The following is a 113,536-nucleotide window of genomic DNA, read 5'->3' as shown; positions in this document are numbered from 1 at the left end:
CGTGACTGGTCCGGAAGAGCTGGTCAGAAGCGGGATAGCGGTGGGAGGCAATGGGAGTTGCGGCGCAAAGCGGGCCATGCTCGGAGCGGGCGGAGCGGAAGGCGCCTGACGGGTAAAAGCCCCGTGCAGGCGCCTTCTTTCACGCCTCTAGAAGAACCCGAGCTTCTTCGGTGAGTAGGAGACGAGGAGATTCTTCGTCTGCTGGTGGTACAGCAGCTTTACCCCGACTGACCAGGGAAAACGGTGCTTTGTAAGCCTTTCGCGCGGGGGCTGGTCCGGGAATGGTCCGGATCTTGGTGACCACGGCAGCGGCGGCAGGGGCCAGTTGCATGGTGGGAAGTCGTGGGAGCGATCGGGAGCAGGTAGGGCAGTCCCATGGGTCGTCCGTGCTGAGGGCTACGGCCGGTGTTCGTCGCAGAGCCATCCGACGGGATAGAAGCGAGCGGGTGCCCCGCATGGTTGTACTCCAGCCCTGCACTTGCCCCGGTAAGCGATCGGCGGCGCCCCCGGCACCGTATGCCTTGGGCTCGGGGCGGATGCCGGTGAGCGGGGTGTCGGGATGCAGGAGAGCGGCACGGTGTCGTGGTCGGCCCGCAGGGAGTAGCGGCATAAACACGATGACCAGCGTCGACAACACCTCTTCGGGCTCGACCCGCACCGACACCGGCCGTGACCATGCCCTTCGGCTGCGCGGAGTGACCTGGCGCGTGTGGCGCCAGCACCGCGCCACTCACTGGACGCTCCTGATCGCCGGAGCGGTCATGACCGCGGCCTTCATCGGCGTTCACCTGGTGGTGGTCTCCCATGAAGGCCTCGACGTTCACCCTGCACTGGTCCGAAGGTGAGGGCTTCGACAACAGCGGACCTGTCCTCGTGGCGCTCACCCTGTTCACTCTCATCGGTGGCGCGGCGATCGGCATGATGCTTCGCCGGACATTGCTGTCCATGGTCGTCACCCTGGGCTTCGCCATCGCTGTACAAGTGGTCTGGGCACGCTTCCGGTTGTCCCTGGGGAGCGTTCTCACGGCCACCAGCCACGATGGGGCCGATGGCGCCCGCCCGCGCGTACCCGACAGCGCCTACATTGCAGACTCGTCCTACCTCACAGCGTCCGGCGACCTCTTGGCTGGGGCAGCTGCAGTGAGGCGACGGAGAAGGCAACCGAGGCTTGCCTGACGAAGGAGGGCGTCATTGGGTGGTCCACGGACCACATCCCGATGTCCCAGTTCTCCGCCATGCAGTGGCTCGGTGCCTCGATCCTCCTGCCCCCTGACCGCCGCCATCGCGGCATGCATCATCCTCCGGGGCCGTAGGCGCCTCGTCTGAGCGTCCGGACTCGGCATCCCCGCGCGCGGCAGTTGCCCACGGGGCTCGACGCCCCAGGGTGGTTCGAGTGGACGCTCTCCGCGGCCCGGCCCGGTGGGCGGCGGGGCGCCGCCCACCGGGCAGTGCTGGTTCATCGGGTGGTGTAGCCACCGTTGAGGAAGATGGTCTGGCCGTTGGCCCACCAGCCGTCGGTGAGCAGATGCGTCACCCAGGGTACGATGTCCTCGATCTTGGTGAGGTCACCGTTCATCGCGGACGACTTGTGGTAGGCGATGGAGTCGTCGTCCTCGGCGGGGTAAAAGAACGAGGTGTCCATCGGTCCCGGGGCGAGGTTGTTGACCGCGATGTTGCGGCCGAACAGCTCCTTCGACAGGGCGCGGGTGAAGTGCTCGACCGGGGCTTTGCTCCCCGCGTAGGTGGAGTACAGGCCGGTGTATGCGGCCAGCAGCGAGGTGACAATGGTGATGATCTTCCCGCCGTCCTCGATGCGGCGGGCGGCCTCGCGCATCACGAAGAACGCGGCCTTGGAGTTGACCGCGAACATCCGGTCGTACTCCTCCTCCGTGATTTCGGTGAGCGGCTTCTTCAGCACCATGCCGGCGGTGTTGATGCTGTAGTCGAGCTTCCCGAACCGGTTCACGACGTCGTCGAAGACCCGCTCCACCTCGGAGACCTGGGTCAGGTCGCCCTGGATCGCGAACGCCTCGCCCTCGCCGGCGTTGATCTCCTCCACGACGGCCTCGGCCTTGGCCCGGGAGGAGTCGCTGTTGTAGTGCACCGCGACCCGGGCGCCCTGCGCTCCGAGGCTGGTGCTGATCAGCCCGCCGAGGTTACGGGACGCGCCGCCGACGAAGGCGACCTTGCCGTTGAGTGTCTTGTCCGGGGTGGTGACCATGACTGCCTCCTGCGATGTGCTCGGGTGGGACGGCATGACCCCGGCGAACACCGCGGGCCAAGCCATACTCACCAGACTCACCGCAGAGGCGCATGTGGATCTTGAACGATCCGATCAGAGGTGGAACAAACCGCTCACGACTTCCCGCCGGCCGTCAGCGTCCGCCGCTACCGTCCCGCAGCAGCCGTGGAGTTGCACCGACATAGCGTCGCATCATCCGTGTCAGATGGCTCTGGTCCGCGAATCCTGCCTCCGTCGCGATCTCCGCAATCGGTCTGCTGGTACGGGTGAGCTCCCCTCGTGCGTACTCCAGACGCTGCTGCATCACGTACTGGTGCGGGGATTCGCCGGTCGATGCTTTGAAGACTCGGGTGAAGTGGGATTCGCTGACCTGGGCCACGGTGGCCAGTTCCGCCAGCGTGACCCGCTGCGAGAGGTTCGCGTGGATGTAGTCCATGACTTCGGCCAACCGGCGCGGCGGCAGCCCGCCCTCTCGGCCAGGCAGCGTCCGGCCTTCGGCGGCCACCCGCAGTATCACCGCGGCGGCCGCCTGGACCAGTGACTGCGCGTACAGGGAGTCCGCAGGGCCGGGGCCGGAGTACTCCGACACCAGACGCTCCAACAGCATCTTCAGCAGCGGATCGGTGAAGTGGAACCGCGGAACCAGCTCTACCTGGCCGGCGGCGCCGCTCTCGGCCGTCAGCTGCTCCAGCCATGCCGGATCAATCCCCAGAAGCAGCAGCTCCACGTCGTCCTGCCAGCGAGGCCGCGACGCCCATCCGGCGGGATTGACCAGCGCCTCCCCGGCATGAAACCGCTCCTGGCGCGGTGTCCCGTCCGCTGACCAGCGCAGATTCGCCGACCGCCCCGTGTGCACCACCAGCACATGCACCGGAGGGCCCACGGACAGGGCGACGTCCGATCTGCCCGCGGCGCGCTCGATCGACCGCTCGGCCACCGCATGGCCGAGATCGGACCCGCTGCCGTCCAGACACCGCAGATGAGGCTTGATGCGTGAAACACCCACCACACCAGTATTCACCCTCATCACAACACCAGCCTGCTACCTGCCGGGAGCGCCACGGCTGGAACGCGCACGGCCCCGGCCCCTGCAGGGTGTACGGCCCGGTCGGGTGGGTCGGGCCGGCTGTCTGCGCGTGGGGCGCGACGACGGCCGAGCGGGTTCGCATCACATCCGCTCCGGGCGGCCCGGCACATGCGTGCCGTCCAGGGCCAGGTAAGCGACCTCGTACCCCTACGATCGCCGGCGACGCATAGGAACTACCCCGGCTTGCTGCCGAGTGAATTCGGTGGCCTGAACGCTGAGGGCCTGAGGGCAGGGACCGACACCGGCCGATTCACCATCGGGCACTGCGCCGGAGCGGATCGGGGCAACGGCGATGGGGCCCCACCTGCTACATCGATGACGACGGTTACCGCGGCGGCTTCACGCGGCGGGTCCTCGCACCGACCCGCCGCCGGCGCCCGCCCTCAAATGCGGCCGAAGGATCAGAACATCAGGACGAAACGCGGTGGCAGAGGCTGCGCGCCTGCCTGGTGAAGAGTCGGGGGGGGAGGGCGCGGCCGCGGCAATGCGACGCCCGGTGACGGGGCTCAGTAGCAGCATGCGCCGGCGCGGTCATGGCCGCCAGGGCCACAACGAACGGGGCTGCGATGCTCATCGTGCGGCGCGTTTTGGCAGTCATTGTTCCTCTTCACTGATTGAGGGTTCGCCCGGAAGGTCACGGGCACGCTCACGTTTTCGCAGATCAACGCCGCTGCCACATGGGTACCCCCAGAGCGGTGTGAGCGGGCTTCGTAGTCGCGGACCGACACGCATGGACCGGCGACGGCGGTTCTGAGGTCACTCGACGGCGCTCGGCTCACGGAACTCACACAAGGCCACGGCAGTTTCGACCCCGTTGGGGTGCAGCAGACAGCGCATACGGGAGGTGTCGGCGTAAGCGCCGTCAAAGGGGTGCGCGAGGAGACGCGACAGCGCAGTGGCGTGCTTGGCCATCGAGCTCTTGCCCGGCATGAAGATCGACAGCTCGTCACGGGACCCGAACGTCTCCACCTCGATGTCGGCAGGCAGAGACGCCAACGTCTCTTCATCCGCCGTGACGGGGACTTTGACCAGCCAATGCGGTCCCTCGCCGGCGTTGACTCGGCTCTTCTGCTCCGGCGTCTCGGTGGCCAGGGCCCGCCACGGCGTCCCGGCTACCACGCCTCCGTACGCCTCCACGGTCCTCACCACGTGCTGAACAGCGGCAGCGGCAGCGACCGCGGCGTCGGCCGCATTCCAGTCGTACCGGTTGCGCCCGGCGGGCGGGCGCGGCACCAGCTTCGACGCCACGGTCATCTCGTTCACGTGGCGCAGGACCGCTTCGGGAGGCGACGCGAGCAACTCGCGTGCGTCCCTGATGGCCTCGTCTTGGATTCGGCGCTGCCGACGCACCTCCGTCACGTGCTGCCGCAGGAGGATCAGTGCCTCGTCAGGTTGGTCGAGAGCGCGTCGGACGAGCGTCACGCTCATACCGGTGCCGCGCAGTACGGCGACCAGCATGGCCCGTTCGACCTGCCCGAACGTGTAGGAGCGGTAGCCGGTCCACTCGTCGACATCGGCCGGAACGAGCAGGCCTTCGGCGTGGTAGTACCGAAGTGTCTGCGGCGGCAGGTCACACATCTCACTGAACTCACTGATCGACAACATGCTGCCATCCTCGGCCTTGCAGCGACCGCAAGGTCCAGTCCCGAGCCCGTGCCACGTGGAAGCGGCACGGGCCTGTCAGCCCGCGCTACGTCGAGGCCCCACGGCGAACGGTCCTGCCGTGCAGCAGCGGGGGTACGGCTCAGCTTCCCGCCCGGCGCGTGACCGGCCGCTTGCCGTCTCGCGTCAGGTGAGGCGTCGGCCGCTGGTCACTTGGCGAGGAACGCGAGCAGGGCGTCGGTGACTTCCCGAGCATGGGTCCACAGCAGGCCGTGGGGTGCGCCGTCGATGACGACGTAGTCGGCCTGCGGGAGTGCCTGGTGGAAGCGCTCCCCGGTGGCCTCGATGGGCAGGATGCGGTCGGCGGTGCCGTGCAGGATCAGTGCCGGAACGTCGATCTTGGACACGTCGGCACGGAAGTCGGTGGACCAGGTGGCCACGCAGGCCAGGGAGGCGTACGAGGAGGCACCGGCGGCCACGTTCCAGCTGTTGCGGACGGCTTCCTCGCTGATGCGCGTGCCGAGGTTCTCGTCCAGGTTGTAGAAGTTCTCGTAGAAATCCGTGAAGTAGGCGTAGCGGTCGGCGGTGACGGCACCTTCGATGTCCTTGAAGATGGTGCCGTCGACGCCGCCGGGGTTGTCGTCGGTCTTGAGGAGGAAGGGCTCCAGCGAGGCGAGGAAGGCGGCCTTGGCGATCCGGTCGGAGCCGTAGGTGCCCAGGTAACGGCCGACTTCACCGGTGCCCATGGAGAAGCCCACCAGAACGGCGTCGTTGACGCCGAGGGTCTCCAGGACCACGTTCAGGTCGGCGGCGAAGGTGTCGTAGTCGTAGCCGGTGGTGGGCTGGCTGGAGCGGCCGAAACCGCGCCGGTCGTACGTGATCACGCGATAGCCGGCCGACAGGAGTGCGGCGGACTGCTTCTCCCAGGAGTGGCCGTCGAGCGGGTAGCCGTGGATCAGCACGACCGGCTGCCCCGCGCCGTGGTCCTCGTAGTACAGCTCGATGCTGGTGGAGTTTTCCTGGTCGACGGTGATGAACGCCATGGTGGTTGCTGCCTTCCGGTGTGAATACGTCTGAGGGTGAAGTGCACGGTCGGGCACGGCTGTGCGGGTGCGGTGAGGTGTGACGGGCGACAGGGCGGGCCCGTCGGTCATCGGACCGTGCGGGCTGCTTGCTCGACGATGCGGGTGACGGCGTCGGGGCGGGACACGGATACCGCGTGTGACGCGTCGACGGTCGTCGTGCGGGCCTTGGCACGGGCCGACATGTAGCGCTGGGTGGCCACGGGGATGTTGCGGTCTCCCGTGGTGACCAGCGACCAGGAGGGGATCGTCTTCCAGGCGGCCTCGGTGGACTTCTCCTCCAGTGCGGCGGCGGCGATCGGCCGCTGTCCGGTTGCCATGAGCCTGGCCTTGGCCGCCGGCACGTCCGCGGCGAACTGGCTGCGGAACTTCTCGGGCTTGATGTACACGTCCGCGCCTTGACCGCCGCCGGGCAGGGAGTAGTTGACGGACTCGACGGCCTGGCCGAGGGTGCTCCCGGGGAACTTGTTGGTCAGCCCGATCGAACTCTCGCCCGTGTCGGGGAGGAACGCCGCGATGTAGACCAGAGCCTTCACCTTGTCCTCCATGCCCGCGGCGGCCTGGCTGATGACGGTGCCGCCGTAGGAGTGGCCGACCAGGACCACGGGCCCGTCGACGTGTTCGAGGACGCTGCGCAGGTAGGCGGCATCGCTCGCCGGACCGCGCAGCGGGTTGGCGGCCGACACCACCGGATAGCCGGCGCGCTGCAGCCGGGCGACGACACCGTCCCAGCTCGCGGCGTCGGCGAACGCTCCGTGCTCCAACACGATCGTCGGACGTTCCGCGTGGTGGGGCGTCGCGCCTGCGGTGCCGGGCAGGGTGACGGCGGCGACGGACAGACCTACGGCCGCGGTGACACCGAGCAGTGCGGTTCTGCGGCTCGGGCGGACGTGGCGGGTGATGCGCATGCGTGAAATCCCTCTTGGTTGGTTGATGGCCCTCGACGGGCGGGCCAGGCGAAACAGGCCGACATGTTCGAGGAGCAAGGCCCCGAGCCGCCTGGCGTGTGACTGAGTTGACGTACGTCCGCACCATGTGTCCGGCCCGGACCGGGGCATTGCTCTCGTCCGGTCACCGGGAGTGGGGCGTCCTTCGTCTCGTATGACGACTCGTATTACGACGGGACGGCCGGGCCGGTTCACTCGGAAATGAGCTGCTCGTTCCCGGGCAGTGGAATGGCTGTGCGGGTCACGGCGATCAGCGGCTTCCCGCCGTGATCGATTCCGTGGCCGAAGGGATGCCGCGGAGCTCACGCTGCGAGGCGATTGCCGCGTCGCACCGGCTGCCGCGCTCCGGCCGCGGGCGCGGGTACACCTCAACCGGCGGACTCCAAGACTTCGTAGACACGTCTGAGGTAGCTGTACGTGCGCTCCGAGCCGAGGATGCCGTCGCCCACCCGGTTCATCACGTACGAGAACGTGACGCGCCGGTCGAGGTCCATCACGACGATCGAACCGCCCCGACCGACCCAGAAGCAGATCCTTCCGGTGGGTATGTGCGGCATCGTCCTCGGATCGGCGAGCGCGTAGCCCATGCCCCAGCGGACGGGGACGCCCAGGAACAGGTCGACTCCATCGGCCTGGACGTCGAACACCTTGTCCACCGTCTCCGCGGAGAGAAGCCGTAGGCCGTTGACCCGGCCGCGCCGTGAGATGACGGAGAGCGCTCGGGCCATGCCTCGTGCGTTGCCGTGACCGTTGACGGCTCCGAGTTCGGCGGAGCGCCACCGCGGGGTGTCGACGTGCTCGTCACGCGCGGGGCTTCCGAACAGCGTCTTGGTGAAGATCCCGTCGGGATCGAGGCCGGTGGGTATACCGGAGAGCTGCGAGGGCGCCACCAGATCGGCGATGCGCGGCCAGTCGGCTTCGCGCGCACCGAGCTGGACATCGGCTCGCGCCGGCTCGGCGATCTCGGTGTCGACGAATTCCCTCAGGGTACGGCCACTGACCCGCCGGACGAGTTCCCCCACCAACTGTCCTTGGGTCTGCACGTGGTATCCCGAAGCGGAGCCCGGTTCCCACCAGGGTGCCTGCGCGGCCAGCCGGGCACTCGCCGTGGGCCAGTCGTACAGGTCCTCCACGGAGAAGGGCTGCTCCCAGCCGGAAAGTCCCGAGGTGTGGGCCAGGACGTGCCGCACCTCGATGTGCTCCTTTCCCCGGGCGGCGAACTCGGGCCAGTAGTGCGCGACCGGGCGGCGCAGATCCAGTGCGCCCCGGTCGACGAGGATGAGGGCCGCGAGACTGGTGAGGGTCTTCGTGGTCGACCACATGCTCACCAACGTGTCCCGTTGCCATGGAACGGTCCGCGCTTCGTCCGCGTGGCCACCCCACAGATCGACTTCCATGACCCCGTCCACATCGACGGCGATCGATGCCCCCAACTCCTCGCCGGCTTCGAGATGTGCTGTCAGCGCCGCTCGTACCGGTTCGAACCGGTCGGTGCTCGTTCCCTCGACGATCATGTTCTTCTCCGCTCTGGACGACAACCGTTCGCTCACTCAACGGGCTGTACGTCGCAGCGGTTCACGCGTCGCCGCAGGTCATGACGCATGGCGTCTGTTCATGTGCCGCGCCCGAGAGGGCCGGTGACGGAGCCGTCCGCCGACGTGCCGATGCGCTCGCCTTCTCCGCGGAGGTGCTGGTTGACGAGCCCTGCCGCCGGATGACGTCCTGCTATTCTCCTGTCCGATATGCGGGAAGCGGACAACGGGGTCCTCATCGCTCCTGTGCCCTGAGCCGCCGCCACACCCTTCCTGTGGTGCCCGGTGGAGCCGAGGCCGGTTTTCGTCACCGCACGAACACGTTGTCCGTGTGCCGGATCCTGGTCAGGTGTGCGTCCCAGGGGTGACGCCGCCGGTGGAGATTCTGTTGGGTACGGTGACAGCTGTGGTTCAAGGTCTCGACTTCGGACTGCTGGGTCCGCTGGAGGTGCGGCGGGCCGGGGCGGTACTCGACCCGGGTCGGCGCAGGCAGCGACTCCTGCTGATTCGTCTGCTGCTCGCCGACGGCCGGGCGGTCTCTCCGCAGACTCTGTTCGAGGAACTGTGGCCGCAGCAGCCGGGGCGGGCACCGAGCGCGGCCATGGGTTCCCTGCACGCCCACATCAGCAAGGTACGCGCGACGCTGGAACCCCAGCGTCTGCGCCGCCAGGGGGCGTTCGAGGTGTTGGTCACCGAACCCTTGGGCTATGCCCTGCGTGTGCCGCCCGAGAACCGTGACACCGTACGCTTCGAGCGGTCCGCCGCCCAAGCACACCGGTACTTGGACCAAGGCCGACCCGATCGTGTCGTGGAGGAGGCCCAGAAGGCCCTGGGCATGTGGCGCGGCACGGCGTTCGCCGACGCGGCGCACCACCTGTTCGCCGTCCAGGAGACAGCACGTCTGGAGGAGCTGCGGCAGACCACTCGCGAGATCCACACCACTGGCCTGCTCCTGCAAGGCCGGATCACCGAAGCCCTCAACGCGGCAGAGGAGATAACCGCGCAGCACCCACTGGGCGAAACCGGCTGGGCCCTACTGCTGCGAGCGCTGTACCTCGCCGGCCGGCACCCCGAAGCCCTGCAGCGCTACACCGACGTGCGCCGGCATCTGGCCGACGAGCTCGGCCTCGAACCAGGTCCGGCCCTACGCGCTCTGCACCAGGGCATCCTCCACCACGACCTCCCGCCTCTGCACCCGGCCGACCTGACGAATGACACGGTGATCCAGCACGACCGCCGTCCGAGAGGCACCACCACGACCGGGGCACCGGACGGGGGCGAGGCGACCTCGTCGACCGGCCCGGCCGTCGACCGACCCGACGACACGGAAGCCGAGTCCGACACACGTGGCACCCCGGTCGCGGACGGCGGGAGAGCAGCGTCCCTTTCTCCGTCCTTGGCACGCCCGGCGCAACTGCCGCGCGACCTGCTGGCGTTCGCGGGACGGGCGACCGAAGGCGCGTGGCTGTCCACAGCCATCGGTGCGACGGGCCACCCCGGACCCACCACTGCCCCCGCCGTGGTCATCAGCGGCGCTCCCGGTGTCGGCAAGACCACCTTCACGATGCACCACGCGCACCGCATCGCCTCCTCGTTCCCCGACGGGCAGCTCTTCGTCGACCTGTGCGGATTCCACCCGCACGCACCCGCCGTCGAACCCGGTAGCGCCCTGCACGGTTTCCTCACCGCCCTGGGCGTCCCCGCCCCGCGCATCCCCGAAGACACCGCCGGCCGGAGCACACTCTTCCGCAGTCTCCTCGCCGACCGGCGGGTCCTCCTCGTCCTGGACAACGCCCGCGACGAGCAGCAGGTGCGCCCACTCCTTCCCGCAGGAGCGGGCTGCCTCACCCTGATCACCAGCCGTAACCAGCTTCTCGGCCTCGTCACCGCCGACGGCGCCAAGCCCCTCCGGCTCGCGCTGCCCACACCGACCGAGGCGCACGAGGCCCTCGAACGACGTCTGGGACCCGAACGACTCGCCGCCGAGCCCGCCGCCGCAGCCGACATCATCCAGCTGTGCGGACGGCTTCCCCTGGCCATGGCCGTGGTCGCGGCCCGCGCCGAACTCGACCCCGCGCTCCCCCTCCACGCCGTGGTCGACGACCTGCGACACACCCACGGCGGACTCGAGGCATTCACCGGCTCCGACACCACCACAGACGTGCGCACCGTCTTCTCCTGGTCCTACCAGTCACTCGATGAGCACGCCGCCCGGCTCTTCCGCCTGCTGGCCCTGCATCCCGGCCCCCACATCACCGCCCCCGCCGCGGCCAGCCTCGCCGGCCTTCCCCTCGCCCGGACCCGCCGCGCACTCGCCGAACTGCTCGGCTCCTGCCTCGTGGAACAACCGCTGCCCGGTCGCTACAGCCTGCACGACCTCCTCCGCGGCTACGCCACCGAGCTCGCTCACGCCCACGAGACCGGCCAGGGTCGTCATCACGCCACTCTCCGGATCCTGGACCACTACATGTTCACCGCCTGCGAGGCAAACCGGTTCCTCAAACAGGACACATCGCACGACCTCGAACTCGGCACACCCCGCTCGGGCGTCACTCCGGAGGAACTCACCACCGTCGAGCAGGCGACCCGATGGCTCACCGCCGAACACCACGTGCTGACGGGCCTGCTCCACACCGCCGTCAGCCAGCAGCTCGACCCTCACATCACGGGGCTCGCCTGGTCGCTCAAGGAATACCTCAACCGTCAGGAGTTCTGGCCAGAAGCCATCGCCGCGCTGACCCCCGCCCTCGAAGTGGCCCGGCGTCGGAACGACCTCCTCGAAGAGGGCCGCTGCCTACGGCATCTGGGCGGGATCCACGGCTACCTCGGCCATCAGGAGCAGGCCCTGCAGCAGCTGCAACACGCGACAGCGATCTTCGCAGAGCTCGACGACATCGGTGAACAGGCACGAGCCCACTACGTAACGGCCTGTGCGCTGTTCCTGTTCGGGCGGACGGGGGAAGCCGTGGCGGCCTCCGAGCGGGGGCTGGAACTCTCCCGGATGACAGGCGAAGAGTTGTGGTTGGCCGAGTGCCTCCTCGAGCTCGCCTGGTTCCATTCCAACCTCGGGAACCTCGAGAAGAGCCTCGTGTACAGCGAGGAAGGCATCGCCTTGTTCCACCGCCTCGACGCGCCCTGGCAGCTCGCCCAGGGGTGGGACATCCTGGGCCACAACCTTCGCCTGCTCGGCCGCTACGAGGAATCGGTGACCACTTACCAGCGGGCGTCGAGGGCGTTCGGTGAACTGGGAGACCACAGGAACGCCCTCGGCACCCTGATGCGGCTCGGCGACACCCGGCTGGCCATGGGCGACCGGGAAGGGGCACGGGCGGACTGGGTCAACGCCCTCCAAGACGCTGAAGCGCGGGCGATGACACACAGCGCTCAGCAGGTCCGTGACCGGCTCGCCGCCCTCGACATGAATGAGGACCCCGCGCCCACCGTGCCCGAGAGGGCGGTCGGGAAGCACAAGCTTCCTGTTCCGAGGAGTAAGGGTCCTGCATGATGCTCCCGTCAGCACCCGTCGTACTGGTTTCCCCCGCTCGCGCGTGTACTTGAGACCTGTCAGGCCTCCCAGCCTGGATCACAGGACCCGTTGACGACCGTGCGACCGGGGCCGCGCCATGGTCACACCCCTAGGATCCCCTGCTTCTCCAGCGCTCTGCGCAACGCCCGTACGGCGTAGAAGGCGCGGCTCTTGACGGTGCCCGCCGGTATGCCGAGGTGCTCGGCCGCTTGGGCAACGCTGCATTCCAGGTAGTACATGAGGCAGATGACGGTTCGCTGCTGCTCGTTCAGCTCCCCCAGGGCCTGCGCCACCACATGGGAATCGATCGTGGATGCCGTGTTGTCGCTGGAGACGTCCAACTCCTCGACGGACATGTGCTCCAACGGCCGCACCTGACGCGCCCGGTGATGGTCGATCGCGAGATTCCTGGTCACGGTGAACAACCACGGTCTGAGGCTGTCGCCGCGGCTGCCCAGGAAGCGGGCGTGTTTCCAGGCTCGGGCCGCGGTCTCCTGGAAGACGTCCTCCCCCTTGTGCCAATCGCCGTCCAGCAGTCGCGCGGCATACCGGACGAGCAGCAGGCCGTACTGGTCGTAGATGTCTCTGATGAAGGCGTCACAGTCAGCGTCGGAGGTGAGGTTCCGATTATGCGACCAGGTCGGAGCGGAGGCAGTGGTCCGCGTTTCCGTGATTCCGTTCATGCGTGGTGCTCGATCCTGTCCAAGTGTTCCGTGGCGTGCTCAGCCGCATGCGCGGACGAACGGCTCACACACTCGCCGGAAGCCCTTCGCGGGACCTTGTCGCTTTCTTGCCGTTCCGTAGGGGCCGAAGTACTGTCCCGACTGCCGGAACGAGGGAGGTGACCCGTTCTCGGACCGCTCGTACATCTCGGCGGCTGTGATCGGCGAGCTCGGCATGCCTCAACTGCACTTCCTTATCGCGACCGCCGTCCGAAGCAAGGCACTCGAGTGGTGAACGGGAGTGCCCTTTCTCCCGTTGCGTTGATGGGACGTGCATGCGTCCCTGCGATGCCGCCGTGCGCTGTCTCCCTCGGCGGCACCGCACCACCATGGAAGGAACAACTCACCAGTGAAGCGCTTCATCACACGCCTCGCAGTAGTAGCGGCAGCCGGAGCCATAGCCGTGGTTCTGCCTGCTTCGTCGGCGTCCGCCATCAACCGCGTCGGTTGCTCTGAAATGGGTTACCTGACGCTTCACAACGCAGGCGGCTCCCTCTGCTTCGCCAACGCGGGGGCGGTAAGCGTGGCGATCTACGGCGTCGACCAGATCTGGACCGGCAACAACAAGGTCACGTTGGAGTACGTGCCGAGGCTGGGCGCGCCGGCGACCAGCGGAACCGTGGAGAAGTGGAGTTACGGGAAGATCACCGGCGAGCCCCTCCACAAGATCACGAAGATCAGGATCTGGTAGCACCCTTCCGCGATCGGCGCGCCCGTCGCACGACGCCGGTGGCATGTCCGTAGGCGGTGCCCACGGGTGTGCCCGGCCGGGCGACGATCCGCGCGAGGGCGACAAGGGCGCGCTTGTGCGGCGGTAGTCCGCAGCGGCGGTCACCCTCACGCCGACAAGCATCGTGACCCGGTCGACCAGCTCATACGGCAGGGCAAGTGCGGCAGGACAGGACCCACCAGGGCTCTCGAGCCGGCAGGTTGAGACTTCGAACACCTCACCCAACGGCACGGGAGCCCTGCCCGCTGCATACGCTTCTCATGGGTCGCTGCAAAAGGGCAGGTCCCGACGCGGCTAGAGGGCGTCCGCCTGTCGCGACAGCGGATCAGGACCCACCGGGGGCTCCGAGAGGCTCGCCCCGCTCGACACGATCGCGAGCGAGGCATACGCCCGGTGACCGCTAACTCGGCCGACCCCCGGCACCGGCCGACGCATCAGCCGCACCCTCCACACAGTCCTTGCCCTCTTGGCCGATGACTACGCAGTCGGAAAGACTCAATGGGTGTACGTAGTGACCAGCGGCTTCGTCTCGTCGACGACGTAGGTGGACAGCATCATGGTCGTCACCTTCCCAATGTTGCGGGCATTGTGGATGGTGTCAGAGGGGATGAAGAAGGGGTCACCCGTGCGAAGCCGCAGGGTGGTCCCGTCGTCGAACTCCATGGACACATCGCCGCGGACGATGTATCCGACTTCCACTCCCGGGTGACTGTGGCGGCCCGATTCCCTGCGCCGCGGTATCTCGACGAGGGTCTGCACGGTCGTCCAGCCCTTGGCGGGCGAGGGGTTCTCCTGGAGCAAGGTGCGCGTCACGCCGTCGGTCGGGGCGTGAACGGACGAGTGATGACCACGGAATGGCGTGGAAGCTGCCTCAGCGGTCGAGGCAGAAGCGACGGCACCGAGCGCGCCGGCTGCCGCCACGCCACTGGTCCGCAGAAGAGAGCGACGATCCAACATGATGAACTCCCCGATCGACAGGCGGAATTGCCTTTCTGCCCTGTGAACGCCCGCGACAGCGTGACGGTTCAGGCCCACCTTGTTCTTTCTGGTCCGAGAACCGTCGCGCTGCGCTGACGTACGCCCTGCCATATCGGAGAAAGTGGGGTGCGGCGGTTGCTCAGCAGCGCGGGCGCGGACTCCATCTGGAGGCGTTCTTCGGCTGTATGTACTACGCGGTCGTGCGGCCGGGGGAGGTCATTCACCTCCGCCTCGAACAGTGCCATCTACCCGAGACCGGGTGGGGGATGCTCAGCCTGTCGGGCGGCGTCATCACCGCGGGCAAGGAGTGCACGACGGCGCGGTGCACGAGGTGCACTCGCTCAAGCGTCGCGCGGCTACCGCGACCCGGCCGGTGCCTATCCCTCCGAAGTTCGTGCGCGTCCTACGTGCGCACATCAAACGGTTCGGCGTGGCGCCGGACGGTCGGGTGTTCCGGAACCAGGCCGGCAACTACGAGGACGCTTCCGCGTATGGCATTACGTGGGCGCGGGCACGGAAGCATGTCCTGACCCGCACGGAACTCGCCTCCGGTCTGGCCAAGCGGCCCTACGATATCCGGCACGCCGGGATCTCGTTCTGGTTGTACTCCGGGGTGGACCCGGCCGAATGCGCTCGCCGCGCGGGCCAGAGCATCGAGGTCCTCTTCCGGCATTACGCCAAGTTCCTGGATGGCGTGAGGGAGCAGGCCAACCGGCTGATTGAGCAGTCCATGCAGGAGTGGGACCGCGTCAGCCAGGGCGCGACGCTCGAGGGGTAAGCCGGGATGTGGACCGGAAATAGACCGGAAGGGCTGGTCAGGGGCGGGATGACGGCGGGAGGAATTGGGAGTTATGGCGCAAATCGATCCCCGCTATGAATGGGTCGAGCGGAAGGCGCCTGACCGGCAAAACCCCAGGTCAGGTGCCTTCTCTCGAGCCCCTAGAAGAAGCCGAGCTTCTTCGCCGAGTACGACACCAGGAGATTCTTCGTCTGCTGGTAGTGCTCCAGCATCATCTTGTGCGTCTCCCGCCCGATGCCCGACTGCTTGTAGCCGCCGAAGGCCGCGTGCGCCGGATAGGCGTGGTAGCAGTTCGTCCAGACGCGGCCCGCCTGGATGGCCCGGCCCGCCCGGTACGCCTTGTTGATGTCCCGCGTCCACACACCGGCACCGAGCCCGTAGAGCGTGTCGTTCGCGATCTTGATGGCGTCGTCGAAGTCGTTGAACGACGCGACCGAGACGACCGGGCCGAAGATCTCCTCCTGGAAGATCCGCATCCGGTTGTCGCCTTCGAAGATCGTCGGTTGGACGTAGTAACCGCCCGCCAGATCGCCGTCGTACTCGATGCGCTGCCCGCCCGTCAGGACCTTGGCGCCCTCCTGCTGGCCGATGTCCAGGTAGGAGAGGATCTTCTCCAGTTGGTCGTTGGAGGCCTGCGCGCCGATCATGGTGTCGGTGTCCAGCGGATGCCCGGCCTTGATCTGCTCGGTGCGGGCGATCGCGGCCTCGAGGAACTCGCCGTAGTGCCCGCGCTGCACCAGCGCCCGCGACGGACACGTGCAGACCTCGCCCTGGTTGAGGGCGAACATCGTGAAGCCCTCAAGCGCCTTGTCCCGGAAGTCGTCGTCCGCGGACCACACGTCGTCGAAGAAGATGTTCGGTGACTTCCCGCCCAGCTCCAACGTCACCGGCTTGATGTTCTCGGAGGCGTACTGCATGATCAACCGCCCCGTCGTGGTCTCCCCGGTGAAGGCGACCTTGGAGACGCGCGGACTGGACGCCAACGGCTTGCCCGCCTCGACGCCGAATCCGTTGACGATGTTCACGACACCCGGCGGCAGCAGGTCGCGGACCAGGCTCATCCAATAGTGGATGGAGGCCGGCGTCTGCTCGGCGGGCTTGAGGACGACCGCGTTGCCGGCCGCGAGCGCCGGCGCGAGCTTCCAGGTCGCCATGAGGATCGGGAAGTTCCACGGGATGATCTGCGCGACGACGCCGAGCGGCTCATGGAAGTGGTACGCGATGGTGTCCGCGTCCACTTCGCTGAGCGACCCCTCCTGTGCGCGGATGACCCCCGCGAAGTAGCGGAAGTGATCGATGGCGAGCGGGATGTCGGCCGCCAGTGTCTCGCGGATCGGTTTGCCGTTCTCCCAGCTCTCGGCGACCGCGAGTTGTTCGAGGTTGGCCTCCATCCGGTCGGCGATCTTCCGCAGCACGTCCGCGCGCTCGGTGACGGACGCCCGCCCCCACGCGGGGGCCGCCGCGTGCGCCGCGTCGAGGGCGCGCTCGACGTCCTCGGCGGTGCCCCGGGCGATCTCGGTGAAGGGCCGCCCGTTGACCGGGCTGGGGTTCTCGAAGTACTGGCCACGGGCGGGAGCCACGTACTCGCCGCCGATGAAGTGGTCGTAGCGCGACTCGTAGGAGACGATGGCGCCCTCGGTGCCGGGCGCTGCGTAACGGGTCATCTTGGCTGGCCTCCCGGGGAAGACTGCCCGCCGTTGGGCAGCTCTCGCCCGGAGGCTAGAACCACGGACGTTGCATCCACGTTGCGTTCCCCTTCGCGCTTTCCTTCGGGTCCTCCTTCTGGGCTGCTGGGGGCGAGGGCTGATCCTTCCCGAGGGCAGCCGCGGCTGATGCCTTCCCCCCTCGGGGCCGGTGAGCGGTCCCCGGCCATCCGAGGGCCCGTGGGCGGTGCCTGGCCACCCCCGGCCCCGAACACACCCCCCTCGGTGAGTGATCAGTACGACTGCACGGCGCCCCGCCCGGTCACGGCCAGCTCCGCATCCAGCTCGCGCAGGCGGCCCAGAGTGCCGGGCGTCGGGCGCAGTGCGGCCAGCGCCCGCCACGCCACCAGGTCCTCCTCGCCCCAGGGCGCGTGTACCCAGTCCGCCAGCAGCTCGGGGTCGTTGTGGCCGACCAGCGCCACCCGCAGCTGGTCGGCGAGCCGGCGCCGCAGCCGGACCAGAGCGGGCGCCCGCGACTGCGGCAGCAACGGCCCGGTATACGCGGCGGCGGCCGCCGCCACAGCGCCCACCGCCAGGCGACGCTCGACCGTGTCGACGTCACACTCCACGGGCTCCGCCAGACGGTACGGACGCGACCGCAACAGCTCCGCCCCGAGCGCCCGCCGCAACCGAGCCATCTCCGCGCGCAACGTCACCTGCGGAACCGACTCGTCCTCGTACAGCGCGTACAGCAACTCGTCCCCGCTCAGCCCCTCCGGATGACGGGCGAGCAGCACCACGATCTCGCTGTGCCTGCGACTGAGCCGCACCTTTCGCCCACCCGCCACTAGCAGCGCCTCGTCCCGGCCCAGCACCGAGAGCTCGACGCCACCCCGGGCTCTCGCAGAAGGAGCCAGCAACGCCAGTTGGGACTCGGCGGCCCTCGCGACCGCCTGCACGAAGGCGAGACTGTGCGGATGCGCCAGGCCGTTCCCACCGGTGATGTCGACCGCCCCGAGCAACCGCCCGGTCCGCGGATCGTGCACCGGAGCCGCCGCGCACGTCCAGGGCTGCACCCGCCGCATGAAGTGCTCGGTGGCGAAGACCTGCACGGGCCGGTCCAGGGCGACCGCCGTTCCCGGCGCGTTGGTCCCCACGGCGGACTCGGCCCACCGCGCCCCCGGCACGAAGTTCATCCGGTCCGCACGCCGCCGCGCCACCGCGTGGCCCTCGACCCACAGCAACCTGCCCTGCCCGTCGCATACGGCCAGAAGGTGCTCCCCGTCCATCGCGAAGGTACCCATCAGCTCACGGAACAACGGCATCACCCTCGCCAGCGGATGCTCCGCACGATAGGCGCCGAGGTCGCCGTCGGTCAGCTCCACCGCCGCGCCGCTCCCCTCAGGGCTGACCCGCGCCCTGGCCGACCTGCGCCACGACTCGGCCACCACCGACCGCACCGGCCGGACGACCGTGCCCGCCGCGGTGAACCTCTCATGCGCCTGCCGCACCACCCGCACGCGCTCGGCGGGATCGGCACCCGGCTCCAGGGCCACCCATGGATCGGTCAACTCGGCCTCCCGCTCCCTGCCGGGCCCCGGTGAACTTCTCGTCCCTTAGGCAAAGTTGACGAGGCGTATGTAGCGCGACCAGTCCCAGTACGGCCCCGGGTCCGTGTGGTCCGATCCCGGCACCTGATAGTGGCCGATGATGTGCTCGCGGTCCTTGGGAATGCCGTACTTCGAGCAGATGGCGGCGGTCAGCGCGGCGGACTGCTCGTACATCGCGTTGGTGAAGTACTGCGGCTTGTCGATCCATCCCTCGTGCTCGACTCCGATACTGCGCGTGTTGTACGTCCAATTGCCCGCGTGCCAAGCGACATTGCGGTCACGGACACACTGGGCGATGTGACCGTCGCCGGAACGGACCACATAGTGGGCGGACACCTTCTTCGTGGGATTCTGGAAGATGGCGAGCGTGTCGGCGTACGTCTCCTGGGTGACGTGGAGGACCACGTAGTCGATGGGGTAGGTGCTCGGGCGGCTGGCAGCGGTGTAGTTGGACGTACTGGCCGGCACCCACTCGGCCAAGGGGTAGTCGACCGACAGAGCCTGGGCGCTCGCGCGTGCGGTGGGCACGAGCGTCGCGGGCACGGCGGCCGCGGCGGCGCCTTGCAGCAGTCGGCGCCTGCTGGGGAAGCGTCTTGTCCGATCCATGACTGACCTGCCTCTCATTGAGGAACGGCTGGACTGACGCGAATTCCCCGGGCTGTGGGGGGGGCACCGTCACCTCAGTCGGCCGATCGCGGCCTCGCGTGAATTACGTTACGGCGCCCGCTGGTTGAGACGGAAGGGCAGAGCTCGCATCTGTGTACGGCAGCGCATTTGTGGAAATCTCGGCCACCCGTATGGGGGACAAGAGGATCATTCTGCGGTGGCCGCGGTGGCCGCGGTGGCCGCGGTGGCCGCGGTGACGGGAGTGGCCGGGGTGGCGCCTGGAGCCCCTGAGGTCAGGGAGGTTCCTGCGGCCAGGGCGGCTCTCGCAGTCAGGACGGATCTCGCTGCCAAGGCGGCTCCCACGGCCAGGACGGCCACGGCTGCCGCGCCCCCCCGGCCACGGCAGCCGCCCCGGCCCGGGCCCCGGCGACGGCAAGCCCACCGGTCAGCAGCATCACTCCCCTTGCCGCACCGCCTTCGTCAGCGGCGCCGCATCGGAGAGCACTCGAGAGATCCGCGCCAACGTCGCCTCATCCCGCTCGACGGGATCGAGTACGGGCCCGTGGGCCGTGCCCCAGCGCCGGGTGATCGCCCCGGGGTCCTCGCCGGTGAGGACCCCGGCTGCTTGCGCGGCGGCGCCAAGGGCCACAAGCTCCTGCGCTCGGGGCACTTGCACGGGGCGGCCGGAGAGGCGACGGACCGTGTTCTGCCAAGCCGCACCGCGCGCCCCGCCACCGATGAGCAGGAGCGGCGACGAACGGTCGGCGTCCTCATCCAGGACGAGGTCGAGGGCGCCCAGCAGTGAGTGCACGGCCCCGTCGTACGCCGCCTGCAACAACTGCCCGGGCGTCGTGTCGTGCCGCAGGCCGTGCACCATCCCAGAGGCGTGGGGGAGGTCCGGCGTCCGCTCACCGTCCAGGTAGGGCAGCAGAGTGACGGTGCCGCCCGGTTCCACCGCCTCGCGGTCCAGGCGCAGCAATGCCGCCACCCGGTCGACGGCCAGCGTGCAGTTGAGGGTGCAGGCCAGCGGGAGCCACGCTCCGCGCGCGTCCGCGAACCCCGCCACCGTGCCGGTCGGGTCCGAGGGGCGGTGTTCCGAGACCGCGTACACCGTGCCCGACGTGCCCAGGCTCAGCACCGGCGTGCCGGGACGCAGGCCGAGGCCCAGCGCGGCCGCCGCGTTGTCACCGGTACCGGGAGCGACCAGCGTCCCCTTGGAGAACGGCAGCGCACTGTCGCCACGTACGGTGCCGACGATCTCGCCGGGACGCGCGACCCGGGGCAGCAGCGCCGGATCGAGGCCCACCATGCCGAGAATCTCCTCGTCGTACGTCTCCGGAGCCGACGCCCACCACCCGGTCCCCGAGACGTCGCCGCGGTCCGTGGTGGCGAGTCCGGTAAGGCGTTCCGTGAGGTAGTCGTGGGGCAGGCGCACGGCGGACGTGGCGCGTGCGGCCGCCGGCTCGTGCTCGGTGAGCCAGGCCCACTTCGTCACGGTGAAGGAAGGCCCAGGAACACTCCCGACCCGATCGGCCCACTCCTTGGCGCCACCGAACCGCTCCAAGAGGGTTCGTGCCTGTGCGGCGGAGCGCACGTCGTTCCACAGGAGCGCGGGGCGCACCGGTGTACCGTCCTTGCCGAGCGTGACCAGCCCGTGCTGCTGGCCCGCGACCGACACCGCGGCGGCCTCCCGGGCGACGGGCCCGCACTGCCCCAGCGCCGCGCACAGCGCCTCCCACCACTCCCGGGGATCGCTCTCACGCCCCTCGCCCGAGCTGACCCGGTGCGGTGCCTGGCCGCTCGCCACGACCTGGCCGGTGGCCGCGTCGACGACCAGCACCTTCGTGGACTGCGTCGAACTGTCCACGCCGACGACAAGAGGTCCCTGAGCTGAGGGCGCTGATGACATGACGTCTCCGTTCCTGTGGCTCTCCGGGGCCTGCCCCGAAGATTCTTCCCACCGACCTTCCCAGCGGGGCCCCCGGATACTAATTTGTAAAGTGACATGACGAAATAGTCGAGGGAGCCACACATGAACTACCGGCCCACTCCAGAGGACAAGTTCAGCTTCGGCCTGTGGACTGTCGGCTGGCAGGGGCGTGACCCGTTCGGGGACGCCACCCGGTCAGCACTCGACCCGGCCGACACGGTGCGCCATCTGGCCGAACTGGGCGCCTACGGAGTGACATTCCACGACGACGACCTGATCCCGTTCGCCTCGACCGACGCGGAACGCGAAGGCCACATCAAGCGCTTTCGGCAGGCCCTCGACGCGACCGGCCTGGTCGTACCGATGGCGACCACGAACCTCTTCACTCACCCCGTCTTCAAGGACGGGGCGTTCACCGCCAACGACCGTGACGTACGCCGATACGCCCTGCGCAAGACGATGCGCAACATCGACCTCGCGGTCGAGTTGGGTGCGCGCACCTACGTCGCGTGGGGCGGCCGGGAGGGAGCCGAGTCAGGGGCCGCGAAGGATGTCCGCGACGCGCTGGACCGGATGAAGGAGGCCTTCGACCTGCTCGCCGAGTACGCCACCTCACAGGGGTACGACATCAAGTTCGCGATCGAGCCGAAACCGAACGAGCCGCGCGGCGACATCCTGCTGCCGACGGTGGGACACGCCCTCGCCTTCATCGAGCGCCTGGAGCGGCCCGAACTGTTCGGCGTCAACCCCGAAGTGGGCCACGAGCAGATGGCGGGACTCAACTTCCCGCACTCCATCGCCCAAGCGCTGTGGGCGGGCAAGCTCTTCCACATCGACCTCAATGGCCAGACCGGCATCAAGTACGACCAGGACCTGCGGTTCGGCGCCGGGGACCTGCGCAGCGCCTTCTGGCTGGTGGACGTCCTGGAGAGGGGTGGTTACGAGGGGCCGCGGCACTTCGATTTCAAGCCGCCCCGTACGGAGGACCCCGAGGGAGTGTGGGCCTCGGCCGCCGGCTGCATGCGCAACTACCTGATCCTGCGGGAGCGGGCCGCCGCCTTCCGCGCCGATCCCGAGGTACGCGAGGCCTTGAGGGCGTCGCGCCTGGATGAGCTGGCGCTCCCCACGGCGGACGACGGGCTCGCCGGACTGCTCGCGGACCAAGGCGCCTACGAGACCTTCGACGTGGAGGCGGCCGCCGCGCGCGGGATGGCCTTCGAGCACCTCGACCAGCTGGCCATGGACCACCTCCTGGGCGTGCGGGGCTGGGGCCAGGACGTGTGAGGCCGAGAGTCCGGATGTGCGGGGGCCTTGCGGCCACCGCACATCCGGGCGTTGCCTCGGGATCCTTGGGCTCAGTACGGGTGCGACAGTCCTACGTACGTCACCGACGTCTCCACGCCACTGTCCGCCGGCCGCCCTTCCTACGTACTCGTCTCGCTCGCCACGGCCAGAGCGGTCGCCGGATCGTGGGCCGCCGGCCCCGCCGGGACCCAGCGGCCGCGTTCCTCGCGGTAGGGCCACCAACGACCGTCGGGCCCATGGCGCAGTTGAGCGTTAAAGCCCACCACGGTCCACCGGTTGCGGGCGGCCTGCAACCGCGGGCGCTCGCCCTCGTCCCACGCGGCTTCCAGCGCGGCACGCGCGCGTGCCAGCGCATCCCCTTCGGGCGTCCACTCCTGTTCGAGTATGTGCAGCGCGGCGCGACCCCCGTACCGCCAGGCCCGGACCGCGAGCGCGAGACCGTCCGGCCCGCGCTCCGACACCTCCGCCAACCGCGCCTCGACCGTCGGCCCCGGAGCAGCCGCGGCCAGGCGCACGGCGTCCTCGCTCACCGACAACTCCTCCTCGACAGGGTGCTCCTCGTGACCGGGTACGAGCGCGTCGGTCAGCATCCGGCACGCCTCGGCGGCCGCCTGTGCCGCAAGGAACTCGACCGCGGCCACGTCGAGGCCCGAAGCGGGCTCCGTCTCCGTGTCGAGCGCCGGCGGCGATCCCGGCCCGGAGGGCGCCGCGGGCAGCTCGGGAAGCGGTGGCAGGATGGCGCCGTCCGCGTACGCCTCCGCGGCGCTGACGCCCTCTGGAGCGGCATCCTGGGGCTCCTCAGGGTGCTCCGGGGCATCGGTGCGCCCGGCGCTGCGCACGTGGAGCGCGTCCAGGAGTTCGCGTTCCCCGCGGCCCCGCATCAGCAGCAGCACGAAGGGATCCTGGTCGAGCAGCCGCGCGACCTGGTAGCAGAGCGCGGCCGTGTGCCCGCAGTGGTCCCACGCCTCGCAGTCGCACTCCGCCTCCAGGTCCCCGATGCCGGGCAGGAGTTCGACACCGGCGGCCGAGGAGTCCTCCACCAGGTGCGGCGGCATGTCACGGTCCAGGAGTGCCGCGATGTGCCCGGCCTGCTCGACGGCCATCCCCAGGAAGCGGTCCCACTCCTCCGCGCCCAACTCCTGGAGCAGCACGTCGGAGCGGTGCGGTGTGCCGTCGCGGTCCTGTACGACCGCGGTGATCCGGCCCGGCCGCACCGAGACCGCACCCACCGCGCCCGCGCGTGCCAACCGGCGTCCCGCTTTCAACTGGCCCAAGTCGAGGGCGGTGTCCTCGAGCGCCTTCAGCCAGGCCTGGCCCCACCATGTTTGTGCGAAGCCCTGCCCGCGCGCGGGCGGCATGGCTTCGAACGTGCGCTCGTCCGCCGCTCCAGGATCACGAGCACCCGTCGCCGCTCCGGCGCGCCCATCCCCGTACGCGTACTCCTCGTCATGGATGTCGCTCATCGGGTCCCCCCTCGCAGCTCGACCAGATCGGACAGTTCGGCGTCGGTCAGCTCGGTCAGAGCGGCCTCTCCGGAGCCGAGTACGGCGTCCGCCAACTCCCGCTTGCGCAGCAGCATGTCGGCGATGCGGTCCTCGATGGTGCCCTCCGCGATCAACCGGTGCACCTGCACCGGCTGTGTCTGCCCGATGCGGTACGCACGGTCGGTGGCCTGCGCCTCGACGGCGGGGTTCCACCAGCGGTCGTAATGCACGACATGTTCGGCACGGGTGAGGTTCAGCCCGGTGCCCGCCGCCTTCAGGGAGAGCAGGAAGACGGGAACCTCTCCGTCCTGGAAGCGCTGCACCATCGCCTCACGCGTCCCGACCGGCGTGCCGCCGTGGAGGAACTGCGAAGAGATGCCACGGTCGGCCAGATGCCGCTCGATCAGCCGCGCCATCTGGACGTACTGCGTGAAGACGAGCACGCTCGCGCCCTCGGCGAGGATCGTGTCCAGCAACTCGTCGAGCAGCTCCAGCTTGCCGGAACGGCCCGAAATCCTGGGCTCGTCCTCCTTGAGGTACTGCGCGGGGTGGTTGCAGATCTGCTTGAGGCCCGTGAGGAGCTTGACGATCAGACCCCGGCGTGCGAACCCGTCGGCCCCGGAGATCTCGGCGAGTGTCTCCCGCACGACGGCTTCGTAGAGGCCCGCTTGCTCCGCGCTGAGCGAGACCGCGCGATCGGTCTCCGTCTTCGGCGGGAGTTCCGGCGCGATTCCCGGGTCCGACTTGCGCCGTCGGAGCAGGAACGGACGCACCAGCTGTCCGAGCCGCTCCGCGGCCCCAGGGTCCGCGCCGCTCTCGACGGCTTGGGCGTAACGCGTCCGGAAGGTCGCGAGTTTTCCGAGCAACCCCGGAGTCGTCCAGTCGAGGATGGCCCACAGCTCGGAGAGGTTGTTCTCCACCGGGGTGCCGGTGAGCGCCACGCGCGCGCGTGCCTGGATGGCGCGCAGTTGCCTGGCCGTCGCCGAGTACGGATTCTTGACGTGCTGGGCCTCGTCGGCGACGACCATGCCCCAGGCCGTCCCGCCCAGCCGGTCCGTGTCCAGCCGCATCGTGCCGTACGTGGTCAGGACGAACTCGCCGTGCGCGAGTCCTTCCAGGTCCCGCTGGGCGCCGTGGAACCGTCGCACCGGCGTGCCGGGCGCGAACCTCTCGATCTCGCGCTGCCAGTTGCCCATGAGGGACGTCGGACAGACCACCAGCGTGGGGCCCGCCGTGTCCTCGTGGGTCTGGCGGTGCAGATGCAGCGAGATCAGCGTGATCGTCTTGCCGAGGCCCATGTCGTCGGCGAGGCAGCCGCCGAGACCGAGGGACGTCATGCGCGCGAGCCAGTTCAGGCCGCGCAGCTGATAGTCGCGAAGCTCCGCGGCGAGGGCCTCGGGCCGGCCGACGGGCTCCATGCCCTCGGGGTCCGCGAGCCGCTCGCGCAGCGTGGCGAGCCACCCCGTCGGCTCCACGTCGACGCGCCGGCCGTCGACCTCGGTGGTGCCGGTGAGTGCGGCGCCGAGGGCATCGATCGGTGTGACCTTGCGGTCCTGCCGGTCGCGGGCGCGGCGCGCCTCCTCGGGGTCGATGAGTACCCACTGGTCGCGCAGACGGACCACCGGGCGGTTCGCCTCGGCGAGGCGGTCGAGTTCGTCACGCGTGAGTTGCCGGTCGCCCAGGGCGAAGCGCCAGTTGAACGCCAGCAGTGCGTCCGTGGAAAGGAACGAGGGGGTGTCCGCGGACGGCTTGAACGGGCTCTTCTCGCCGCCGTCCTGATCACCGTCCGGCGGACCGATGACGGCGCGCGCGGTGAGACTGCGGGCCAGCTCTCGCGGCCAGTGCACATCGACGCCCGCGGCCGCGAGCATCCGAGCGCCCCCGCCCAGAAGGTCGGTCACCTCTTCGTCGGCGAGTTCGATCGCGTCGGGCACGGTGGCCGACAGCAGTGGAGCGAGTGGGGGCCACGCGCGCGTGGCGCGCCGCAGCGCGAGGAGCGTGTCCATGCGTGCTCGCGGTCCGAAGGCCTGCCCCGTGGCTCCGGCACCGGCCCACACCTCGGCGGCGTCCGCGACGAGCCCGGGATCGCTGACGCTGTGCAGTTGCAGCACGGCGCGGAACGGCAGACGGGTGCCGTCCTCGGTGACCGAGACGAGCCCGGGGATCTCCACCCGCAGGGAGATCCGCACACCGGCGTCATGGCCCGCCGCCACATCGGCGGCCCAGGCCCGCTGTTCGGGTACGTGTTGCGGCTCCCTGGCGGCGAACACGGGTCCGCCGGCGGCCGACGGCGCGGCGGGGGAGCGTGGCAGAGTGTCGGCGACCGCGTCGAGGAACCGGCGCAGCAGGCTCTCGGGCTCAGGCAGCCGCAGCGGTACGGCGGAGTCCAGCGGCAGGGCGTGAGCGGCCGGCGGCATCGCCGCGGCGAGCTCGCGCAGCCGCTGCAGATCCGCGGTCCCCAGCGGACCGGCACGCCAGGAGTCGTGGTCGCCGGGAGTCAGGCCGGGCAACAACAGTCCACGAGCAGCGAGTTGCAGTGCGAGGACGCCTGCCGCCCCCCAGAAGGCAGCCGTCGGGTGCGATCCCGATGCGGCACGCGCGCGCGTGAGGACCGGCAGCGCGGCACGCACGGAAAGCAGGACCGCGGGCACCGTGCTGAGTTCGATGTCCTCGTCCCCGGGGACGGCGACATCCACTTCCTCGAAGGCGCCCCCGACGACCGAAGGCGGTTCCGTGCCATCAGGGCGCCAGAAGGCCATGCGGCCCCCGCGGGCGGGGTCGCCGGGCACGAAGAGCACGGAACAGTGCGACAGTTCGGAGACCTCGGAGAGGGGAATGGCAGGGATCCTGTGCACAGCGATGGGGCATTCCTCAAATTTGACTACTGAGACCGGAGCGGCCGAGAGTACAGGACTCGAGCCGCCCTCGGCCCGCATCGAATGGTGTTCCCCGTCACATCTCCTCTCAGGGGGGTGGGGCCAACCCCCCTGACCCATGGTGCTGGCCCCCCGGCGAACGTGGGTGGTGGCGCCATAGTTGCGGAAGGCCCCCGATCCGTACGTTTCAGAGGTCAGCCCCTGTCGTCTCGGATACCGGAGACCCGCCCATGCCCCAAGCCGCAGCAGCACTCGCGGAACGCCCCACGGTCGGCGTCGGCGAGCAACCCGCCGGAAGCGAATTCGCCCCCCTTCTGCGCACTGTCAAGGAGCAGGGCCTTCTGAGCCGACGTGTCGGCTGGTACACGCGTACCATCACGGCCAACACCCTGGCGCTGCTGGCCGTGGGTGCCGGGATGTTCGTCATCGGAGCCTCGTGGTGGGTGCTGCTGCTTGCGCCCGTGCTGTCCGTCCTCTGCGCCCGCACGGCATTCATCGGCCATGACGCGGGGCATTCACAGATAACCGGCAACCGATCCGTCAGCCGTGCCCTCGGTCTCGTGCACGGCAATCTACTGCTCGGGATGAGCTCCGCCTGGTGGAACGACAAGCACAACAGGCATCACGCCAACCCCAACCATGTCGACAAGGACCCCGACGTCGCGGCGGACGTCCTCGTCTGGACCACCAGACAGGCACGTCTGCGTGTCGGATTCCGCCGCTGGCTCACGCGCAACCAGGCCTGGCTCTTCTTCCCGCTGACGCTCCTCCAGGGCGTCGCCATGAAGATCTACGGCTTCCAGGACCTTCGGCGCCAGCCCCCGCGCGAGCGTGCCGTGGAAGGAATGCTTCTCGTCGCCCACCTGGCCGGCTACGTGACCCTGCTGCTCGTCACCATGCCTCTGGGGCACGCGCTCGCCTTCGCCGCCATCCACCAGGCACTGTTCGGCCTGCACCTCGGGCTCGCCTTCGCACCCAATCACAAGGGCATGGAGATGCCCGACCCGGACGGGGAGCGCTGGGGCCACCTGCGCCGCCAGGTCCTCACCTCGCGCAACGTCCGCGGTGGTCTGCTCACCGACTGGTTCCTCGGCGGACTCAACTACCAGATCGAGCACCACCTGTTTCCCAGCATGCCCCGCCCTCATCTGCGACTCGCCCAGCCTGTGGTGCGCGCATACTGCGCCGCGGCCGGCATGTCCTACGCGGAGGCCGGCTTCGTCGACTCCTACCGTCAGGTGCTGCGCCACATGTACGAAGTCGGCGAGCCCCTGCGGGTCGAATAGGGCGACCGGGCGTGGTGTCGGCAGCCAGTAGGGGGGGACTCAGGGGTCTCTCAGGGTCGCGATCAGGAACCGCGGTGCCACCGGCGCCGTTCTTCCAGACAGAGAGCGGCACCAGCCGCGAAGGAGGCGACGGACATGTCGAGGAACGCGAAGATTGCCGCAGGTGGTGTCGCGGCCGGGCTCATCATGCTGTTCTGGCTGCCCTGGTGGGCCGCACTCCTGATCGTGCTCGGAGTCCCCGTGGCCGCCTATCTGGCACTCGACCCGGGGCAGCGGCGCAGGCTGCGCCGTGCCAGACGCAGGGAGCTCGGCCGCTGAGACCGGACCGCCGAGTCCACCGCGGAACCAGCCCGATGACCGGGTGCGGACGCTCCTCACGTCGGGCCGTCGACGGTGTTCAGGTGGGACGGACCGCCATCTCGTCGAGGGCCTCCAGGAGCGCGGGAAGCGCCGGCCCACGACCCACCGGCAGCACCTCGCCGGGCTCCTCGTCCAGCAGGACGAACGCGATGTCGTCGGTTCTGGCGACCAGCGACCAGCCGGGGCCGTCGGCGCGCAACGTGCGGGCGTCCCCCGAGGCGAAGGACGAGCGCACCCGGCCCAAGGGCGGCGGAGTCTCCAGATAGGCGCGGGCCTCGGTGAGGACACGTCGGACACCAGTCATCGGCGCCTCGCGGGTTTCCGCCGATGTGACGTCCGGGGCCCCGTCCGATGTGAAGCCGACACCTTCCGCAATACCGGCATCGTCCGGGAAGTCGGCATCATCGACCTGCTCCCGCCACTTCGCCCACTGCAGGGCTATCTCGTCGGCGCCGAGCCTCCGCTGAGCCGGACCCCAGCCGTCGGCTCGCGGCGGAGCGAGCGGCTGTCGTCCCTCGCACCCGGAGTCGGGCTCAGGGTCGTGCGGGGCGGGCACTCCGGGCGCCGCGACAGCGACCGCGAGAGGCCACCCGGGCAGCGCGGCCACGACGGTGCGCTCCTCGGGGGACAGGTCGTACTCCATCCCGCAGTCCCAGGAGGCGATCGCCACGGCGACAAGAGAAACGTCGTCGACGACCACCGTCCACCGCGCCCCGTCACCGTCCTGGCCGAGCACCAGCCCGTAACCGGCGGCGAGCGGCGCCAGGCCGAGCGACGCACAGGCCTCCGGATAGTCGTCGCCCAGCACGCTGGGGAACTTCGCGGGCGTCAGGAGCACCGCCGTCAGTACGTACAGCGCGTCGTCATCGGCGACGACAGCGTCGTCCGTCCCAGGCATGCCGGCCTCCCCTCGCTTGGTCCGTCGGCGCACCCTAACCAGTCGCCCCGGAAACCGTCGAGGGGTGGACGGTCAGGAGAATCACCGGACGCCTGTCCCGTTACGTCTCATGGGGCGCGGGCGACGACTCAGGACGCGGCAGACCCAACAGCGTACGAGCCACCTCTCGGGGGGACTCGTCGCGTTCCCTCGCGAGGGCGATGACCGCCCGGCACGCGAGTTCGCTGACGCCGAAAGACAGTGCCTCTGGAGAGACCCACCCCGTGGCCTCGTCCATCTCGTCCTGATCGTCCTCGGCGCAGGCCGCCACGTACACGGCGGCCGCTTCGAAGAGATTGTGCGGGCGTCGGCGCTTGCTCGGCGCCGGCGCGCGTTCCCCGACGCCCCGCTTGCCGGCGGGCAAGTACTTGCGGAACCTGGCAAACATATGGACGACCTTCCCCCGGAACGGCTGCCCCCGGAATGACTTCCTCGTTGATCTCTGCGGTGTCCCTCACCAACGTAGAGTGAGTACTCCGGTCGCAGAAGGGGGACCACGCGGTGAAGCGTTTCGAGCGGCTCAGGCAGATCAGGCGCCTCGACCCGGAGCGGGACTACCTCGAGATCTACCGGCTCACCGCGACCCTCGAGTTCCCGTGGGACTACACGCGTGCACTCGAACTGGCCCTGTACCGCACCTATGCGGTGCCCAGTGTCGGCCGACTGCTCGCGGAGACAGCCGAACTGACGGACCGTACACAGAAGAGGTACGACGACACGGCGCTGCTCCTCGACGCCGTAGTGGAGCACGGATTCGGCAGTGACGAGGGCCGCACGGCGATCCGCCGCATCAACCAGATGCACCGCAGCTACGACATCAGCAACGATGACATGCGCTACGTACTGTGCACGTTCGTGGTCATGCCCAAGCGGTGGATCGACTCCTACGGCTGGCGGAAACTCTCGCGCCATGAGACGGCTGCCGCCGCCGTGTACTACCGCACCCTCGGGCAGCACATGGGGATCAAGGAAATCCCGGCCTCGTACGAGGAGTTCGAACGCTGCCTCGACGACTACGAAGAGGCCCACTTCGGCTGGGACCAAGGGGCGCGTGAGGTGTCCGACGCGACCCTCGACCTGATGGCGTCCTGGTACCCCCGCCCCTTGGCGCCCGTGTTGCGCTCCGCGACCCTCGCCCTACTGGACGAGCCCCTGTTGGGCGCGTTCCGCTACGAACAGCCGAGTGCGGTCGTTCGCTCACTGGTCAGGGGCGGCGTGCGACTGCGTGGACGCGCCGTGCGGCTGATGCCACCGCGGAGCACGCCGCGCTACGCCCGACAGAACCGGGAGATCAAGGGCTACCCCGAGGGGTACGAGGTCTCCGAGCTCGGGTCGTTCCCCGTGCCGGGCCTCCGCGGATGTCCGGTCCCGCATCAGGGCAGGTCAGCGGCCGCCCCCGCCGAGTGACGCCAAGGTTTCGCGCAGCCAGGTGAGTTCCGCCATGCTGGTCGCGCGAGCGATCTGCAGAATGCCGCGCCGGAAGGGGTCGTCGAGTTCCTCCGCGCGCAGCGGCCGATCTCCGTCATAGAAGAAGCTCGCCGGCTCCTCCAGAAACGCCAACCGCCTGCGCAGCACCGCGGCTTGGGCCGCCTCGTCGTCCAGATGGCGCAGGAAGGCGAGAAGCGTGAACCAGCGGTTCTCGTCGGTGATGTCCCCTCGCGCCGGGTCCGCGAGCCGGTTGCGCAGCTCCTGCCTGCCGTCCGGCGTGAGAGTGAGGACATGTCGCGGCGCCGCGACGGCACCTGGTTGCGTCTCGCGGGCGAGGAGGCCCGCCTTCTCCAGCCGTTTGATGGCGGGGTACAGAGTGCTCTCCGCGACGGGCCGCACGTGCCCGGTCAGCGCGTTGATTCGCTTGCGCAGCTCATAGCCGTGCAGGGCGGAGTCATGGAGAAAACCGAGGATGGCCAGTTCGAGCATGGCCAGCATTCTGCCGCACCCCGGCTCCACCCGGTGTACATCACATACGCAATACATCGGCAACGATGTATTGTCGGTGGCTCGTGACGGAAGAGCGCCGTCAGGGATGACGGAAGGGCGAAGGGCGGCCATGGCCATGCGTGAGGTGCGATTCGACGCACAGGGCAGCAGTCTGCGATGGACGGAGGTCGACGGGGCCGAACCGGCACGGGTGTACGTCCACGGTCTCGGTTCGGCGTCGACCGTCTATCACGCCCACATCGCCGCCAGACCCGAACTGGCAGGCCGACGCTCGTTGTTCGTGGACCTCCCCGGTCACGGCATCAGTGACCGGCCCGCCGACTTCGGCTACACGCTCGACGACCACGCGGAAGCGTTGGCCATGGTTCTTGACGAGGCTCGGGTCGCGGAGGCGGAGATCATCGCGCACAGCATGGGCGGCGCCGTCGCCATCGTGCTCGCACATCGGCGCCCCGAACTGGTGTCGCGCCTGGTCCTCACCGAGGCCAATCTGGACCCCGACCCGCCGTTGACGGCGGCCAGCAGCGGCATCGCCACGTACACGGAGGAGGACTTCGTCAACGGCGGCGGCTACACGCGCGTGCTGGAGGAGGTGGGACCCACCTGGGCGGCCACCATGCGGCTCACCGACCCTCGGGCCCTGCACCGAAGCGCGGTCGGTCTCACGGCCGGGACGAGGCCCACGATGCGCCGCATGCTGATGGCGCTGCCCATGGACCGCGTCTACGTGCAGGGCGCGGCGTCCGGGGACCTCCCCGGACGGGACGCACTGACGGCGTCCGGAGTACGGCTGGTGACCGCTCCCGGAGCGGGGCACAACGTCATGTTCGACAACGCCGACGCGTTCGCCGCCGTGGTCGCCGGCCGTTCCTGACTGCCGTCCTCGATACGCCGAACATCCGCACCAGACCGGAAGGCGGGGCCTGACGCGGGCCCGAACGCCGGGCGCGCTCAGCCCTCTCGTACGGCCAGGGCGAGGAAGCGGGCATCCTCGTCGACGTACGACGTCATGCGCCAGCCGGAACCGGCGAGGAGCGGGCCGAGTCGGGCTTCCGCCCGCAGATCGTCCGGGGTGATCTGCCGCCCCTGCCGGGCCGCGAGCGCGGCCCGGCCGATGGGATGGAAGAGGGCGAGCAGACCCCCGGGGCGCACCACGCGCCGCAACTCCCGCAGATCCTCCGCCGGACGCGGCAGGTGTGAGATCAGCCCGGCACCGAAGACGGCGTCGAATGACCCGGTGCGCAGCGGCAGGCGCTCCACGTCGGCGAGCAGGAGCTGCCCGGCGCGGTCCCTGCCCGCCCGCCTCGCGGCCTCCAGCATGGCGGGCGTCAGATCAGCGCCGAGGACGACCCCCGTGGGGCCCACGGCCTCCCTCAGAGGCGGGAGGGCGCGTCCGGTGCCGCAGCCCGCGTCGAGTACCCGCGCCCCCGGACGAAGGCCCAATTCGGCGACAGCGGCCCGGTAGGCGGGGCCATCATCGGGGAAGCGGGCGTCCCAATCGGCGGCGCGGGCCGTGAAGAAGTCCTGGACCTGTGTCGGGTCATCGCTCATGCGAGCCATGATCCCTCAAGGAACCGTGCACACGTGGGGTGCACCGTTTCGAGCATGACGCGATGGTCAGGGCCATCGGATGCATGCCGCCCGGCTGCTTCACTCGGTGCGCTGCCTTCGATGGCGCGCCGACTCAGTCGGAGACGTCGGCGTATGCGAGCACCTTGTCGATTGTCACGCGCACCAGGAGTTCGCCGGGGACGCCGTTGCGCTTGCCGAACTCCTCGGCGCGCTCCTCACCCATGTACCGCGCGCCGAGCCGAGTGGCCCAATGCCGCACCTGGTCGATGTCCTCGATCAATTCGGCGTGGCCCTGCAGAACGACGAACGCGAACGGCGGCCGGTCGTCGTCCACGCACAGGGCCACGCGCCCATCGCGCGCGAGGTTTCGTCCCTTGACCGTTTCCTTGCCGGTGTTGAACACCAGGTCATCACCGTCGAGCAGAAACCAGATCGGTGCGATGTGCGGGCTGCCGTCCGCTCTGACGGTCGAGAGCTTGCCGGTTCGGGTGCCGTGCGAGACGAAGTCCCGCCACTGTTCATCGGTCATCTTCTGTGCCATGTCCCCATCATGCTTGCCGGGGCGCCGGTCGTGGGGAAGGCTGGCAGGTCAGATCCTCCGGCCAGGGGGAGCGGACACGGGGAGACGGGACCATGGGGCAGAGCACGGGGCTTGGCTGGCTGCTGGACGACCTGACGCGACGGATGGAACATGTGCGGCATGCGCTGGTGCTGTCCAACGACGGGCTGGTGACAGGTGCGAGTTCGGACCTGAAGCGCGAGGACGCGGAGCACTTGGCCGCGGTCTCCTCGGGACTCCACAGCCTCGCCAAAGGGTCGGGGCGCCACTTCCGTGCCGGCAATGTCCGCCAGACCATGATCGAGTTCGATGACGCGGTCCTCTTCGTGACCGCGGCGGGCGACGGCAGCTGCCTGTGCGTCCTCAGCTCCGCCGAGGCGGACATCGGCCAGGTCGCCTACGAGATGACGCTCCTCGTGAACCGCGTCGGGGAGCACCTGGGCGTGGGGGCCCGCCACCCGGAGCGCACGCCGAGCGCGGACCTCTGATGGGTGTCGTGGGCCTCTGACCAGGCCTGACACTGCCACGACCCAGGCCTGACGCCGTCACGACAAGAGTTATCCACAGGCTCAGCGAAGGTCGTGGTGATCGGGCTACGGTTTTTCCCGAGAGCAATCACGTCTCACGGGGGAGCAGCACGATGACAGGTGACACCATCACGCAGCCGACCACGGCTTCGGCCGCTCGGCCGTCGTTCACGTTGAGCGGCGCCGCGAGGGAGCTGGGTCTCAAGCGCGGGGAGTTCGACCTCGCGGTCATGCTGGGAGGCATTCGTACCTTGGGGGACGGGGCCGGCGGTCAGCGCCGGGTCACCCGCGAGGAGATCGCCCGGGTACGGGGCGGGGAAGGCTTTCCCGAGGCGCTGCGCGAGAGCGTCAGAGCCGTGGGCACCACCGAGGGCGCGGACATGATGGACATCAGCCCGGCCCGCTTCACCCGGCTCGCCCGCGTCGGCGCTCTGACGCCGGTCAAGTTCTACCTGAACAGGTACCGAGCGGTCGTCTGGCTCTACCTCGCCCAGGAGTTACGGCAGTTCGCCGAGGCCGAAGCCAACGCCGACCTCCTCACGGGGCGTCTGCCAGGACCGTTGCGCGCCCAGCTCGAAGAGGGGAAGGACCTCAGGGCGCGCAACTGGCGCGGCAGGTACGCGGACTTCCTGCTGCGGCAGTCCGAGGACCCGTGGGAGCGCGTCGCCGCCATGGCCTCCCTGCTCGATCCGGCGCAGACCGCGGAGATCATCAGCGATCCGTACGAACGCGCCTACCTCAACCGGCTCAAACCCGCACCGCGCTCCCAGGGAGCAGCGGATTCACCCGTGGCGCGCATCGTAGAGAGGATCACGACTGCGGATGACCCGGACGAGATCCGTTGGCTGCGCTCCAGCCTGCTGATCGGCCTCATGCAGGCCCGCACACTCCGCCCGGCGCCCCGGCCCGCACCACGGCCCGCGGATGAACCGCGGGCGTCCACCGAAGAACGCGAGCCGCCGACGGATGCCGTGGTCGACATGCCGGTCCAGGAGAGCCGGGGCCTGCTGACATGGTTGCGTCGCAGACGTACCTAGGCTCGCGGCGCGACGTCACCCGCGTCGACGGGGTCGTGCCGTCGCGTCAGACCGTGGCATCCAGGTCTTTGGCGTACTCCTCGATGGCGGGTCGATAGCCCGCGATGTCCGGGTCGTCGCTCGTGGCGGCGAGCAACCGCAGGAGCATTTCCATCGCATCGTGTGTGCGGCCGGTGTTGTACAGCGCCATCGCCAGGAACGTCTTGAGGGCACCGTCATCGGGGAACTCCGCCGCCGCAGCGCTCAGGGTGGTGACGGCTTCCTCGTAGCGGCCGAGGATCCGGTAGGTGCTGCCAAGCCCCAGAAGGGCCCCGCGCCGATCGACTTCGGTGAGGCCCGCACCGGCGAGCGCGCGCTCGTAATACGGGACTGCCTCGGCCTCCAGACCGAGCGTGTCGTGAACCCAAGCGGTCTGGTACGCCACTTCGACGTCCTGAGGAAACCGCGAGGAGAGGGCCACGAGCCGATCGCGGGCCTCCTCCTTTCGACCTGCCTCGCGCAAACCGACGGCCTCGGCAAGCAGCCGATCCCGTTCCCCGCCCTCGACCACATTCCCACCCGAGCCGCTCATGTCCCCGCCGTCCCCTCACTGCCTTGCCCACTGAAGTTGCGCTGTCTGACGTGATCACCCTGAAGCGTTGCATGGAACGGAGACACACATGCCCGGCCATTGCCGCCCGAACTCCGCCCGCCGGTCGTCAACCGGCCAGTTCCTCCTCGAGCCACGTGCGGCCACGGGTGCGCGCGGCCAGTCGTACACCGCCCAGCCGTTGGGCGAGGCGCTCGGCCTCGGCCCGCACCGCACTCCGCGCGTCCGATCCGACGTCTTCGAGGAACCCGCACACGATCTCGCCCTGGCCGTCCTGGGCCCAGCCGCCCACGATGCGGCCGTTCCACCACAGGGAGGGGCCGATGTTTCCGTTCCTGTCGAACAGGCGCGGGCCGTGGTCGCCGAGAAACCAACTGCGGTTCTTCCAGCCCATCGGCGTCGAATCCAGCGCCGGCAGCAGCGCCGCCCAGGGCTCCGGCGCGGGCGTCTCCGCCACGTCGTCCGGCAGGAGAAGGCCGCTCTGTCCGTCCAAGTCGACCTCGACGGGGCGCAGTTCCGACAGGGCCCGCTTCGTCTGGGTCTTCGTCCACCCCGCCCACCAGCACAGGTCGTCCGCCGTGGCCGGGCCGAACACCCGCAGCCAGCGCCGGGCGAGCTCGGTCTCCGCGTCCTGGGTGCTCCAGTCGGTGAGTCCACCGGGGAGCCAGTCCGTCAAAGGCGCCCAGCGGTACTGGTGCGAGGTCCACGTGCCGCGGGGACGGCCACGCACGACATGCCCCTCGGCGGCGAGCAGCAGGAGGAGCCTGCTGGCCAGCTTCTGCCGGCCCTCGTAGCTCTTGCCCCGCGACATCACCAACTCCGTGCCCAGCCGAGGGTCGTCACTCGCCAGCTCGGACGCGGTCGCCTCGCCCCGCTCCTTGAGGGCCCGCAGCGCCGCCTCCTCGGCGGCCGCCAGCCACGCGGCGACTCCCGCCGTGTCGGCGGCGACCCCGGCCTCCGCCAGCATCCTCAGCACCAGGCGACGCTCCCGGGCGGCGACAGCCCGCGAACACGCGGCCTGCAGAACGGGAGCGACATCGAGGGAGGTCACGAAGACCGTGCGGCGCATTCCCAGCAACCGGATCAACGAGCGGTCCTCGTAGAGCGCCCGCTCGACGTCCGTCAGCCGACCGTCCCGCATACGGGCCCAGGCGCCCACGTACACCGAAGACGGATCGGTCCCGTGCAGCGCCAGCAGCGACCGCGCCACCTCAACCGGATCGTCCGCCCTGGTACCGGCCGTCAGCCGGTGGCGCACCGCCAGACGCGCCCGGCGCTCGGCCACATCGATCCGCCGCAACATCCCTCCCGAATCTGTCCCCGGTTCTGTCCCCGGTCGCTCACGCACCCGCCGTCGGACTGTCCATGTGGCGCTCTCCGTAAGGGCGGAACAGCCCTTCCTGGACGACCGACACCAAGAGACGGCCCTCGGTGTCGTAGATGCGGCCCCGGGCGAGACCGCGTCCCCCGGTCGCGATGGGGGACTCCTGGTCGTACAGGAACCAGTCGTCCGCGCGGAACGGCCGGTGGAACCACATGGCGTGGTCGAGCGACGCCATGTCGAATCCGCGCGGGCCCCACAGCGGCTCCACCGGGATGCGCACGGCGTCGAGGAGTGTCATGTCGCTCGCGTAGGTGAGCGCGCAGGTGTGCACGAGCGGGTCGTCGCCCAGCGGGCCGACGGCGCGCATCCACACCGCGCTGCGCGGCTCGGCGTCCTTGATCTCCTCGGCCGTCCAGCGCAGACGATCGACATAGCGGATGTCGAAGGGCTGACGACGGGCCATGCGCTCCAGCTGCTCGGGGAGCGCGCCCAGGTGCTCCTTGATCTCCTCCACGACCGTCGGAAGGGACTCCGGGTCGGGAGCGACGATGCGTGGCGGCAGCTGGTGTTCGAAGGCGCCCTGTTCGGGCTGATGGAAGGAGGCGGTGAGGTTGAAAATGGTGCGGCCCTGCTGGACCGCGGTGACGCGGCGCGTGGTGAAGGAGCGACCGTCCCTGACCCGCTCGACCTGGTACACGATGGGCACGCCCGGGCGGCCCGGACGCAGGAAGTACGCGTGCAGCGAGTGCACCGGCCGGTCGCCCTCAGTGGTGCGGCCGGCCGCCACCAGCGCCTGTCCGGCGACCTGCCCGCCGAACACCCGCTGCAGGGACTCCTCGGGACTGCGGCCCCGGAAGATGTTGACCTCGATCTGCTCCAGGTCCAGCAGATCGACCAGCCGATCGGCGGGATTGTTCATGGCAGTTCCTCGACTCCTGTCCGGGACGCGCGGATCCTCGGGGCGGTCAGAGCTGGCCGACATCCGTGACCCGGACGACGGCACGGCCCTCCTCGTCGGAGGCCGCGAGATCGACCTCCGCGCTGATGCCCCAGTCATGGTCGCCGTTCGGGTCGGCGAACGTCTGCCGGACGCGCCACAGACCGTGGTCCGGATCCTCCTCGATGAGCAGGAGCTTCGGGCCACGGGCGTCGGGGCCGGTACCGAGATCCTCGTACTCGTCCCAGTACTTGTCCATGGCCTCGCCCCAGGCGTCGGCGTCCCAGCCGGACTCGCCGTCCATCTCGCCGAGCTCCTCGACATGGTCGAGAGCGGCCAGCTCGACCCTGCGGAACAGAGCGTTGCGCACCAGGACGCGGAAGGCGCGGGCGTTGGCCGTGACCGGCTTGACCTGGTCGGCCTTCTCCTGGGCCTCCTCGGCCGTCATGACCTCGGGGTTCGCCAGCTGCTCCCACTCGTCGAGGAGGCTCGAGTCGACCTGTCGGACCATCTCGCCCAGCCAGGCGATCAGATCCTCCAGGTCCTCGGACTTCAGGTCGTCCGGGATGGTGTGCTCCAGGGCCTTGTACGCGCCGGCGAGGTAACGCAGCACGATGCCCTCGGTGCGGGCCAGCTCGTAGAAGGACGTGAACTCGGTGAACGTCAGCGCCCGCTCGTACATGTCGCGGACGACGGACTTCGGGGAGAGCGGGTGGTCACCGACCCACGGGTGGCTCGTGCGGTACGTGTTGTACGCGTGGAAGAGCAGTTCCTCCAGGGGCTTCGGGTAGGTGATGTCCTGGAGCCGCTCCATCCGGTCCTCGTACTCGACGCCGTCCGCCTTCATCAGCGCCACGGCCTCGCCGCGCGCCTTGTTCTGCTGGGCGGCGAGGATCTGGCGCGGGTCGTCGAGTGTGGACTCGACGACCGACACCATGTCGAGCGCGTACGAGGGCGACTCGGGGTCGAGGATGTCGAAAGCGGCGAGGGCGAACGTGGACAGCGGCTGGTTGAGCGCGAAGTCCTGCTGAAGGTCGACCGTCAGGCGCACGACCCGGCCCGTGGCGTCCGGCTCGTCGAGCTTCTCGACGACACCGCCGGCGAGGAGCGAGCGGTAGATCGCGATGGCCCGGCGGATGTGCCGCAGCTGCTGCTTGCGCGGCTCGTGGTTGTCCTCGAGGAGGTGACGCATCGCCTTGAAGGCGTTGCCGGGGCGGGCGATCACGGACAGCAGCATCGTGTGCGTGACCCGGAAGCGGGAGGTCAACGGCTCGGGCTCGGACGCGATCAGTTTCTCGAAGGTGTTCTCGGTCCAGCCCACGAAACCCTCGGGAGCCTTCTTGCGGACCACCTTGCGACGCTTCTTCGCATCGTCACCCGCCTTCGCGAGCGCCTTCTCGTTCTCGATGACGTGCTCAGGCGCCTGCGCGACGACGAGGCCCGCGGTGTCGAAGCCCGCGCGCCCGGCCCGACCGGCGATCTGGTGGAACTCCCGCGCGCGCAGGGTACGGACCCGACTGCCGTCGTACTTGGTGAGCGCGGTGAACAGCACGGTGCGGATCGGGACATTGACGCCGACACCGAGGGTGTCGGTGCCGCAGATGACCTTGAGGAGTCCGGCCTGGGCCAGCTTCTCGACCAGGCGGCGGTACTTGGGCAGCATGCCCGCGTGGTGCACGCCGATGCCGTGGCGGACGTACCGCGAGAGGTTGCGGCCGAACTTGGTGGTGAAGCGGAAATTGCCGATCAGATCGGCGATCTTGTCCTTCTCCTCGCGCGTGCACATGTTGATGCTCATCAGCGACTGCGCACGCTCGACGGCCTGGGCCTGCGTGAAGTGCACGATGTAGACGGGCGCCTGTTTCGTCTCGAGCAGCTCGGTGAGCGTCTCGGTGATCGGCGTCAGACGGTACTCGTACGACAGCGGCACGGGGCGCGTCGCGGAGCGCACCACCGAGGTGGGCCGGCCCGTGCGGCGCGTCAGGTCCTTCTCGAACATGGAGACGTCGCCGAGCGTCGCCGACATGAGGATGAACTGGGCCTGGGGCAGTTCGAGCAGCGGGATCTGCCAGGCCCAGCCCCGGTCCGGCTCGGCGTAGAAGTGGAACTCGTCCATCACCACCTGGCCGATGTCGGCGTCCTTGCCGTCACGCAGCGCGATCGAGGCGAGGACCTCGGCGGTGCAGCAGATGACGGGGGCGTCGGAGTTGACCGACGCGTCGCCCGTGAGCATGCCGACGTTCTCGGTGCCGAAGAGTTTGCACAGGTCGAAGAACTTCTCCGACACCAGCGCCTTGATGGGCGCCGTGTAGAAGGTGACCTTGTCCTGGGCGAGAGCCGTGAAGTGGGCACCCGCGGCCACCAGGCTCTTGCCCGAACCGGTCGGAGTGGACAAGATCACGTTGGCCCCGGAGACCACCTCGATCAGCGCCTCCTCCTGAGCCGGGTAGAGGGTGATCCCCTGGTCCTCGGCCCACGAGGAGAAGGCTTCGAAGAGGGCATCGGGGTCGGCATCCGGCGGCAGCTGATCAATAAGGGTCACACCCCCATCTTGCCTTCCTTCCCTCCCGATGCGGGAACCGGACGTCCCCATGAAGATCACGGCCGCTACGCTGTGTCGCCAACGGGGCGTCAGAAGACTGGAAATGGGGCGGGCAGCAGCAATGATGGGACCGGCACACTCACTGTCGGGGGCCGCGGCCTGGCTCGGCGTCGGCGCGGCCGCCGCGGCCGCGGGGCACACGATGCCCTGGCCGGTCCTGCTCGCAGGGGCCCTGATCTGTGCCGGGGCGGCGCTCGCACCCGACCTGGACCACAAGTCCGCGACCATATCGCGTGCCTTCGGACCCCTCTCACGCGGCGTGTGCGAGATCGTCGACAAGCTCTCGTACGCCGTCTACAAGGCGACACGCAAGCAGGGGGACCCGCGTCGCTCGGGCGGGCACCGCACACTGACGCACACCTGGCTGTGGGCGGTACTGATAGGGGCGGGCGCCTCGGCCCTGGCGATCTTCGGTGGACGCTGGGCGGTTCTCGGGCTTCTCTTCGTCCACATGGTGCTCGCCATCGAAGGCCTGCTGTGGCGGGCGGCGCGCGGGTCGAGCAGCGACGTGCTGGTGTGGCTGTTGGCCGCGACGAGCGCCTGGATCCTCGCCGGGGTCCTCGACAAGCCCGGCAATGGTTCGGACTGGCTGTTCACCGCGCCCGGCCAGGAGTATCTGTGGCTGGGACTGCCGATCGTGCTGGGCGCGCTGGTGCACGACCTGGGGGACGCGCTGACGATCTCCGGGTGCCCGATCCTGTGGCCCATCCCCATCGGACGCAAGCGCTGGTACCCCGTCGGGCCGCCGAAGGCGTTGCGCTTCCGGGCCGGCAGCTGGATCGAGCTGAAGGTCCTGATGCCGGTGTTCATGCTGCTCGGAGGCGTGGGCGGCGCGGCCGCACTCAACTTCATCTGACCGCCGGCGCCCCTTGGACCGCTGGCCCGTCCGGGACCGCCGGCCTCTCGTGGACGGCCGACCCCGGCTCAGGTGTCGGCCCGAGATCTCGGGGCCGGCAGGTGCTCGCCGTGCCAGGAGCGCCAGAGCGCGGCGTAGGAGCCGCCGCTCGTCACCAGATCCTCGTGGGTGCCGAGCTCTGTCACCCGGCCGTCCTCCATGACAGCGACACGGTCCGCGTCATGGGCCGTCTGGAGACGGTGGGCGATGGCGATGACCGTTCTCCCGCGCAGGACAGCGGCCAGCGCCCGTTCGGTGTGGCGTGCGGTCGTCGGGTCCAGGAGTGCGGTGGCCTCGTCGAGGATCAGCGTGTGCGGGTCGGCGAGCACGACTCGGGCCAGTGCCAGCTGCTGGGCCTGCGCACCGGTCAGCCGATGTGCGCCGGAACCCAGCTCGCTGTCCAGGCCGCCCGGCAGCTCCGCCGCCCACTCGGCGCCAACCGCCTTCAGGACGGCGAGCAGCTCGTCGTCCGTGGCGGACTCCGCCGCGATCACCAGATTGTCCCGGAGTGTGCCCAGGAACACGTGGTACTCCTGAGTGACGAGGACGACCTGACGGCGCAGCCGCTCGGGGGACAGTTCGATGACCGGGACCCCACCGACGGTCACCGTCCCCCTGGCCGGCGCGTCGACCCCCGCGAGGAGTCGGCTCAGGGTGGTCTTCCCCGCGCCGGAAGGGCCCACGATCGCCAGGCGTTCGCCGGGCCGTACGGACAGATCCACACCGCGCAGGACCTCGGCGCCGTCGCCATAGGCGAAATGCACACCGCAGACATCGATGCGGTCGTCTTCAGGGGCGCGGTCGGCGGACGCGGGCGGGGCGGCCGGGCCGGGAGGTTCCGTCGGTTCGACCGCCAGGCCTTCGACACGGGCGAAGGAGGCTCCGCTGCTCTGCAGCTCCTCGACCCGTTGCAGGATCGTGTCCAGCGGCTGGGAGAGCTGACGCAGATAGAGCGCCGAGGCGATCACCGTGCCCAGGCTCACCGCGCCGTGCCCGTGCATCGTGCCGCCGACGAGGAGCACGGCGGCCACCGGGACCACGTACGAGATGTCGATGGAGGGGAACAGGACACTGCGCAGGAACAGGGTGCGCTCCCGGGAGACGACGCACCGTTCGATCTCCTTCTCGCTGTCCGCGATGCGACGCTCCCGCAGACCGAAGGCCTCGATGGTGCGCGCCCCGGACGCGGTGGCGGCGAGCACCTCGGCGAGCGCGGAGTGGGCCTCGCCCTGGTCGAGGTAGGCGGCGCGGGCCCGCCGCAGGTACCAGCGGGTGGCGAACCAGATGCCGATGAGGCCGAGCACTCCACAGGCACCGAGCAACGGATCGAGCAGAAACACCGCACCGAGGATGAACAGCGCCTGCAAGGCTGCCACGAACACGTCGGGCCCGGTGTCGCGCAGCGTCTGCCCGGCGGTCGCGACGTCGGAGGTGCCGCGCGCCGTGAGATCTCCCGCGCCGGCACGCTCCACGACCGAGGCGGGCAGCGCGAGCGCCCGGTCGACGAACTGTTCGCGGATGCGGGCCAGGGTGCGCTCGCCGAAGCGGTGTCCGAGGTGGCGGGCGTGGCGCGCCAGGAGGAGTTGCGCCAGGGCGGCGACGAGGATGCCGAGGGCGAGGCGGTCCACGGCCTCGACGCTTTCGCCGTCCTTGACCGTGTTGACGATACGGCCGAGGAGCCAGGGGCCGACCAGGCCCGCGGCAGCGGCGAGCGCATTAAAAACGATCATGGCGGTGAAGGTCCGGGCGTCCCGCCGTATCAACGCCCACGCGGCGCGGCGGACCTGGCGGGGGCCGGCGACGGGCAGGTGCCCCGGTATGGCTTCCGGGCCGCCATCGATCTGGCTGGTCGTCATCGGAGGGCCTCGTGACTCGGTTCGGAGGATGCGGGTGGTGCTGGGGTGCCGTCGTGCTCCTTGTCGCCGTCCGCTGCTTCCGGCTCTGTGCACGCACTCGAAGTAGCGGAGCCTCGCGAGACCAGGCTCCGGTAGTCCGGGTGCGTGGCCAGCAGGTCGGTGTGGCGGCCGACGGCGGCCACGCGGCCCCCGACCAGGTGGTAGACGATGTCCGCCTGGTCGAGGAGGAGAGGAGAGGTGCCGGCCACCAGGGTCGTGCGGCCGCTGCGGGCGGCGCGCAGTCGGGCCGCCATCCTGGCCTCGGTGTGGGCGTCGACCGCCGAGGTGGGTTCGACCGCCAGCAGGATCTCGGGGTCGGCGAGCAGGGCGCGTGCCAGGCGGATGCGCTGGCGCTGGCCTCCGGAAAGATTGTGACCCTGGGCGTCGAGGCGGGCGTCGAGCCCGCCGGGCAGGCCGACGACGATGTCGCGGGCCACGGCCTCGTCGATCACACGGGCGAGGGCCTGGTCGTCCGGGTGCAGGCGGCCGGATATCGCCGCGCGCAGCGTACCGGCGAAGAGGTCTGCTTCGTTGTCGGCGACGAGGATCCGGGCGCGGACCTGGTCGAGGGGGACGGCGTCGAGGCGGACCTCGCCCCAGGTGGCCGCGGAAGGAGCGAACCGGCCGAGCCGGTCGACGACAGCCACGGCGTCCGACGGCTGGGCGCTGACGAGCGCGGTGAGGACGCCGGGTGCGACTTCCACGCCGGACAGCGGATCGCGCAGCACAGCCGACGGCCCGGGCGCCTCGGCGGAGCCGTCACACTCGCCGGGGGAGCCCGCCTCCATGGGCGCCTCATGCTCGCGAGGCCCATGACTGCTCCCTCCACTCTCTTCCGGCTCCCGCCCCTCTTCGGCGGTGAAGTCCTCCGGATCCAGGTTGAGGAAGCGCACGACCCGGCGGGCCGAGACCAGGCCCCGGCCGATGTCGTAACCGCTCTCGATGAAGGACGACACCGGCACCACGAGCACGGCGACGTATCCGTAGACGGCCACCAGTTCCCCGACCGTGATGGTTCCCTTGGCGGCCATGCGGGCGGCGAGCCACGTCACGGTGGCGAGGAACACCGTGGGCAGTCCGAGCGCGAAGGCCTGGATCCAGCTCATCGACGAGCCCACGCGGTAGCCGTCGTGGAGCAGCTTTCGCGAACCGTCACGGTAGCGAGCCGCGAAGACTCCCTTGCCGCCGAGGCCGTTGAGTACGCGCAGGCCGCCGACCAGGTCGCCGAGGACGGCGGCAAGGGCGCCCTGTCGTTCCCGGTAGGCGGTCTCCGCGCCTTGCAGGCGGCCGAGGAAGGGGCCGACCAGCAGGGCGAGCACGGGCACCCCCACCAGCACCACCACCGCGAGCAGGGCGGAGACGGACAGCAGCAGCACGGCCACCACCACGTAGGCGGCGATCGCGCCCACGCCGGGGCCCGTCACGGTGAGGGTCTGGCCGATGACGCCCACGTCGGAGTGCCCGATCGTGACGACCTCACCGGCCGAGACGCGGCGGGGCAGCGCGGCGCCGAGGCGGGTCGCGTGGTCCACCACCACGCGCACGGTGCGGAAGTAGGCGTCCAGCCGGACCCGGGTCATGGTGCGGTGCCGCATGATCGACAGCCAAGCGTCGAGCACCCCGATGCCGAACAGGGCGGCCGTCCAGCCGAGCAACGCCCCCTGGTCGCCGGGCCGCAGTCCGTCATCGATGGCGCGCGACAGGACGTACGGAGGCAGCGTCAGGCCCATCATCCAGGCGGTGCCGAGCACAGCCCCGCCGGCGACGCGCCGCCACTGCATGGCGGTGACCCACCAGAGATAACGGGCGGGCCCGCGCCGATCGGGGACACCGGGGTCCGTGGAGGGATCCGAGCAGGGTGCGGCCATCCGCGTACCCTAACCACGCCTACAAGGGCGAGCGCAGAGACAGGTGATGAGTGGGCGTCACTGTCGGTTCTGTGCGCAGTCGCTGGAATAGGGGGCAGGCCCCCGCCTGCCAGTGCACCACGGGTGCACGAGCTGCGTCCGAAGTCCGATGAGTCAGCAAGGCGCGCGACCGGCCGGTGCCCCGCGACGGACAGCGCGACGGTGCGGAGTCCGTCGATGCCGGTGGGGGACTGGGGCGTTCTCCCGCGCTTATCTCGTAGGCATCTTCGGATTCTGCGCGCCTTGTGCCGATGACACGACGACGATGAGACCGCAAGCGTTGCCCGGTCGGTGGCGATCGTCAGCGAAAGCGCGAACAACCACACATGGAGGAGTGCGAATGAGCCAGAAAAAGGGCGGAAAGCCGGACCCGGTTGCGCATACGGAGCAGCCTGAAGCAATCCTTCCGGAACAACTGTTCGTCGCTCACACCAAGAAGCAGCTCCATCCCAAGGCGGCCCGGGCGGTGGCTGCGGGACTGATCTGCGTGATGGGGGAGATCTTGGATGGCGCTTATCTCCTCCGGCTGAAGGCGGACGCCGACGAGGCGGGTGGCAAGGAGATCCAGCCTCGCCAGGTGGATGACGCGATCCGATCGGACGAGGAGTTACGCCGCTTGTTGTCCGCTTGGCTGCTCGAGAGGGCACCGGCTGCCCGGACGGAGCCGCGGCCTGTGCGGCAGCCCGTGGCGAGCACTCCGGGCGCCGCCCTTGAGGGGGCCATCGACCGAATGATGAGCGCGCTCAGCCCGGACGAATCCGTCACTGTCAGCGCCTCGGCCAAGAGTGTCCTCGCCGGCCTACTAGCCCTTCTCATCGAACAACTGATGGATGCCGCCGATGTGATCTCCACAAGGACCAACAGCAACGTCATCCACGCGGAAGATGTCCGCGCGGCTGTCCAGGTGATGCTGACGGGCGAACTGCGTCGGCTCGCCGACCGGGAGATCAGCAGGGCGATCGCTTGACCGCATCCGGGCCGACGAGGCACGTGCCCAGCCCGACTCCGGGTCCGAGTCTGCCTGAGCGTTTCTGCCCTGCGGAGCGCATGTGGCCGACCGCGCTTCGCCCGTCGGCGGGGCCGGTGTTGATGGCGCAGGCGAGGCGGATCATCCCCGCGTGTCGGAGCGCCGGCCAGCTGTCTTGAGGTCGAAGGCGCGCTCTCTGGCACAAAGCTGATCAATGATCTACTCCTCGTGACGGGGCGGAAGGGGGCCTCCCGCTGAGTGCCCCCACGACGGAATGTGGTGGTGTCGGTGGGGCGGGGTTTACGGGTCGCGGTGCTGGGTGGAGGCGTGGCTGGGTTGACGGCGGCGATGGAGCTGGCGGAACGCGGCTTCGAGGTGACGGTGGTGGAACCCGCCGGCTGGGGTGGCAAGGCCCGCAGCGCATGGGTGCCGGGGACGGGCCGGGGCGGGCGGTTGGACCTGCCCAGTGAGCACGGGTTCCGGTTCTTCCCCGGGTTCTACCGGAGCCTTCCGGACACTCTGCGCCGTATCCCTGTCGACGGCAGCACGGAGGGGGTGGCGGGGAATCTGCGGGAGGCGACACAGATGCTCTCCGCGCGCTCGGGCCGGGTGGGTGAGCGGGTCACGGATGTGTCCGCGGCTGCGAGTACGCGCACTCCGATGGAGTTCCTGCGTGCTGTCGGGTTGGAGGCGGGTGGCAGGGGGCTGACGAGCGAGGAGCTGCTGTTCTTCGCGAACCGGATGCTCGTCTACATGACGAGCAGTGACGAGCGGCGGCTGGGCCAGTGGGAGTCGACCTCGTGGTGGGACTTCGCCGCGGCCGACGGCGCCTCCGAGGAGTACATCAAGGCGTGCGTGGTGGGGGCGACCCGCACGGTGGTCGCGGCACGGGCCGAGGTCTGCAGTGCGCATACGGTTGGTGGGTTCCTGGAGGCCTTCAGTTTCGGCTTCCTCGGCCGGGGCGAGGAACCGCAGCCGGCGGACCGGGTGCTCAACGGCCCCACCAGCACAGCCTGGATCGACCCGTGGATCCGGCATCTGGCGTCCCTGGGGGTGCGGCTGGAGCTCGGCTGGGGTGTCGAGCGGGTGGCCCTGAGCGGTCGTCGTGTCACCGGGGCCCGACTGCGCGATCCGGCCGGTCGGCGGCGGGAGCTGGAGGCTGACTGGTATGTCTGCGCGCTACCGGTCCATCGCATAGGCGCGCTGCTGGACCGCGGACTGGCGGAGGCCGACGCCGAGCTCAAGAACGTGACGGGACTGCACACGGACTGGATGGTCGGCATGCAGTTCTACCTGACCCGGCCGGTGCCGGTCACCCACGGTCATGTCCTGTTCCTGGACTCGCCCTGGGCACTCACCTCGATCAGCCAGGCCCAGTTCTGGGACGGCGACTTCCCGTCCACCTACGGTGACGGGACGGTGGCCGACTGCCTGTCGGTGGACATCTCCTCCTGGGACACCCCGGGCATCCTGTACGGCAAACCGGCCCGCGAGTGCAGCCGGACGCAGATCGCGGCCGAGGTCTGGGCGCAGCTGTGCGACGGGCTCAACGGAGGTGGTCGAACCCGCCTGCACGAGGGGTTGCTGCACTCCTGGGAGCTGGATCCGGCGGTGCGGAACCTGGACGAGCCGGGGCCGGCCGTCAACGACGAGCCGCTGCTGATCAACACCACCGGTTCCTGGGAGGCGCGCCCGCGGGCGGTGACGGCGGCGGCGAATCTGTTCATGGCCGGGGACTACGTGCGCTCCCCGGTGAACCTGGCGACGATGGAAGGCGCGAACCAAGCGGCCCGCCTCGCCGTGAACGCCCTGCTGGAGGCTGCCGGTGACACCAGGGTCCCCGCGGCCGTGCACGCCCTGCACCAGCCGGGGGAACTGCGCAGGCTCAAGGAGGTGGACGCCGAGCTGTTCGAGCAGGGCCGCGCTCACCTCATGGACGGGCCGCCTCCGTGGAAGGTCAGCGCACGCGTCTGATCACGACCGTGCACAGCGCCTCAAGGTCTTCGAGAGCCGAGGGCACGGTGGTGAGGCGGTGCAGCCGGTCGCGTGCGGCCGTCGCGTGCTGGGCGGCGCGGTCGCTGGTCCAGCGCCGGCCGCCCGCCTCCTCGACCAGGCGGGCGATGCCGGCCGTGTCGCCCCCGGGCCGCGAGTAGAGGCGGGCGAGTTCGTCGCCGGCCGGGGTCGCGGACGTCAGCGCGGCCACCACGGGCACCGACATCTTGCGCTTCTTCAGATCGTTGAAGACGGGCTTTCCGGTCACCGCCGGGTCGCCCCAGATGCCGAGCAGGTCGTCCACGAGCTGGAAGGCCATGCCGAGGTCGTGTCCGGCCTTCGCCCACTGGGCGCAGACGGCCGGGTCGGCGCCTCCGTAAAGGGCACCCAGCCGGCAAGCGCAGGCGAACAGCGAGGCGGTCTTGCCCGAGACCATCTCCAGACACTCCGTCAAGGTCACCTGAGTCCGTCGTTCGAAGACCAGGTCCAGGCTTTCGCCGACCGCCAGTTGGATCAGCACGTCCACCAGAGCGGCCGACGCCTCACGAGGCACCGGCCCGTCCGGCCCGTCGGCTTGCGACAGGACGTCGAACGCGGTCAGCATCATCGCGTCCGCGGACCGGACGGCGGACGACGGGCCGAAAACCTGCCACGCGGCCGCACGGTGGCGCCGCACCGTGTCACCGTCCAGAACATCGTCGTGGAGAAGCGACAGGTTGTGCACCATCTCCACCGCCGCGGCCGCCGGCACCGCCCGCCGGTCCACGCCTCCCACCGCACGCGCACACGCCAGAGTCAGGGCAGCACGAACGTACTTACCGCCCTGACGTACGCCCTCCCCCGACCAGCCGAACTGATAGGCGGCCACCTCAGCCGCGGGCCCCGGCAGCGACCCCACCCACCGCCGCAGCTGCTCCTCACAAGCCTCGCCCGCGCTCCGCAGCACCTCATCGACCGTGCCCACCGTCAAACCCCCATCGTCAGCTCCACACGAAACCATGCTGCCCCGGTTGTCGGCGGGCAGGATTCCTCCAGGGCTCCATGATGGTGGGTCCGACAGGCGCTGGAGCTCTTGTTTGATTTGAGCCCACCCCCGCCGGGACCGCTGCGGCTATCCGTGCCAGGACCGCCACAGCGCCGCGTACGCCCCGTCGGCGGACACCAGTTGGTCGTGGCTGCCGAGTTCGCTGATACGGCCGTTCTCGACCACCGCGATGACGTCCGCGTCGTGCGCGGTGTGCAGGCGGTGGGCGATCGCCACGACGGTGCGGCCGTCCAGGACACGGGCGAGCGAGCGTTCCAGGTGCCGTGCGGCACGCGGGTCGAGCAGCGATGTCGCTTCGTCCAGGACCAGGGTGTGCGGGTCGGCGAGGACGAGCCGGGCCAGCGCGATCTGCTGGGCCTGTGCGGGTGTCAGCGCGAACCCGCCGGAGCCGACCTCGGTGTCCAGGCCGGCGTCGAGCCCCCGTGCCCAGTCGGCCGCGTCGACGGCGCCGAGCGCGGCCCACAGTTCGGCGTCCCGCGCACCGGCCCGGGCGAGCAGGAGGTTGTCGCGGAGAGAGCCGACGAAGACGTGGTGCTCCTGGTTGACCAGCGCCACATGGGAACGGACTTCCTCGGCCAGCATGTCCGACAACGCGGCGCCGCCCAGCGTCACTTGTCCGGTGCGCGGGCCGTAGATGCCGGCGAGGAGCCGGCCCAGCGTGGACTTGCCCGCGCCCGAAGGGCCGACGAGGGCGACGCGCGAGCCGGGCTCGACGGCCAGGGACACCTCGCGCAGCACGTCCACGCCCTCGCGGTAGCCGAAGTGCACGTCGTCCGCGAGGACGTCACGGCCATGGGGAACCAGCGACGCGTCGCCCGCGTCCGGCTCGATGTCGCGCACGCCGACGAGCCGGGCCAGGGACACCTGCGCCACCTGCAGCTCGTCGTACCAGCGCAGGATGATTCCCAGGGGGTCGACGAGCATCTGGGAGATCAGCACACCCGCGGTGAGCTGGCCCACGCCGATCCAGCCCTGGAGGACGAAGACTCCACCGATCATCAGCGTCGAACAGAGCACGGTGGTGTGGGTAAAGTTGATCACCGGGAAGAGGACCGAGCGCAGGTAGAGGGTGTAGCGCTCCCAGGCGGTCCACTCCTTGATGCGGCGTTCGGACAGCTCGATGCGGCGCTCGCCGAGCCGGTGGGCCTCGATGGTGCGGCCTGCGTCGACGGTCTCCGCGAGGGCGGCGGCCACGGCGGCGTATCCGGCGGCCTCCGACCGGTAGGCGGCGCCCGCCCGCTTGAAGTACCAGCGGCAGCCCACGACGAGGAGGGGAACGGCGACGAGGACCGCGGGGGCCAGTGGCGGCGCGGTCACGACCAGGCCGCCGAGCAGCAGCGCCACCCACACCACGCCGATCGCGAGCTGCGGAACGGCCTCGCGCATGGCGTTGGCCAGGCGGTCGATGTCCGTGGTGATCCGGGAGAGCAGATCGCCCGTCCCCGCGCGCTCCAGGACACCCGGCGGCAGCCCGACGGACCGCACGAGGAAGTCCTCCCGCAGATCGGCCAACATCCGCTCGCCGAGCATCGCCCCGCGCAGCCGCACCTCCCGTACGAAGTAGGCCTGCACGGCGAGGGCGAGCGCGAACAGGCCGATGGTGCGCTCCAGATGGAGGTCGCGGGCACCGTCAGAGACCTTCTCGACGAGGTCGCCGAGAAGGTACGGGCCGGCCATCGAGGCGACCACGGCGAGTGTGTTCACCGCGATGAGCAGCAGGAAGGCCCGGCGGTGGCGTCGGAACAGGTCGCGGACGTAAGCGCGGACGGTCGCGGGCGCGCCGATGGGCAGCGTGTCCGCGGTCGTGGGGGCCGCCGGGTCGTACTCCGGTGGCGCCAGGCCGATCATGCCGTCTCCTCGATGTCGAATGCCGTGAGGGCGTCCGCGCGGGCGCGCTCGTCGTCGGTCTCGCGGGTCACGACCGCGCGGTATCGCGGTTCGCCGTGCACCAGTTCGCGGTGCGAGCCCACGGCCGTGACCTCGCCGTCGGCCAGGAAGACCACCCGCTCGGCGCGGTCCAGGAGCAGGGGCGAGGAGGTGAGCACCACGGTGGTGCGTCCGGATCGCAGCCGGCGGATGCCGTCGCCGACCCGCGCCTCCGTGTGCGAGTCGACGGCGGACGTCGGCTCGTCGAGTACCAGGACCTCGGGGTCGGTGACCAGCGAGCGGGCCAGGGCGAGGCGCTGGCGCTGGCCTCCGGAGAGGGAGCGGCCGCGCTCCGTGAGGTGGGCGGCCATCGGGTCGTCGTCCACCGAAGTCTGTGCGAGGGCGGTCAGTACGTCCGCGCACTGGGCGGCCGCGAGCGCTTCCTCGGGGGTGACGGCCCCCGAGGCGGGCACGTCGAGGAGGTCATGGAGCGTCCCGGAGAGCAGGACGGGATCCTTGTCCTGGACCAGGACGGCGGTACGGGCGGCGGACAGCGGCAGGCCGTCGAGCGGTGCGTCCCCGAGGCGTACGGACGGCAGGCCCGAGGCCTCCTCGAAGGCCGGGTGGCCGCCGAGACGTTCGGCGATTCTGCCCGCCTCGTCCGGGTCGCCGCAGACCACGGCGGTGAACCGGCCGGCCGGGGCGAGGAGCCCGGTCACGGGGTCGTACAGGTCACCGGCGGGCCGGGCGCCGCCCGGCCACGGGCGTGCGGCGCGCCCTCCACCCACGACGTCACCGGCTGCCTCGGCAGGCGGCGGCTCGGCCGGGCCGACGGGCCTGCCCGGGGCGTGTTCCCGGTCCTGTCCCGAGGTCCGGCCCGAGGCCTGCTCCGGCATCCGCGCCGCACCGGAACCGGCCGTGGGCTCAGCCGTGCGTTCCAGGGCCAGCACCCGTGCCGCCCGCTTCGCGGAGGGGCGGGAGAAGGAGTACGCCATGGCGATCTCCTCGAAGTGCCGCAGCGGGTAGTTGAGCAGCATCACCGCGCTGTAGACGGTGACCAGTTCGCCGACGGTGATCCGGCCCTCGCGGGCCAGATGCACGCCGTGCCAGACGACCGCGATGAGCAGCAGCCCCGGCATCAGGACCTGGGTGGCCGAGATCACCGCCCACATGCGGGCGCTGCGCACCGCGGCCGTTCGGACCTCCTGCGAGGCGCGGCGGTAGCGGTCGAGGAAGAGTTCCTCGCCGCCGATGCCGCGCAGGACCCGCAGACCGGCGACGGTGTCCGACGCCAGTTCGGTGGCCCGTCCGGCCTTCTCGCGCTGGAAGTCGGCCCGCCGGGTGGCGCGCGGCAGCAGAGGGAGCACGGCGAGCGCGAGCACCGGCATCCCGGCGGTGACGACGACGCCGAGCGCGGGCTGGTAGACGAGGAGGCCGACGCAGACCAGGACGACCGTCAGGGCGGCCGCGGCGAACCGCGACAGGGTTTCCACGAACCAGCCGATCTTCTCGACGTCTCCGGTGGAGACCGCGACGACCTCACCGGCCGCGACGCGCCGGGTGAGGGCGGAGCCGAGCCGGGCGGTCTTACGGGCCAGGAGCTGCTGCACACGGGCCGCGGCCGTGACCCAGTTGGTCACCGCGGTGCGGTGCAGCATCGTGTCGCCCAGCGCGATCCCCACGCCGAGGAGACCGATCAGCATGCCCGCGAGGGCGAGCCGTGCCCCGGACCGGTCGAGTACGGCCTCGACGGCGAGGCCGACCATGTAGGGCAGGCCCGCGATGGAGGTGAAGTGCAGCAGGCCCCAGGCGAGGGACTTCAGCTGCCCCCCGAGTTGGTTGCGGCCCAGCCACCACAGGAAGCGTGGCCCTGACCGGACATCAGGGAGGCCGGGGTCGGAATACGGAAGATCGCGAATCTGCATGACGTCCCAGGACTCGGAGCGGCTGCCGTCGGCTCGGGTGGGCCGCGAGGCGACGAGATCTCGCACGTGAGACCACGGTCGGGCTCGGGCCAGGGGAAGCGGGCGGCGGTGACGAGCTGTGAAAGGTTCGCCTCGGACGGTGGTCCGAGGCAAACGGTTTTCCGGCCGGGGGTAAAGAATCGGCTCCGAACTTCGCGTCGGCTCCGAGGCCGGGCGGGGGAACCGGACGCCGGATGCGACCATGGGCGGATGCGTATAGCCGGTGCGGTGCGAGCGGTGGTCGCGGCAGCGGCCTGCGGTGTCCTTCTGACGTCCTGTGGGAGCGACGGCTCGTCACAGACGAAGACGAAGGACGACACCAGAGCCGGGGGAGCGGACGGGGCGGGGGGCGCCGACCGGCGCGCCACCGGCCTGAAGAGCATCCCCGCGGTCGGCGACCGCCTGCAGGCGCGGATTCCCGCGGACTCCCGGCAGGTGCTCGCCGTGTACGGCGACGGTGAGGACTCGGCGAAGTCGACCGTCGTCCTCTACACGAAGGCCGCGAAAGCCGCAGCGCCCTCGCAGGCCGAGCGCGGGGAGAAGGACGCCACCTGGTCGAAGGTCCGCAGTTGGTCCGCCCACAACGGCAAGAAGGGCTGGACCACCGACCACCGCGAGAACGACAAGCGCAGCCCCGTCGGAGTGTTCACGCTCAGCGACGCGGGCGGTGTCCTCGCCGACCCGGGGTCCAAGTTCCCGTACACGAAGTCGTCCTCCATGCAGGCGCCGCACTACTGGCCCAAGACGCACTGGCACGATTTCGACTACGTCATCGCCATCGACTACAACCGCGCCAAGGGCACCCCGCCGAACGACCCGACGCGCCCGCAGGGGCAGGCGAAGGGCGGCAGCATCTGGCTGCACATGGACCACGGCAGCGGCACATCGGGCTGTGTGAGCCTGTCCAAGTCGGCCATGGAGTACCTGCTGCGCACCCTGGACCCGAAGCAGCACCCGGTCGTGGTGATGGGGGACAAGGCGAACCTCAAGGCGTGAACGCGGCCATGGAGGCCGCGGGGACGCAGGTGTGAGCACGGATACCGGTGGGGCCGAGGCCCCATTGCGGTGCACGACGACTGCCCCATAGAACACCTCCATGAGAAGACGCGTCATGTCCATGCTCGCGGGGCTCACTCTCGCCGCGAGCGCACTCCTCGGCACGGGCCAGGCCACGGCCACGGCCGTCACCACACCCCCCGCCGAGTTCGGCACCGACTGGCACGACCCGCTCACCGCCGCGCCCCCGGTCCCCAAGCCGCGCACGAAGTCCTGTGCGGTGACGGTCGCCGAGGCGCGGTTCAAGGACTTCACGCCCTTCCAGGGGCGCTACACGCCTCCCGAGGAGTGCGGTGACCGCTGGGAGAAGGTGGTGCTGCGTCTGGACGGCAAGGTCAAGGGGCGGCAGTACGACCGGCTCGGTTATCTGCGCATCGGGGGCGTGGAAGTGTTCCGCACCTCCACTCCGGAGCCGTCCCCCGAGGGCATCGCCTGGTCCGTCGAGAAGGACGTCACCCGCTACAGCGAGACGCTGGGGCACGACCAGCCGGTCGAGATGCTCATCGGGAACGTCGTCGACGACACCTACACCGGAATCATCGACGTCAAGGTCACACTGACGTTCTACGCGAAGAAGAAGGCGGCCGGGGTGAAGGCCGAGGCGGGGAACGCGCCGCCCGACCGCGTCCTCCCCCTGGGGGACGCCGTGAGGGACGGCGCCGCCCTCACCACCCCGCGCAACAGCGAACGCATCGTCGCCGAGGTCTACGCGACCGGCTCCGGAGGCGGCTGCGAGGAGTACTGGTACCTGACGGTGCCCGACACCGCGCCCTACTCCTGCACAGCGGACGACGGCCCCTACCGCGAGGTCCAGATCAAGGTCGACGGACGACTGGCCGGGGTCGCCGCGCCGTTCCCGACCGTGTGGACCGGCGGCTGGTCCAACCCGTTCCTCTGGTACGTGATCCCGGGCCCCCGCGCCTTCGACATCAAGCCCGTCGAGTACGACCTGACGCCGTTCGCCGGGCTCCTCAACGACGGCCGCCCGCACGACGTGAAGGTCTCCGTCGTCGGCGTACCGAAGGCGCGGACCGGCTGGAGCACCCCGGCGAACGTGCTCGTCTGGCAGGACGAGAAGCGCGAGCACGTCACCGGCGCCCTGACCCGCCACCGGGACGGCGCCCCCACGAACACGTCCACGTACACACCCGGTTCCGGGGAGGTCGCGCACCGGCTCGACACCAAGGGCGGCCACCGGCTGAGCGTCTCCGGGTACGTGAACACCTCGCACGGCCGCGTCGCCACGACCGTGACCCGCACCCTCGCCACCACCTCCGCGCACCGCTGGACCGACGGCGAGTCGATGGACGCGCTCCAGGCCACCTGGACCGACCGCGAGACGGTCACGACGGGCGGCGGGGCGGTGCGCACCGACCGCACGTACACCATGGACGGCACCACGACGCTCGGTACGGGAGACCGGCTGCGCACCGCGATCTCGCTCGGTGACCGTGCCGAGAAGGTCGTGACGCGCGGCCACCGGCCTGTGGGTGGGTCGGTGACCGACGACCGGTACGAGGGCGACGCGTCGTACCTCACTCAGGTGCCCCGCGAGCAGCGGCACGCCGTGGGCACCTCCCGCGAGCGCTATCGGCAGTACGGCGACACGGGCTGCCACGACCGTACGTTGGCCACCGTGCAGGGCGTACTGACGGAGGACCGACTGCGCTGCTGAGGTGGCCCACGACCCACGCCCGCGGCCCACGCTCACGGCCAACGGCCCATGGCGCACGCCCCGACGGCCCAGGGGGTCACGCCGAAGCCGGCAAGTACGCCTACGCGTCAGGCTTCGGCTTCGGCGAGTCCACCCCCGGACGCTCTCTCTCCCACAGCCCACGAGTGAAGTCGGGGATCGCCTGCGGCGCGCCCTTCGCCTTGATCGACAGGTGGCTCAGCGGCACGGGTGCCGTCCACGTCGCGGCGTCGTACACGTCGAAGTCCGGGACGAGGCCGAGCCGCATGGTCTGCATCAGCCGGAAGACCATGATGTAGTCCATGCCGCCGTGGCCGCCCGGCGGGTCGGCGTGCTCCTTCCACAACCAGTGGTCGAAATCGGCGTACTCGGAGAAGTCGGCCCACTTGTCGTCCGTGTGGTCCGGTTCGAGGTAGATGCGGGCGGGGTAGTCCTCGAAGACGCCCTTCGTGCCGCCCAGGCTGTTCACGCGGCTGTAGGGGTGCGGTGTCGAGACGTCGTGCTCCAGGCGGATCACCCGCCCCTTCGCCGTCTGGACGAGACTGATGGTGCGGTCGCTCTCGATGTACGTCTCCTTCCAGCTCGGGTCGCCCGCCGGCATGTGCGCCTCGCGGTACTCGGCGAGGCCGAGCGCGGGAGTGCCGAAGCTGGATATGTGGGTCACACGGTCGCCCCGGTTGACGTCCATGTAGTTGGCGACCGGGCCGAAGCCGTGGTTGGGGTAGAGGTCACCGCGCAGCCGGGTGTGCCACAGGCGGCGCCACGGCCCCTCGTAGTAGTCGGGGTCGAACATCAGGCCGCGCAGGTCGTGGTTGTAGGCGCCCGCGCCGTGCAGCAGCCGGCCGAACTTGCCCGCGTGCGCCATCCGCAGGACCCGCATCTCGTTCTTGCCGTAGCAGCAGTTCTCCAGCTGCATGCAGTGTCTGCGGGTGCGCTCCGAGAGGTCCACCAGCTCCCACAGCTCGTCCAGACGCATGGCGAGGGGACACTCCACGCCCACGTGCTTGCCGCCCAGCATCGCCGACTTGCAGATGGCGAAGTGGGAGTCCCAGGGCGTCGCCGCGTACACGAAGTCGATGTCCCCGCGCCGGCACAGGTTCTCGTAGTCGTGCTCGCCCTTGGTGTACGTCGCCGGGGCCGGCTGACCGGCGGCGGTGACCTTCTGCGCGGCGGCCGCCGCCTTCTCCTTGACCGGGTCGCAGAGGGCGACGACGCGGACACCGGGAATCGCGAGGAACAGGTCGATCATGGAGCCGCCGCGGTTGCCGAGCCCGACGATGCCGACCCGTACCGTGGAGCGCCGCTGGAACGGCACGCCGATCATCGTCCTGCCTTTGCGGGCCGGCGCCTGCCCCGCGTCCTCGGCAGCGGCGCCGGCGGGGGCGGCGGCCGGAGTACCGGCATGTGCCGTGCCGCCCGCGAGGGCGCCGACACCGAGCCCGGCCCCGGCGAGCCCCGCCGTGCGCAGCACCGCGCGGCGCGAGCGGCCGTCTCCGGGTGTGCTCGTGCCCGCCGCGCTCTCCTCGGGAGGGACGCCGTCAGGGGTCGGTGTCGCGTTCTCGTCGTGCATCGGACCTCCGTAGCCGTATGTCGGGTGGTCTCCGCCACTGGGGCGGAAGCCACCCTGAGGGGGCCGCGACGGGGACGCAAGAGACGGAAGTGGTCGAGGAGTTGGACTTCTCCGCAGGGAGATCCGGACCGCACGGCGCCAGAGCTGAGGCCCGGATCGCACGGCACCAGGGGTGAGGTCCGGGAGCGAGGCCCCGCAGACGCACAGTCACACGCGGGGGAGCGGGCGCGTCGCACGCTCCAGCTCCAGAAGTACGGAGTGGTACCCGCGACCCGTGGCATGGTCCATGCCGACCTCGCACATGCGGTTCGCCGAGAGGTGGGCGTCGAAGGGACGGGCGGTGACCTCGGTGGCCTCCTTGCGGGTGGCCGACTCCGTGAGTTCCCGGTGGAGCATGCCCCGGTCGCCCGCGAACGCGCAGCACCCGGCGTCGTCGGGCACGACCACCTCGTCCGCGCAGGCCTCCGCGACGGCGCGCAGCTGCGGCTCGTCCCCGAGGTGGTGCGTGGAGCACGTGGGGTGCAGGACCGCGGAGGCGATCGTGCGGTGCACGGTCAGGTGGGGGAGCAGCTCGTCGGCGGCCCAGACGACGGAGTCGACGACGGTCAGTTCCCGGTGCAGGGCGCGGTTGTCGGCCGTCAGGTACGGCACCACCTCCTGTGCGATGCCGAGCGTGCACGACGAGGCGTCGACGACCAGCGGCAGCCGGCCGCCCGCGGTCCAGCCCCAGGCCGCCTCGACGACGCGATTGGCCATGACCCTGTTGCCGGCGTCGTACCCCTTGGAGTGCCAGATCGTCGCGCAGCACGTCCCCGCGACGTCCCCGGGAATCCAGACGGGCCTGCCCGCGCGCGCGGAGACCGCCACGACCGCCTCGGGCAGCGAACGGTCGCCCGGGCCGCCGAAGACGCGGTTCACGCACGCCGGGTAGTAGACGGCCGCGGCGCCCGTGCGCGCGGTGCGAGGCAGGGTGCGCGGTGCGGCGCCGGGCATCCCCGGCAGCCACTCCGGGACGAGGTCGGGGCGTACGGCCTTGCGGGCGGTGCGGGTCACGGCGGTGAGCAGGCGGTCGTTGATCCGGTCCGCGGCGGCCACCGCGAGCCGCGCGGCCGCCTCGACGCCCTTGAAGTGGCGCGCGGCGAACGCGGCCGCCCGCTCCTCGCGCCGTGAGTGCCGCGCGTGCCGGAAGTCCTTCATCAGGGCGCCCGTGTCGATGCCGACGGGGCAGGCCAGTTTGCAGGTCGAGTCGCCCGCGCAGGTGTCCACGGCGTCGTATCCGTACGCCTCCACCAGGCCGTCCTCGACCGGGGAGCCCGGCGCCTGGCGCATCATCTCGCGGCGCAGGACGATGCGTTGACGCGGCGTGGTGGTCAGGTCCCCGCTGGGGCAGGTGGGTTCGCAGAAGCCGCACTCGATGCAGGGGTCGGCGAGGGCCTCCACCTTGGGGATGGTCTTCAGGCCCCGCAGATGGGCCTTGGGGTCACGGTCGAGCACCACGCGCGGGGCGAGTACGCCGTCCGGGTCGATGACCTGCTTGGTGCGCCACATCAACTCCGTCGCCTTCGGGCCCCATTCGAGCTCCAGGAAGGGGGCGATGTTGCGGCCCGTGGCGTGCTCGGCCTTCAGGGAGCCGTCGAAACGCTCCACGGTCAGTCGGCAGAACGCGTCCATGAAGGCGGCGTAGCGCCGCACGTCGGAGGGCAGCGCCGCGTCGAAGGCGAGCAGGAAGTGGAGGTTGCCGTGCGCGGCGTGGCCCGCGACGGCGGCGTCGAAGCCGTGGCGCGTCTGGAGGTCCAGGAGTGCCTCGCAGGCCTCGGCGAGCCGGCCCGGTGGCACCGCGAAGTCCTCGGTGATCAGCGTGGTCCCCGCGGGGCGGGCGCCGCCGACGGCGGTGACGAACGCCTTGCGCGTCGTCCAGTAGCCGCCGATCGTCCGCGCGTCGCGCGTGAAGGTGTTCGTCACGGACGGGACCGGCGCGATCAGTTCGAGCCGCCGCACCACCTCGGCGGCCGCCGCCTCGTACGCCTCCCGGGTCGCTTCGTCCGGCGCCCGGAACTCCACCAGGAGCGCGGCCGCCGACTTCGGGACCCGGGCCCAGTCGGCCGGCACCCCGCGCACGCTGACCGAGGCACGCAGCGTATTGCCGTCCATCAGCTCGACGGCGAGCGCGCCCGCCGCGTTGAACAGCGGCACCGCCGCCGCGGCCGCCGGCAGCGAGGGGAAGAAGAGCAGCGCGGCGCTGAGGTGCCGCTCCAGCGGCAGCGTGTCGAAGACGACCTCCGAGATGAAGCCGAAGGTGCCCTGCGAGCCGACCATCAGACCGCGCAGGATCTCCACGGGCGTCGCACCGTCGAGAAAGGCGTCCAGGCGGTAGCCGTTGGTGTTCTTGATCTGGTGCTTGGCGCGGACGCGGGCCACCAGCTCCGGGTCCGCCTCGATCTCGCGTTTGATCGCGAGCAGCCCCTCGCACAGGGCGGGCTCGGCGTGCGCCAGCCGCTCGTCGGCGTCCGGCTCGCCCGTGTCCACGACCGTGCCCGAGGGCAGGACGAAGGTGAGCGAGGCCACCGTGCGGTAGGAGTTGCGGGTGGTGCCCGCGGTCATGCCCGAGGCGTTGTTCGCGACGACGCCGCCGATGGTGCAGGCGATGGCGCTCGCCGGGTCGGGGCCGAGCACCCGGCCGAAGCGGGCGAGGGCGGCGTTGGCGCGGACGACCGTGGTTCCGGGGCCGATGCGGGCCCGCTCGCCCGAGCCGAGCACCTCGACGCCCGCCCAGTGCTTGCGCACGTCGACCAGGATGTCCTCGCCCTGGGCCTGGCCGTTGAGCGAGGTGCCCGCGGCGCGGAAGACGACCTCGCGGCCCTTGCCGTGCGCGTAGGACAGGACGGCCGATACGTCGTCGATGTCCTCGGGGACGACCACGACCCGCGGCACGAAGCGGTAGGGGCTCGCGTCGGAGGCGTACCGCACCAGGTCGGAGACCTTGGTGAGGACCTTGTCCGCGCCGAGCAGCGCGGTCAGTTCGCGGCGCAGCGGCTCCGGGGTGCCGGCGGCCCCGTAATCCGGCACCCGGTCCGGTGACGGGCCCGCGGCGCGCGCCGGGGGGCGCAGGGCGTCCGGCTCGGGCTCCAGCAGCGGCATGGGCTCTCCCTCGACGGCGGCGGCGTGCCGGTGACGACCCCTTCCCGCGGGTCAGCAACGGCCTTCCGGTCCTTCCAGCGCGCCAGCAACGGCCTTCCGGTCCTTCCGGCGCGTCAGCAACGGCCTTCCGGGTCGTCCAGCAGCGCGGTCAGCAGTCCGCCGAGGACCTCGCGCTGTTCGGCGGTCAGTGGGGCCAGGATCTCCTCCGCGGCGGCCCGGCGCGCGGCGCGCAGCTCTTTGAGGGCACTGTGCCCCGCATCGGTCAGTTCGATCCGGATGACCCGGCGATTGCTCGGATCCGGCACGCGCCGCACCAGGGCGCCCCACTCCAAGGTGCCCGACTCCAGGGCGTCCACCAGGCTCGTCACCGCGCGGGGCACCACTTCCAGGCGCTGCGCGAGGTCGGCCATGCGCGGCGGCGCCTCGTAGTGCGCGAGGGTGCGCAGCAGCCGGGACTGAGCCGGGGTGATGCCGACCGGCCCCAGGTGGTGCTTCTGGATGCGGTGCAGCCTGCGGGTGAGCCGCAGCAGCTGTTCGGCGAGGGGGCCGTCGGTGTCCGGGGCGCTCATGACGGGAAGTCCGGGGTACGCATGGCGGGAACATTATCAGGGCCTAGTGCATTGTGAGTATAGGTAACAGTGAGCTATGCTCCCCCAAGAGCACCGTCCGACCTCCCGTAGGAGCCCATGCGTCACGACGAACCCACCTGGACGCCGCCGCCCCAGGCCCCCGGCCAGGAGCCGCCGCGGCAGCTGCGCCGCATCCTCCGCCTCTTCCGCCCCTACCGGGGCCGTCTCGCGATCGTGGGCCTGCTGGTCTGCGCCGCCTCCCTCGTCTCGGTCGCCACCCCCTTCCTCCTGAGGGAGATCCTCGACACCGCGATCCCGCAGGGGCGCACCGGCCTGCTGAGCCTGCTGGCGCTCGGCATGATCCTGAGCGCGGTGGTCACGAGCGTCTTCGGGGTCCTGCAGACCCTGATCAGCACCTCCGTGGGGCAGCGGGTCATGCACGACCTGCGCACGGCCGTCTACGGCCGGCTGCAGAGCATGTCCCTGGCCTTCTTCACCCGCACCCGCACGGGCGAGGTCCAGTCGCGCATCGCCAACGACATCGGCGGTATGCAGGCGACCGTCACCTCCACCGCGACCTCCCTGGTCTCGAACCTCACGAGTGTGATCGCGACCGTCGTCGCCATGCTCGCCCTGGACTGGCGGCTGACCGTCGTCTCGCTGCTGCTGCTCCCGGTGTTCGTGTGGATCAGCCGCCGCGTCGGCCGCGAGCGCAAGAAGATCGCCACCCAGCGCCAGAAGCAGATGGCGGTGATGGCCGCGACCGTCACCGAGTCGCTCTCCGTGAGCGGCATCGTCCTCGGCCGCACGATGGGCCGCGCCGACTCGCTCACCCGGTCCTTCGCGGAGGAGTCCGAGCGGCTGGTCGACCTGGAGATCCGGTCGAACATGGCGGGGCGCTGGCGCATGGCCGTCATCTCGATCGTCATGGCCGCCATGCCCGCCGTCATCTACTGGAGCGCGGGCCTGGCCTTCCAGCTGGGCGGCCCGACCGTCTCGATCGGCACGCTCGTCGCCTTCGTGTCGCTCCAGCAGGGCCTGTTCCGGCCGACCGTCAGCCTGCTCTCCACCGGCGTGCAGATCCAGACCTCGCTGGCGCTCTTCCAGCGCATCTTCGAGTACCTGGACCTGACCGTCGACATCACCGAGCCGCCCCGGCCGGTCCGCCTCGACGCGATCAGGGGCGAGGTCCGCTTCGAGGACGTCGAGTTCCGCTACGACGAGAAGTCCGCGCCCACGCTCCAGGGCATCGACATCGCGATACCCGCGGGCGGCAGCCTGGCCGTCGTCGGGGCCACCGGCTCGGGCAAGTCGACCCTGAGCCACCTCGTCCCCCGGCTGTACGACGTCACGGGCGGCCGCGTCACCCTCGACGGCGTCGACGTGCGCGATCTGGACTTCGACACCCTCGCGCGGGCCGTCGGCGTGGTCTCCCAGGAGACCTACCTCTTCCATGCCTCGGTCGCCGACAACCTCCGCTTCGCCAAGCCCGACGCCACCGACGAGGAGCTGGTCGCCGCGGCCCGGGCCGCCCAGATCCACGACCACATCGCCTCCCTGCCCGACGGGTACGACACGGTCGTGGGCGAGCGCGGACACCGCTTCTCCGGAGGCGAGAAGCAGCGCCTGGCCATCGCGCGCACCATCCTGCGCGACCCGCCGGTCCTCATCCTCGACGAGGCGACCAGCGCCCTGGACACCCGCACCGAGCGGGCCGTGCAGGAGGCCATCGACGCCCTGTCGGCCGACCGCACCACCCTCACCATCGCCCACCGGCTCTCCACCGTCCGGGGCGCCGACCAGATCGTGGTCCTGGAGGCGGGGCGCACCGCCGAGCGCGGCACGCACGAGGAGCTCCTGGCCCGCGACGGGCGGTACGCCGCCCTGGTCCGCAGGGACGCCCAACTGGAGCCGACAACCTAGATATATGTCGGGAATAAGACTATTTACGGGTTAATGTGCCCCCATGCAGACCAAGACTCCGCGACGGGGCACGATTCGACTGACGCGGCGGGGCCGGATCGCCCTGATCGCGACCGGAGCCGTCGTGGCGGCCACCGCCGTGGCGGTGCCGCTGCTGCTCCCCGACGACGACGCGCACCCCCAGACCCTGACCATCCCCGAGGGCTGGCGATCCACCCAGGTGTACGCGGCCGTGGACAAGGCCCTGAAGGTGCCGCCCGGCACCACGAAGAAGGCCGTGCCCAAGGCCGGTCTGAAGCTGCCCCGCGACGCGGGCGGCAACCCCGAGGGCTATCTCTTCCCGGCGACGTACCCGATCGACTCGCGGTCGACCCCGGCGTCCGTCCTGTCGTACATGGTGAACACGGCCAACAAGAAGTTCGGCGGCGGCCAGGTCACGGCGGGCGCCGAGCGCAACACGGTGAACGTCTACCAGACCGTCACCATCGCCAGCATGATCGAGGCGGAGGCGGGCTCGAAGCAGGACATGGGCAAGGTGGCCCGGGTCATCTACAACCGCCTGGACCGGGGCATGCCGCTCCAGATGGACTCCACCATCAACTACGCCCTCAACCGCTCCACGCTGGCCACCAGCGACCGCGACACGAAGGTCGACAGCCCCTACAACACCTACGCCCGCATGGGGCTGCCGCCCACGCCCATCGGCAATCCCGGTGAGGCGGCGATGCGGGCGGCGGTCAGCCCGGCCGCGGGGGACTGGCTGTACTTCGTGACGGTCAAGCCGGGGGACACGCGCTTCACGGCGGACTTCGAGGAGCACCAGAAGAACGTCGTGGAGTTCAACAAGCAGAACTCCTGAGGGGCGAGCGGTGCGGGCGGCGGCGCATGCGCCCCGGCCTGGCGAGGAGCGGGTCGAGTGGGCCAAGTGGCAGTACGCCGAGGTCCGTTCGGGTGGAGAGCGGGTGCTGGGCCGTTAGGCGACCCGGCCGCCGCGGCAGATGACTTGGCGACAGTACCGGCATATTCCTGGAGGAATATACTCATGCGTGTTCGCTCGACCATCCTCGCCGCCGCTCTCACCGTGTCCGCCCTGGCCGTCGGGGCCGGCGCGGCCGTCGCCGACGAGGACCACGACCGCTACACCCCGCGCCACGAGTCGGGCTACGACCACGAGGGCTACCACCGCTCGTACGACAGCGTCGGCGGCCCGCTCGGCATCGTCTGGGCCGAGGCGTCGGGCTACGACCACGAGGGCTCCGGCCACGCGCCCGGCCACGGGCGCTGACACAGCCGAAGGCGGCGCGGTGGCAAGAGGGGCTCGGCCCCTCTTGCCACCGCGCCCTGCTGTGCCCCGGGCGGGCGCCCGGCGGGGCGCGGGTTCACACCGCCGCCGGCGCTCCCGCCAGCAGCCGCTGGATGTCGCGTACGGCGGCGCGTCCGGCGCGGTTCGCGCCGATCGTGCTGGCCGAGGGGCCGTACCCCACCAGGTGGACGCGGGGGTCGGCGGCCGCCCTGGTGCCCTCCATGCGGATGCCGCCGCCGGCCTCGCGCAGCCGCAGCGGCGCCAGGTGGTCGATCGCGGCGCGGAAGCCCGTGGCCCAGAGGATCACATCCGCCTCGACGTGGCGCCCGTCGTCCCACGCGACGCCGGTCGGCGTGATCCGGTCGAACATCGGCAGCCGGTCGAGGACCCCCTCGGCCCGGGCCCGCCGGATCGCGTCGTTCACCGGCAGGCCCGTCACCGACACGACACTGCGCGGCGCCAGCCCCCGACGGACGCGCTCCTCCACCATGGCCACCGCCGAGCGGCCCCGGTCCGCGTCGAACGGCCCCTCGCGGAACACCGGCGGGCGCCGGGTGACCCAGGTGGTCCCGGCCGCGTACGGGGCGATCTCCATCAAATGCTGCGTTCCGGACGCACCGCCGCCCACGACGACCACCCGCTGCCCGGCGAAGGCCTCGGGCCCCGGGTAGAGCGCCGTGTGCAGCTGCCGGCCGAGAAAGGTGTCCTGGCCCGGGTAGCGCGGCCAGAACGGCCGGTCCCAGGTGCCGGTCGCGTTGATCAGCGCACGGGCCGACCAGGCACCCGCCGAGGTTTCCACGAGCAGCCGCCCGTTCTCGCCCTCGCGCACCCGGCGCACGTCCACGGGGCGCCGCACCCGCAGGTCGAAACGGTTCTCGTACGCCGCGAAATACGCCCCCACCACCTCCGACGAGGGCCGCTCGGGGTCGGCGCCGGTCAGTTCCATGCCGGGAAGCGCGTGCATGCCGTGCACCTTCCCGTACGTCAGGGAAGGCCAGCGGAACTGCCAGGCGCCGCCCGGCCGGGGCGCGTGATCGAGGACCACGAAGTCCCGGCCGGGCTCGAAGCCGACCCGCCGCAGGTGGTAGGCGCCGGACAGGCCCGCCTGCCCCGCGCCCACGACGACCACGTCCACGTCCTGCGCCACCGCTCCGGCGACCGCTTCTCGTACCCCGATGTCGTTCACGTTTCTACTAACTTCTCCGGGGTCCGGGATCTTCCCCGCTACCGGGGCGCGCCCGATGTTCGCAGGACAGGGGCCCCGGCGGACGGGATGTCCGGCACCGCCCGGTGCAGCAGGCCGCGCTGAGCCAGGTCGGGGATGACGCCCTCCCCGAACCAGTACGCCTCCTCCAGATGCGGATAGCCGGACAGCACGAAGTGCTCGACGCCGAGCGCGTGGTACTCCTCGATCCGGTCCGCGACATCCGCGTGGCTGCCGACCAGGGCGGTGCCCGCGCCCCCGCGGACGAGCCCCACCCCGGCCCAGAGGTTCGGCGCGATCTCCAACTGGTCGCGGGAGCCGCCGTGCAGCGCGAGCATCCGCTGCTGGCCCACCGACTCGCTGCGTCCGAGCGCCTCCTGGGCCGCGGCGATCGTCTGCGGGTCGAGGTCGTCCAGCAGCCGGTCCGCGACCGCCCAGGCCTCGGCGGCCGAGTCGCGGGAGATGGTGTGCAGGCGGATGCCGAAGCGGACCGTGCGCCCCTCCCGCTCGGCGAGGTCCCGGATCCAGTCGATCTTCTGCTTGACCTGCCCCGGCGGCTCGCCCCACGTCAGGTACACGTCCGTGTGCCGCGCCGCGACCGGGCCGGCCGCCGCCGACGATCCCCCGAAGAAGATCTCCGGCAGCGGATCGGGCGGCAGCGCGGTCAGCCCGCCCTCGACCTGGTAGTGCTCGCCGGTGAAGTCGAAGGGCGTGCCGCTCCACACCCCTCGTACGACCGAGAGGAACTCATCGGTACGGGCGTAGCGGCGATCGTGGTCCAAGTGGTCGCCGAACCTCCGCTGTTCGGTCGAGTCGCCGCCCGTGACCACATTGAGCAGCAGGCGGCCGCGCGTGATGCGCTGATACGTCGCCGCCATCTGCGCCGCGAGCACGGGGGAGAGGACTCCCGGGCGGAAGGCGACGAGGAACTTGAGCCGCCGTGTGTGCTGGGCGAGCGCCACCGTCGTCAGCCAGGCGTCCTCGCACCACGTGCCGGTCGGCGTGAGCACCGCCTCAAAACCCAGCTGCTCGGCCGCCTTGGCGATCTGCGCCAGATACTCGATGTCCGGGGCCCGCACGCCGCTCACCGGTGTGACACGGGAGCGCGTGATGCCGCCGTCGGTGTACGCGTGCCGGTCCACGAGGGTGCGGCCGTCGCCGCCGGTCGGCAGGAACCAGTGGAGATGGACGTTCACGGTCAGGACTCCTCGCGGTAGGTGCGCGGCTCGCTGGTGGAGGGCGGCAGATCGCCGTTGAACCGGGTGTCGACGAAGTCGCCGAAATCGACGCGGCGCGGGATGAGCTCGAGCCCGGCGAAGGTGTCGGCGATCTCCTGCTCGGACGACACGACGTTCTTGTCGACGGCCACCGGGATCCGGGTGCCGTTGGTCCGCTTGACGGCGTCCAACGCGACGTCGTAGGGCAGGCCGGTGTCCTTCGCCCAGACCTTCGCCCACGCCCGGGGATGCCTGTACACCCACTCCTGTGCGGTGCGCAGGCGCCGCAGATAGTCGGCGACGGCAGCGGACTTCTTCTTGTCCCGCAACGCGCCGGGCGCCGCCACCTGGAAGCCGAGGCCGTTCACGACGCCGTCCCCGTCGGTCAGGACACGGCCCTTCTTCCCCCGCAGCACCTGCGAGGTGTACGGGTCCCAGACGGCCCAGGCGTCCACCTTGCCGCTCGTGAACGCCGCCAGCGCGTCGGCCGGCTGGAGGTACTTGACCTCGACGTCCTTCAGGCCGAGGCCCGCCTTCTCCAGGGAGGCGATCAACTGGTAGTGCGCCGACGAGCCCTGGGCCACGGCGACGGACCTCCCCTTCAGGTCGCGCGGCGCCTTCAGGGGCGAGCCGTTCGGCACGAGGATCGCCTCGCCCGCCGCGGTGCCGCGCGTCGCCGCGACCACGGAGATCTTCGAGCCCGCGCCCGCCGCGAACACCGGCGGTGTGTTGCCCACCCCGCCGACGTCGACCGCCCCGGCGTTCACGGCCTCCAGGAGGGGCGGTCCCGAGGTGAAGGTCGACCAGCGGATCTTGTACGGCAGGCCGTCGAGCTGCCCGGCCGCGCGCAACACGGCCTCCGAGCCGCCCTTCTGGTCACCGACATTCAGGGTCAGCGACCCCTGGCCGTCGACGCGTCCGCCGGAGCCGCCCACCGAGGTGCCGGCGGCGGAGGTGCCGGAGCAGGCGGTGAGCAGCATGGCCACAGGGAGCAGGAGAGCGGCCGGGGCGTGGTGGGGCCGTCGCATGGTCTTGTTTCCGGGCATGGTGGTGGTTCCGATCGTCGGATGTGGCACAGGGGTCGTCGGATGGGGCACAGGGGCGGTTCAGGTGGTGGCGGTCCCGGCGGGCGTCTCGACGCCGAGCCGCTGGAGCAACTCCTCGCGCAGCGCGGTGAAGCGAGGGTCGGAGATCCCGCGCGGCCGCTCCAGGCCGATCCGGGTCTCGTACGCGATCGCGCCCGCGTCCATCACGAGGACCCGGTCGGCGAGGAGCACCGCCTCCTCGACGTCGTGCGTGACGAGCAGCACCGCGCAACCGCGCCGCTGCCACAGCTCGGCGACGAGCCGCTGCGCCCTGACGCGGGTGAGGGCGTCGAGCGCGCCGAACGGCTCGTCGAGCAGCAGCAGATCGGGCTCGCGCACCAGCGCGCGGGCCAGTGAGGCACGCTGGGCCTCGCCCCCGGACAGCGTCCTGGGCCAGGCGTTCGCCCGCTGTTCCAGGCCCACCTCGGCCAACGCCCGCTCGGCGACGGCCCGTTCGGGCCTGCCCGGCAGGCCGAGCAGCACATTGCGCCACACCCGCTTCCAGGGCATCAGCCGTGGCGCCTGGAAGGCGACGGCCTTGCGGCGCGGCACCAGCACGGTGCCCGTGATGTCGCGGTCGAGGCCGGCGAGGACGCGCAGCAGCGTCGACTTGCCGCAGCCGCTGCGTCCCAGCAGCGCCACGAACTCGCCGGGGCGGACGTCGAGGCGCAGGTCGTCGAGGACGGCACGGCCGTCGAAGGTGCGGGTGAGCCCCTCCACGCGCACGGCCGGTGCCGTGTCCGCCGCGGGGGTCACCGGCCGGTGAACGTCGGTCGCCATTGCAGCAGCAGCCTTTCGAGGGTGCGGACGAGGAGATCGGCGAGGAGGCCGAGGAAGGCGTAGACGATCAGGCACACCACGATCACGTCGGTGCGCAGGAAGTCACGGGCCTGGACCATGAGGAAGCCGAGGCCGGAGTCGGCGTTGACCTGCTCGGCGAAGACGAGCGCCAGCCAGGCGATGCCCAACGAGTAGCGCAGGCCCGTCAGGGCGCCGGGCAGCGCGCCCGGCAGGACGACGTGCCGCACGAGCCCCCACCGCGACAGGCCGAGCGACTCCCCGGCCTCGATCAGCCGCGTGTCGACGCCCCGGATGCCCGCGTACACGTTGAGGTAGAGCGGGAAGGAGACGCCGAGCGCGATGATGGCGATCTTCGGTGTCTCGCCGATGCCGAACCAGATGATGAACAGCGGGATGAGCCCGACGAACGGCACGGTGCGCAGCATCTGCACCCCCGCGTCCACGAGGTCCTCCCCGACGCGGAAGAGTCCGGAGAGCAGCGCGAGGGCCGCGCCGGTGACGGTGCCCAGCAGCAGTCCGACGGCGACCCGCCGCAGCGAGACCCCCATGGCGGAGGTCAGCGAGCCGTCCGAGACCAGCTCGGCGGCGACCCGGGCGACGGTCCCGGGCGAGGCCAGCACGTCCTCGGCCAACACGCCGGTGGCGCTGAGCAGTTGCCAGACGGCGAGGAGAAGGACCGGCCCCGAGGTGCGGCGGAGCCAGCGGGGGACGAGGGCGCGACGGCTGGAGGAGGGGACGAGGCGTTCGAGTGCCGGAGCGGGGTCCGGTCCGGGTCCAGGTGGCGATGTCTTGGATATGACGGAAATGTCGGCTGAGGCGTGCGGTGACGCATGACTGATGCTCACAGGCGCTCCATGGCGGGGCAGGGGGAGCCGGCGGCGGTGGCGGGTCTCAGCGCGCTTCAGATCGGCGTACGCGCGTCAGACGTACGGCGCGTACGGCCGCTCGCCCCGCTCGGTGACCGCGAGGAGCACGGCGGACCGGACGAGGGGGAGCGGGCAGAAGTGAAGAGGCGAAGGGGTGGGCCGACCGGCCGGGACAACGGTGAAGAACAGGAGGGCGAAGCCGTGAAAAGGCGTCAGCGGCCGCGGCGACACGCGGAGGAGGCCACCCGCAGCAGGTCGATGTGACCGCGCGTGATGAGCAGGGCTGATCGCGACATGCCGCAGAACGTAGCCACGCCTTGCGCGCAGGGTCAATGGCGTCTCGAAAGACGGACGCCCGGTATCGCGGACCGAGAGGCGGGATGGGGGAGGATGGGGGTATGTCCGATGCGTTCACCACCCGAGTCCTGCGAGTCACCACCGGTTCCCGCGAGACGGTCCACGACCTCACGCGCGACTGCGAGGCCTTCCTGCGCGAGGCGGCGGCCGGCCGTGACGGCCTGCTCAACATCTTCGTGCCGCACGCCACGGCGGGCGTCGCGATCCTGGAGACGGGCGCGGGCAGCGACGACGACCTGCTCGCCGCGCTGCACACCCTGCTCCCCGCCGACGACCGCTGGCAGCACCGCCACGGCAGCCCCGGCCACGGCCGCGACCACGTCCTGCCGGCCCTCGTCCCGCCGCACGCGACCCTGCCGGTGGTGGCCGGGTCCCTGGAGCTCGGGACCTGGCAGTCGGTGTGCCTGGTCGACACGAACGTCGACAACCCCGAGCGCCAGGTCCGCCTGAGCTTCCTCGGCTGACCGGGGCCGCCGGCGCGAAGGGTCGGCGATCTCGCAGGTGAGCCGTGTCTCACTGGGCCGGTGCCGCTTGTCTATGCAACGAATTGCATAGAAGGATCGGCGCATGGCGCTAGAGCACGCGATCCTCGTCTCGCTGCTGGAGAAGCCGGGCTCCGGCTATGAGCTGGCCCGGCGGTTCGAGCGGTCCATCGGCTATTTCTGGACCGCCACCCATCAGCAGATCTACCGCGTCCTCAAGCGCATGGAGGGCGACGGCTGGATCGACGCCCGCGCGGTGGCGCAGCAGACCCGGCCGGACAAGAAGGAGTACTCCGTCACCGCCGCCGGGCGGTCGGCCCTGACCGCGTGGCTGCACGAGCCCATCGCGCCCGAGAGCGTCCGGCACGAGCTGGCCGTGAAGATCCGCGGCGCGGCGTTCGACGACCCGGCCGCACTGATCCGCGAGGTCGAGCGGCACCGCCAGGAGCACGCCGACCGGCTCGCGCGCTACCTCGCGGGCGAGCGGCGCGACTTCACCGGCCCACAGGCTCCCGCGGCGCCCGACGCCGGGCGGGAACTCCAGCACGTCGTGCTGCGCGGCGGCATCGCGTACGAACGCATGACGCTCGACTGGCTCGACGACGTGATCGCCACCCTCCACCGGCTCGGCCCCCAGGGCTGAACCGGGCCACCCATCCCGACCCCCGACCAGGAAGAGGCGACCCCTCATGGCCGACGCGCTGCTGTTCAACCCCCGGACCTACGACCCGACGCACTTCGACCCCGAGACCCGCAGGCTGCTGCGCGCGACCGTCGACTGGTTCGAGGCCCGCGGCAAGCGCAGGCTGATCGAGGACTACCGCTCGCGCGCCTGGCTGGCGGACTTCCTGGAGTTCTCCGCCAAGGAGAAGCTGTTCGCGACCTTCCTCACCCCCGCGTCCGCCGCCGACGGACACCGGGACAAGCGCTGGGACACCGCCCGCATCGCCGCCCTCAACGAGATCTTCGGCTTCTACGGCCTGGACTACTGGTACGCGTGGCAGGTCACCGTCCTCGGCCTCGGCCCGGTCTGGCAGAGCGAGAACGCCGCGGCCCGCGCCCGGGCGGCGGAACTCCTCGAACAGGGCGAGGTCTTCGCCTTCGGCCTGTCCGAGAAGGCCCACGGCGCCGACATCTACTCCACCGACATGCTCCTCACGCCCGACGGCGACGGCGGCTTCCGGGCGAGCGGCTCCAAGTACTACATCGGCAACGGCAACGCCGCCGGCCTGGTGTCCGTCTTCGGCCGCCGCACCGACATCGAGGGCCCCGAGGGCTACGTCTTCTTCGCCGCCGACAGCCGCCACCCCGCGTACCACCTCGTGAAGAACGTCGTCGACTCCTCGAAGTTCGTCAGCGAGTTCCGTCTCGACGACTACCCGGTCACGCCCGACGACGTCCTGCACACCGGCAAGGCGGCCTTCGACGCCGCCCTCAACACCGTCAACGTCGGCAAGTTCAACCTCTGCACCGCCTCCATCGGCATCTGCGAACACGCGATGTACGAGGCCGTCACGCACGCCCGGGGCCGCGTCCTCTACGGCCGGCCCGTCACCGACTTCCCGCACGTGCGGCGCGAGCTGACCGACGCCTACGTACGCCTCGTCGGCATGAAGCTGTTCAGCGACCGCGCCGTCGACTACTTCCGCTCCGCGGGTCCCGACGACCGCCGCTACCTCCTCTTCAACCCGATGACGAAGATGAAGGTGACCACCGAGGGCGAGAAGGTCATCGACCTGATGTGGGACGTCATCGCCGCCAAGGGCTTCGAGAAGGACAACTACTTCGCGCAGGCGGCGATCGAGATCCGCGGCCTGCCCAAGCTGGAGGGCACGGTCCACGTCAACCTCGCGCTCATCCTGAAGTTCCTGCGCAACCACCTGCTGGACCCGGTCGCCCACCCGCCGGTGCCCACCCGCCTCGACGCGGCCGACGACGCCTTCCTCTTCCGGCAGGGCCCCGCCCGCGGCCTCGGCGCCATCCGCTTCCACGACTGGCGCACCGCCTTCGACGCCTACGCCGAGGTGGCGAACGTCGCCCGCTTCCGCGAGCAGGCCGACGCGCTGTGCGAGTTCGTGACGAGCGCCGCCCCCGACGAGGCGCAGAGCCGCGACCTGGACCTGCTGCTCGCCGTCGGGCAGCTGTTCGCGCTCGTCGTGCACGGCCAACTGATCCTGGAGCAGGCACGCCTGACCGGTCTCGACGGGGACGTCCTCGACGAGCTGTTCGCCGTCCTGGTGCGCGACTTCTCCGCCCACGCCGTCGAACTGCACGGCAAGGACTCGGCCACCGAGGAGCAGCAGCGCTGGGCGCTGGGCGCGGTACGGCGCCCGGTCGTCGACGACGCCCGCTCGGCGCGCGTGTGGGAGACCGTCGAGTCCCTCGCCGGAGCGTACGAGATGGCGCCCTGACGGTCCTCGGGACGGGCGCGGCCGGGCACGGAACAGCCCGGCCGCGCCCGTGTCATGTGCGGGCGCACTCGGGGCACCGGCCGCGGTAGGTCACCTCGACGTCCGAGACGGCGTAGCCGAACCTCTCGGAGTCCGGCAGGTCGCGCAGGGGGTCGCCCCCGGGGTGCACGTCGCGGATCGTGCCGCAGTCCGCGCACACCAGGTGCTGGTGGGGGCGGCGGGCGTTGGGGTCGTAGAGCTTGGCGCGGCCGTGGGTGGTCACCTCGATCACCTCACCGAGCGAGACCAGTTCGCCGAGCGTGTTGTAGACCGTGGCGCGCGAGATCTCCGGCAGCCGGACCGCGGCGCGCGCGAGCACCTCGTCGGCGGTGAGGTGGATGTGGTCGCCGTCGAGCACCTCGGCGACCACCCGGCGCTGGGCGGTCATCCGCCAGCCGCGTCCGCGCAGTCGTTGCACCAGGTCACTCATGGCCACCAGCCTTACTGTGCGTCGTCCGAGAAATGACTTCGTACGGGCCTGTCTGTCGTATTGACTTGGACTAGGTCCATCGTAGGATCGGATCCGGCCGTCGGCCAAGAGTCAGGGCAACAGCGGGGAAAAGTACGTGACTTGACCCGGGCCAGGTTCGTGGACGCGACCGTCCGCAGTTTCGAGCATCGTGATCCGCCCCGTCCGGAAGGATTCCCATGACCGAGAACCATGACGCGATCGTCACCGACCCGAAGCCGGAGGAGGTGTCCGGCTGCCCGGTCGCGCACACGCGCGCCCCGCACCCGACCCAGGGCGGCGGAAACCGGCAGTGGTGGCCGGAGCGGCTCAATCTGAAGATCCTCGCCAAGAACCCCGCCGTGGCCAACCCGCTGGGCGAGGAGTTCGACTACGCGGAGGCGTTCAGTTCCCTGGACCTGCCGGCCGTGAAGCGGGACATCGCGGAGGTCCTCACCACCTCTCAGGACTGGTGGCCCGCCGACTTCGGCCACTACGGCCCGTTCATGATCCGCATGGCCTGGCACAGCGCGGGCACCTACCGCATCAGCGACGGCCGCGGCGGCGCCGGCGCCGGACAGCAGCGCTTCGCGCCCCTCAACAGCTGGCCGGACAACGCGAGCCTCGACAAGGCCCGCCGCCTGCTGTGGCCGGTCAAGAAGAAGTACGGCCAGAGCATCTCGTGGGCCGACCTCATGATCCTCACCGGCAACGTCGCCCTGGAGTCGATGGGCTTCGAGACCTTCGGCTTCGCCGGCGGCCGCGCGGACGTCTGGGAGCCCGACGAGGACGTCTACTGGGGCCCCGAGACCACCTGGCTGGGCGACGAGCGCTACACCGGCGACCGCGAGCTGGAAAACCCCCTCGGCGCGGTCCAGATGGGCCTCATCTACGTCAACCCCGAGGGCCCCAACGGCAACCCGGACCCGATCGCCGCGGCCCGCGACATCCGCGAGACGTTCCGCCGGATGGCGATGAACGACGAGGAGACCGTCGCCCTGATAGCGGGCGGTCACACCTTCGGCAAGACCCATGGCGCGGGCCCCGCCGACCACGTCGGCGCCGACCCCGAGGCCGCCCCGATGGAGCAGCAGGGGCTGGGCTGGAAGAACTCGTACGGCACCGGCAAGGGCGCCGACACGATCACCAGCGGCCTCGAGGGCATCTGGACCGACACGCCGACCACCTGGGACAACAGCTTCTTCGAGATCCTCTTCGGATACGAGTGGGAGCTGTTCAAGAGCCCGGCGGGCGCGCACCAGTGGCGGCCGAAGGACGGCGCCGGCGCCGGGACCGTCCCCGACGCCCACGACGGGTCGAGGTCCCACGCCCCGACGATGCTCACGACCGACCTCTCGCTCCGGTTCGACCCGGCCTACGAGCAGATCTCGCGCCGCTTCCTCGCCGACCCCGGCGCGTTCGCGGACGCCTTCGCCCGCGCGTGGTTCAAGCTGACCCACCGCGACATGGGGCCGGTCGCGCGCTACCTCGGCCCGGAGGTCCCGCAGGAGACGCTGGTGTGGCAGGACCCGCTGCCCGCGCGCACGCACGAGCTGGTCGACGCGGCCGACGTCGCCGCCCTCAAGGCCCAGGTCCTCGCCTCGGACCTGACGGTCTCCCAGCTGGTGTCCACCGCTTGGGCCTCCGCGTCGTCCTTCCGCGGCAGCGACAAGCGCGGCGGCGCCAACGGCGCGCGTATCCGCCTGGAGCCGCAGAGCGGCTGGGAGGTCAACCAGCCCGACCAGCTGGCCACGGTGCTGCGCACTCTCGAAGGGATCAAGGAGAGCTTCGACTCCGCGCAGAGCGGCGGCAAGCGGATCTCGCTCGCCGACCTCATCGTGCTCGCCGGCGCCGCGGGCGTCGAGCAGGCCGCCAAGGACGCCGGCTTCGCCATCGAGGTGCCCTTCACGCCGGGGCGCGTCGACGCGACGCAGGAGCAGACGGACGTGGAGTCGTTCGCCGCGCTGGAGCCGGCCGCCGACGGGTTCCGCAACTACCTCGGCAAGGGCCATCGCCTGCCCGCCGAGTACCTGTTGCTCGACAAGGCCAACCTGCTGACCCTGAGCGCCCCCGAGCTGACGGTCCTCGTCGGCGGTCTGCGCGTCCTCGGCGCCAACCACCAAGGGTCGCGGCACGGCGTCTTCACCGCCACCCCCGGGGTGCTGACCAACGACTTCTTCGTCAACCTGCTCGACCTGGGCACGGAGTGGAAGTCGACGTCCGAGGCGCAGGACGCCTTCGAGGGCCGCGACCTCGCCACGGGCCAGGTCAAGTGGACCGGCACCCGCGCCGACCTCGTCTTCGGCTCGAACTCGGAGCTGCGCGCGGTCGCGGAGGTCTACGCGAGCGATGACGCGAAGGAGAAGTTCGTCAAGGACTTCGTCGCGGCGTGGGACAAGGTCATGAACCTGGACCGGTTCGACCTGGCCTGATCCGTTCGGCCTGCTCCGCTCCGGTCGCCGGAGTCCACGCAGGTCAAGCGCGGCGCCCGGCTCGGGCGGCCCTCGCGGGCCGCTGTCCGAACCGGGCGCCGACGTCCGGGACAACCCATAAGGCAGCCTTATGGGGTCATAAACCCGACCCGGCTACTTACTTAGGCTTGCCTCAGTTTAGGCTTCCCGGTGATTACCTGATCACCGCTCGAAGGGAACCTGAACATGCCTCGCCCTCTGCGGGTCGCCATCGTCGGAGCCGGCCCGGCAGGGATCTACGCCGCCGACGCGCTGCTGAAGTCCGCGGTGGCCGTCGAACCCGGTGTCTCGATCGACCTCTTCGAGCGGATGCCGGCCCCCTTCGGTCTGATCCGTTACGGCGTGGCCCCCGACCACCCGCGCATCAAGGGCATCATCACGGCCCTGCACCAGGTGCTCGACAAGCCCCAGGTCCGCCTGTTCGGCAACGTCGACTACCCGCGCGACATCAGCCTGGACGACCTGCGCTCCTTCTACGACGCGGTGATCTTCTCCACGGGCGCGACGGCCGACCGCGCCCTGGACATACCCGGCATCGATCTCGACGGCTCCTTCGGCGCCGCGGACTTCGTGTCCTGGTACGACGGCCACCCCGACGTGCCGCGGACCTGGCCGCTGGACGCGGAGAAGGTCGCCGTCCTCGGCGTCGGCAACGTCGCGCTCGACGTGGCGCGCGTCCTCGCCAAGACCGCCGACGAGCTGCTGCCGACCGAGATCCCGGCCAACGTGTACGAGGGCCTCAAGGCGAACAAGGCGCTGGAGGTCCACGTCTTCGGGCGCCGCGGCCCCGCACAGGCCAAGTTCAGCCCGATGGAGCTGCGCGAGCTGGACCACTCCCCGAACATCGAGGTCATCGTCGACCCCGAGGACATCGACTACGACGACGGCTCGATCGCCACGCGGCGCGGCAACAAGCAGGCCGACATGGTCGCCAAGACCCTGGAGAACTGGGCGATCCGCGACGTCGGCGACCGTCCGCACAAGCTCTTCCTGCACTTCTTCGAGTCGCCGGTCGAGATCCTCGGCGAGGACGGCAAGGTCGTCGGCCTGCGCACCGAGCGCACCGCCCTGGACGGCACCGGCAACGTCAAGGGCACCGGCGCGTTCAAGGACTGGGACCTCGGCGCCGTCTACCGCGCCGTCGGCTACCTCTCCGACGAACTGCCCAAGCTGCCCTGGGACGTCGCCTCGGGCACCGTCCCCGACCAGGCGGGCCGCGTCATGGAGGAGACCGGCGAGCACCTGCGCTCGACGTACGTCACCGGGTGGATCCGCCGCGGGCCCGTCGGCCTCATCGGCCACACCAAGGGCGACGCCAACGAGACGGTCGCCAGCCTCCTGGACGACCGCGAGAACGGCCGCCTGCACACGCCCCAGGCGCCCGCCCCGGAAGCCGTGGAGGCCTTCCTCACCGAGCGTAACGTCCGCTTCACCACCTGGGAGGGCTGGTACCGCCTCGACGCCGCCGAGAAGGCGCTGGGCGAGCCGCAGGGCCGCGAGCGCGTGAAGATCGTCGAGCGCGCGGACATGCTCGACGCCAGCGGCGCCTGAGGCGCACGCCGTCAGCGGCGCCTGAGGGTCACGCCGTCAGCGGCGCCTGCGGAGCACGCCCGGGTCGTCGGCCGAGGTGACGTACGTCGCCGGGCCGACGACCTGCTCGTTGCGGAGAACCGCTCGTCCCCGAGCGCGCAGACATGCCGCGCGCACTCTCCCCTGAACCCGGGCCCCGGGTCCAGGGCGCCCGGCATGGTCACGCATGGCTGATTCCCTGTGCACCAGATGGAGTCGGCGTCGAGCGGACGTACCATGACCAGTCGATCGGGGGCGCGATCAGGGTGAGGGGCCGGGGAGCGAGGATTCGGGGAGCGGGGGGCGGTGCGGGGCTGAGGACCCATGGAGATGGGCGTGGACACGGACATGCACTACCGCTTGCTGGGGCCGGTCGAGGCGTGGCGCGAGGGCCGTCGCCTGGCCCTCGGTGGCCCCAAGCCCCGGGCGCTGCTCGCCGCCCTGCTCCTGGAGCCGGGCCGAGTCGTCTCCGCCGACGCCCTGATCGACGCGATCTGGGGGGACAACCCGCCCGACACCGCCCGGTCCCTGATCCAGTCGTACGTCTCGGCGCTGCGCCGCGCCCTGTCCGCCGACGTCATCGAGACACAACCGCCCGGCTATCTGATCCACGCGGACGCCGAGGTCGTCGACCGCGCCGCGTTCGAGAGGCTCACGGCCCTCGGCCGGCGGGCGGCGGCCGAGGGCGACCACGCCGGCGCGGCCCGGCTCCTGAGCGAGGCCCTCGCCCTGTGGCGGGGCCCCGCACTCGGCGGTATCGGCGAGACCCTGCGGGCCATGGCCGACCAGCTCGAAGAGGCCCGGCAGGCGGCCCTGGAGGAGCGCATCGCCGCCGACCTCGCCCAGACGGGCCGCGAGACGGAACTGGTCGCCGAACTCACCGCCCTCGTCGCCACCCACCCCACCCGCGAGCGCCTGCGCGGCCAGCTGATGCTCGCCCTGTACCGGCTGGGCCGCCAGGCCGACGCGCTCGCCGTCTACGCGGAGGGCCGCGAAGTGCTCGCCGAGGAGCTGGGCATCGACCCCGGCCCGGGACTGCGGGCGGTGCACGAGGCGATCCTGCGGGCGGACGAGGAACTGCTGCCCGCCGCCCAGCACGCCCCGACCGCCGCCGCCCCCGGCGCCCCGCCCCCCGCCCGCTCCCACGACCCGGGCCCGCCGCCCGCCCCCGCTCTCCTGCCGCCCGCCATCGGTGACTTCACCGGACGCGAGGAACAGCTCGCCGAGATCCGGGCGGCGCTGACGGGCCCGCCAACGCGCGAGGCCATGCCCGTCGTCGCCGTGACGGGGCCCGGCGGCGTCGGCAAGTCCGTCCTCGGTGTCACCGCCGCGCACCGGGTCGCCGAGGCCTACCCGGACGGGCAGCTCTACGCCGAACTGCGCGGCGCCACCGACCCCGTGGCCCCCGGCGAGGTGCTCGGACGCCTGCTGCGCGCCCTCGGCGCCGACCCGCCCGAGGGCGACGCCGAGCGCAGGGACCTCTTCCGCAGCCTGGTCGCGGGGCGCCGCCTGCTCCTCGTACTGGACGACGCGGGCAGCGAGGCACAGGTGCGGCCGCTGCTCCCCGGCAGCGCCACCTGCGGCGTACTGATCACCGCCCGCGCCCGCCTGGGCGCCCTGCCCTGCACCCACCGCACCGAACTCGACGTGCTGGACACCCGGCCCGGCGCCGAGCTGCTCGCGCGGATCGCCGGTGAGCGGCGCGTGCGCGACGAGCCCGACGCCGTGCGCCGCGTCGTCGAACTGTGCGGCGGCCTCCCGCTCGCCCTGCGCATCGCCGGCGCCCGCCTCGCCACCCGCAGACACTGGACGGCGCGCGCGCTCGCCGAAAGGCTCGCCGACGAACACCACCGCCTGGACGAACTCGCCGTCGGCGACCTGGAGGTCCGCGCCGGCCTCGGCCTGAGCTACCGCGCCCTGGACGCCCCCGCCCGCACCGCGCTGCGCCGCCTCGGCCTGCTCGCCGCGCCCGACGTCGCCTCCTGGGTGATCGCGGCCCTGCTCGACGTGCCGGAGGCCGAGGCGGACCGCGTCGTGGAGCAGCTCATCGACGCCCAGCTGCTGCACTGCACAGCCGTCGACCGCGCCGGACAGGCCCGCTACCGGCCGCACGACCTCGTACGGGTCTACGCGGCCGAACGCGCCGAGGCCGAGGACTCGCCCGCCGAACGCTCGGCCGCCCTCGGCAGGGCGCTGGGCGCCGGGCTGTGGCTCACCGCCCGCGTCGCCTCCGCGACCCCCTCCGGAGCGGTCGAACTGCACCGCGGCTTCCTCGATTCGGGCGGCCCGGTCGGCGCCGCCTCCGACGCCCTGCGCCACCTCGTGCGTCCCGTCGGCCCCAAGGCCACCAGGCGGGCGCTCGCCGACCCGGCCGCCTGGTTCGAGGCGGAGGCCGACGCCTTCGCCGCCGCCGTCGAACGCGCCGCCGCCTACGACCTGCACACCCTGGCCTGCGAGGCCGCCGCGGCCCTGTGCTCGTCCGCGTACGCCGTCGGCAACCGCTTCGAGGCCTGGTGGCGCAGCCACGACGCGGCGCTCGCCGCGGCCCGCCGCGCCGAGGACCGCTCCGGCGAGGCCCTGCTGCTCATCGGGCTCGGTCAACTGCGCTACGAACAGGACCGCTTCGCCGAGTCCCAGGACTACTTCCGCCAGGCGGCCGGGCTCTGCGCCGAACTCGGCGACGCGCGCGGCCGGGCCGCCGCCCTCGCCGGCCTCGGCAGCGCCCTGCGCGAGGCGGGCAGATTGCGCGCCGCCCTCGATGTGCTCACCGAGGCGGTCGAAGGCTTCCGCGCCCTGCGCGACGACCCGGGACTCGGGCTCTCCTGCCGGTTCGCCGGCACCGTCCACCTCGAACTGGGCGAGCACCAGGAGGCGTTCGCCCACCTCGACGCCTCGCTGCGCGCCTACCGCCGGCTCGGCAGCCGCCGCGGCGAGGCGCTCACCCTGCGCTCGCTCAGCCTCGTGCACCGGGCGCTCGGCGCCTACGAGCGGGCGGAGGAGCTGGCCGACCGCGCGGTGGACCTCCTGCACGCGCTCGGCGACCCGCTGATGTCGGCCTACGCGGTGCAGGCGCGGGCCAAGTGCCGCTTCCGGCTGGGCAGATGGGCCGAGGCGGCCGTCGACCTGCGGGACGTCCTCGCCACCTGCCGCTCGCACCACGACCGCTTCGGCGAGGCACTCGCCCTGCGCACCCTGGGCGAATGCGACCTCGCGGCGGGCCGTCCCGAAGCCGCCGAGAAACACCTCACCGCCGCCGCCGACCTCTGGGCCGTCCTCGAACTGCCCCTGCCCAGGGCCCGCACACTCCGCGACCTCGCCACGGCGCGCGAGGCACAGGGCGACCGGGCACGGGCGCTCGCGCTGCGCGCCGAGGCACGGGAGGTCTTCGCCGCGTACGAGGCCCGGGAGCTGGCCGAACCGGCCGGGTGACCCGCCCGGCCGGGGCACGGACCGCTTGGCGCGGATTTGCAGAGAACTTGCAGCGGCGTGCGACATGCTTTCCATGTCGGCGGAACCAAAGGGTCGACAGCAACGGGGGACCCAACGGGGGAAAGGCCGCTGTTGCCTCGCACGGCCCATACGACCGCGAAGCCGGCCGTATGGGCCGTAGCTCGTGTGAAGCCACTGGAAGGCGGGGGACTCCGGGGGCGGGCGACGGCCCGCCCCCGGAGCTGTGCCCGCCACTCCTGCCACGAAGGGGCCGAGCATGCCGCCGATCGTCCTCATGAGCGACCCGCGCGTCACCGGCATCCCGGTCCAGGAGTGCGGCGAACCACTCGTCGACCTGCGCCGGCTGCCCTTCGTCGACGTCGATGAGCGCCTCGCCGACCCCGCCGGGGCCTACGCCCAACTGCGCGAGGGCGTCGCCTGGCGCCTGGCCCGCGCCGCCCGGTTGCTCCCCGAGGGGCTGCGCCTGCTCGTCACCGAGGGCTACCGCCCGCTCGACCTGCAGATCAAGTACTTCGACGAGTACGCCGCCGAGCTGAGAGACGCCCACCCCGACTGGTCGGCGGAGCACCTGCACCGGCAGACGAGCCGCTCGCTGGCACCGCCGGAGGTGGGCCCGCACGTCGCGGGCGCCGCCGTCGACGTGACGCTGTGCACGACCGACGGGGCCGAACTGGACCTCGGCACCCCGGTGAACGCCAGCCCCGAGGAGAGCGACGGCGCCTGCTACACCGACGCCGACCGCATCTGCGCCGCGGCCCGCCGCAACCGCCGCACGCTGAGCGCGGCGCTGGTCACGGCGGGCCTGGTCAACTACCCCACGGAGTGGTGGCACTGGTCCTACGGCGACCGCTACTGGGCCCACGCGACCAGCGCCGCGACCGCCCGCTACGGGCCCGTGACCCGGGCGGCGGGGGAACCGACAGGGTGAGGTGAGGGTGATGGGGGACATGTGGGCCGTGGGGCTCGCGGCGACCGCGCTTCTGGCGGCCGTGATCGCCGTCGCGGAGAAGGCCAGGAACAGGCCCGAGCGAAAACCCGGCACGGACGCGCGGAGCGCGCCGCGACGGGGCGAGGGCGAGAGCTGGGCCGCGGGCGGCGCGGTGGCGGGGTGCGGCGGCTGGGCGCCCGGCCGCGGGGCGTCGCACGACACCGACTCGTCGTGCGACGGAAGCTCGTCGTCCTGCGGGGACGGGGGCGGCGGGTGCGGGGGGTGCGGATGCGGCGGGTGACCCAGGGCGCTCGCGCCGCCCGGGGTCACCCGTGCTGTCCTCGTCGCGGACGGCGCCGTCGCCGCCCTCATCCGGTCAGCGGGGCGAGGCCTGGCCGAGCGGCACGTCGAGACGGGCGCGGCGGTGGCTGAACGCGGCGATCGAGTGCGGGCCGTGGTAGCTGCCCATGCCGCTCTCGCCCACGCCGCCGAACGGCAGCTCGGGTACGCGCAGGTGGGCCATCGGGAGCCCGAAGCCGAGACCGCCGGACGAGGTCTCGGCGGCCAGCCGCCGCCGCGTGGTCTCGTTCTCCGTGAAGCCGTACAGGGCGAGCGGCTTGTCCCGGTCGTTGATGAAGGCGATGGCCTCGTCCAGGCCGGCGACCTCCACGAGGGGCAGCACGGGGCCGAAGATCTCCTCACCCATGACCGGGTCGTCCCCCCGCACGCCGGCCAGGACGGTCGGCGCGATGTAGAGGTCGTCGCGGTCTGTCCGCCCGCCGAACACCGTGGTGCCGGAGCCGAGCAGCGCGGACACCCGGTCGAAGTGCCGCTCGTTGACCATGCGGCCGTACGCCTCACTGGCCTGCGGGTCGGGGCCGAACATGCCCTCCACCGCCTCGGCGAGGGCGACTTCGAGGGCGCGGGCGGTGGCCGGGTCGGTCAGGACGTAGTCCGGGGCGACGCAGGTCTGCCCGGCGTTGCGGAACTTGGCGTCCGCCAGGCGCCTGGCGACGGTGGTGACGTCCGCGTCCCGGTCGACGAACACCGGTGACTTGCCGCCCAGTTCGAGCGTGACCGGGGTGAGGTGTTCGGCGGCGGCGCGCATCACGATGCGGCCCACCGTGCCGTTGCCGGTGTAGAAGATGTGGTCGAAGCGCTGGGCGAGCAGCGCCGTGGTCTCCGGAACGCCGCCCTCGACGACGGCGACCGCCTCCGGGTCCAGGTACCGCGGTACCAGGTGGGCCATCAGCGCCGATGTCGCCGGGGCCAGCTCGCTCGGCTTGAGTATGACGGTGTTGCCCGCGGCGAGGGCGCCCGCGACCGGCACCAGCGAGAGCTGGACCGGGTAGTTCCAGGGCGCGATGACCAGGACGGTGCCCAGCGGCTCGTACTGCGTCCCCGCCGTCGATCCCTCGGGGAGCCCGGCGAGCGCCTTCGGGTCGAGGTGGCGCGGGGCGAGCCACTGGGCCAGGTGGGCCAGCGTGTGGTTGATCTCCTGTACGGGCAGGTCGATCTCGGCGCCGTTCGCCTCGGGGCGGGGCTTGCGCAGATCGCTGTACAGCGCGTCGGCGATGGCCTCGCGGTTCTCGGTGAACAGCGCGCGCAGCCGGGTCAGCTGCTCCTCGCGCCAGGCGAGGGGCCGGGTGCGGCCGGTGGCGAAGGTGGCGCGCAGCCGGGTCACGAGGGCCGCGATGTCTTCCTCGGTGAGCGTGGCGGCTTCGGTGGGGGTGTGGGGCGTGACGCTGGTGGTCATCAGGATGTTCCTCGATCAGTGGGGGGAAGAGGGTGGGTGCCGGGGGTGGGGGGAGTGCCGAGCAGGCCCGTCGCGAGGGCGGCGGTCGCCGGGGCCAGCAGCTCCCGGGCCCGGGGCATCGGCTCGAGGCCGACGACCAGGGCGACGCAGATGTCGGCGGCCTCGGCCGGCTCGATGCCCGGGGCGGTGCCCGCTTCGGTGAACAGCGCGGTCAGCAGGTCGCGCAGGTCGGAGCCGAACGTCGTGCAGATCTCGCCGAACAGCCGGGCCTTGCCGTCGAGCAGCTCTGTGGCGTGCGGGGAGTCCCCGGCCAGCTGGAGCACGAGATCGAGCTTGGCGGCCAGTACGCCGTGCAGCCGCTCCGCGTAGGGGGCGTCCGCCCCGGCCGCCTGCCGGGCCCGCAGGAGCGCCTGTTCGTGGAGGCGCCTTGCGAGCCGGCGGAAGGCGTCGTCCTTGTTGCGTACGTACTGGTAGACCGCGGACCGGGACACGCCCATGGCGGCGGCGATGTCGTCCATCGTGGTGCGTCGCGCGCCGTACCGCTTGAGGCAGTCGTAGGCGGCGTCGAGGACCTCGTCGAGCCGGTCGGTGGCCATGGGTCAGGCCAGCTTCTTCAGGAGTTCCTCCGCCAGCGGGGCGGAGGAGGCGGGGTTCTGGCCCGTGACGAGGTTGCGGTCGACGACCACCTTCGGGGCCCAGGGCTCGCCCTCCTGGAAGTCGGCGCCGAGGGCGACGAGACGGTCCTGGAGCAGCCACTTCGCCCGCTCGGCGAAGCCCGCCTGCCGCTCCTCGGCGTTGGTGAAGCCGGTGAGGCGGTATCCCGTGAAGGGGTTGGTGCCGTCGGCCTTGGTGGCGGCGAGCAGGGCGGCCGGGGCGTGGCAGACCACACCCAGGGGCATGCCGATCTCCAGGGCCAGCGTGAGGAGCTTGCCCGAGTCGGCGTCGACGGCCAGGTCCTCCATGGGGCCGTGGCCGCCGGGGTAGAAGACGGCGGCGTACTCGGCGAGGTCCACGTCGGCCAGCTCCACCGGCCGCTGGAGCTCGGGGAAGTCGGCGAGCGCGGCGGCGACCTTGTCGGCGCCCTCCTGTCCGCCGTTGACCTCGGGGGCGAGGGAGCCCTGGTCGACGGTGGGGACCACCGCGCCCGGGGTGGCGACGACGATCTCGTGGCCCGCCGCCTTGAACACCTGGTAGGGGGCGACGGCCTCCTCGGCCCAGAAGCCGGTCGGGTGCGTGCTGCCGTCGGCCAGGGTCCAGTGGTCGGCGCCGGTGACAACGAAAAGGATCTTCGACATGGGGGAGGCCTCCGGGGTTGGTGGTTCTGACGTTCCGTGCTCAGACCGTCAGTACGGCGATGTCTCGACGGTAGACCCATCGGACATAACTATCCAATGCGGAAATAAATACCTCCCATCGGAAATCCGATGGGAGCATGCGGAATAGAGACGCAAGGGGAGGGGACGGCCATGGTGGGGCGGGGCGGCGACCAGGAGGCATCCTCGGTCCCCACGGTCATGCGCGCGTGCCGACACCTGCTCGCACTCGATGCCGAGCACGGCCCGCGGGCCGCGGTGCCCGCGCTGCGCACGGCCGTACGGGGCGTGCCGGAACTGTCCGTCGAGCCTGAGAGGCTGCGGCACCTGGACGGCGAACTGCTCGCCGCGCTCGCGGAGTTGTCCGAGGTGATCGGCTGGATCCTCTTCGACGCCGGGCAGCACCGCCGCGCCCAACGGGCGAACGGGCGGGCGCTGGCGCTCGCGGAACTGTGCGGCGACCGCTGGACGGCCCGCCTCGTGCTCCTGAACCACGCGATGCTCCAGACCCACGTCGGCCGCCCCCGCGCCGCCCTCGCGACCACCGCCCGGGTGCCGGGCCCCCGGCCCCTCCCGGCCAGGGTCGCCGCCCTCGTCCTGATCCGCCGCGCCCACGCCGTCGCCCTGCTCGGCGGCGACCGTGCGGCCGCGAGGCTGGTCTCCCGGGCCGGGAGCCGCTTCCTGGATGGAGCCTGCCGCCACGACCCGCCCTGGGCGTGGTGGTTCGACGAGACCGAACTGCTCGGCCATCAGGGCTGGGTCCTGGCCCGGCTGCGGCGCTGGGACCGGGCCCTGCCCCTCCTGCACCGGGCGGCCACCGCCCCCGGCGGCCCCTCCTACCGCGACCTGTTCGGCGCGGAACTGCTCGCGGCGCTCGCGGCGGCCGGCGACTGGCGCGAGGCGGAGACGCTGGTCGCGGACCTCGTGCCGCGCGTCGCCGGCGTCGCCTCCGCCCGCACCGCGGAGTCCCTCACCGCCACGGCGACCCGGCTGAAGACCTGCGCGACCGCCCCCGCCTCCCTGCGCGACGGGGCGGCACACCTGCTCGCGCTGCTCGGCACGGGGAAATGATCGCCGGCGCCCGGAGCTGACCGCCCGGCATCCGTAGGTGGCCATCTCACGTCCGTAGGCGGCCGCCCCCCCGCCCGAAGGTGGCCGCTCAACGCCCCGGGGCGCCGGCCCGCAACCCGTCCATGACCAGGTCCATCAGGCGCCCCGCCCGCGCCTGCCAGTCGCCGTGCGGGTCGATCTGCCACAGCCCGGCGATGGCCAGCAGGAAGTCGTCGGGCGTCACCCCGGGGCGGATGGTGCCCGCCTCCTCGTTCGCCTGGAGGAGGAGCGTCACGGCCTGCGTCAGCGGCCCGGGGCCCACCCCGGCCAGCGAGCCGAGCGCGCTGGTCGCCCGGCGTATGGCATCCGCGAGTCCCGCCTTGGCCATCGCGTACCGGACGAGGCGGTCCATCCACTCCCGCAGGGCCTGGTCGGGCGGGCGGGTGTGCAGCAACTGGCAGGCCGCGTCGGAGACCTGCTGCACCTCGTAGCGGTAGACCTCGAGGACGAGGGCCTCGCGGTTGGGGAAATTGCGGTAGAACGTGCCCTGCCCGACGCCCGCCTTCCGCGCGATCACGCTCAGCGGCGCGTCGCTCGCCCGGGTCAGCTCCGCCAGGGCCACTTCCAGGATGCGCTCGCGGTTGCGCTGCGCGTCCGAGCGCAAGGGTGCGTCCTTGTGCTGCCCCACTCGCTCTCCTCCCGCGCCCCACGGCCCGATTCGGTCTTGCTAAGCGGACAGCTGTCCACTAAGTTCGAAAGCTAATGGACAACTGTCCGCTTACGGTCACCATAGCGCCGCACGCGTCCGCGCGGGGACAGTCCGCTCTCCCGGACCGCCTCGCCGCGCGCTCGCCCGGGCCGCTCTCTCCCGCAGAGGCGCCCCCACCGCCCTCCCTCACCTTCTCCTGATCCAGCGCCTGACTCCCGGCCCGTGGCCGGGACCGCCTCGTTCGACGCGATTCGCGAAAGAAGGCCGCTCATGGCTCCACCGACGTCCAGTGCTCTCACCCTCCAGGTCAACGGCGAGAAGCACACGCTGACCGTCGACCACCGCACCACCCTGCTCGACGCGCTGCGCGAGCGGCTCGACCTCACCGGCACCAAGAAGGGCTGCGACCAAGGCCAGTGCGGCGCCTGCACCGTGCTGATGGACGGCCGCCGCGCCCTGTCCTGCCTGCAACTCGCGGTCGCCGCCGAGGGACGCGAGATCACCACCATCGAGGGCGTCGCCGACGGCGACCGGCTGCACCCCGTGCAGCAGGCCTTTCTCGACCTCGACGGCCTCCAGTGCGGTTACTGCACCCCCGGGCAGATCTGCTCCGCCCTCGGCGTGATCGAGGAGCACGCGGCGGGCTGGCCGAGCGCCGTCACCGCCGACCTACGGCCCGAGGCCGGCGTCCCCGAACTGACCGCGGAGGAGATCCGCGAGCGCATGAGCGGCAACCTCTGCCGCTGCGGCGCGTACGTGTCCATCGTGCGGGCGGTCGCGCGGGCGGCGCACACCGAGGAGGAGGCGGTATGAGGGACTTCCGCTACCAACGGGCGCACGACGTGTCCGGTGCGCTCGCCTTACGCGGCGCCGACCCCGAGGCGCGCTACCTCGGCGGCGGCACCAACCTCGTCGACCTGATGAAGACCGGCGTCGAGCGCCCGGCGCTCCTCGTCGACGTACGCGAACTGCCCCTGGACGGCATCGAGTCCACCGACGACGGCGGGCTGCGCATCGGGGCGACCGTCACCAACAGCGACCTCGCCGCGCACCCCGACGTACGGCGCCGCTACCCCGCGCTGGCCCAGGCCGTCCTCGCCGGCGCCTCCGGGCAGCTGCGCAACATGGCGACCGTCGGCGGAAACCTGCTCCAGCGCACCCGGTGCGCGTACTTCACCGATCCGCACACGCCCTGCAACAAACGCCGGCCCGGCAGCGGCTGCGCCGCCCTCCAGGGCGAGCACCGCAACCACGCGATCCTCGGCGCCACCGACCACTGCGTGGCCACCCACCCCTCCGACATGGCAGTCGCGCTCGCCGCGTTCGACGCCGCCGTCACCTACGAGAGCGCCGAAGGACCGGGCCGGCTGCCGCTCGCGGAGTTCTACCTCCCGGTGGGCGACACCCCGCACCTGGAGACCGCCCTGCCACCCGGTGCGCTGATCACCGGCGTCACGCTGCCCCCGGCCCCGGTCGCGGCCCGCTCCCGTTACCGCAAGGTGCGCGAGCGCGCTTCGTACGCCTTCGCCATCGGCTCCGTCGCCGCGGCCCTGGACGTGCGCGACGGTGTCGTGCGCGAGGCACGCCTGGCCTTCGGGGCCGTCGCGTCCCGGCCGTGGCGTGCCCACGAGGCCGAGCGGGCGCTGACCGGGGGCCCGGCGAGCGCCGAGGCCTTCGCCGCCGCCGCGGACGCCGAACTGGCCGCGGCCCGGCCCCTGCCCGACAACGCGTACAAGGTGACGCTCACGCGCAACCTCGTCGTGGCCCTGCTGAGCGAACTCACCGAGGAGGCCAACCGATGACCACGACGACCGGACCCACCGCGGTGACGGGATCCGTCGGGGCCCCGCGCGCCCGCGTCGAGGGCGTGGACAAGGTCACCGGCGCCGCGCGCTACGCGGGCGAGATCCCCTTCGCCGGCCTCGCCCACGGCTGGCTGGTGCTGTCCACCGTCGCCCGCGGCCGCGTCACCTCCGTGGACACCGGGCCCGTCCTCGCGATGCCCGGCGTGCTGACCGTCCTGCACCACGGCAACGCCCCGCGTGTGGACACCCGTTACGAGGGGCTCCTCGGGCGCCCCGACCCCACCGTCGGGCTCTTCCAGCACGACCGGGTGCCGTTCGCGGGCTGGCCGGTGGCCCTCGTCGTCGCCGAGACGCCCGAGCAGGCGAGGGAGGCCGCGGAGGCGCTCGTGGTGCGGTACGACCAAGAGGCCCACGACATCGCGTTCTTCGCCGGACGCCCCGGCACCTACACGCCGGACACCGACGGCACACGGACGGCGAAAGGCGACCTGGAAGCCGAGTTGCAGGCTTCCGCCCATGTCGTGGACGCCGAGTACACCACGCCCGAAGAGCACCACAGCATGATGGAACCGCACGCGGCCACCGCGCGCTGGGACGGCGGCCGTCTCGACGTCGTCGACTCCAATCAGGGCAGCGCCTGGGTCGCCGACGAGCTGGCGAAGCTGTTCTCGCTCGACCCGGCCTCGGTGCGGGTGCGCTCCGAGCACGTCGGCGGGGCCTTCGGCTCCAAGGGCCTGCGCGTCCACCAGGTCGCCGCCGTGATGGCGGCGACCGAACTCGGCCGCCCCGTACGCGTCGTGCTGACCCGCCGCCAGATGTTCTCCGTCGTCGGCTACCGCAGTCCCACCGCGCAACGCGTCCGGCTGGGCGCCGCACCCGACGGACGGCTGCGCGCCCTGGACCACCAGGGGCAGAACCTCACCTCGACCATCCACGAATTCGTCGAGCCCAGCGCCGGCTTCGCCCGCCCCATGTACGCCGCCGACGCGCACCACACCGTCCACCGCGTCGTGCCCCTGGACGTGCCGACGCCCACCTGGATGCGGGCTCCCGGCGAGGCCCCGGGGTCGTTCGCGCTGGAGTGCGCGCTCGACGAATTGGCCGAGAAGTGCGGCATGGACCCCATCGCGCTGCGCGCCCGCAACGAACCGGAGGCGGGCCCCGTCTCCGGGCTGCCGTTCAGCAGCCGCAACCTCACGGCCTGCTTCACCGAGGGCGCCCGCAGGTTCGGCTGGGCGGAGCGCGACCCGCGGCCCCGCGTGCGCCGCGAAGGGCGCTGGCTGCTCGGCACCGGCACGGCCGCCGCGACCTTCCCGGTACTGGTGGGCCCGGCCACGGCCGCCGTGACGGCGCGGCCCGACGGCACCTTCGCCGTGCGCATCACCGCCGCGGACATCGGCACCGGCGCGCGGACCGCGCTCACCATGATCGCCGCGGACGCGCTGGGGGTCGCGCCGGAACGCGTCCGCCTCCACATCGCCGACAGCGACTTCGGGCCCGCGATGATCGCGGGCGGTTCGATGGGTACCCGCTCCTGGGGCTGGGCCATCATCCTCGCCGCGCGCGAACTGCGGGAGAAGCTGGTCCCCGGCGGTGACATCCCGGCGGACGGCATCACCGCGCGCTCCGACACCGGGGCCGCCATCGGCGCGCTCAGCGAGAAGGAACGCCACTCCTTCGGCGCGCAGTTCGCCGAGGTCGCCGTCGACGTCGCCACCGGCGAGGTACGCGTACGGCGGCTGCTCGGCATCTTCGCCGTCGGACGGATCATCAACCCGCTGACCGCCCGCAGCCAGTTGATCGGCGGCATGACCTGGGGCCTGTCCATGGCGCTGCACGAGGAAGCCGTCAGGGACCGCGCCTCGGGCGCCCCCGTCGGCGCCGACCTCGCGGGCTACCACATCGCGGCGCACGCCGACGTGCCGCCCATCGAGGCGGACTGGGTGGACGACCCTGACCCCGACGACCCCCTCGGGATCAAGGGCATCGGAGAGATCGGCATCGTGGGCTGCGCGGCGGCGATCGCCAACGCGGTCTGGCACGCCACGGGCGTCCGCCACCGCCACCTGCCGATCCGCCCCGACCGGGTCATCGAACACCCGGCGAGCCAGGCGGGCGTCAGCAGTGCTTGACATCGCCGCTGACCTGCACCAATGGGTCCAAGAAGGCCGGGACTTCGCGGTCGCCACCGTCGTCGGCGTCGGCGGCAGCGCACCGCGCGGCCCCGGCGCCGCCCTCGCCGTCGACGGCGAGGGGACGGTCATCGGCTCGGTCTCCGGCGGCTGCGTCGAAGGCGCCGTGTACGACCTGTGCGTTCAGGCCCTCCAGGAGGGCAGGGCGACGGTCGAGCGGTTCGGCTACAGCGACGAGGACGCCTTCGCGGTCGGCCTGACCTGCGGCGGCGTCATCGAGGTGCTGGTCACCCCGGTAGCCGCCGACGCGCCGGACAGGGCGGTCCTCGCCGCCGCCCTTTCGGCCGCCGCCGAGGGGGCGGGCGCGGCCCTGGCACGGATCACCCGGGGCCCCGCCGACCTGCTCGGCAGGCCGCTCCTGGTGCGCGCCGACGGGACGTACGAGGGAAGCCTCGGCGCCCATCCGGAGCTGGACCGCACGGTGGCGGGGGAGAGCCGTGCCCTCCTCGCGGCGGGCCGCACCGGCGATTTCGCCCTCTCGCGGAGCGGAGCGCGCTGCGAGAGCGACCTGACGTTCCTGGTCGAGTCGAGCGTGCCGCCGCCCCGCATGATCGTGTTCGGGGCCGTCGACTTCGCGGCGGCCCTGGTGCGCGCCGGGAAGTTCCTCGGCTACCACGTCACGGTGTGCGATGCCCGCCCCGTCTTCGCCACGCGGGACCGCTTCCCCGAGGCGGACGACATCGTGGTCGAGTGGCCGCACCGCTATCTCGACCGCACGGCGACGGACGACCGCACGGTCCTGTGCGTGCTCACCCACGACGCCAAGTTCGACGTGCCGCTGCTCGCGGCGGCGCTGCGGCTGCCCGTCGCGTTCGTCGGCGCGATGGGCTCGCGCCGCACGCACGAGGACCGTCGGCGCAGGCTCCGCGAGGTCGGCGTCACCGAGGAGGAACTGGCCGCGCTCCACTCGCCGATCGGCCTCGACCTCGGCGCCCGCACTCCCGAGGAGACCGCCCTGTCGATCGCCGCGGAGATCGTCGCGGCCCGGCAGGGCGGCACCGGCCTGCCGCTGACCGGCTCCCGGACGCCGATCCACCACGAGGCGCCTGGGAGCCGCCGTCAGCGGGTCGTCAGCTCGTAGAAACCCCGGCCGAACGTGGCGGCCACCAGGCGGCGGTGCCCGGCGTCGTACTCGATGTCGTCGACGGGCACCGCGGGCATGCCCCTGCCCAGCCGCGACCACGTCGGACCGCCGGAGCGGGAGGTGAACACGCCCTGGTCGGTGCCGACGTGCAGCCGCCCGCCGTGCCCGAGGACGAGGTCGTTCACGGGCGCGTCCGGCAGATTGCCCGACAGGTCCTTCCAGTGCCGTCCACCGTCGGAACTGGCGTACACATGCGCCTTGTGGGACCCGGAGCGATAGGCGGAATGGGTGGTGTAAACGCGCTCGGGGTCGCGCGGGTCGACGACCACGCGGGTCACCCAGGAGCGGCCCTCGGCCCGCTTCGTCCAGTGCGCGCCCAGATCCTCGGTCACCCACACGCGGCCGTCGTCGGTGCCCGCGTAGACCGTACGGCCGTCTCCCGCGGGCGCGATCGAGGTGATCGTGCCGTAGTTGGCGTAGAGCGGGTCGGGCCCCGGGCCGCCGGACAGGTCGGGGCTGATGGGCCGCCAGGTCTCGCCGCCGTCCGTGGAGCGGTTGAGCACCTCGGAGCCGTAGTAGAGGACCTTCGGGTCCTCGGGGTCGAGGACGACGGGCGTGAACCAGTTGCGCCGCTTGAACGTCGTGCGGTCGGCGAAGTAGGCGAGGGTGTCGCCGCCGTCCGTGGAGCGGAAGCAGTTGCCGTACTGGTAGCAGGCGAAGACGTGGTCCGCGTCGGTCGGGTCGATCAGGTTCTCCTCGCCGTCACCGCCGAGGTACTCGTTGAAGCGGGGCCCGCCCCAGGAGCGCAGTGAGCCGTTGTCCTGGGCGCCGCCGGAGAGCCGGCCGGTGTCCTGCGGGGTGATGGCCGCGCTGTAGAGCTGGGTGTACGGCTCGTGCCGTGCCTTCACCCAGCCGCCGTCGCCGTTCGCGTCGGAGCGGTAGACGCCGCCGTCGTTGCCGAGATAGACGCGGCCCGGCCTGCGCGGGTCCCACACCATCGCGTGCTGGTCGGCGTGGATGCCGGTGTCGTCGGCGCTCCAGGTGGCGCCGCCGTCCTTGGTCGCCAGCAGCGGCACGCCCGCGACCTGCACGTGGTCCGCGTCCCTCGGGTCGGCCCACACCTTGCCGAACCACCAGCCGAACGTCGACTGCGAGTCCGTCAGCTTCTGGTCGGCCGGGGTGCGCCGCCAGGTGTCGCCGCCGTCGGCGGAGGCGTAGAAGCCCTCGAAGGGCCCGCTGGCCCGGTTGACGATGGCGTACGCCTTGGCGCCCGCGACCGCGAGACCGATCCGCCCCACGTCCGGGCCCTGCGGGGGCAGTCCGCCGCCGAGGCGCCGCCAGCTCCTGCCGTCGTCGTCGCTGCGGAAGATCCCCGAGCCCACGCCGCCGTACGTGCGCAGTGCGGGCGTGCGGCGGTGGTCCCACAGCACGGCGTACAGCCGCTTGCCCCGCACGACGATCTCGGTCGCGCCGGTGAACTCGTTGGCGCCCGACAGGATCCGCCGCCAGGTCTTGCCGCCGTTCTCCGACCGGTAGACACCGCGGTCGCCACCGCCGTTGTAGAGCGAGCCCGCGGCGGCCACGTGGATGCGGCGCGGGTTCCGCGGGTCCACCGTGATCGCGCTGATGGCCCCGGAGTCGCGCAGACCGATCCGCCGCCAGTGCCTGCCCCCGTCCGCGCTGCGGTAGAGCCCCGTCCCCTCGTACGTGATGCTGCCGCCGCCCGGGTTGGGCTCACCGGTACCGGCGTACAGGGCGCCGTCCGGGCCGGTGGCGACGGCGCCCATGGCCTGCGTGAGGCCGTCGGGCCAGGCGGACCGGAACGTCCGGCCCGCGTCCGTGCTGCGCCAGATCCCGCCGCTCGCGGCGGCCGCGTACACCGTGTCCGCCCGCTTCGGGTCGAGCGCCAGCGACACGATCCGGCCGCCGATGTTGGTGGGCCCGAGCGCCTTCCACCGCCCGCCGGTGGTGGGCAGCCGACGGGCCTGCGCGGCGGCGTTCTCGTGGGCGTGGCGGGGGATCGACTCGCCCGGCACGGTCTTTTGCAGGTAGCGGTACTCGGCCGGTGCGGCCGGCCCGCGGACGGGGCGGTAGACATCACCGGGACCGGGCGGCGCCGCGCCCGCCTGCCCGGCCGCCAGCAGGACGACGCCCGCGAGCGGGGCGAGAACCAGATGAAGCAGGCGTCTGCGCATGAGCACCCTCTTCTTCGGCATGGCCATAACAAACGGTGCCGACGTTACGAGAGGGGGCGGGGGAGCAGAAGGGGAAAGCAGGCCTTCCTAGGTGAGGCCACCGTTGCTCATCAGCAGCTGGCCGTTGACCCACTCGCCCTGCGGGGAGCAGAGGAAGTCCACGAGATGTGCGGTGTCCTGGGGAGTGCCGAGCCTGCCGAGCGGGGTGCGGCGGACGCAGTGCTCGCGGACCTCGTCGGGCATCCAGCCGGTGTCGACCGGCCCGGGGTTGATCACGTTGGCGGTCACACCGAGGTGGCCGAGCTCGTGGGCGGCGGCCAGGGTGATGCGGTCCAAGGCGCCTTTGCTGGCCCCGTAGGGCAGGTTGCCGACGGTGTGGTCACTGGTGAGGCCGATGATCCGGCCGGTGCCCCGTTCCGCGGTGAAGCGGCGTCCGAACTCGCGAATGAGCAGCCAGGTGGCGCGGGCGTTGACGGCGAAGTGCCGGTCGAAGCTCTCGACCGTGGTGTCGAGCAGCCCTGAGTCGACGGACTCGCAGTGACTCATCACCAGCGCGGTGACCCCGCCCCTTGCCTGTTCGACCTCGTCGAAGACGCGGGCCGGGGCGTCCGGGTCGGCGAGATCCGCTTCGATCGCGGTGGTGGCGGCGCCGAGTTCGGCGAGGGAGCGGCTGATCGTCTCCCGCGCGCCGGGCTCGCTGCCCCAGCTCATGCGGTCGTCGTAGGGGGTCCAGTAGGTGAAGGCGATGTCCCAGCCCGAGGCGGCCAGCCGGCGGGCGATGCCCGCGCCGATACCGACCGTGCGGCCCACACCGGTGATCAGGGCGAGCGGGCGGTCCCCGCGCGCCGAAGAGCCTTGCCCGCGGCCGGGCCGGTCCATCGCGCTGTCGGTCGTCACGGGCCGGAATGCTCCCCGAACGACACCACGGCGTCAATCGCTTTCTGCCACCGCGAGGCCCGGCCCAGGGACGTGGGACGCGAGCCCCGGGCCTGGCTCACGTCTGCCAGGGCGTCCCCTGCGGGCGCTCACGCCTCAGGCAGCTCCCTGGGTTCCAGGGGGCGTGTCGCCGGGCCCTGGAGGACCGTGCCGTCCGTGGCGAAGCGGGAGCCGTGGCAGGGGCACTCCCAGGTGGTCTCCGCCGCGTTGAAGGAGACCAGGCAGCCCAGGTGGGTGCAGCGGGCGGAGACGGCGTGGAGTGCGCCGCTCTCGTCGCGGTGCACGGCGCAGCGGCGCCCCTCGACCCGGACCACCGCCCCGGAGCCCGCGGGGATCTCGTCCACCGAGTCGACGTGGGTGCGCAGCCGGTCCCCGACGAAGTGCTTGGCCACCTCCGCCTGCTGGCCCAGCAGCGCGGGCGCCTCCCGTACGGTCTTGAGCAGTCGGCGCGGGTCGTAGAGGTCGGCCCAGGGGGACTTCTCCCCGCGGACGAGGCGGGCCAGCAGGCTGCTGGCCATCACGCCGCCGCTCATGCCCCAGCCGCCGAAGCCCGTGGCCACGTACGTGTGACGGGCCCCGGGGTGGAAGGGGCCGACCATGGGCACGCCGTCGGTCACGGAGTTGTCCTGGGCCGCCCAGCGGTAGGCCGTCTCCGCCACGTCGAAACGCTCCCGCATCCACGCGTCCAGCTTCCGGAAGCCGGCGGCGGCGTCGCCCGTGCCCGGGGTGAAGCCCTCACCCGTGACGATGAGCAGCCGCCCGCCGTCGTCGCCGTACGGCGCGGTGCGCACCGAGCGCTTGCCCCCCTCCTGCGTGATGTACATGCCGCCCGGATCCTGTCCGGGGGCCAGGGGAGCGGCGACGACGAGTTCCCGGTTGGCCGAGAGCCGGGCGAAGAGCAGAGCGCGGTCGAAGACCGGGTAGTGGGTGGCGACGACGACGTCCTTCGCCGTGACCGTGTGCCCGGACTCGGCCGTCACCTTGCACGGAGAGCCCTCGCGCAGGCCGGTCACGCGGGTCCGCTCGTGGATGACGCCGCCCCGCGTCCGCAGGTCCTCGGCCAGCGCCAGCAGATAGGCGCGGGGATGGAACTGCGCCTGGTCGTCGACGCGCACCGCGCCCGCCACCGCGAAGGGCAGGCCGGTGACCTCCGTGTACTGGGCGGGCAGCCCGGCCTCCCGCGCCGCCTCGGCCTCCGCGCGCAGCTCGTCCGTGCCGTCCGGGCGGGTGGTGTACGTGTAGGCGGGCGCGCGCTCCAGCTGGCAGTCGATGCCGAATTCGGCGCCGACGGCCGCCACGCGCTCCACCGCCTCCTGCTGGGAGCGCGCGTACAGCCGGGCGGCCTCGGGCCCGCGGGTCCGGCGCAGCCGGTCGTACACCAGGGTGTGCAGCGAGGACAGCTTGGCCGTGGTGTAGCCGGTCACCCCGGCGGCGATGCGGTCGGCTTCCAGGACGGCCACCGAGCGCCCCTCGCGGGCCAGCTCCCAGGCCGTGCTGAGCCCCGCGATGCCGCCGCCGACCACGGCGACGTCCACCTCGATGTCCTGCGCCAGCGGTGGGTACGACGTCGGGTCGCTGGTGTCCATCCAGTACGACTCGGGCCGGCCCGGCAGTGGCCCGGTGCGAGGTGCGTCGGCCATGGTGGCTCCCTGGTCTCGGGGGTGATCGTGGGTGGTACGGGTTCCCCCCTCCCCGCCGGATCAACCCGGCGGGGATCTTGCCCCCAGGCTACGCACAGCGGACATGACGCGCTTGTGGGCTCAGAGCCAGTCGCGTGGCAGCGTCTCGTTCCACGTCCGGGAGAAGACGCGGCGCTCGCCCTCGTAGCCGTCGAGCGTCGCGTCGACGAAGAAGCGGCCCTCGTCGCACCGCAGCACGGTGCGGGTGCGCACGCTCACGTCCCAGTCGTCCCGCGTGAAGCGCATCGTCCAGGCCGACTCGCCGGACACCGAGGTGAAGTCCTCCCCGGTGGACGTGTACCGCTCGAACGCGCGGCAGCCCACGTCGAGGCCGATGTCGTCGTACCGCACCGTCCCGCGGTCCTTGACGATCTCCAGCGCCGAGTCGTAGTTGACCAGGTCGCGCCGGACCTCCCAGCGCTGGTCCGGCGGCGAGAGACGGGTGGTGGACAGCGGCTCCGCCCCCTCGGGCTCCTCGAAGGGACGCTGCGGCGCGTTGTCCGGCTCCGCGACCGGCCGCACCGGCAGCCGCAGCGCGCTGGAGCCCTCGTACACGCTGAGCAGCACCGGTCGGGGGGCCGGCCAGGCGAGCGGCCAGTACGAGGTGGACAGCGAGAGCCGGATGCGGTGCCCGGGCGGGAAGGACTGGGCCACGCCGTTGAGCTGGAGGGTCGCGCGGTAGCGGCGGCCCGGTTCCAGGGGCTCGGGCTCGCCCGTGCCGTCCCTGCGGGTCAGGTTGAGCACGCCGTATGTCACCCGGGTGGCCCGCCCGTCGGGGGCGACGTCGGAGATGCGGGCGGCGACCATGGCCACCGGCTCGCTGACCGACAGGTCCAGGTCGACGGCGGGCGAGCCGAGGATCTCCACCGCCTCGGTCAGCTCGGGCGAGTCGAAGACCAGCGAGCCGCCGTCCTCCTCGCGCTGGTCGTAGGGCAGGTCCGGCGGAGCGTTGTAGGACGCCCACTTGCCCGCGAACTGGCCCACCGACAGCGGGGACTGCACCGTCATCGCCTCACCTGCGGCGTCCGGCTCCACCACCGGTTCGCCCTGCCAGGCGATGCGGTGGCGCAGCAGGGGGCGGGCGACTTCCTCGATGTGCGGCGAGGGCCAGCGGGGCTCGCCGACCCAGCGGCCGGGCCGCTCCTCGTAGGAGGTGGAGGGCGGCACACTGTCCTGCATCCAGGCCCGCAGCATCGGGCCGTCCATGACGCCGTTGTCCTCGCCCTTGAGCCAGTGGTCCCACCAGCGCACCACCTCCTGGAGGTAGCCGATGGCGGGGCCGGGCTCACCCAGGTGCGGATACTTGTGCGACCAGGGGCCGATGAGGCCCTTGCGCGGCACGTCCAGGTTGCCGAGCAGCCGCGTCACGGCGTTGGAGTAGCCGTCCGCCCAGCCGCTGGAGGCGAGGACGGGACAGCGTACGTTCTGGTAGTCCTCGCAGACCGAGGCGTGCTTCCAGTACGCGTCGCGGCGCTGGTGGCGCAGCCACTCCAGGACCCAGGGCCGGGTGCCCTCCATGCGCTCGTGCCACATCTCGCGCCAGCGGTCGCCGACCACGGCCGGGTCCGGCGGACAGGTGCCGTAGGCGAACATCGTGCCCGCCTCGGCGAGGTTGTCCGACAGCATCGCGCCGCCCATGTAGTGCATGTCGTCGGCGTACCGGTCGTCCGTGAACGACGAGATGACGATGGCCTTCAGGCTCGGCGGCCGGCGGGCGGCGACCTGGAGCGCGGCGAACGCCCCCCAGGAGATGCCCATCATGCCGGTCGTCCCGTCGCACCAGGGCTGCTCGGCCAGCCAGGCGAGCACCTCCTCGGCGTCGGCCTGCTCCAGCTCCAGGTACTCGTCGCGCAGCACGCCCTCGGAGTCACCCGTGCCGCGCACGTCGACGCGCACGCACGCGTAGCCGTGCCCCGCGATGTAGGGGTGGTGGATCGAGTCGCGCACGGAGCTCAGATCGCGCTTGCGGTACGGGATGTACTCCAGGACGGCGGGTACCGGAGTCTCGTCCGAGCAGGTCGGGCGCCAGATCCGCGCCGACAGCCGGGTGCCGTCGGACATCGGGACGACGACATGCTCTTCCTCTTTGGTCGCGTACGGGAGATTGCCCACGTGACGCATGGGGCCGTGCCATCCTCTCGGTCGGTTCCTCCGCCGGGCAGGCGGAATCGGGGTCCAGGGGCGGGGTGCCCGCTCGCGTGCTTCAGTCGTTGGTCACGTCGCGGCCGCCGGGCTCGGTGCCGTCGAAGGTGAGCCCGAGCGCGGCGACGCACCGGTCGTACTTGCGCCGCAGGTCCTCTTCGTCGTCACCGCCGATGGAGAAGTGCGCCAGCTCGTAGCTGTAGCTGTCCTGGTGACCGGCGTCGGAGAGCCGCTGCCCCTCCTCGACCAGCACCTCGATCCGCACGTTCCCGATCTCCCGCTCGATGCGGTCGATCTCCTCGCGCGTCGGCACGTCGTGCACCACACCGTCGGCGAACCACCGGTAGTACCACTTGGCGGAGGTCGCGCAGGGGCCCTCGCGGTGGGGCAGTGCCGGGTCCTCGTCGAAGGCGAGGCTGACCATGCTGTGGTGGTTGGCGACGCCGTCGACGTACTCGAACAGCTCCGCGTGCGCCTGCGAGTGCCGGGGGTTGATCTCCAGCAGGTTCAGCTCGTCGTTCGACGGGTCGTAGAAGTACTCGATGCTGAAGGTCGCGTCGTCCATGCCTATCTGGCGCATCACCCGCTCGGACACGTCGTGCAGGCGCCGCACCACGGGCTCCGGCAGGGTGGAGGGGTACTGATGGCGCAGGAAGCACGAGGAGTCGGGGTAGTTGATGGAGTCGAGCACGCCGTAGACGGTGACCTCGCCGTGGCGGACGTACCCCTCCACCGCGACCTGGATCCCCGACAGCGCCTCCTCGGCGAGACAGACCTGGGCGCCGATCCCCGCCATCTCCTCGGGCAGCTCGATCTGGTCGAGGATGTACTCGAAGGGGCGGCCGACCGTGCCGATGCCCTCCTTGATCCTCGCCACGGCCGCGTCGAACTCCTCCTCGTCCTTCACGCCGTAGGCCAGCTTCGAGGAGTACGACAGCGCCGGCTTGAGCCACATCGGGAAGCGCACGCCCTCGGGCGGCTGCGGCGTCTTCGCCGTCAGGTCGACCCGCCCGAAGCGCGGATGCTCGTCGATCACCTTCTGCTGCTCCAGGCGGCTCCAGTACTTGTGCTCGCACTTGACGACCGACTCCAGGCTGGTGCTGCGGGTGCCGTAGCGGTCGCCGAGCATCGCCACGAGCGTGCTCACCGGGAAGTCCCAGTAACCGACGATCGCGTCGATGCTGCCGTCGAAGGCGTCCAGCACCTTCTGCGCCTTCTCCAGGAGGTCGGGGACGGACACCTCACCGCCCTGCAGCTCCTCGATCGTCAGCAGCGGATGGAACGTGCAGTCACCCGCGTGCGGGATGGCGTTCAGCGTGGGCACATTCGCTTCGTCCAGACCGATCACGAACACGTTCTTACGGCTCACAGCCACGAAAAGATCCTTTCTTGGGGTCGAAGGGGGTGTGTACCCGAGGTGCCGACCCGCACACGTCGGCCATGAAAAGCGGAAAACCGGCCATGATGAGCAGGGAGGAACCGACCGGGAGGAGAACCATGGCCGACCGACGCAGGCGGGACCAGGCCGTCGTCCGCGCCCTGCTCGACGCCCACGGCCGCACCTACGCCGAGGACGCCGGCATCCGGCTGCGGGACACCCCGCAACCGCTGTACCAGCTGCTCGTCCTGTCCGTGCTGCTCAGCGCCCGCATCCGCAGCGCCGCCGCCGTCGGCGCCGCCAGGGAGCTCTTCGCCGCCGGACTGCGCGATCCGCGGCGCATGGCCGGGGCGTCCTGGCAGCAGCGGGTCGACGCGCTGGGCCGCGGGGGCTACCGCCGCTACGACGAGCGCACCTCCACCCAGCTCGGGGACGGCGCCGAGCTGGTCGAACGGGAGTACGGGGGTGACCTGCGCCGGCTGCGGGAGGCGGCGGGCGACGACGCCAGGGCGCTGCGCGGGCTGCTCCAGGAGGTGCCCGGCCTCGGCCCCACGGGTTCGGACATCTTCCTGCGGGAGGTGCAGCGCGTGTGGCCGGATGTGGCGCCCCGCCTGGGGGAGAAGGCCTTGCAGGGGGCGCGGCGCCTCGGCCTGCCCGACGACCCGAAGGAACTCGTGCGCCTCGCGGGCGACGCGGACCCGGCGGCGCTGGCGGCGGCACTCGTCCGGGCCGCCTTGGACAAGACGATCACCGAAGAACTGACCGCCGAGCCGGACGGCTCCTGAGCGGGGGCCGGGCCGCCCGCTGAGCGGAGGTTCAGCAGCGTCGGGCTCCGGGGCCAGCAGGGTGTGCTTGGGCGACGGTCCGGCCGCGCGTCACACCGGCAGCAGGCGCGCGATGAGCGCGCCGAGCTGCCGGGCGTTGCGGCACTCGTGCATCTCGACCAGCTGGGCGTACGCGTACGCCGCCGAGTCGCCCGTCGACCACTGGGAGCGCTGCTCGGGGTTGAGCCAGTACACCTGGCGGGCCCGCTCGGCGATGCGCCGCAGCGCCGGAAGATTCGGGTCGCTCATGTTCGTCCGGGCGTCCCCGAGGACGAAGACGGTGGAGCGCGGGCCGACCGCGTCGAGGTGGCGCTCCGCGAACTCGCCCAGGGACGTGCCGTAGTCGCTGCTGCCGTGCCACCCCGTCACCGTCGCCTCGCCGAGGATGCGGGCGCCGAGCCCCGCCGGATCGGCCGAGCCGTGCGTGAGCAGTCCCGTCACCTCGTCGACGCGGTTGACGAAGGCGAACACGCGCACCTTGCTGAACTGGTCGTGCAGCGCCTGTACCAGCAGCATCGTGAAGTTCGCGAACCCCGCCACCGAACCGGACACATCGCACAGCAGCACCAGCTCGGGGCGGGCGGGACGGCGCCGGCGCAGCACCGGCCGCATCGGCACCCCGCCGGTCGACAGGGAGCCGCGCAGCGTGCGCCGCAGGTCGATGGTGCCGTGCGCGGCGCGCCGGCGGCGGGCGGCCAGGCGGGTCGCGAGCCTGCGGGCCAGCGGATGCACGGTCCGGCGCAGCTCGTCCAGCTGGGCGCGGCCCGCGAGCAGGAAGTCGACCCGGTCGGCGGTGGTCGCCACGGCACGGAGCGCGATCTCCCGCGTGCCGCGCCGCTCGGCGACCCGCCGACGGGCCTCGGTCCGCACGCGCTCGCGGAACCCTTCGATGCGGCGCCGGATCTCGTCGGCCTCCAAACGGTCCGTGAACGCGGCCTCCCCGGAGGTCTCGTCGCCGGGCCAGCCGTCGGGGCGCGCCCGCAGGGCGGCCAGAACGCGGGCGAGGAGCGTTTCCGGCCGCAGCCGGCCGAGCGTCTGGTGGGCGGACCAGCCGTCCGAGCCCTGCCCCGCGCCGCCCGAGCCGTAGCCGCCGAAGCCGTCCACCGCCTCCGCCGCCAACCGGCCGAGCAGGGCCTGGTCGTTCGCGGCGAGGGCGGCGACCAGCCGTTCGCGCAGCGCCTCCCGGTCGGGCTCGCCGCCCCCGCCTTGACCGTTCGTGCCGTCGGGGGCGCCCACACCCAGCGGGAAGTAGAGGTCGAAGACGGGATCGAAGACGGCCCGCTGGCCCTCCTGGTGGAGCAGCGCGGCGGCCAGACCCTCCCGGACGCGTTCGCGGTCGGCGAGACCGAGCACTTCCAGAGCGGCCGCCGCGTCGACGGTCTCACCCGTGCCGATGCGCAGGCCGTGGGAGCGCAGGGTCGCGACGAGACCGGTGAGCCGACCGGCCATCCCCTCGGGAGCGGCCGTCGCCGGCGGCCCGTCGGGGAGCGCTGTCACAGCGCGTCCAGGTCGAGCTTGGCCGTCGCCTTCAGCACGTCGTCCTGGTGCTTGAGCAGGACGCCGAGACTGTCGCGTACGACGCTCTCGTCCAGGGTGGCGGCGCCGAGCGCGAGCAGGGTGCGCGCCCAGTCGATGGTCTCGGCGACCGAGGGCACCTTGCGCAGGTCCATGGCGCGCAGCGCGCCCACCACCCGCACCACCGACTCGGCGAGCGCCTCGTCCAGGCCCGGCACCTTCAGGGAGACGATGCGGCGCTCCAACTCCTCCTCGGGAAACCCGATGTGCAGGAACAGGCAGCGCCTGCGCAGCGCCTCCGACAGTTCCCGACTGGCGTTGGAGGTGAGCACCACGAACGGGCGGCGCTCCGCGCTGATCGTGCCCAGCTCCGGCACCGTGACCTGGAAGTCGCTCAGGACTTCCAGGAGCAGGCCCTCCACCTCGACGTCGGCCTTGTCGGTCTCGTCGATCAGCAGGACCTTCGGCTCGGCGCCGCGGATCGCCGTCAGCAGCGGGCGCGGGAGCAGGAACTCCTCGCTGAAGATGTCCGTGCGCGTCTCGTCCCACGACTCGTCGCGGCCGGCCGTGATGCGGAGCAGCTGCTTGGCGTGGTTCCACTCGTACAGCGCGCGGGACTCGTCGACGCCCTCATAGCACTGGAGCCGGACCAGCCGGGCGCCCGCGACCTGGGCGACGGCCTTCGCGAGCTCCGTCTTGCCGACGCCGGCCGGGCCCTCCACCAGGAGCGGCTTGCCGAGCCGGTCGGCCAGGAAGACGGTCGTGGCGACCGCGGGCGAGGCCAGATAGCCACTCTCGGCAAGGCGGGCCGCGACGTCGTCGACGGATGTGAAATACCCGGTCGTCATGCTCAGTTCTCCCGATTCGTCCATCCGGCCCGCGCCCCGCTGACCTCGTACGGCTCACCCTCGACCCGCCACTGGTACCTGATCAGCTCGGAACGCCACCCCACAACACGCGGCCGCGATGTGCGGCACACATCACGGCCGGCGGCATGACCCGGCACCGGAACTCGACGGAGGCTGACGACGCGACGATCACCGTGCGCTGTGGCGACCTCACGGCGACCTGGGGGAGCTCAGACTGACAGGCGCTCAGGACGTGAGGGCCGCTCTCCGGGTAGAGACGGGTGCTCAGGACTCGACGGGGGTCAGGACGAAGACCGGGATCTCGCGGGTCGTCTTCGTCTGGTAGTCGCTGTAGTCCGGCCACACCGAGACCGCCCGCTCCCACCACACCTTCCGCTCCTCGCCGGTGACGACGCGCGCGTGGTAGTCCTTCTTCACCGGGCCGTCCTGCAGTTCCACGAGCGGGTGGGCGACGAGGTTGTGGTACCAGGCCGGGTGCGCGGGGTCGCCTCCCTTGGAGGCCACCACCGCGTACTCCCCGTCGTGTTCGACGCGCATCAAGGGGTTCTTGCGCAGCTTCCCGCTCTTGGCGCCGACCGATGTCAGCACGATCACGGGCGTGCCCCGCATCGTCGTGCCCTCGGTGCCGCCGGAACTCTCGTAGAGCTCGGCCTGCTTGCTGGCCCAGTCCCACGTACCCGGCTCGTACTCTCCAGTCAAAGGCATGCCCTGCTCAACGGAACGGCGGACGTTCCGTATTCCCGGCGGGGAGAAAGGCATCGGCCAGAGTGGCGGCAAGAGCGGGCGGAACGCCGTCGGCCTCAGCCCAGGCGTGGGATCTCGATGGCGGGGCAGCGGTCCATGACCATGGCCAGGCCCGCCGCGCGCGTCCGCGCGTACGCCGCCTCGTCGATCACGCCGAGTTGGAACCACACCGCCTTGGCGCCGGCCGCCACCGCCTCGTCGGCCACCTGGCCCGCCAGGGAGCTGTTGACGAACACGTCGACCACGTCCACCTGGAACGGCACGGCGGACAGGGACGGATAGCCCTGTTCGCCGTGGACCGCCGCAGCCTTCGGGTGGATCGGGACGACGCGCTTGCCGAAGCGCTGCAGGACGGCCGCGACGCCGTACGCCGCCCGGTCGCGGTTGTCGGACAGGCCCACCAGGGCCCAGGTGTCGCCCAGCCCCGTCAGGATCTCGCGCACCGTCTCCTGGTCGCCGTACATGACCTGCCTCCTCGACAATCGAACACCCGCGGCCGGATGCCGCCCGGGACCTCGGTCAGACGTTCACGCCGAAGTCCGACGCGATGCCCCTCAGCCCACTGGCATAACCCTGGCCGACCGCACGGAATTTCCACTCCGTGCCATGGCGGTACAGCTCGCCGAAGACCATGGCGGTCTCCGTCGAGGCGTCCTCCGAGAGGTCGTAGCGCGCGATCTCGACGCCGTCCGCCTGGTTCACCACGCGGATGAAGGCGTTGCGGACCTGCCCGAAGCTCTGCCCGCGGTTCTCGGCGTCGTGGATCGACACGGGGAAGACGATCTTCGAGATCTGGGCGGGCACCTGGGCGAGGTTCACCTTGACCGCCTCGTCGTCGCCCTCGCCCTCACCGGTGAGGTTGTCGCCCGTGTGCTCGACCGAACCGTCCGGGCTCGTCAAGTTGTTGTAGAAGACGAAGTGCTGGTCGGAGACGACCTTGCCGGAGTCGTCGCAGAGCAGCGCGCTGGCGTCCAGGTCGTAGTCCGTGCCGGTCGTGGTGCGCACGTCCCAGCCCAGGCCGACCAGGACGGCGGTCAGGCCCGGGGCCTCCTTGCTGAGCGAGACGTTGCCGCCCTTGGCCAGGGAAACTCCCACGATGTCCTCCTGAGGTCCGAGTTCCGGGTGCTTGCTTTCGTAGAATCCGTCCACGGAATCTACAGGAATGTAGAAGCGGGTGGGGTGCTCATGGCCCGTTACGATGTGGCGTTCCCGGCCGCGGAGCACCATGAGGCTGGAGGGAGAACCGGGCATGGAGGGTGACGACCACGAGCGCGAGGAGCGCCGGCCACGGCTGCGCCGCCGCGCCCAGGGCGAGCTGGAGCAGCAGGTGCTCGCCGCGCTGCACGCCGCCCGCGGCCCCGTCAGCGCCGCCTGGGTGCAGGAGCGGATCGGCGGCGACCTCGCGTACACGACCGTGATGACGATCCTCACCCGCCTGCTCGCCAAGGACGTGGTGACCCGGGAGCGCGCGGGCCGGTCCTTCGCGTGGACCTCCTCCTCGGACGAGGCGGGTCTCGCCGCCTTCCGGATGCGCAAGGTGCTCGACGCCGAGAGCGACCGCGAGGCGGTCCTCGCCAGCTTCGTCACGACGCTGACGCCCGACGACGAGCAGCTCCTGCGCGAGCTGCTCGGGCGGGCGGGCGCCGGAACCGACGACTGACGGCCGATGGGAGCCTCTGCCTGATGGGCGTCTTCGTCTTCCTGCCCCTCGTGCTGCCGTTGACCGCCTGGCCCGTCGCCCGCCTCGCCGAGCAGCATCTGCACCCGCGCACCGCCACGCGCGTGCTCACCGCCGTCGCCGGGGTGATGGCCCTGTGCAGCACGCTGTGTCTGGCCCTCCTCATGGTCGTCGGCACGGCCCAACTGCCGGGCAACCCCCTGCCGGACGGCTGGTCGGACCCCGAGGTGCGCGCCGCCGTGCCCTACGACGAGGTCGCGGGAAAGGTCGCGATCCCCGCACTGCTCGCCGTGTGCGCCGCGTGCGCGCGCACCCTGCTGCGGCACGCGCGCGTCCGGCGCCGGGGTCACCGCGCGCTCGGCGCGCTCCCCGGTACGTCCGTCGCCGTGCTCCCCGACGAGGTCCCCTACGCTTACGCCCTCCCCTCGCGGCGCGGTGGCCGCGTCGTCGTCACCACCGGCATGCTGACCCGGCTCGCGGCACCCGAGCGGCGTGCCCTGTTCGCGCACGAACGGGCCCACTTGGCGGCCCGGCACCACCGGCATCTGCTGATCTCCCAACTGGCGGCCCGCGCCAATCCGTTCCTGCGGCCGCTGCGCACCTCCGTCGCCTTCACGGCCGAGCGATGGGCCGACGAGACGGCGGCGCTCGCCGTGCGGGACCGGCGGGTCGTCGCCCGCGCGATCGGCAAGGCGGCCCTGGTCTCGCGGGGCGCCCCCGCGCCGGCCCTCGCGGGATTCGCCGCGCCGGGGCCCGTGCCGCGCCGCGTCGCCGCGCTGCTCGCCCCGGCGCCCGCCGCGCGCACGCGCCCCTCCCTGTTCACCGCGGTGGGACTCGCCCTGTGGGGCGCGGCGTTCGGCACCGCCGTGTCCGCCATGTCCTCGGCGAACTCGGCGGTCACGATGGTGCTCATCCTGCGCGCGGCCACGCCGCTGTGAGGAGGCCCGCCGCCGGGCCGACGACGCGACTCGCGACAGACGCCTACAGGTCGAACTCGTGCGGCGGCAGGTCGAGCGCGAAGCACGCCTCGCGCACCACGGCCTGCTCGTCCTTGTCGAAGTCGCCGTCGGCGCCGCCGATGACTATGCCGATCTGAATGACGGCACGGGCCTCCGCGGGCTTCTTCCTCGCCTTGGCGACTTCCTGGAGGAGGCTGACCTTGCCGAACGCGAAGTCGGCGGTCAACTTGTCGACACAGGCGTCGAAGCGGCGGCGCAGGTCGTCCGCCGGGAAGTTCTGCAGCACCTCGTTCGTGCCGATGAGCTGCGCCACGCGCAGGCGTTCGGCGGCGTCCACGGTGCCGTCGGCGGCCGCCACCAGGGCGCACATCGCCATGCTCGCGTCGCGGAAGGCGCCGCTCTTCAGGTCGTTCTTCTTCGCCGTCAGCTGGGTCTGCATCGTCGACGCGGACTCCTTGAACCGGTCCCACAGGGCCATGAGGAACTCCCCAAACATATCGGTGTTTCTACAACACTGTAGAAACTAGCAGTCGGGCCGAGAAGTTCCCGACCCGGCCGACGGCCTGGGGGCCGGGGCCCACTCGTCCTTGGGCGCGGTGGCCGGGTGCAGCATCTGACCGGCCGCCAGTTCGCGGTACAGGGGGCTGACGGCGAGCAGCTCCTCGTGGGCCGCGCACGCGGTGGCGCGGCCGTCCTCCAGGACGACGATCTGGTCCGCGTGCTGGACGGTGGAGAGCCGGTGGGCGATCACCAGCAGGGCGCATTCCCGCGCCGCGTCCCTCATCACCGCGGTGAGCGCGGCCTCGTTGATGGCGTCGAGGTGGGAGGTGGGCTCGTCGAGCAGGAGGAGTTCCGGGCGGGCGAGCAGGGCGCGGGCCAGGGCGACGCGCTGGCGTTCGCCGCCCGAGAGCGTGTTGCCGCGCTCGCCCAGCATGCCGGACAGGCCACCCTTGAGCCGCCGTACGACATCGTCGAGCTGGGCGAGTTCGACGACGCGCCGCACCTCGGACTCGGGGGCGTCGGGCACGGCGTAGGTGATGTTGTCGCGCAGGGTGCCGTGCACGACGTGGGTGCTCTGGTCGACGACGGCGATCCGCTCGCGGCATTCGGCGCGGGTCAGGTCGGTGGAGGGCCGCCCGTCGAAGAGGAGGGCCCCGGAATCGGGTTCGTAGAACCTCGCCACCAGGGCGAAGATCGTGCTCTTGCCGGCGCCCGACCGGCCGACCAGCGCCGTGTGACGTCGGTGGGGGACGCAGAAGCTGACGCCGCGCAGGACGGGCCGGCCGGGGTCGTAGCCGAAGGTGAGGTCGCGCAGCGCGAGGGCGGGTACGCCGTCGGAGCCGATGCGCCGCGTCGCCTCCCGAGTGCGCGCGCGTACGGTCCGGTGTCCGGGGTCGACCTGGCCTCTGGGCCCCTCTCCGCGCTCCGGATCAGTCCGCCGCCCGGCAGGGGAGGGCTCCGCGGGCAGGTTCAAGGCCTGTTCGATGCGCTGGTAGGCGCCCATGCCCCGCTGGATCAGACCGGCCGCGCGGAACACCGAGGACAGGGGCAGGACGAGGTAGGAGGCGTACAGCAAGAAGGCGACGAGGTCGCCGAGGGAGTTCGCGCTGCCCGTGACGCGCAGGCCGCCGATCACCAGGACGAGCAGGAAGGAACCCTGGACCGCCAGTTCGACGGCCGGACTCATCAAGGACGCGAGCCTCGCTGTCCGTACGCCCGCCTCGTACGCGGAGTCGACGCGCTCGCCGACGCGCCGCGCCTCGCGCTCCTCGGCCCCGTGGACGCGGACCATCGGCAGGGCCCCGAGGGCGCGTTCGAGGTCGGAGGCGATCGCGCCGACCGAACCCTGCATGTGCTCGGAGGCGGCGCGGATGCCCTTCAGGAGCGAGGCGACGACGCCGGCCGCGACGGCCACGGTCAGGGCGACCAGGACGAGCAGCAGCGGATCGAGCCACATCATCAGGGCGATCGCGCCGGCGGCCACGAGAGCGCCCGTGACGAGGTCGACGAGGGCCTGCGAGACGACCTCCCTGAGCAGGGTGGTGTCGGCGGTCACGCGGGAGATCAGGTCACCGGTGCGATGCCGGTCGTACTCCCGCATCTCCAGCCGCAGCAGCCGCGCGACCAGGCCGTGGCGGAGCTGGCGTACGACTCTTTCGCCCATGCGCTCCAGGACGAAGCGGCCGACGGCGCCCGTGGCCGCCTCGCCGACGAACAGCGCGGCCAGAAGCAGCAGAAGGGGCCAGTACGCCCGTCCGCCGTCGCCCGCGTCCACGATGTGCTTGGCGACGAGGGGCTGGGCGAGCCCGAGCGCGGACCCCACGAGGGTGAGCGCGCTCGCCACGGTGACGGAGGCCCGGTGCCCGCTGGTGAGTCCGTACATGGTGGCCACCGCGGCCCGAGTCGAGCGGTCGGGCGCCTTCGCGGCCGCTGTCATGGGCGGCGCGACCGGCTCGTGACCAGCGGGCCCACCGCCAGCAGCCGCGCGAAGTAGTCGTCCGGCATGTCCTCGCCCACGGGCCGCCCCTCCGCCTCGATCCACGCGTGCGCGTTGAACGGCGGCACCACGCTCGCCCCCGTGCACCACGTGGCCCAGCCGCCCGTCAGCCGGCACAGCAGGACCGCGCCCAGCGAGCGGGGCAGGCACCCCTTGGGCCCGGCGCACAGCAGGCTGACCGCGCACATCGCGTCCCGGGCGTTCTGGGCCTGCGCGGCCGTGGCCGGCGCCGCTCCCCGCCGTACGACAGCCAGGACGGCGCGGATCCGGCGCGGGGGCAGCAGCGACAGCACGACGGCCGGCAGCAGGACGAGGCGGGCCCCCAGGCGCCGGGTGAAGGGCACGCCGGTGGGCCGCACCAGGGCGCTCGGCGTCGTCATGAGGCCAACCCCGACTCCCGCAGCTCCCGCACGAGATCCGCGACGTCCTGCTCCGCGCGGGGCCGGCTGATGTCGAACTCCGCGACGAGCGCGTCGACGGCCGCCGCTTCCCCGCCACCGTCCAGGAGGGTCCGCACGACCAGGGTGCCGGTGGGGTTGAGTTCCCAGTAGTCGCCGCTGCGCTGATCCAGCAGGACCGTGCCGTAATCGGTCTCCGTGGTGCAGACGTCGGGGCCGAACCGCAGTGCCATGGTGGGTGTCTGCCTTTCTCCGGGGGCGTGCCTAACGGGTACGGGCGGGGGACAGGCCGCGCAGCCATACTTCGGCGGCGATGGTGGAGTACAGGATGGCGTCGCGCAGCCCGGGAGCGGAGGGCCGCTGCGCGAGCCGGCGCAGCGCGTCGCCGTCGACCAGGCCGAGCTCCTCCAGCCGGGAGTTCTCCCACAGGGTCGCCAGGTCGGCGCGGTGCCGGCGCAGACCGTCGGCGGCGTCCATCGCGGCGGCGGCCTTGGTGGTGCGGCGCAGGCACGCCTCGGGCACGATGCCGCGCATCGCGGCGGTGAGCACGGGCTTGTAGGCCCAGGGCGTGACACGCTCCTGCGGCTGGATCGCCAGGCACGCCTCGATGACGCGGTCGTCCAGGAACGGCGAGGCCATCGGCACCCCGGCGCGGGCCGCCATGCGGTCCCACTGGCGGATGATGCGGGTGCAGGAGCGGATCTGCTCCAGATCGGCGTGCATGCCCCGGTCCGGGTGCAGCGGGGCGACCGTCGAGGCGGCCTCGCGCAGCGCCCGTTCGGCCATGCGTCCGGCGTCGGGTGTCACCCAGTCGAAGAGGCGCGGCGGCATGCCCCAGCCGAGGCCGGTGGCGACCGACGCGGGGAGCGGGTCGCGCAGGTGACCGGCGGCGTCGGCGAGGCATCGCCCGTACGGACGGGAGTCGGCGAGGGCGCGGACCGTCCCGCCGAGCGGCCACTGCCACAGGGCCCGGAAGCCGCGGAGCTGCCGCAGCGCGAGAAGCGGACGGGTGCGCGCCAGCCGGTGGTAGTACGCCTCGGAGCACCAGGCCACGTGGTCACCGCCGATGCCCGTCAGGTGCACCCGGCTGCCGCGCGCCGCCATCGCGGGCAGATGGCGCAGCACCCGCGAGCGGTCCATGACGCCGATGGTCGGTTCGTCCAGCAGGTCGTCGATGCCCAGGAGGTCGTCGTAGACCAGCGGTGAGGCGTCCGCGTCCCACACCACGTGCTCGACGTCGGGCAGATGTCGCGTCGCCTGCTCGGCCCAGTACAGGTCGGTGTCGGCGGGATCGCGCCCCGGCCAGGTGCTGGCCACGACCTTGGCCGGGGACCGGTCGGCCAGGAAGCAGACGGAGGTGGAGTCCAGGCCGCCGGACAGGTCGCAGCTGACCACGCCTCCTTGGTGGGTACGGGCGTTCACCGCGGCGCCGAGGGCCTCGCGCACCAGCGGAGCGCCGTCGGCGAGCGTGCGGACCGGACGCGGCGGATGCCACCACCGCGAGTGGCGTACGGTCCGTCCGTCGGCGGCGACGATCAACGCGCTGTCCGGCGGGACAGCGGTGACCTCGCGCCAGAGGGAGGTCTCGAAGAGCGGGTAGGGGACCGGCCACAGCAGCCGGACGGCGAGCCGTTCCACGTCGGGTCCGCTGCCCAGCGCGGCGGCGAGGACGTCGGCGCGGGTGGCGGCCACCGGCACGCCGTCCACGTCCGCGTGGAACACCAGCCGGAGCCCGGACGCGGTGCCCTGCACCCTCAATTGCCGGTCCAGGGCGGCGACGAGGTGGAAGCTGCCGGGCAGTGAGCGGGCCAACGCGTCCAGTTCGGCCAGATCGCGCAGCCGCCGGGCCCGGGCCTCCAGTTCGGCCGCCTCGACGGGACAGCAGCCGATGACGGCCAGGGATGCGTGGTCGGCGCGGGCCGTGACGATCTCCTGGTCGTCCCACTGGCCCACCAGCCACGGCCGGCCCGAAGGATGGTGGAGGGTCCGTGCTCCGGGGCGGGCGAAGGTGCGGGCCACGGCGGCCGCCTCCGCACGGTCGTGGAAGACCGTGAAGTGCGCGTCGCCGGGGCCCGTCCCCGCACTCTCGTGCAGTTCAGTCATGACGTCGTGTCAGAACCGTCGCTCCGTCAGTTCTTGCTCAGGATGAGCCGGTCGTTGCCGGAGCGCGCCAGGAGCCCGGTCTTCTTCCGGAACGTTCCGAGCCGGACGAGTGCCGGTGCTTCGTAGGCCTTCTTCATGACCCCTCCTCAGGTTGCGGATCGACACCCCTTCCCTCGGCGGCGGTGCGCTGGGGCTCCGTCGGCCTGCCCTGACCCCATCGGGGAGCCGGGGCGAGGAAGTGGGCGCAGCAACCAGCTAGGTGCATGACCGGAAGGTGCTGCAAGAGCATGAAAGGAAGTATGACGATACGAAAAAGGCATATCTGGAACCGTGTTCGCGCCCTTACTCGCCGGTCGAGTCAGGATCGGACCACGTGTCGACCGCGGTGCGAACAAGTGGAGACAAAACGTTTCCACCTGCGCATCGGGCAGCCCCTGTGGTGGTCCGGTCGCACGGGGACGACAGTCGGGTCGGGAGGGGAGCCGCCGGGGCGCATTCACCGGTGCCGGCGCGCTCCATCTTTTTCAGCCTCCGCCGCGACCGGGGCGGCCGGATCCTCACTTCGGCGCCGACGTCATCGGGGGCGAGACAGCCGCGCTGCTCGCCCCCTACCTCGACGCGCCGCACAGCTGCGGCATGGCACGCGTGCCGGGCACCTGGCGGGCCGGCCCGCCTATCGCGCGGCGGACGCCTGGCGTACGCCGACCGGCAGGACGATCGCCGTGGCGGCTATCCCGTCGCGGACCGTCCACCGGCCGGAGAACACCGTCAGCTCGGCGCCCTCCACCACGGGCCCCGCCACGAGCAGCCGCGCGGTGAACGTACCGGCCGGGTCCAGCTCCAGCCGGGCGTCCTCGAAACCGAGCCAGCGCCCGGTCAGGGGGAACCACGTCTTGTAGACCGACTCCTTGGCGCTGAACAGCAGCCGGTCCCAGGGCGTGCCCGGATACCGGGTGCCCAGCGCGGCGAGCGCGGCACGCTCCGTCTCGTCGGCGATCAGCTTCAGGACGTCCGGGTCCCGCAGCGGCTCGCCCGGCTCCGCGTCGACCCCGAGCGAGATCACCTCGCCGGCGCGGGCCACGACGGCCGCGCGGTACCCCGCGCAGTGCGTCATGCTCCCGACGACCCCGGAGGGCCAGCGGGGCGCTCCCCGCTGCCCCGGCAGGATGGGGGCGGGCGGCACCCCGATGCGCCGCAGCGCGGCGCGGGCGCAGTGCCGCACGGTGGTGAACTCATGGCGCCGCTTGGCCACCGCGTTCGCCACCACCGCCTCCTCCTCGGGGAAGAGCACGGCGTCGGCCGGGTCGTCACGGGTCTCCACGACGGTGACGGGCGCGGCGGCCAGCATGGATGCCAAGGGGCCGGGGGATTCCGGGACTTGGCGCACGGATATCGAGGGGGACGTCACGAGAGATCACCGTACCCGGCTGAGGCGCCCGCGCGCGGGGACAGTGACGTGCGCCACCCGGCGCCGCTCCCGGCTCGGGCGGCGCCCGCCGAGCGCCTACGCTGGCGTGATGCAGGACGAGTACCGCACAGTGGCCCGCGAGGGCGTGCACGAGACCGAGATCAACCGCTCGCGGTTCCTGTGCACCCTGGCGCCCGCGGCCACCGAGCGGGAGGCGCAGGACTTCGTCGCGCGCGTCCGCAAGGAGCACCCGACGGCCACGCACAACTGCTTCGCATACGTCATCGGGGCCGACGCGGCGATCCAGAAGGCCAGTGACGACGGCGAGCCCGGCGGCACGGCGGGTGTCCCGATGCTCCAGATGCTCACCCGCCGGGACATGCGGTACGTCGCCGCCGTCGTCACCCGCTACTACGGCGGCGTCAAGCTCGGCGCGGGCGGTCTCATCCGCGCCTACGGAGGAGCCGTCGGCGAGGCGCTCGACGCCCTTGGCACCGTCACCCGCCGCCGCTTCCGCCTGGCCACCGTCACCGTCGACCACCAGCGCGCCGGCAAGGTCCAGAACGATCTGCGCTCGGCCGGCCGCGAGGTGCGTGACGTTCGTTACGGCGAGGCCGTCACCATCGAGATCGCTCTGCCCGACGCCGACGTCGCCGCCTTCCGGGGCTGGCTGGCCGACGCCACCGCGGGCACCGCCGTGTTCGACCTCGGGGGAGAGGCGTACGGGGACGCATGACGTCGCGGGTGCCCCCGGGAGCCGGGGCGCAGGAGGCGTACGGATACGGCGGTGGCCGCCCGTGATGTCCGACCCGCCCGTTAGTC

Annotated in this window: 95 protein-coding genes; 37 read left to right on the top strand and 58 right to left on the bottom strand. The window is 71.5% G+C overall.

The features are described 5' to 3' along the window. Positions 1-617 precede the first annotated feature (617 nt). Both ACZ516_RS13130 and ACZ516_RS13125 read left to right on the top strand, forming a co-directional pair. Positions 618-845, top strand: coding sequence for a hypothetical protein (locus ACZ516_RS13130; RefSeq protein WP_469010076.1), 228 nt, complete (start codon positions 618-620; stop codon positions 843-845). Then, the gene (locus ACZ516_RS13125) at positions 805-1,176 is read left to right on the top strand and encodes a hypothetical protein (RefSeq protein WP_469010074.1); all 372 of its coding nucleotides are present in this window, start codon (positions 805-807) and stop codon (positions 1,174-1,176) included. Before ACZ516_RS13130 ends, ACZ516_RS13125 begins: the two co-directional genes overlap by 41 nt. 280 nt (positions 1,177-1,456) lie before the next feature. Here the strand turns inward: ACZ516_RS13125 and ACZ516_RS13120 are convergent, their stop codons facing one another. The 6 genes from ACZ516_RS13120 to ACZ516_RS13095 all read right to left on the bottom strand — a co-directional run bounded on the left by ACZ516_RS13120 (position 1,457) and on the right by ACZ516_RS13095 (position 8,510). After that, positions 1,457-2,221 carry an SDR family oxidoreductase gene (locus ACZ516_RS13120; protein WP_469010073.1) on the bottom strand — a complete coding sequence of 255 codons (765 nt, stop codon included), beginning with the start codon at positions 2,219-2,221 and terminating at the stop codon, positions 1,457-1,459. Positions 2,222-2,375: 154 nt separating this feature from the next. Continuing rightward, positions 2,376-3,248, bottom strand: coding sequence for a helix-turn-helix domain-containing protein (locus tag ACZ516_RS13115; protein WP_469010071.1), 873 nt, complete (start codon positions 3,246-3,248; stop codon positions 2,376-2,378). A gap of 837 nt (positions 3,249-4,085) precedes the next feature. Continuing rightward, positions 4,086-4,934, bottom strand: coding sequence for a MerR family transcriptional regulator (locus ACZ516_RS13110; RefSeq protein ID WP_469010070.1), 849 nt, complete (start codon positions 4,932-4,934; stop codon positions 4,086-4,088). A 206-nt stretch (positions 4,935-5,140) separates the two neighbouring features. Next, positions 5,141-5,974, bottom strand: coding sequence for an alpha/beta fold hydrolase (locus ACZ516_RS13105; protein ID WP_358696351.1), 834 nt, complete (start codon positions 5,972-5,974; stop codon positions 5,141-5,143). Positions 5,975-6,081: 107 nt separating this feature from the next. Then, positions 6,082-6,921, bottom strand: a complete 840-nt coding sequence (locus tag ACZ516_RS13100) for an alpha/beta fold hydrolase (protein ID WP_358696352.1) — start codon at positions 6,919-6,921, stop codon at positions 6,082-6,084. Positions 6,922-7,328: 407 nt separating this feature from the next. Further along, a complete protein-coding gene (locus tag ACZ516_RS13095) occupies positions 7,329-8,510 on the bottom strand; it encodes a serine hydrolase domain-containing protein (protein ID WP_469010067.1) in 1,182 nt (393 codons plus the stop codon). Between the two features lie 388 nt (positions 8,511-8,898). Here ACZ516_RS13095 and ACZ516_RS13090 point away from each other — a divergent pair, with 388 nt between their 5' ends. After that, the gene (locus ACZ516_RS13090) at positions 8,899-11,997 is read left to right on the top strand and encodes an AfsR/SARP family transcriptional regulator (RefSeq protein WP_469010065.1); all 3,099 of its coding nucleotides are present in this window, start codon (positions 8,899-8,901) and stop codon (positions 11,995-11,997) included. 122 nt (positions 11,998-12,119) lie between these two features. Here the strand turns inward: ACZ516_RS13090 and ACZ516_RS13085 are convergent, their stop codons facing one another. Beyond that, positions 12,120-12,701: a sigma-70 family RNA polymerase sigma factor gene (locus ACZ516_RS13085; protein WP_361082022.1), complete on the bottom strand. Its 582-nt coding sequence runs from the start codon at positions 12,699-12,701 to the stop codon at positions 12,120-12,122. A 388-nt stretch (positions 12,702-13,089) separates the two neighbouring features. Here ACZ516_RS13085 and ACZ516_RS13080 point away from each other — a divergent pair, with 388 nt between their 5' ends. Then, positions 13,090-13,431 (top strand): beta/gamma crystallin domain-containing protein, encoded by a 342-nt coding sequence (locus tag ACZ516_RS13080; RefSeq protein WP_361082024.1) that lies wholly within the window; start codon positions 13,090-13,092, stop codon positions 13,429-13,431. Between the two features lie 534 nt (positions 13,432-13,965). On the opposite strand, the gene ACZ516_RS13075 is transcribed toward ACZ516_RS13080, so the two are convergent. Next, the gene (locus ACZ516_RS13075) at positions 13,966-14,283 is read right to left on the bottom strand and encodes a cupin domain-containing protein (protein WP_361082026.1); all 318 of its coding nucleotides are present in this window, start codon (positions 14,281-14,283) and stop codon (positions 13,966-13,968) included. Positions 14,284-14,770: 487 nt separating this feature from the next. Here ACZ516_RS13075 and ACZ516_RS13070 point away from each other — a divergent pair, with 487 nt between their 5' ends. Further along, positions 14,771-15,226 carry a hypothetical protein gene (locus ACZ516_RS13070; protein WP_469010062.1) on the top strand — a complete coding sequence of 152 codons (456 nt, stop codon included), beginning with the start codon at positions 14,771-14,773 and terminating at the stop codon, positions 15,224-15,226. Between the two features lie 161 nt (positions 15,227-15,387). On the opposite strand, the gene exaC is transcribed toward ACZ516_RS13070, so the two are convergent. From exaC to xylB, 4 genes are all read right to left on the bottom strand, one after another. Then, a complete protein-coding gene (exaC, locus tag ACZ516_RS13065; protein ID WP_361082032.1) occupies positions 15,388-16,911 on the bottom strand; it encodes an acetaldehyde dehydrogenase ExaC in 1,524 nt (507 codons plus the stop codon). Positions 16,912-17,183: 272 nt separating this feature from the next. Then, entirely contained in the window at positions 17,184-18,461 is a 1,278-nt protein-coding gene (locus tag ACZ516_RS13060) for a GAF domain-containing protein (RefSeq protein WP_361082034.1), read from the bottom strand. 45 nt (positions 18,462-18,506) lie between these two features. After that, the gene (locus ACZ516_RS13055) at positions 18,507-19,106 is read right to left on the bottom strand and encodes an N-acetylmuramoyl-L-alanine amidase (RefSeq protein WP_361082036.1); all 600 of its coding nucleotides are present in this window, start codon (positions 19,104-19,106) and stop codon (positions 18,507-18,509) included. A gap of 454 nt (positions 19,107-19,560) precedes the next feature. Beyond that, the gene (xylB, locus tag ACZ516_RS13050) at positions 19,561-21,015 is read right to left on the bottom strand and encodes a xylulokinase (RefSeq protein WP_469010060.1); all 1,455 of its coding nucleotides are present in this window, start codon (positions 21,013-21,015) and stop codon (positions 19,561-19,563) included. A gap of 123 nt (positions 21,016-21,138) precedes the next feature. On the opposite strand from xylB, the gene xylA reads away from it, so the two are divergent. Continuing rightward, a complete protein-coding gene (gene xylA, locus ACZ516_RS13045; RefSeq protein WP_469010059.1) occupies positions 21,139-22,320 on the top strand; it encodes a xylose isomerase in 1,182 nt (393 codons plus the stop codon). A gap of 140 nt (positions 22,321-22,460) precedes the next feature. Here xylA and ACZ516_RS13040 read toward each other — a convergent pair whose 3' ends face one another. Next, positions 22,461-23,804, bottom strand: a complete 1,344-nt coding sequence (locus tag ACZ516_RS13040) for an SWIM zinc finger family protein (RefSeq protein ID WP_469010058.1) — start codon at positions 23,802-23,804, stop codon at positions 22,461-22,463. Continuing rightward, the gene (locus ACZ516_RS13035) at positions 23,801-26,680 is read right to left on the bottom strand and encodes a DEAD/DEAH box helicase (protein ID WP_469010056.1); all 2,880 of its coding nucleotides are present in this window, start codon (positions 26,678-26,680) and stop codon (positions 23,801-23,803) included. The genes ACZ516_RS13040 and ACZ516_RS13035 overlap by 4 nt, the downstream gene beginning before the upstream one ends. Before the next feature lie 251 nt (positions 26,681-26,931). On the opposite strand from ACZ516_RS13035, the gene ACZ516_RS13030 reads away from it, so the two are divergent. Together ACZ516_RS13030 and ACZ516_RS13025 are read left to right on the top strand one after the other, a co-directional pair. Continuing rightward, positions 26,932-27,987, top strand: a complete 1,056-nt coding sequence (locus ACZ516_RS13030) for a fatty acid desaturase family protein (RefSeq protein ID WP_469010055.1) — start codon at positions 26,932-26,934, stop codon at positions 27,985-27,987. A gap of 135 nt (positions 27,988-28,122) precedes the next feature. Next, positions 28,123-28,305, top strand: coding sequence for a hypothetical protein (locus tag ACZ516_RS13025; protein ID WP_358583373.1), 183 nt, complete (start codon positions 28,123-28,125; stop codon positions 28,303-28,305). A gap of 79 nt (positions 28,306-28,384) precedes the next feature. On the opposite strand, the gene ACZ516_RS13020 is transcribed toward ACZ516_RS13025, so the two are convergent. Together ACZ516_RS13020 and ACZ516_RS13015 are read right to left on the bottom strand one after the other, a co-directional pair. Next, positions 28,385-29,245, bottom strand: a complete 861-nt coding sequence (locus tag ACZ516_RS13020; protein ID WP_469010054.1) for a hypothetical protein — start codon at positions 29,243-29,245, stop codon at positions 28,385-28,387. A 100-nt stretch (positions 29,246-29,345) separates the two neighbouring features. After that, positions 29,346-29,672, bottom strand: a complete 327-nt coding sequence (locus tag ACZ516_RS13015; protein ID WP_358583376.1) for a hypothetical protein — start codon at positions 29,670-29,672, stop codon at positions 29,346-29,348. Positions 29,673-29,785: 113 nt separating this feature from the next. Between ACZ516_RS13015 and ACZ516_RS13010 the strand changes: the two genes are divergently transcribed. Then, on the top strand, positions 29,786-30,691 hold the full coding sequence (locus tag ACZ516_RS13010; protein ID WP_469010052.1) for an oxygenase MpaB family protein: 906 nt from the start codon (positions 29,786-29,788) through the stop codon (positions 30,689-30,691). On the opposite strand, the gene ACZ516_RS13005 is transcribed toward ACZ516_RS13010, so the two are convergent. Continuing rightward, positions 30,668-31,201, bottom strand: a complete 534-nt coding sequence (locus tag ACZ516_RS13005; RefSeq protein ID WP_361082054.1) for a PadR family transcriptional regulator — start codon at positions 31,199-31,201, stop codon at positions 30,668-30,670. The genes ACZ516_RS13010 and ACZ516_RS13005 overlap by 24 nt on opposite strands. A 136-nt stretch (positions 31,202-31,337) precedes the next feature. On the opposite strand from ACZ516_RS13005, the gene ACZ516_RS13000 reads away from it, so the two are divergent. Further along, complete coding sequence (locus ACZ516_RS13000) at positions 31,338-32,096, top strand: alpha/beta fold hydrolase (protein WP_361082056.1); 759 nt, start codon at positions 31,338-31,340, stop codon at positions 32,094-32,096. A 77-nt stretch (positions 32,097-32,173) separates the two neighbouring features. Here ACZ516_RS13000 and ACZ516_RS12995 read toward each other — a convergent pair whose 3' ends face one another. Both ACZ516_RS12995 and ACZ516_RS12990 read right to left on the bottom strand, forming a co-directional pair. Then, positions 32,174-32,773 (bottom strand): class I SAM-dependent methyltransferase, encoded by a 600-nt coding sequence (locus tag ACZ516_RS12995; protein WP_469010050.1) that lies wholly within the window; start codon positions 32,771-32,773, stop codon positions 32,174-32,176. Between the two features lie 133 nt (positions 32,774-32,906). Beyond that, a complete protein-coding gene (locus tag ACZ516_RS12990) occupies positions 32,907-33,335 on the bottom strand; it encodes a PPOX class F420-dependent oxidoreductase (protein ID WP_358583382.1) in 429 nt (142 codons plus the stop codon). A gap of 92 nt (positions 33,336-33,427) precedes the next feature. On the opposite strand from ACZ516_RS12990, the gene ACZ516_RS12985 reads away from it, so the two are divergent. Then, positions 33,428-33,841, top strand: a complete 414-nt coding sequence (locus tag ACZ516_RS12985; RefSeq protein ID WP_361082060.1) for a roadblock/LC7 domain-containing protein — start codon at positions 33,428-33,430, stop codon at positions 33,839-33,841. Between the two features lie 152 nt (positions 33,842-33,993). Then, positions 33,994-34,917 carry a DUF6397 family protein gene (locus ACZ516_RS12980; RefSeq protein WP_469010048.1) on the top strand — a complete coding sequence of 308 codons (924 nt, stop codon included), beginning with the start codon at positions 33,994-33,996 and terminating at the stop codon, positions 34,915-34,917. Positions 34,918-34,963: 46 nt separating this feature from the next. On the opposite strand, the gene ACZ516_RS12975 is transcribed toward ACZ516_RS12980, so the two are convergent. The 4 genes from ACZ516_RS12975 to ACZ516_RS12960 all read right to left on the bottom strand — a co-directional run bounded on the left by ACZ516_RS12975 (position 34,964) and on the right by ACZ516_RS12960 (position 40,360). Beyond that, complete coding sequence (locus ACZ516_RS12975; RefSeq protein WP_361082064.1) at positions 34,964-35,488, bottom strand: tetratricopeptide repeat protein; 525 nt, start codon at positions 35,486-35,488, stop codon at positions 34,964-34,966. A 127-nt stretch (positions 35,489-35,615) separates the two neighbouring features. Beyond that, positions 35,616-36,809 (bottom strand): winged helix DNA-binding domain-containing protein, encoded by a 1,194-nt coding sequence (locus ACZ516_RS12970; protein ID WP_469010047.1) that lies wholly within the window; start codon positions 36,807-36,809, stop codon positions 35,616-35,618. Positions 36,810-36,846: 37 nt separating this feature from the next. Then, the gene (locus ACZ516_RS12965; protein WP_361082067.1) at positions 36,847-37,749 is read right to left on the bottom strand and encodes an acyl-CoA thioesterase; all 903 of its coding nucleotides are present in this window, start codon (positions 37,747-37,749) and stop codon (positions 36,847-36,849) included. A 46-nt stretch (positions 37,750-37,795) separates the two neighbouring features. After that, complete coding sequence (locus tag ACZ516_RS12960; RefSeq protein ID WP_358583398.1) at positions 37,796-40,360, bottom strand: DEAD/DEAH box helicase; 2,565 nt, start codon at positions 40,358-40,360, stop codon at positions 37,796-37,798. A gap of 70 nt (positions 40,361-40,430) precedes the next feature. On the opposite strand from ACZ516_RS12960, the gene ACZ516_RS12955 reads away from it, so the two are divergent. After that, on the top strand, positions 40,431-41,225 hold the full coding sequence (locus ACZ516_RS12955) for a metal-dependent hydrolase (protein ID WP_358583389.1): 795 nt from the start codon (positions 40,431-40,433) through the stop codon (positions 41,223-41,225). 68 nt (positions 41,226-41,293) lie between these two features. On the opposite strand, the gene ACZ516_RS12950 is transcribed toward ACZ516_RS12955, so the two are convergent. Both ACZ516_RS12950 and ACZ516_RS12945 read right to left on the bottom strand, forming a co-directional pair. Continuing rightward, the gene (locus tag ACZ516_RS12950) at positions 41,294-43,120 is read right to left on the bottom strand and encodes an ABC transporter ATP-binding protein (RefSeq protein ID WP_469010046.1); all 1,827 of its coding nucleotides are present in this window, start codon (positions 43,118-43,120) and stop codon (positions 41,294-41,296) included. Continuing rightward, a complete protein-coding gene (locus tag ACZ516_RS12945; protein ID WP_469010044.1) occupies positions 43,117-45,027 on the bottom strand; it encodes an ABC transporter transmembrane domain-containing protein in 1,911 nt (636 codons plus the stop codon). The genes ACZ516_RS12950 and ACZ516_RS12945 overlap by 4 nt, the downstream gene beginning before the upstream one ends. A gap of 379 nt (positions 45,028-45,406) precedes the next feature. On the opposite strand from ACZ516_RS12945, the gene ACZ516_RS12940 reads away from it, so the two are divergent. Both ACZ516_RS12940 and ACZ516_RS12935 read left to right on the top strand, forming a co-directional pair. Further along, complete coding sequence (locus ACZ516_RS12940) at positions 45,407-46,033, top strand: histone-like protein (RefSeq protein ID WP_469010042.1); 627 nt, start codon at positions 45,407-45,409, stop codon at positions 46,031-46,033. Positions 46,034-46,360: 327 nt separating this feature from the next. Further along, on the top strand, positions 46,361-48,007 hold the full coding sequence (locus ACZ516_RS12935) for a hydroxysqualene dehydroxylase (RefSeq protein ID WP_469010041.1): 1,647 nt from the start codon (positions 46,361-46,363) through the stop codon (positions 48,005-48,007). Here the strand turns inward: ACZ516_RS12935 and ACZ516_RS12930 are convergent. The 3 genes from ACZ516_RS12930 to ACZ516_RS12920 form a co-directional block, all read right to left on the bottom strand. Then, complete coding sequence (locus ACZ516_RS12930; RefSeq protein WP_469010472.1) at positions 47,991-48,989, bottom strand: polyprenyl synthetase family protein; 999 nt, start codon at positions 48,987-48,989, stop codon at positions 47,991-47,993. The two genes, ACZ516_RS12935 and ACZ516_RS12930, sit on opposite strands and share 17 nt — an antisense overlap. A 147-nt stretch (positions 48,990-49,136) precedes the next feature. Beyond that, positions 49,137-50,918 carry an ABC transporter ATP-binding protein gene (locus tag ACZ516_RS12925; protein ID WP_469010040.1) on the bottom strand — a complete coding sequence of 594 codons (1,782 nt, stop codon included), beginning with the start codon at positions 50,916-50,918 and terminating at the stop codon, positions 49,137-49,139. Then, positions 50,915-52,861: an ABC transporter transmembrane domain-containing protein gene (locus ACZ516_RS12920; protein ID WP_469010470.1), complete on the bottom strand. Its 1,947-nt coding sequence runs from the start codon at positions 52,859-52,861 to the stop codon at positions 50,915-50,917. Before ACZ516_RS12920 ends, ACZ516_RS12925 begins: the two co-directional genes overlap by 4 nt. Positions 52,862-53,110: 249 nt before the next feature. Here ACZ516_RS12920 and ACZ516_RS12915 point away from each other — a divergent pair, with 249 nt between their 5' ends. Then, the gene (locus ACZ516_RS12915; RefSeq protein ID WP_469010038.1) at positions 53,111-53,896 is read left to right on the top strand and encodes a L,D-transpeptidase family protein; all 786 of its coding nucleotides are present in this window, start codon (positions 53,111-53,113) and stop codon (positions 53,894-53,896) included. A gap of 100 nt (positions 53,897-53,996) precedes the next feature. Beyond that, the gene (locus ACZ516_RS12910; RefSeq protein ID WP_469010036.1) at positions 53,997-55,631 is read left to right on the top strand and encodes a peptide-N4-asparagine amidase; all 1,635 of its coding nucleotides are present in this window, start codon (positions 53,997-53,999) and stop codon (positions 55,629-55,631) included. A gap of 100 nt (positions 55,632-55,731) precedes the next feature. Here ACZ516_RS12910 and ACZ516_RS12905 read toward each other — a convergent pair whose 3' ends face one another. From ACZ516_RS12905 to ACZ516_RS12895, 3 genes are all read right to left on the bottom strand, one after another. Next, complete coding sequence (locus ACZ516_RS12905; RefSeq protein WP_469010034.1) at positions 55,732-57,219, bottom strand: Gfo/Idh/MocA family protein; 1,488 nt, start codon at positions 57,217-57,219, stop codon at positions 55,732-55,734. A 207-nt stretch (positions 57,220-57,426) separates the two neighbouring features. Beyond that, positions 57,427-60,357 (bottom strand): FAD-binding and (Fe-S)-binding domain-containing protein, encoded by a 2,931-nt coding sequence (locus ACZ516_RS12900; protein ID WP_469010033.1) that lies wholly within the window; start codon positions 60,355-60,357, stop codon positions 57,427-57,429. A gap of 113 nt (positions 60,358-60,470) precedes the next feature. Beyond that, on the bottom strand, positions 60,471-60,926 hold the full coding sequence (locus tag ACZ516_RS12895) for a MarR family winged helix-turn-helix transcriptional regulator (protein WP_469010031.1): 456 nt from the start codon (positions 60,924-60,926) through the stop codon (positions 60,471-60,473). A gap of 117 nt (positions 60,927-61,043) precedes the next feature. Between ACZ516_RS12895 and ACZ516_RS12890 the strand changes: the two genes are divergently transcribed. From ACZ516_RS12890 to ACZ516_RS12880, 3 genes are all read left to right on the top strand, one after another. Next, complete coding sequence (locus ACZ516_RS12890; RefSeq protein WP_469010029.1) at positions 61,044-62,849, top strand: ABC transporter ATP-binding protein; 1,806 nt, start codon at positions 61,044-61,046, stop codon at positions 62,847-62,849. A gap of 43 nt (positions 62,850-62,892) precedes the next feature. Then, entirely contained in the window at positions 62,893-63,708 is an 816-nt protein-coding gene (mltG, locus tag ACZ516_RS12885; RefSeq protein WP_358584256.1) for an endolytic transglycosylase MltG, read from the top strand. 183 nt (positions 63,709-63,891) lie between these two features. Beyond that, positions 63,892-64,134, top strand: a complete 243-nt coding sequence (locus ACZ516_RS12880) for a hypothetical protein (protein WP_358699624.1) — start codon at positions 63,892-63,894, stop codon at positions 64,132-64,134. A 94-nt stretch (positions 64,135-64,228) separates the two neighbouring features. Here ACZ516_RS12880 and ACZ516_RS12875 read toward each other — a convergent pair whose 3' ends face one another. The 5 genes from ACZ516_RS12875 to ACZ516_RS12855 all read right to left on the bottom strand — a co-directional run bounded on the left by ACZ516_RS12875 (position 64,229) and on the right by ACZ516_RS12855 (position 69,304). Next, complete coding sequence (locus tag ACZ516_RS12875) at positions 64,229-65,338, bottom strand: NAD(P)-binding domain-containing protein (protein ID WP_361082086.1); 1,110 nt, start codon at positions 65,336-65,338, stop codon at positions 64,229-64,231. 38 nt (positions 65,339-65,376) lie between these two features. Further along, a complete protein-coding gene (locus tag ACZ516_RS12870; protein WP_469010028.1) occupies positions 65,377-66,552 on the bottom strand; it encodes an LLM class flavin-dependent oxidoreductase in 1,176 nt (391 codons plus the stop codon). 2 nt (positions 66,553-66,554) lie between these two features. Further along, complete coding sequence (locus ACZ516_RS12865) at positions 66,555-67,601, bottom strand: ABC transporter substrate-binding protein (protein ID WP_469010469.1); 1,047 nt, start codon at positions 67,599-67,601, stop codon at positions 66,555-66,557. Positions 67,602-67,679: 78 nt separating this feature from the next. Further along, complete coding sequence (locus tag ACZ516_RS12860) at positions 67,680-68,438, bottom strand: ABC transporter ATP-binding protein (protein WP_469010026.1); 759 nt, start codon at positions 68,436-68,438, stop codon at positions 67,680-67,682. Then, complete coding sequence (locus ACZ516_RS12855; protein ID WP_469010024.1) at positions 68,411-69,304, bottom strand: ABC transporter permease; 894 nt, start codon at positions 69,302-69,304, stop codon at positions 68,411-68,413. The genes ACZ516_RS12860 and ACZ516_RS12855 overlap by 28 nt, the downstream gene beginning before the upstream one ends. A 419-nt stretch (positions 69,305-69,723) precedes the next feature. On the opposite strand from ACZ516_RS12855, the gene ACZ516_RS12850 reads away from it, so the two are divergent. The 3 genes from ACZ516_RS12850 to ACZ516_RS12840 all read left to right on the top strand — a co-directional run bounded on the left by ACZ516_RS12850 (position 69,724) and on the right by ACZ516_RS12840 (position 72,575). Beyond that, the gene (locus ACZ516_RS12850) at positions 69,724-70,146 is read left to right on the top strand and encodes a secondary thiamine-phosphate synthase enzyme YjbQ (RefSeq protein ID WP_361082094.1); all 423 of its coding nucleotides are present in this window, start codon (positions 69,724-69,726) and stop codon (positions 70,144-70,146) included. Positions 70,147-70,249: 103 nt separating this feature from the next. Further along, a complete protein-coding gene (locus ACZ516_RS12845; RefSeq protein ID WP_358584262.1) occupies positions 70,250-70,807 on the top strand; it encodes a PadR family transcriptional regulator in 558 nt (185 codons plus the stop codon). A 46-nt stretch (positions 70,808-70,853) separates the two neighbouring features. Further along, positions 70,854-72,575: an acyl-CoA dehydrogenase family protein gene (locus ACZ516_RS12840; RefSeq protein ID WP_469010021.1), complete on the top strand. Its 1,722-nt coding sequence runs from the start codon at positions 70,854-70,856 to the stop codon at positions 72,573-72,575. 52 nt (positions 72,576-72,627) lie between these two features. On the opposite strand, the gene ACZ516_RS12835 is transcribed toward ACZ516_RS12840, so the two are convergent. Further along, the gene (locus ACZ516_RS12835; RefSeq protein WP_469010019.1) at positions 72,628-73,044 is read right to left on the bottom strand and encodes a Fur family transcriptional regulator; all 417 of its coding nucleotides are present in this window, start codon (positions 73,042-73,044) and stop codon (positions 72,628-72,630) included. Positions 73,045-73,262: 218 nt separating this feature from the next. On the opposite strand from ACZ516_RS12835, the gene katG reads away from it, so the two are divergent. The 5 genes from katG to ACZ516_RS12810 all read left to right on the top strand — a co-directional run bounded on the left by katG (position 73,263) and on the right by ACZ516_RS12810 (position 81,781). Further along, positions 73,263-75,494 carry a catalase/peroxidase HPI gene (gene katG / locus ACZ516_RS12830; protein ID WP_469010017.1) on the top strand — a complete coding sequence of 744 codons (2,232 nt, stop codon included), beginning with the start codon at positions 73,263-73,265 and terminating at the stop codon, positions 75,492-75,494. A gap of 225 nt (positions 75,495-75,719) precedes the next feature. Continuing rightward, positions 75,720-77,084: an FAD-dependent oxidoreductase gene (locus ACZ516_RS12825; protein ID WP_469010016.1), complete on the top strand. Its 1,365-nt coding sequence runs from the start codon at positions 75,720-75,722 to the stop codon at positions 77,082-77,084. A gap of 354 nt (positions 77,085-77,438) precedes the next feature. Then, positions 77,439-80,531: an AfsR/SARP family transcriptional regulator gene (locus ACZ516_RS12820; RefSeq protein WP_469010015.1), complete on the top strand. Its 3,093-nt coding sequence runs from the start codon at positions 77,439-77,441 to the stop codon at positions 80,529-80,531. Positions 80,532-80,808: 277 nt separating this feature from the next. Continuing rightward, positions 80,809-81,480: a M15 family metallopeptidase gene (locus tag ACZ516_RS12815; RefSeq protein WP_469010014.1), complete on the top strand. Its 672-nt coding sequence runs from the start codon at positions 80,809-80,811 to the stop codon at positions 81,478-81,480. Positions 81,481-81,490: 10 nt separating this feature from the next. After that, entirely contained in the window at positions 81,491-81,781 is a 291-nt protein-coding gene (locus ACZ516_RS12810; RefSeq protein ID WP_469010012.1) for a hypothetical protein, read from the top strand. 75 nt (positions 81,782-81,856) lie between these two features. Here the strand turns inward: ACZ516_RS12810 and ACZ516_RS12805 are convergent, their stop codons facing one another. The 3 genes from ACZ516_RS12805 to ACZ516_RS12795 are packed head-to-tail and all read right to left on the bottom strand — an operon-like array spanning position 81,857 to position 84,531. Next, positions 81,857-83,236 carry an aldehyde dehydrogenase family protein gene (locus ACZ516_RS12805; protein WP_469010010.1) on the bottom strand — a complete coding sequence of 460 codons (1,380 nt, stop codon included), beginning with the start codon at positions 83,234-83,236 and terminating at the stop codon, positions 81,857-81,859. Beyond that, positions 83,236-83,832: a TetR/AcrR family transcriptional regulator gene (locus ACZ516_RS12800; RefSeq protein ID WP_469010009.1), complete on the bottom strand. Its 597-nt coding sequence runs from the start codon at positions 83,830-83,832 to the stop codon at positions 83,236-83,238. The genes ACZ516_RS12805 and ACZ516_RS12800 overlap by 1 nt, the downstream gene beginning before the upstream one ends. A 3-nt stretch (positions 83,833-83,835) precedes the next feature. Beyond that, complete coding sequence (locus ACZ516_RS12795; RefSeq protein WP_361082113.1) at positions 83,836-84,531, bottom strand: type 1 glutamine amidotransferase domain-containing protein; 696 nt, start codon at positions 84,529-84,531, stop codon at positions 83,836-83,838. 171 nt (positions 84,532-84,702) lie between these two features. On the opposite strand from ACZ516_RS12795, the gene ACZ516_RS12790 reads away from it, so the two are divergent. Further along, positions 84,703-85,620 (top strand): DNA-binding protein, encoded by a 918-nt coding sequence (locus ACZ516_RS12790; protein WP_469010008.1) that lies wholly within the window; start codon positions 84,703-84,705, stop codon positions 85,618-85,620. A gap of 88 nt (positions 85,621-85,708) precedes the next feature. Here the strand turns inward: ACZ516_RS12790 and ACZ516_RS12785 are convergent, their stop codons facing one another. Then, positions 85,709-86,287 carry a TetR/AcrR family transcriptional regulator gene (locus tag ACZ516_RS12785; protein ID WP_361082117.1) on the bottom strand — a complete coding sequence of 193 codons (579 nt, stop codon included), beginning with the start codon at positions 86,285-86,287 and terminating at the stop codon, positions 85,709-85,711. 291 nt (positions 86,288-86,578) lie between these two features. On the opposite strand from ACZ516_RS12785, the gene ACZ516_RS12780 reads away from it, so the two are divergent. Genes ACZ516_RS12780 through ACZ516_RS12765 form a run of 4 tightly spaced genes read left to right on the top strand, consistent with a single transcriptional unit; the run spans position 86,579 to position 91,386 of the window. Then, positions 86,579-87,121, top strand: coding sequence for a (2Fe-2S)-binding protein (locus tag ACZ516_RS12780; RefSeq protein WP_361082119.1), 543 nt, complete (start codon positions 86,579-86,581; stop codon positions 87,119-87,121). After that, positions 87,118-88,110, top strand: coding sequence for an FAD binding domain-containing protein (locus tag ACZ516_RS12775; RefSeq protein ID WP_469010006.1), 993 nt, complete (start codon positions 87,118-87,120; stop codon positions 88,108-88,110). The genes ACZ516_RS12780 and ACZ516_RS12775 overlap by 4 nt, the downstream gene beginning before the upstream one ends. Beyond that, positions 88,107-90,245, top strand: coding sequence for a xanthine dehydrogenase family protein molybdopterin-binding subunit (locus ACZ516_RS12770; protein ID WP_469010005.1), 2,139 nt, complete (start codon positions 88,107-88,109; stop codon positions 90,243-90,245). Before ACZ516_RS12775 ends, ACZ516_RS12770 begins: the two co-directional genes overlap by 4 nt. Next, positions 90,238-91,386: an XdhC family protein gene (locus tag ACZ516_RS12765; protein ID WP_469010004.1), complete on the top strand. Its 1,149-nt coding sequence runs from the start codon at positions 90,238-90,240 to the stop codon at positions 91,384-91,386. Before ACZ516_RS12770 ends, ACZ516_RS12765 begins: the two co-directional genes overlap by 8 nt. On the opposite strand, the gene ACZ516_RS12760 is transcribed toward ACZ516_RS12765, so the two are convergent. The 5 genes from ACZ516_RS12760 to ACZ516_RS12740 form a co-directional block, all read right to left on the bottom strand. Continuing rightward, complete coding sequence (locus ACZ516_RS12760) at positions 91,365-93,605, bottom strand: glycosyl hydrolase (protein ID WP_361082127.1); 2,241 nt, start codon at positions 93,603-93,605, stop codon at positions 91,365-91,367. The genes ACZ516_RS12765 and ACZ516_RS12760 overlap by 22 nt on opposite strands. A 66-nt stretch (positions 93,606-93,671) precedes the next feature. Continuing rightward, a complete protein-coding gene (locus ACZ516_RS12755) occupies positions 93,672-94,463 on the bottom strand; it encodes an SDR family oxidoreductase (protein ID WP_469010467.1) in 792 nt (263 codons plus the stop codon). Positions 94,464-94,609: 146 nt separating this feature from the next. Next, positions 94,610-96,160, bottom strand: coding sequence for an FAD-dependent oxidoreductase (locus ACZ516_RS12750; protein ID WP_469010003.1), 1,551 nt, complete (start codon positions 96,158-96,160; stop codon positions 94,610-94,612). Positions 96,161-96,280: 120 nt separating this feature from the next. After that, positions 96,281-98,320 (bottom strand): CocE/NonD family hydrolase, encoded by a 2,040-nt coding sequence (locus tag ACZ516_RS12745; RefSeq protein ID WP_469010002.1) that lies wholly within the window; start codon positions 98,318-98,320, stop codon positions 96,281-96,283. Positions 98,321-98,402: 82 nt separating this feature from the next. Then, complete coding sequence (locus tag ACZ516_RS12740) at positions 98,403-99,716, bottom strand: ATP-grasp domain-containing protein (RefSeq protein ID WP_469010001.1); 1,314 nt, start codon at positions 99,714-99,716, stop codon at positions 98,403-98,405. Positions 99,717-99,838: 122 nt separating this feature from the next. Here ACZ516_RS12740 and ACZ516_RS12735 point away from each other — a divergent pair, with 122 nt between their 5' ends. Continuing rightward, the gene (locus ACZ516_RS12735) at positions 99,839-100,504 is read left to right on the top strand and encodes an endonuclease (protein WP_469010000.1); all 666 of its coding nucleotides are present in this window, start codon (positions 99,839-99,841) and stop codon (positions 100,502-100,504) included. 90 nt (positions 100,505-100,594) lie between these two features. Here the strand turns inward: ACZ516_RS12735 and ACZ516_RS12730 are convergent, their stop codons facing one another. From ACZ516_RS12730 to ACZ516_RS12710, 5 genes are all read right to left on the bottom strand, one after another. Next, on the bottom strand, positions 100,595-101,992 hold the full coding sequence (locus ACZ516_RS12730) for a vWA domain-containing protein (RefSeq protein WP_469010466.1): 1,398 nt from the start codon (positions 101,990-101,992) through the stop codon (positions 100,595-100,597). A 44-nt stretch (positions 101,993-102,036) separates the two neighbouring features. After that, entirely contained in the window at positions 102,037-102,906 is an 870-nt protein-coding gene (locus ACZ516_RS12725; protein ID WP_361082137.1) for an AAA family ATPase, read from the bottom strand. A gap of 285 nt (positions 102,907-103,191) precedes the next feature. Next, a complete protein-coding gene (locus ACZ516_RS12720; protein ID WP_361082139.1) occupies positions 103,192-103,632 on the bottom strand; it encodes a nitroreductase family deazaflavin-dependent oxidoreductase in 441 nt (146 codons plus the stop codon). Positions 103,633-103,727: 95 nt separating this feature from the next. Then, positions 103,728-104,135 carry a CoA-binding protein gene (locus tag ACZ516_RS12715; protein WP_469009999.1) on the bottom strand — a complete coding sequence of 136 codons (408 nt, stop codon included), beginning with the start codon at positions 104,133-104,135 and terminating at the stop codon, positions 103,728-103,730. Positions 104,136-104,190: 55 nt separating this feature from the next. Beyond that, on the bottom strand, positions 104,191-104,766 hold the full coding sequence (locus ACZ516_RS12710) for a TerD family protein (RefSeq protein WP_358584137.1): 576 nt from the start codon (positions 104,764-104,766) through the stop codon (positions 104,191-104,193). A gap of 154 nt (positions 104,767-104,920) precedes the next feature. Here ACZ516_RS12710 and ACZ516_RS12705 point away from each other — a divergent pair, with 154 nt between their 5' ends. Continuing rightward, complete coding sequence (locus tag ACZ516_RS12705; protein WP_361082276.1) at positions 104,921-105,331, top strand: BlaI/MecI/CopY family transcriptional regulator; 411 nt, start codon at positions 104,921-104,923, stop codon at positions 105,329-105,331. Between the two features lie 23 nt (positions 105,332-105,354). Continuing rightward, positions 105,355-106,287 (top strand): M56 family metallopeptidase, encoded by a 933-nt coding sequence (locus ACZ516_RS12700; RefSeq protein WP_469009997.1) that lies wholly within the window; start codon positions 105,355-105,357, stop codon positions 106,285-106,287. A 43-nt stretch (positions 106,288-106,330) separates the two neighbouring features. Here the strand turns inward: ACZ516_RS12700 and ACZ516_RS12695 are convergent, their stop codons facing one another. From ACZ516_RS12695 to ACZ516_RS12665, 7 genes are all read right to left on the bottom strand, one after another. Beyond that, positions 106,331-106,786: a tellurite resistance TerB family protein gene (locus ACZ516_RS12695; protein WP_358584133.1), complete on the bottom strand. Its 456-nt coding sequence runs from the start codon at positions 106,784-106,786 to the stop codon at positions 106,331-106,333. Positions 106,787-106,831: 45 nt separating this feature from the next. Further along, positions 106,832-108,745: an ABC transporter ATP-binding protein gene (locus ACZ516_RS12690; protein WP_469009995.1), complete on the bottom strand. Its 1,914-nt coding sequence runs from the start codon at positions 108,743-108,745 to the stop codon at positions 106,832-106,834. After that, positions 108,742-109,185, bottom strand: a complete 444-nt coding sequence (locus ACZ516_RS12685; protein WP_469009994.1) for a lasso peptide biosynthesis B2 protein — start codon at positions 109,183-109,185, stop codon at positions 108,742-108,744. Before ACZ516_RS12685 ends, ACZ516_RS12690 begins: the two co-directional genes overlap by 4 nt. Beyond that, positions 109,182-109,436, bottom strand: a complete 255-nt coding sequence (locus tag ACZ516_RS12680; RefSeq protein ID WP_469009992.1) for a lasso peptide biosynthesis PqqD family chaperone — start codon at positions 109,434-109,436, stop codon at positions 109,182-109,184. Before ACZ516_RS12680 ends, ACZ516_RS12685 begins: the two co-directional genes overlap by 4 nt. A gap of 31 nt (positions 109,437-109,467) precedes the next feature. Further along, the gene (locus ACZ516_RS12675; RefSeq protein WP_469009991.1) at positions 109,468-111,306 is read right to left on the bottom strand and encodes a lasso peptide isopeptide bond-forming cyclase; all 1,839 of its coding nucleotides are present in this window, start codon (positions 111,304-111,306) and stop codon (positions 109,468-109,470) included. A 26-nt stretch (positions 111,307-111,332) separates the two neighbouring features. Beyond that, positions 111,333-111,443, bottom strand: coding sequence for a keywimysin-related RiPP (locus ACZ516_RS12670; protein WP_358584124.1), 111 nt, complete (start codon positions 111,441-111,443; stop codon positions 111,333-111,335). A gap of 536 nt (positions 111,444-111,979) precedes the next feature. Beyond that, positions 111,980-112,654 carry a 4'-phosphopantetheinyl transferase family protein gene (locus ACZ516_RS12665; protein WP_361082278.1) on the bottom strand — a complete coding sequence of 225 codons (675 nt, stop codon included), beginning with the start codon at positions 112,652-112,654 and terminating at the stop codon, positions 111,980-111,982. A gap of 169 nt (positions 112,655-112,823) precedes the next feature. On the opposite strand from ACZ516_RS12665, the gene ACZ516_RS12660 reads away from it, so the two are divergent. Continuing rightward, the gene (locus ACZ516_RS12660) at positions 112,824-113,450 is read left to right on the top strand and encodes a YigZ family protein (RefSeq protein WP_358910161.1); all 627 of its coding nucleotides are present in this window, start codon (positions 112,824-112,826) and stop codon (positions 113,448-113,450) included. Positions 113,451-113,536: the final 86 nt, after the last annotated feature.

Source organism: Streptomyces sp. NPDC034037, from assembly GCF_055575715.1.
Note: the sequence above shows the minus strand (reverse complement) of the source record. Positions and strands in the feature narration are given on the sequence as shown.

What these genes read in the sequence shown, in the direction of transcription:
- ACZ516_RS13130 (WP_469010076.1), top strand. Translation starts at nt 618, where the DNA reads ATGACCAGCGTCGACAACACCTCTTCGGGCTCGACCCGCACCGACACC.
- ACZ516_RS13125 (WP_469010074.1), top strand. Translation starts at nt 805, where the DNA reads ATGAAGGCCTCGACGTTCACCCTGCACTGGTCCGAAGGTGAGGGCTTC.
- ACZ516_RS13120 (WP_469010073.1), bottom strand. Translation starts at nt 2,221, where the DNA reads ATGGTCACCACCCCGGACAAGACACTCAACGGCAAGGTCGCCTTCGTC.
- ACZ516_RS13110 (WP_469010070.1), bottom strand. Translation starts at nt 4,934, where the DNA reads ATGTTGTCGATCAGTGAGTTCAGTGAGATGTGTGACCTGCCGCCGCAG.
- ACZ516_RS13105 (WP_358696351.1), bottom strand. Translation starts at nt 5,974, where the DNA reads ATGGCGTTCATCACCGTCGACCAGGAAAACTCCACCAGCATCGAGCTG.
- ACZ516_RS13100 (WP_358696352.1), bottom strand. Translation starts at nt 6,921, where the DNA reads ATGCGCATCACCCGCCACGTCCGCCCGAGCCGCAGAACCGCACTGCTC.
- ACZ516_RS13085 (WP_361082022.1), bottom strand. Translation starts at nt 12,701, where the DNA reads ATGAACGGAATCACGGAAACGCGGACCACTGCCTCCGCTCCGACCTGG.
- exaC (WP_361082032.1), bottom strand. Translation starts at nt 16,911, where the DNA reads ATGACCCGTTACGCAGCGCCCGGCACCGAGGGCGCCATCGTCTCCTAC.
- ACZ516_RS13055 (WP_361082036.1), bottom strand. Translation starts at nt 19,106, where the DNA reads ATGGATCGGACAAGACGCTTCCCCAGCAGGCGCCGACTGCTGCAAGGC.
- xylB (WP_469010060.1), bottom strand. Translation starts at nt 21,015, where the DNA reads ATGTCATCAGCGCCCTCAGCTCAGGGACCTCTTGTCGTCGGCGTGGAC.
- xylA (WP_469010059.1), top strand. Translation starts at nt 21,139, where the DNA reads ATGAACTACCGGCCCACTCCAGAGGACAAGTTCAGCTTCGGCCTGTGG.
- ACZ516_RS13040 (WP_469010058.1), bottom strand. Translation starts at nt 23,804, where the DNA reads ATGAGCGACATCCATGACGAGGAGTACGCGTACGGGGATGGGCGCGCC.
- ACZ516_RS13030 (WP_469010055.1), top strand. Translation starts at nt 26,932, where the DNA reads ATGCCCCAAGCCGCAGCAGCACTCGCGGAACGCCCCACGGTCGGCGTC.
- ACZ516_RS13025 (WP_358583373.1), top strand. Translation starts at nt 28,123, where the DNA reads ATGTCGAGGAACGCGAAGATTGCCGCAGGTGGTGTCGCGGCCGGGCTC.
- ACZ516_RS13020 (WP_469010054.1), bottom strand. Translation starts at nt 29,245, where the DNA reads ATGCCTGGGACGGACGACGCTGTCGTCGCCGATGACGACGCGCTGTAC.
- ACZ516_RS13015 (WP_358583376.1), bottom strand. Translation starts at nt 29,672, where the DNA reads ATGTTTGCCAGGTTCCGCAAGTACTTGCCCGCCGGCAAGCGGGGCGTC.
- ACZ516_RS13005 (WP_361082054.1), bottom strand. Translation starts at nt 31,201, where the DNA reads ATGCTCGAACTGGCCATCCTCGGTTTTCTCCATGACTCCGCCCTGCAC.
- ACZ516_RS13000 (WP_361082056.1), top strand. Translation starts at nt 31,338, where the DNA reads ATGCGTGAGGTGCGATTCGACGCACAGGGCAGCAGTCTGCGATGGACG.
- ACZ516_RS12995 (WP_469010050.1), bottom strand. Translation starts at nt 32,773, where the DNA reads ATGAGCGATGACCCGACACAGGTCCAGGACTTCTTCACGGCCCGCGCC.
- ACZ516_RS12990 (WP_358583382.1), bottom strand. Translation starts at nt 33,335, where the DNA reads ATGGCACAGAAGATGACCGATGAACAGTGGCGGGACTTCGTCTCGCAC.
- ACZ516_RS12985 (WP_361082060.1), top strand. Translation starts at nt 33,428, where the DNA reads ATGGGGCAGAGCACGGGGCTTGGCTGGCTGCTGGACGACCTGACGCGA.
- ACZ516_RS12980 (WP_469010048.1), top strand. Translation starts at nt 33,994, where the DNA reads ATGACAGGTGACACCATCACGCAGCCGACCACGGCTTCGGCCGCTCGG.
- ACZ516_RS12975 (WP_361082064.1), bottom strand. Translation starts at nt 35,488, where the DNA reads ATGAGCGGCTCGGGTGGGAATGTGGTCGAGGGCGGGGAACGGGATCGG.
- ACZ516_RS12970 (WP_469010047.1), bottom strand. Translation starts at nt 36,809, where the DNA reads ATGTTGCGGCGGATCGATGTGGCCGAGCGCCGGGCGCGTCTGGCGGTG.
- ACZ516_RS12965 (WP_361082067.1), bottom strand. Translation starts at nt 37,749, where the DNA reads ATGAACAATCCCGCCGATCGGCTGGTCGATCTGCTGGACCTGGAGCAG.
- ACZ516_RS12960 (WP_358583398.1), bottom strand. Translation starts at nt 40,360, where the DNA reads ATGGGGACGTCCGGTTCCCGCATCGGGAGGGAAGGAAGGCAAGATGGG.
- ACZ516_RS12955 (WP_358583389.1), top strand. Translation starts at nt 40,431, where the DNA reads ATGATGGGACCGGCACACTCACTGTCGGGGGCCGCGGCCTGGCTCGGC.
- ACZ516_RS12950 (WP_469010046.1), bottom strand. Translation starts at nt 43,120, where the DNA reads ATGACGACCAGCCAGATCGATGGCGGCCCGGAAGCCATACCGGGGCAC.
- ACZ516_RS12945 (WP_469010044.1), bottom strand. Translation starts at nt 45,027, where the DNA reads ATGGCCGCACCCTGCTCGGATCCCTCCACGGACCCCGGTGTCCCCGAT.
- ACZ516_RS12940 (WP_469010042.1), top strand. Translation starts at nt 45,407, where the DNA reads ATGAGCCAGAAAAAGGGCGGAAAGCCGGACCCGGTTGCGCATACGGAG.
- ACZ516_RS12925 (WP_469010040.1), bottom strand. Translation starts at nt 50,918, where the DNA reads ATGATCGGCCTGGCGCCACCGGAGTACGACCCGGCGGCCCCCACGACC.
- ACZ516_RS12920 (WP_469010470.1), bottom strand. Translation starts at nt 52,861, where the DNA reads ATGCAGATTCGCGATCTTCCGTATTCCGACCCCGGCCTCCCTGATGTC.
- ACZ516_RS12915 (WP_469010038.1), top strand. Translation starts at nt 53,111, where the DNA reads ATGCGTATAGCCGGTGCGGTGCGAGCGGTGGTCGCGGCAGCGGCCTGC.
- ACZ516_RS12910 (WP_469010036.1), top strand. Translation starts at nt 53,997, where the DNA reads ATGAGAAGACGCGTCATGTCCATGCTCGCGGGGCTCACTCTCGCCGCG.
- ACZ516_RS12905 (WP_469010034.1), bottom strand. Translation starts at nt 57,219, where the DNA reads ATGCACGACGAGAACGCGACACCGACCCCTGACGGCGTCCCTCCCGAG.
- ACZ516_RS12900 (WP_469010033.1), bottom strand. Translation starts at nt 60,357, where the DNA reads ATGCCGCTGCTGGAGCCCGAGCCGGACGCCCTGCGCCCCCCGGCGCGC.
- ACZ516_RS12895 (WP_469010031.1), bottom strand. Translation starts at nt 60,926, where the DNA reads ATGAGCGCCCCGGACACCGACGGCCCCCTCGCCGAACAGCTGCTGCGG.
- ACZ516_RS12890 (WP_469010029.1), top strand. Translation starts at nt 61,044, where the DNA reads ATGCGTCACGACGAACCCACCTGGACGCCGCCGCCCCAGGCCCCCGGC.
- mltG (WP_358584256.1), top strand. Translation starts at nt 62,893, where the DNA reads ATGCAGACCAAGACTCCGCGACGGGGCACGATTCGACTGACGCGGCGG.
- ACZ516_RS12880 (WP_358699624.1), top strand. Translation starts at nt 63,892, where the DNA reads ATGCGTGTTCGCTCGACCATCCTCGCCGCCGCTCTCACCGTGTCCGCC.
- ACZ516_RS12865 (WP_469010469.1), bottom strand. Translation starts at nt 67,601, where the DNA reads ATGCGACGGCCCCACCACGCCCCGGCCGCTCTCCTGCTCCCTGTGGCC.
- ACZ516_RS12860 (WP_469010026.1), bottom strand. Translation starts at nt 68,438, where the DNA reads ATGGCGACCGACGTTCACCGGCCGGTGACCCCCGCGGCGGACACGGCA.
- ACZ516_RS12850 (WP_361082094.1), top strand. Translation starts at nt 69,724, where the DNA reads ATGTCCGATGCGTTCACCACCCGAGTCCTGCGAGTCACCACCGGTTCC.
- ACZ516_RS12845 (WP_358584262.1), top strand. Translation starts at nt 70,250, where the DNA reads ATGGCGCTAGAGCACGCGATCCTCGTCTCGCTGCTGGAGAAGCCGGGC.
- ACZ516_RS12840 (WP_469010021.1), top strand. Translation starts at nt 70,854, where the DNA reads ATGGCCGACGCGCTGCTGTTCAACCCCCGGACCTACGACCCGACGCAC.
- ACZ516_RS12835 (WP_469010019.1), bottom strand. Translation starts at nt 73,044, where the DNA reads ATGAGTGACCTGGTGCAACGACTGCGCGGACGCGGCTGGCGGATGACC.
- katG (WP_469010017.1), top strand. Translation starts at nt 73,263, where the DNA reads ATGACCGAGAACCATGACGCGATCGTCACCGACCCGAAGCCGGAGGAG.
- ACZ516_RS12825 (WP_469010016.1), top strand. Translation starts at nt 75,720, where the DNA reads ATGCCTCGCCCTCTGCGGGTCGCCATCGTCGGAGCCGGCCCGGCAGGG.
- ACZ516_RS12815 (WP_469010014.1), top strand. Translation starts at nt 80,809, where the DNA reads ATGCCGCCGATCGTCCTCATGAGCGACCCGCGCGTCACCGGCATCCCG.
- ACZ516_RS12810 (WP_469010012.1), top strand. Translation starts at nt 81,491, where the DNA reads ATGGGGGACATGTGGGCCGTGGGGCTCGCGGCGACCGCGCTTCTGGCG.
- ACZ516_RS12805 (WP_469010010.1), bottom strand. Translation starts at nt 83,236, where the DNA reads ATGACCACCAGCGTCACGCCCCACACCCCCACCGAAGCCGCCACGCTC.
- ACZ516_RS12800 (WP_469010009.1), bottom strand. Translation starts at nt 83,832, where the DNA reads ATGGCCACCGACCGGCTCGACGAGGTCCTCGACGCCGCCTACGACTGC.
- ACZ516_RS12795 (WP_361082113.1), bottom strand. Translation starts at nt 84,531, where the DNA reads ATGTCGAAGATCCTTTTCGTTGTCACCGGCGCCGACCACTGGACCCTG.
- ACZ516_RS12790 (WP_469010008.1), top strand. Translation starts at nt 84,703, where the DNA reads ATGGTGGGGCGGGGCGGCGACCAGGAGGCATCCTCGGTCCCCACGGTC.
- ACZ516_RS12780 (WP_361082119.1), top strand. Translation starts at nt 86,579, where the DNA reads ATGGCTCCACCGACGTCCAGTGCTCTCACCCTCCAGGTCAACGGCGAG.
- ACZ516_RS12775 (WP_469010006.1), top strand. Translation starts at nt 87,118, where the DNA reads ATGAGGGACTTCCGCTACCAACGGGCGCACGACGTGTCCGGTGCGCTC.
- ACZ516_RS12770 (WP_469010005.1), top strand. Translation starts at nt 88,107, where the DNA reads ATGACCACGACGACCGGACCCACCGCGGTGACGGGATCCGTCGGGGCC.
- ACZ516_RS12760 (WP_361082127.1), bottom strand. Translation starts at nt 93,605, where the DNA reads ATGCCGAAGAAGAGGGTGCTCATGCGCAGACGCCTGCTTCATCTGGTT.
- ACZ516_RS12755 (WP_469010467.1), bottom strand. Translation starts at nt 94,463, where the DNA reads ATGGACCGGCCCGGCCGCGGGCAAGGCTCTTCGGCGCGCGGGGACCGC.
- ACZ516_RS12750 (WP_469010003.1), bottom strand. Translation starts at nt 96,160, where the DNA reads ATGGCCGACGCACCTCGCACCGGGCCACTGCCGGGCCGGCCCGAGTCG.
- ACZ516_RS12745 (WP_469010002.1), bottom strand. Translation starts at nt 98,320, where the DNA reads ATGCGTCACGTGGGCAATCTCCCGTACGCGACCAAAGAGGAAGAGCAT.
- ACZ516_RS12735 (WP_469010000.1), top strand. Translation starts at nt 99,839, where the DNA reads ATGGCCGACCGACGCAGGCGGGACCAGGCCGTCGTCCGCGCCCTGCTC.
- ACZ516_RS12730 (WP_469010466.1), bottom strand. Translation starts at nt 101,992, where the DNA reads ATGGCCGGTCGGCTCACCGGTCTCGTCGCGACCCTGCGCTCCCACGGC.
- ACZ516_RS12725 (WP_361082137.1), bottom strand. Translation starts at nt 102,906, where the DNA reads ATGACGACCGGGTATTTCACATCCGTCGACGACGTCGCGGCCCGCCTT.
- ACZ516_RS12720 (WP_361082139.1), bottom strand. Translation starts at nt 103,632, where the DNA reads ATGCCTTTGACTGGAGAGTACGAGCCGGGTACGTGGGACTGGGCCAGC.
- ACZ516_RS12715 (WP_469009999.1), bottom strand. Translation starts at nt 104,135, where the DNA reads ATGTACGGCGACCAGGAGACGGTGCGCGAGATCCTGACGGGGCTGGGC.
- ACZ516_RS12705 (WP_361082276.1), top strand. Translation starts at nt 104,921, where the DNA reads ATGGAGGGTGACGACCACGAGCGCGAGGAGCGCCGGCCACGGCTGCGC.
- ACZ516_RS12700 (WP_469009997.1), top strand. Translation starts at nt 105,355, where the DNA reads ATGGGCGTCTTCGTCTTCCTGCCCCTCGTGCTGCCGTTGACCGCCTGG.
- ACZ516_RS12695 (WP_358584133.1), bottom strand. Translation starts at nt 106,786, where the DNA reads ATGGCCCTGTGGGACCGGTTCAAGGAGTCCGCGTCGACGATGCAGACC.
- ACZ516_RS12690 (WP_469009995.1), bottom strand. Translation starts at nt 108,745, where the DNA reads ATGACAGCGGCCGCGAAGGCGCCCGACCGCTCGACTCGGGCCGCGGTG.
- ACZ516_RS12685 (WP_469009994.1), bottom strand. Translation starts at nt 109,185, where the DNA reads ATGACGACGCCGAGCGCCCTGGTGCGGCCCACCGGCGTGCCCTTCACC.
- ACZ516_RS12680 (WP_469009992.1), bottom strand. Translation starts at nt 109,436, where the DNA reads ATGGCACTGCGGTTCGGCCCCGACGTCTGCACCACGGAGACCGATTAC.
- ACZ516_RS12675 (WP_469009991.1), bottom strand. Translation starts at nt 111,306, where the DNA reads ATGACTGAACTGCACGAGAGTGCGGGGACGGGCCCCGGCGACGCGCAC.
- ACZ516_RS12670 (WP_358584124.1), bottom strand. Translation starts at nt 111,443, where the DNA reads ATGAAGAAGGCCTACGAAGCACCGGCACTCGTCCGGCTCGGAACGTTC.
- ACZ516_RS12665 (WP_361082278.1), bottom strand. Translation starts at nt 112,654, where the DNA reads ATGCTGGCCGCCGCGCCCGTCACCGTCGTGGAGACCCGTGACGACCCG.
- ACZ516_RS12660 (WP_358910161.1), top strand. Translation starts at nt 112,824, where the DNA reads ATGCAGGACGAGTACCGCACAGTGGCCCGCGAGGGCGTGCACGAGACC.